Raw genomic sequence first — 115,343 nt, forward strand, 5'->3', positions numbered from 1 at the left:
GGGGCGTCCGCCCCCCCCTGCGTGTTTCTCCTCGTGCGCCCCGCACCCCCCCCCCCCCCCGCCCCCCCCCGCCGGCGCCGCGCCCCCCCCCCCCCCCCCCCCCCCCCCCCCCCCCCCCCCCCCCCCCGTTCCGTGACGTGGGGTCAGCGCACGTCGTAGGCCCGGGTCACGGTCTGGGTGACGGAGTTGCCGTTGGTGTCGGTCAGCTCCGCCTTCAGGGTGACCTGCTCGCCGGAGGCGCCGGCGTGGTCCACCGTCGCCGTCCAGACCCCCCGGTGCCGGGCCGTCGCCGCCTCGGTCCAGGTGGTGCCGCCGTCGTAGGAGTACGACAGCTTCGCGGACTTCAGCGCGGTCGGCCGGTAGCCGGCGTGGCCGGTGGCGTCGAGGGTGATGCGCTGCCCGTCCCGCGCGGCGAGCGTCTTCATGCCGTCCTCGGGCAGCCCGTAGCGCGGGAAGAGGACCGGCAGTCCGCGCGAGGGGACGTCCGCCTCGAAGCGGGAGCGGAAGGACCACGTCGTCTCGGTCGCGACGGAGCGCTTCCAGACCTGTGCCGGGTACCCGAACTTCGTGGTGCGCAGGGTCAGTTCGTACGCGGCGTCGGCCGCCGGCACGTCGAAGCCGCCGTAGGGGTAGGCCCTGGAGCCGGCCGGCTCGCCGTCGATGCGCAGGGTCAGGTTCCCGACGTCGCCGAAGGAGCCCGGTACCGCGGCGTGTTCACTGTCGCCCCAGACGGCCGGGGCGACGCCGATGCGGTTGCCCTGGCGTTCGGCGGCGAGGAGTTCCCCGCCCGCGGCGTCCCGCGGCGCGGCCGGGGCCAGGACACCGCCGTACCAGTTCTCGTCGCGCCGTTCACCCGCGCGGTAGGTGCGGACGGCGCCCATCATGGACTCGCCCCAGGGGAAACTGCTGGAGACGCTCTGCGAGAAGCCGGTGCCGCCCGCCGAGTAGTACTCGGTGCGTTCGCCGGGCACCGCGAGCCGGTCCAGCGCGCCCAGGGTGACGGTGGCGTCCGGGCGGTGGGCGACGACCGCGGTGAGGTAGTCGGCCGCCACGCCCATGGCGTGGTAGGTGGACCGGACGCGGCCGAGGCGGGAGTCCCGTACCCGGTGGGTGCGGTCCGAGGTGACGGGGCCGGTCTCGGGGAACGCGAGGTTGTACACGTAGGGGCTCTTCGCGGTGGCCCGCCAGAAGAGGGTCACGGTGCCCGCGTCCAGCCGCCGCAGGAGGTCCTTCGCCTCGGCCGCGGGGAGGGCGAGGGCGGGCAGGGGGCTGTTCTCGGAGGAGCCTGTCGGGTACCAGCGGGCGGGAGCGTCGTGGTAGGTGATCAGCGCGACGGCTCCGGCGGCCGCGGCGGCGCGCGCCTGCTCGAGCACGGCGGTGGTCTCGTCCGGGACGCGGACCAGTGCCACCTTGCCCTTGGCCCCGGCGGCGGCCAGTTCGGCGGCGCTGCCCGTGCCCGCGTCCACCACCTGGGCCCTGCCGGTGCCGTCCAGGTTGACGGAACCGAAGCCGGCGGTCACCGGGTGCAGGCGCGGCCCGCCGGCGATGCCGAAGTCGCTGATCTGCGGGGCGTAGAGACGCCAGTAGCTGCCGAACTCGAAGTCGCCGTCGTGGGCGCGGCCCTGTACGTCGGCGTAGTACCCCTTGGCAGCGCGGCCGCCCATCATGCTGCCCCCGTGCACCCAGGTGTCGTCCCAGGAGCGGAGGAAGGTCAGGGTGGCGCCGCGGTTCTCGCTCGGCCGGTCGGTGCGCACGGAGATCCGGTGCGCCCTGCGCGCGTCGAGGACGACGGTGGTGTCCTCGGTGACCTCCAGCTGCGGGCGTCCCTGGTACGTCACCGAGTCGGCCAGGGTGCCGTCGCGGTCCGGGGTGACGACGAAGGAGGACAGGAAGTAGCTGCCGGGGCGCACCCGGTACACCTGTTCGGCGGCGCCCTCGTTGTAGCGGCGCTCGCCCGAGGCGTCGTCCGTGCCGACGAGGTCGAGGGAGGACATGCCCGCGGCGGGGGCGCCGCTGCGGTCGAGGGACTTGACCCGGAGGGTGACGGTCTGCGGCTGGACGTGGAGCGAGAACGGTGTGGTGACGGTGGTGCGGCCGGCGGTGGCGACCACGCGGCCGGTGACGTCGCCGTACTGGCTCGCCTTGAGGGAGGCGGCCGGGTCCAGGTGGAGCGGCACCTGGACGGTGGCGCCCGCCGGGACGGTGACGGTCCGGTCCTTCAGGGTGGCGACGGGCGAGCGGACGGCGCTGCCGTCGTTGCCGGTGACGTGCCGCACGGCGAGGTCCAGGACGACCGGCCGGTCGGTCGTGTTGGTGTACGGGATCGCGACGGTGGTGCGGTCGGCCTCGCTCTGCGGCCAGTCGAAGCTGCCGCCCTGTACGGCGGGGGCGCCGAGCACGGTCCCGTCGACGGCGGCCTTCACGTCGAGGCGTCCGCCGCCGGTCTCGCGCGTGTCGCCGGGGACGGTGCTGTCGGCGGAGGAGACCAGCGCGGCCTTGATCTGCCGTGCGTTCCAGTCGGGGTGGCGCTGCTTGACGACGGCGGCGGCGCCCGCGACGTGCGGGGTGGCCATGGAGGTGCCGCTCATCGAGCGGTACGCGTCCCGTCCGCGGCCGCCGGCGGAGGCGGCCAGGATGCCGACGCCGGGTGCGGCGATCTCGGGCTTGAGGGTGTGCGAGCCGTACGCCGGGCCGCGGCTGGAGAACTGGGCGGTGGAGTCGTCCCGGTCGACGGCGCCGACGGTGAGGACGCTCGGCGCGCAGCCGGGCGAGGAGACGGAGTTGAGGGCCGGGCCGGTGTTCCCGGCCGCGACCACGAACAGGGTGTCCTCGCCGGCGCGGGCGAGTTCCTCGGCCGCGGTGGCCATCGGGTCGGAGCAGTCGGTGCGCTGCGGGTCGCCCAGGCTCATGGAGACGACGTCGGCGTCCTGCTCGACGGCCCACTGCATGCCCGCGATGATCCACGACATGGCGCCGGAGCCCGAGTCGTCGAGCACCTTGCCCACCAGGAGGTCGGCGCCCGGGGCGACGCCGCGGTTCTTGCCGCCGCTCGCCGCTCCGGTGCCGCCGACGGTGGAGGCGGTGTGGGTGCCGTGGCCCTGGGCGTCGTCCGTGCCGGGCGAGTCGGTGAAGTTCTTCGCGGCGCTGATCCGGCCCTCGAGGTCGGGGTGCGCGTCGTCGACGCCGGTGTCGAGCACGGCGACCTTGGTGCCCTTGCCGTCGTATCCGGCGGCCCAGGCCTCCGGGGCGTGCACCTGCCGGGTGGACCGGTCGAGGGTGGCGTGGACCTTCCGGTCCAGCCACAGCTTCTTCAGTGAACCGGCCGCCCGGGTGCGGGGGTTGCTCATGTCCGCCCAGAAGGCGGCGGCGTTCTTCTTGTCGGCCTTCAGCGCGACGCCGTCGACCGCTTCGAGGAGGAGGCCGCGCTCGGCTCCGCGCGGTGTCGCCGGGGCGCTGCGGGCGACGTCGACGGCCTTGTCGTAGACGGCGATGACCGGTGTGACACCGGAGTGCGCGTCGTCGTAGCCCTGGCGCACCAGGCCGGTCACGTTGAACAGTTCCTGGTCCACGCGTCCGGCGGCGATCGCGGCGGCGGCCCGCTCCGGGTAGACGTAGATGTCCTCGCCCACCTGGCGGGTCTGCACGAGCGGGGTGCTGCCGTCCGCGGCGGGCAGCACGGTCGCCGAACTCCGCCCGGACGGGCCGCTGGTGACCAGGACCTTGTCCCCGGTGACGAGGGTGACGACGGATCCCCGGCCGTCGTGTGCGGCGGCTGCCGGGGTGCCGGTCAGGGGTCTGTGCCGTGCGGGTGTGCTGTCGCCGGGTGGCCCTGCCGTGGCGGGCACAGCCGCGGTGACGGCCAGGACGGCGGCTGTCGCCGTCCCCAGGGCAGTACGCGATATCGGGCGCATCGCTCTCCCAAATCTGTGCACCGGCATGTCCGTACCGATGTCACGTCTGCGCCGTGCGCCTGTGGCGGGGGACGTCGAGGACGCACGGCGGAAGCCGGTTGGTGCTGGGGTGGCCCCACCTTGGCAGACGGTCGGCCGGTACTGAGGGGAGAGTCGGTGGCGGGTTTGCGCTGTGGCCGCATCCCGCCATCCGAGGGGACGCGTCCCCTGTCGGCCCTGTTCTCGTAACAGCTACGGCGAGGGGACAAGTGGCTCAGTGTGATCTGAGGGCTTCTGCTTGAGCACGGGGCTCGGGGACCGCTCCGTTGTTCATGGCGGTGGAGTCGGCGTGGGCCTGTGCGACGGCTTCGGGGCACGCCTCGCGCTTGGCGTGTTCGGCGAGCGCCCGGTGGATGCCGGCGACGGAGGGGTGTCTGTCCCTTGCGCTTGCCGGCGGGCATCTCCAGGGCCGGGCCGTGGGCGGTGAGATGGTTGGCGAGTACGGTGAGTTCGGCGGTGTCGTGACCGAGGCGCTTCCTCTCGTACACGGTGAGAACGACCCGGTAGTGCGGGGCGTGCGCCTTGACCTCCCATGCGGCCCGCAGCGCCTTCTTCAGTGATCGAGTGCCCGGCTGTCGGCCGGCAACCGGAAGCAGCCTGCCGGAGGTGTTCCGCGTGGCCGCCGGGCAGCCCGCAGGAGGGCCCTGGGGGTGGTGCGTCAGCCCGAGGCGCCGCTGCGCCGGGCGTAGGCGCGGGCGGCGCGGGCACGGTCGCCGCAGCGTGTCGAGCACCAGTGGCGCCGGCCGTGGGTGCGCAGGAGGAACCGGTCGCAGGGGGCTGATCCGCAGGCCGCGAGGATGTCGGCGTCGGGACCGGTGAGCAGGTCGGCGGCGTCGGCGGCGAGGGTCGCCAGTGCGTGGTTGACGGCCTGGTCGGTGGGGTGGGCCTGGACGCGGCGCAGCCCCCGGGCCCCGTCCCAGGCGAGGAGGGGGGCGGTGGGTACGGCCGTGAGGGCCTCGTTCACCGCGCGCAGGGATTCCTCGGGTGGTGTGATGGCGTCGACGCGGGCGGTGAACAGGGCGCGGATGTGGGCGCGCAGCGTGCGCATCCGCTGTGCGCACATCTCGTACAGCTGCACGTCCGGGGTGGTCAGGTCGTGGGCGGCGAGCCAGCGCATGGCGGATTCCGGGGCGGCGAGCAGGTCGTAGCTCTGGCCGGCGGGCAGGGTGGCGGCGGTGTCGGCGAAGTCCAGGGAGCGGTACCGGTCGGCCCCCGGTGCCGGGGGCAGAGCGGTCGGTGCCACGTCGGCGGCCAGGGTGTCGTCCATGCCTCTCATGGTAGCGCTTGCATTTTTCCGTGACACCTGCCTAGCCTGGAATAACGTTAAACGCATGGTTTTTTCGTGAGAAACGGAGACGTGATGTCCCAGCTCGACGCCAACCGGTTCCCGGTCCGCACGTTCGGCGGTCCGACCGCCCTGTTCGAGTACGGCGGCCTGCGCTTCCTGACCGACCCGACCTTCGACGGCCCCGGCGACTACCCCTCGCCCGGACCGACCCTGGTGAAGACCGCCCCCTCCACCACCACACCCGCCGACCTCGGCCCCATCGACGTGGTCCTGCTCTCCCACGACGAGCACGCCGACAACCTCGACACTTCCGGCCGCGCCCTGCTCGCCGACGTCCCCCTCACCCTCACCACCCCCGGCGGCGGCGAGCGCCTCGGGGCGAAGGCCAAGGGCCTGGCCGACTGGGAGTCGATCGAGCTGGAGCGTCCGGGCGGCGGCACCGTCACCGTGACCGGGGTCCCTGCCATCCACGGCCCCGGCGCGCGTGAGGAGGTCGAGCCCATCGCCGGCCAGGTCGTCGGCTTCGTCCTGACGGGCGAGGGACTGCCGACGGTCTACGTCAGCGGCGACAACGCCTCGCTCGACGCGGTCAGGGAGATCGCCGACCGCTTCGCCCCGATCGACACCGCCCTCCTGTTCGCCGGAGCACCCCGCTTCCCCATGCTCTTCGACGGCAACCTGATCGTCCTGGACAGCGCCCAGGCGGCCGAGGCCACCCGGATTCTCGACGCCCGCCGCGTCGTCCCGGTCCACCACGACAGCTGGGCCCACTTCACCGAGGGCCGCGACGAGCTGGAGGCAGCCTTCGCCGCCGCGGGCCTGACCGACCGCCTGGACCAGGACTGGGTGCAGCGCGCCTGAGTCCGGACCGCAGCTCGGAAACCGAGACCTCGCACCAGGGCCGGGGCTCCCCGCACGCCGGGCCCCGGCCCTGGGAGCACCCCCTCACGGCGGCCCCTGCGCCGTGCCGGCACGACAGAGAAGGACCCGATCACATGTCCACCGGAACCAACGCCGGTCTCGTGCACCGCTTCCACCAGGCCCTCCAGCAGGGCGACTGCGACACGCTCACCGGCATGTTCCACCCGGACTTCGTCTTCCACCCCCAGATCGACAGCCCCCGGCCGGCGCCGCAGGGTTCATCGACGCGGAGAAGAAGCACCTCGACGCCTTCCCCGGCATCCGCCTGACGGTCCTCGACACCGTCGCCGAAGCCGACAAGGTCGGCGCCTACGTCGTGGTCGAAGGAGACCAGGGCGGCGACTACTACGGCATCCCCCCGCGCGGAGCGCACGTACTTTCTCCATGTTCAACCTGTTCACCTTCAAGGACGGGAAGAACATCGAGAAGCGGGCCCACTACAACCTGGCCGACGTCATGGACCAGCTCACGGCCGGCTCCGCCGCCTGACGACACGGACCTCGACAGGGCCACGCCCTGCGCCCCTCCACCACAGCCCACCGACGGCGCGTACCTGGAGCGAAACGCTCCGACCGCCCGCCCCGGCCGCCGCGCCGTCGGCGCCCTGCTCGGTTCCGTCGCCCGCGATCAGGTCCTCCGGCCGCGAGCGGGTCGCGTGGCCGGGCCGGTCCAGCGTGCTGCGGACGCCGTCCGCGGACGCGCGCCGCCGTTCGCGAGGGCTCACCCCGCCATTCGCGGGGAGGCGTCCCGCCGTCCGTGGGGGCGCCGGGGCATACCCGGCGCCCCCACGGGGTCATGCCTGTCCGGCCCACTCCCTCAGGAGTCTCTCCCGCTCCGCGCCCCGGGGGGTTCCGTCGCCCGAGGTGCGGCCCCACTCCGACATCGCCGCCAGCGTGGTGGACATCGTCGCGGCGCCCTCCGTGAGGCGGGACAGGAGGGCGCCGGACAGCTCGATCTCCGTCGTGGTGTAGCCGACGGCCGCGGCCGCGTAGGCCGACAGCTCGCGGTCGCCGTCGGGCGTCGTGAGGCGCACCGTCATCAGCCCCGGGGGCTCGTCCGCCCGGTCGGGCCCCATCGGCATGGCCAGGTTCACCACCATCGTCACGGCGAGGTCCGCGACCACGCCCGCCCGCCGCTTGAGCGTCTTCTCGGGAACGTCCGTCACGGTGAGGGCCCGCACGTCCTCCCACAGGTGGAAACCGGACTGCCGCTCGCCGAGCGCCACCACGCCCTCGGGGGTCAGACGTACCCCGGGCGCCAGACCGGACGGTTTCGCGCCCACGTATATGTCGCCCTCGGCGATCCAGAAGAGGCCCACCATGGCCATGCGTTGCCCACTTATCCCGACGACGGGTGCTGTCGCCGTGTCACACATCAAATGATCAGGTCGCCCACGGGAACGTGCGAGGAGACCGGGAAGTTCCCGCCCGCGGACGTCTCTTCCGCCGCCCCCGTTCCCCTACTTCGTGGCTCCCTGGGCGAACCCGTTGTAGATGTAGCGCTGCAGGAAGAGGAAGACGACCAGGGTCGGCACGATCACGAGGACGGCTCCGGCGGAGATGTTCTCCCAGTGCGCCCCGAAGGGCCCCTTGAACCGGAACAGGGCCGTCGACATCGTGCCGAGTTCTTCCGAGGGCATGTAGAGGAACGGGATGTAGAAGTCGTTGTACGTGGTGATGCCCTTGATGATGACGACGGTCGCGATCGCCGGCTTCAGCAGCGGGAAGATGATCTTCCGGTAGACGGTGAACGCGTTGGCGCCGTCCAGCCGCGCGGCCTCGTCGAGAGACGTGGGGATGCCCCTGATGAACTGCAGGAAGATGTAGATGGACACGATGTCGGTGCCCATGTAGAGCAGGATCGGGGCCCAGCGGGTGTCGAACAGGCCGAAGCTGTTGACCACCTGGAAGGTGGCGACCTGGGTGGTCACGCCCGGCACCAGGGTGGCGATCAGGAACAGGGCCATGACGAGCTTCTTGAACCGGAAGTCGAAGCGGTCGATGGCGTACGCCGTCATCGAGCCGATGACCACGGTGCCCGTGATGGAGAACACCAGGATGAAGGCCGTGTTGCCGAAGGCCGTGAGCATGTGGCCGTCGTGGAAGGCCGTGGCGTAGTTGGAGAGGTTGAGCCAGTTCTCCGGCAGGGCCAGGGCGCCCCGGCCGTCGGCGATCTCGTCGTAGGACTTGAGCGAGGTCAGGAAGACCACGGCGAGCGGCAGCAGCACCACGAGCGAGGCGACGACGAGCGACAGGTACGTGAGCGTGGTGCCGACGCGCGGGCGCCGGCGCGGCCGGTCCTGCGCGGGAGCGGGGGCGGGGGCGGTGACGGTCATACGAGGTCCACCTTCTCGTCGGGCACGAGCCGGCGCTGGATCCAGGTGATCAGCAGGATGATCACCAGCAGCACCACGGCACAGGCCGAGGCCAGGCCGGTCTTGTTGAACTGGAAGGCGAACTTGACCGTCTGGATGACGAAGGTCGAGGTGCCGGTCGCGCCGCCGGTCATGATGTACGGGATCTCGAAGACCGAGAGGGAGCCCGAGATCGCCAGGATGACGCTGAGGCTCAGCACCGGCCGGATGCTCGGCGCGATGATGTGCCGGAACTGCTGCCACCGGCTCGCGCCGTCCAGCTGGGCGGCCTCGTAGAGCTCCCCGGGGATGGACTGGATCGCGCCGAGGAACAGGACGAAGTTCAGGCCGGTGAAGCGCCAGACGGAGACGCCGGCCAGTGAGGTGTTGGCCGATTCGGGGCTGCCGAGCCAGGCGTGGCCGGAGCCCGCGCCGAACCAGGACAGGACCGAGTCGAGGGTGCCGCCGTCCTGGAAGAAGTAGAGGAAGACGAAGCCGATGGCGACGCCGTTGATCAGGTAGGGGAAGAACAGGATGCCTTTGAAGAGGTTCCTGAACCGCAGGTCGAAGCTGAGGACGGTGGCGAAGTACAGGGCGATCACGATCTGTACGACGGACGCCGCCAGGTAGTAGAGGCTCACCGCGAACACCCGGAACAGTTCGGGGCGGGTGAAGAGTTCGGTGTAGTTCTCCGTGCCGACGAATTCGCGGTCGGGGCTGACCCCGTCCCAGTCGGTGAAGCTGTAGAAGATCATGTTGCCCACGGGCACGTAGGTGAACGTGACCAGCAGGGCGAGGGGGGCGATCAGGAACAGCCACGGGGTCACCCGGCGCATCGGGCGGTCGCGCCAGGAGCGGCCGGCCGGCGTGCTGCGGGAGGCTTGTTTCCCGGTCCGGCCCGGCTCGGCGGCCGGGGCGGGCGGTGGTGCGGTGGAAGCGGTTCGGGTCATCGGGGAGGCGGGCCTTTCGTCGTCCGCTGGGCACTGGTGCGCCGGGTCCCGGCCGGAGCCGGAGGGGCCGGGAGGCCGGGAGGCCGGGACCCGGCGGGCAGGTTCAGGAGCCGGCGGTCTGCCTGGCCTCGGACCAGCGCTTGTTCAGATCGGCGAAGTAGTCGTCGAGGGAGCCGTCCACGGCGCCGCGGGCGATGTCGATGAGCTTCTGCCGGTAGTCCGGCTTGGCCAGGCCGATCTCGGAGGCGTTGTCGACGGCGTTGACCTCGGCGGTCTTCGCCTCGGAGCGCTCCACCATCTTGACATCGTTGTCAACATAACCCTTGAGCGTGTCGGGCATCGGGTCGGCCTTCAGCGCGGAGACGGCGCCCTCCTTCGCCGCGTAGCCGGACTTCGTGGTGAACCAGTCGATCCAGGCCCGGGCGGCGCTCTTGTTGTCGGAGTGGATGTTGACGGCCTGCTGGTAGTCGGAGACCAGGGTGGCGCAGAACTTGCCGTCCCGCTGGGCGGGTACGGGCATGAAGCCGATGTCGTCCGGGTTCGCGCCGGCCTTCTCGGCCGCGTCGCGCATCTGGTTGACGGCCCAGGAGCCGAGCATCATGCTGCCGATCTCGCCCTTGGCCAGGAGGGTCTTGGAGCTCTCCCAGTTGGTGGTGGCCGGGTCCTTCTCCGACAGCTTCCCGTGCACGATGTCGTACAGCAGGGTGTCGAGCGTGTTCAGGTCCGTGCCCTTCTCCCAGGGCTTGTCCATCGCGGCCAGCTTGTCGGAGGCCTGCGTGTCGCAGCTGACGGAGCCGACGCTGTTGGTCCAGGGGCTGCTGAGCGGCCAGCCGTCCTTGAAGTTGGTGTAGTAGGGGGTGGCGCCCGTCCTGTCCTTGACGGCCTTCAGGTCGTCGAGGAACTGCCGGGGGGTGGTCGGCCAGTCGGTGATGCCGGCCTTCTTCCACACCGCCTTGTTGTAGACGAAGCCGTTGGCGGTGCCGAAGGTGGCGATGCCGTACGTCCTGCCCTCGACGTCGGTCTTGTCGGTGAAGCGGTAGGTGCCCTTCATCTCCGAGGTGTCGCCGAGCGGCGCGAAGAACTTCGGGTAGTCGCCCTTGGCGATCACCCCGGGGATCAGCAGGACGTCCCCGTACTCCTCGGTGTTCATACGGATCTTGACCTCGCCCTCGTAGTCGGTGAGGGCCTCGAACTTGACCTTCACCTCGGGGTAGGTCTTGTTGAACTCGTCCGCGTACTTCTTCATCGTCCCGTCCTGCACGAGGTCGGTGCGATTGGTCAGGACGGTGATGTCGCCCGACACCCCGTCCGGGCTCACCGGCGCGGCGGCGGTCTCGTCGGCGTTCGGGCTCCCCCCTCCGCTGCACCCCGCGACGGTCAGCATCGCGGTGGTGAGCAGAGCGACGCTCAGCGTCTTCTTCCCCATGTGCCCAGCTCCTTCCATGGACTACGGCTCGGGCTGCGGTGACTGACGGCGACTATGTCAGCCGCTTGTGAACCGGTAAAGCTTCTCCGTTCTCCGCGATACCCAATCGTTACCTGCAGGTGAAAGAGCGACCGATCATCGATCAATGGACCTGCGGTTTTGCAGGCACCCTCCCTCGACGGGAGATGACTAGACCGGTTAATGCGTCCGGCGTTAGGTTGTGCCGCGTCACTCATGAACCGGGCCCCGTCCCGCCTAAGGAGCCGCACATGAAGGAAGCCGTCCCGCTCACCGAGGGCCGGAGCCTGAACCACGGCGAGAACCGGCAGCCCGTCCCGCAGGACCTGGTGCCGGTCGAGAGGTCCGGGAAGGAGTTCCTCGCCGCCGGCTGCGACGAGCTGCGCGCGCGCCATTTCCCCGTGGCCGATGGGGAGTTCGCCTGCCCGGCCCCGCGTTCCGACGGGGCGGTGGAGTCTCCCGCCGGTTCCGGAGCCGGTAGTGTCGAGACCGTGGTAACCGCTCACACCCTGGTACGTGATCTCCTGTTGCAGGCGGACCGGCTCGGCCCGGACGCCGTCCGCGACACCGGTCTGCGCAGCCTGCTCCCCGGGGAACGGGCCCGCCCGCGGGCCACGAGGGCGGCCGAGACCCGCGCCGGCACCGTGCGTGCGGCCCTGTTCTGTGGAGAACCGGCGTGAGCGCACCCTCCGAACGCGTCACCATCAAGGACGTCGCCGCGGCCGCCGGCGTGTCCAAGGGCGCCGTGTCCCTGGCGTTCAACCACAAACCGGGGGTCTCCGCGGCCACCCGGGAGCGGATCTTCGCGGCGGCCCGGCAGCTCGGCTGGGCCCCGAACTCCTCGGCCCGCAGCCTGTCCCGCCAGTCCGTCGACACCGTCGGACTGGCCATCTGCCGGCCCGCCCGGCTGCTGGGCCTGGAGCCCTTCTACATGGAGTTCGTCTCCGGCATCGAGAGCGTGCTGGCCGAGCGCGACTGCTCGCTGCTGCTGCGGCTGGTCGGTTCCCTGGAGGAGGAGATCCTCCTCCAGCAGCGCTGGTGGCGGGAGCGCCAGGTGGGGGGCTCGATCCTGGTCGACTTCCACCGGGAGGACCCCCGTCTCGCCCCCCTGCGGGAACTGGGCCTGCCCGCCGTCGCGGTCGGGCACCCCTCCCTCACGGGGGGCTTCCCCTCGGTGTGGACCGACGACGCCGCCGCCGTCGACGAGGCGGTGCGCTATCTGGCGGCCCTGGGCCACCGGCGCATCGCGCACGTGGGCGGCCCGGGCGGGCTGGGACACAGCGCCATCCGGACGGCCGCGTTCGAGCGGATCGTGGGGGAACTCGGCCTCGAGGGCGGCCGGCACGTCGAGACGGGTTTCTCCGGCGAGGAGGGCGCACGCGCCACCCGCTCCCTCCTGCTGTCCGGCGACCGGCCCACGGCGATCGTCTACGACAACGACATCATGGCGGTCGCCGGACTGGGCGTAGCCGCCGAGATGGGCATCTCCGTGCCGGACGACCTGTCCCTGCTGGCCTGGGACGACTCGCAGTTGTGCCGGCTGACCCATCCCACGCTGTCCGCGATGAGCCACGACGTGCACGGCTTCGGGGCTCAGGTCGCGCGGGTGCTGTTCGAGGTGATCGCCGGTCACGAGGCCGTGTCCCGGCCGGTGGCGACACCGTCGCTGGTGCCGCGGGCGTCCACGGCCTCGCCCCGGTCCTGATCCACGGGTTCGCCCGGGGGCGCGGCACGGTGCCGCGCCCCCGGGCGTTTTCCGGGCCCTCTGTGATGTGCCGGGTGTGCGGAGACGCATGAGAAACACGCGCGTGCCCGGATCGTGGTCACCGGTGAGGCGAGGGCACCGCCTCACCTCCGGTGCGAAAAGATCTGCTTCCTCCTTCCCGGCGTACTGGGGAAACTTCCCGTCGCACTGCGGAAAGGGCGGGAACAGAACCGGTTGAGTTCCTCTCCCGTGAAATGTGCCGTCGTTGCTAGAGCACCGAGTGGCCGAGTTCCCGGATTTGCCGACGGGCCGCCGCCGCGGCGCCGATCAGGCCGGCGTCCGCGGCGAGGACCGCCGGCCGCACCTCCAGGCCTCGGACGAAGTCGAGGACCGCGAACTCCCGCAGATGGCGGCGCAGAGGGGCGAAGAGCGTGTCGCCCGCCCGGGCGACACCGCCGCCGATGACGGCGACCTCGATCTCCAGCAGCGTCGCGGCGCCGGCGACGGCGGCGGCCAGCGCGCGGGCCGAGCGGTCGTAGGCGGCCAGGGCGCGTGCGTCACCCGCGCGCGCGGAGGCGGCGACGGCGGCGGCCGTCGGCGGTGAGCCGGGGTCGGGGGTCCAGCCCGCCTCCAGGGCGTGACGGGCGATGGCGGTGCCGCTGGCGTAGCCCTCCAGGCACCCCCGCGCACCGCAGACGCACGGCGGGCCGTCGAGGGCGACGGAGACGTGGCCGATGTGCCCGGCGTTCCCCGAGGGCCCCGGGCTCGGCCGGCCGTCCAGGACGAAGCCGCCCCCGACGCCGGTGGAGACCACCATGCACAGCGCGTTGGCCGCTCCCCGGGCGGCGCCGAGCCAGTGCTCGGCGGCGGTCATGGCCACGGCGTCCCCGAGCAGTACGGGGGCGACGCCGCCGGAGAGCACCGGATGGGCGCGTACGCTCTCGATCAGGGGAAAGGCCCGCCAGGCGGGGATGTTCACGGGGCTCACGGTGCCGGCCGCGGTGTCGACGGGGCCCGCGCTGGCGATGCCGAAGCCGCGTACGGCGCCCCAGGCGGGAGCGGCGGCCAGAGCGTCGATCACGGCGTCGACCGTGCGCGCCAGGCGCTGGGCGGATTCTCTCGCCGGGGTGGGGAGTTCGGTGCGGTGGACGACGGTTCCCCTCTCGTCGACCAGCGCACCCGCGATCTTGGTTCCTCCGATGTCCAGGGCGGCGTACACCGATGCGGTCCTCTCTCCGGTCCATCGACCGACAACGTTGTCATCATGTGGGTGAACGGGGATTCCTACGCGTGGGGGCCGCGGTCACCGGCTTCCGGGCCGGTGGCCGCCACGAACAGCGTGCCCTCGCCGTCCACCAGGACGTCCTCGTCCGACGCGGACAGGAAGCAGGAGTCGCCGGGGCCGAGCCGCAGCTCCTCCTCCCCCTTGCCCGTGCGCAGCAGGACGGTGCCTTCCGCGCAGAAGGCGATGCGGGGACCGGACGGCGGGACGAGGGGACCTCCGGGGCCGGCGAGCTCGGTCCGGTGGAGGGCGAACTCCTCGGCCGGGCAGTCGTACAGCAGGGTCCGTCCCGGCCCCGGCACGTCCGTGGGCCGCACCTCGGGCACCCGCACCGACGGGTCCGTGATCCGCAGCAGTTCGGGGACGTCGACCTCCTTGGCGGTCAGTCCCGCGCGCAGCACGTTGTCCGAGTTGGCGAGCAGTTCCACGCCGACTCCGCGCACGTAGGCGTGCAGGCCGCCGGCCGGCATGAACAGGGCCTCGCCGGGTTCCAGGACCCGGTGGCCGAGGAGCAGGGAGGCGACGAGGCCGAGGTCTCCCGGATGGTGCCGGGACATGCGCACCACCGCGTCGTACGCCGCGCGGTGCGGCCCGGACCGCGACGCCCGGCGCCGGCACGCCTCGACGACCTCGGAGACGAACGGCTCACGGTCGTGCCGCGGCCACTCCAGCAGGGCGCGCAGTGCCTCGGTCAGCGCCTCGTCCCCGGTGCCGTCGCGCAGCGGCGCGGTGACCGGCCGCAGCCGGTCGAGCCCGAGGTCCTCGAGGACGTCGGCGGCCTGCGCGCGGTCGCGGAAGCCGGCCAGCACCTCGAAGCGGGTGAGCGCGCAGAGCAGTTCGGGTTTGGGCCAGTCGTCGGCGTACGCGCCGTGCCCGCCGCCGGCCTGCCGGGCGGCGAAGCCCGCGCGCGCCTGTTCCCGGTCGGGGTGCACCTGGATGGACAGGGGCTGCTCGGCGGCGAGCACCTTCAGCAGGAAGGGGAGCCTGCCGTCGAACCGGCGGGCGCAGGCGGCTCCGAGTTCCCGTTCGGGGTCCTCGGCCACCGCGTCCCGCAGCGTCGTGGGACGCCCGCCGCGGGTGATGCCCGCGGGGCCGGACGGGTGGGCGCCCATCCACAGTTCCGCCTCCGGGCCGGCCGAGGGGACGTCCCTCCCCTGCAGCCGGGCGAGACCCTCGCGGGAGCCCCAGGCGTACGGCTTGATGATCGGTCGAAGTAGATCCACGGTCGTACGTTAACGGCGTGCGACCGGTTATCGGGAATCGGCAACCCTATGTTATTGAACCGGTATAGTAACGCGGCTCCGGAAGGACGGAAATCGGTCGTTCCCTCAACGTCGGAGCCGGCCAGCGGGTTTAGCGGTTTAGGGCGCCGCTCGGCGAAACGGCCGTGAACCGAGCATTGACATGGACGTAACACCGGGTGCGTCATAGGGGCCACGAGCGGTCCGCCGTCCGGCACCCGAAGCCCCGCCTCCCGCGAAGCGGTCCACCAGGCATGCTCCCGCACGGCGACATCGTTGTCGGACGTGTCATGCCGTGCCCTGCCCTGCCGTGCCGTTCGTGTCCTCAGCCCAGTCCGAAACCGAGGAGAGACATGCGCAAACCACCGAGAAGCACGCTGATCACCACCGCGGGGACGGCGTTCGCCGCCGTCCTCGGCCTGCTCCTCTCCGTCATGGGCCCGGCCCGCGAGGCCGCCGCCACACCCGCCGGCCTGCACGTCAGCGACGGACGTCTCGTCGAGGCCAACGGGAACCCGTTCGTCATGCGCGGGGTCAACCACGCCCACACCTGGTACCCGGACCGCGCCGGCTCCATCGCCGACATCGCGCGCAAGGGCGCCAACACCGTGCGCGTCGTGCTCAGCAACGGTGACCGGTGGACCCGGACGAGCACGTCCGAGGTCTCCGCCCTCATCGACCGGTGCAAGGCCGCCAAGGTCATCTGCGTCCTGGAGGTGCACGACACCACCGGCTACGGCGAGGACGGCGCCGCGACCACCCTGGACCGGGCGGCCGACTACTGGATCGGGGTGAAGAGCGCGCTGGACGGCCAGGAGAAGTACGTCGTCGTCAACATCGGCAACGAGCCGTTCGGCAACAACGGCTACACGGCCTGGACCGGCGCCACCAAGGCGGCGATCGGCAAACTCCGCGGGGCCGGCATCCACCACACCCTCATGGTCGACGCCCCCAACTGGGGCCAGGACTGGTCCCGCACGATGCGGGACAACGCCCCCGCCGTCTTCGCGTCCGACCCCGACCGCAACACCGTCTTCTCGATCCACATGTACGGGGTCTACGACACCGCCGCCGAGGTGCAGGACTACCTGCGCGCCTTCGTCGACAGGCGACTGCCGATCGTCGTCGGCGAGTTCGGCGACCGGCACAGCGACGGCGATCCCGACGAGGACGCCGTCATGGCCACCGCGCAGTCCCTCGGGGTGGGCTACCTCGGCTGGTCCTGGAGCGGCAACGGCGGCGGCGTCGAGTACCTCGACATGGTCAGCGGTTTCGACGCGAACGCCCTGACCGGCTGGGGCCGGCGCGTCTTCCACGGTGCCGACGGCATCTCCTCCACCTCCCGGACCGCCACCGTCTACGGCGACGGGGGCTCCACGGGCGGCGGCACCGCCCCGAACGGCTACCCCTACTGCGTGCACGGCAGTGCCTCCGACCCCGACGGCGACGGCTGGGGCTGGGAGAACCACCGCTCCTGCGTGGTCCGCGGCAGCGCGGCGGACCGCTGACGGCTCCCCTCCCCCACACCTCGCCCGGAGGTCCGTGAGCCGTTCTCCCCACCGGTGGGCGGGGAGAACGGCTCGTGGTGCGCGGTGCGCGGGCCGGAGTACCGGAGTACAGGACGGCCGGCTCCCGGCTGTCAGAGGGCGCGGATGTCGTCCAGGAAGAAACTGCCGCCGGTGGGACCTCCCGCGCCGGCCTGGTTGATGAAGACGTTGAACTGCGAGAGGTCGGCCAGGTCCTCGGGGGTGATGCGCCGGCCGGCGTTCGCGGTGTCCCACGGTGCCGGGCGGAAGTCGGCGAAGGGGATCGTGACGACACCGGCCTCGGTGCCGGCCATGGACGGGTACGCCTCGTAGGCCACGCCGCCCGCGACGAGTTGCAGCACCAGTGTGTGGCGCGAGCCGTCCGGCTTCAGCCACAGCGAGAGGGAGTCGAAGGCTGACCAGTCCCCCTCGATCCGTCTGCCGATGCCCGTGTAGTTCTGGAAGGCGAAGTCGTAGTCGAAGCGCAGTGCCTTCCCGCCGCTGCCGACAGGATCCCGGGAGAGGGAGATCGTGTTGGTGCCGTAGGGGCTGTACTCGGCCCGCAGGGCGGTGTCGTCGACGTGTCCCTCGAAGTCGTCCACGACGCCGGGTGCCGCCGGCGGCTTCTCCCCGAGGACGACGCGGTACTCCGCCGTGAGTGCCCGGTGCCCGGGTACGACGGCACGGACCTTCAGCTCGGCCAGGGTGTCGGTGAGGTTCTCCTCGCCGATGTCCCAGGTGCCGGTCCAGTAGCCGGTCCTCCGGTCGAGGCGCAGTTCGTGCCGGGTGGGGGCGTCGCCGACGGTGTAGTACACCTGCCGCGGGCGGGCGTCGGAGACCCGGACCCGGACGGTGGCGGTCGCCGTGGTGATCCGCTCGCCGTCCGTGGGCGAGACGATGTGCAGGAACGGGTCGTGCCGTACGGCGCGGACCCGCCGGTCGAACATGTCGCGCAGGTCCAGGTCCGAGCTGAACACCGAGTCAGGATCGGCCGCGAAGTCCCGGAAGTCCGGCAGGAGTTCGTGCTCGGCGAGACCACCGTGCGCCGGATACGGGACGAAGAACTGGTCGGTGCCGTAATTGGTCCAGGTCATCATGTAGGCGGTGCGTGAGGCGTCCGGGTCGGCCGTGACGGCGTCCAGGACCCGGGTGAACCAGTGCAGGTCGCCGTTCTGCCCGTTGGGCTTCAGGGCACCGCTCTCGCCGAACTCGGTGAAGGCGGAGACCTTCCCTCGCCGGTCGGCGATCCGGGCGATCATGCCGAGGTCGGCGACCATGCCGTCCAGCCACTGCCGGGAGCCGTCGGTGCCGTCGTAGTTGTCGTAGCCGAGGACGTCGACGAAGTCGTCCCCGGGGTAGGTGCGCATGTACACCTCGTCCGTGCCTCCGTAACCGCCGCCGGGCCCGTAGGCGTAGAGGAAGTTGTGCACGTCCTTGGTGTCGCGCAGGTACTCCACGGTGTAGCGCCACAGCTCGACGTACTGCGAGGGCGACGCGTGGGCGGCGCCCCACCAGAACCACGAGCCGCTGTTCTCGTGGAACGGGCGGAAGATCACCGGGATCGGGGCGCCCTTGTCGTCGGTGATCGCGTGGGCGAGCCGCGCGACGCGGTCGAGGTAGGCGTTGAACTCGTCGTTGTGGTCCCCGCCGGGCAGGATCCGCTCGACCACGTCTCCGTTCGTGTCACCGTAGTTCCCGCCGGTGACGAAGTTGTCCATGTGGGCGCTGATGGTGTTGATGCCGCCGATGCGGTGGGCGTCCTGGATCAGATCGACGAAGGTGGCGAACTTCTCCTCGGGGGTGCCGGGCGAGGAGCCGTAGCCCTCCGCGCTCATGTCCCAGCCGAAGACCGCGGGGTGGTCGCCGACGCCTGCCGACACGTCGGACGTGACGCCGTCGGCCTTGTCGAACGTGACGCCGAACTCGGTGGTCTGCTGATGGCCGAAGAGGATGCCCCGGCCACGCCGGTCCCGCAGGTAGGAGAAGAGGGAGCGGGTCTCGGCCGTCGCCCGGGCGTCGGCCGTCTCGACCGTGCGGACCGAAGGTCCGTGTCCCGGGGCGGGGGCGGCGGCGGCCGGCGCCGTGGCGAGCGTGCCGAGGGCGAGAGCGAGGGCGAGGACCGCCGCCAGAGCGGCCGGCCGTCCGCGAGGCCTCAATGGTCCATGGGAATACGTCACATGCCTCTCCTGTCGGATATACGCAAGGGGAGATGAGGACGGAGCACGAGCGATCTGTGCGGAGCGGTGGAGGAAGCCCAGCAGGGTGATGGACCGGCTCACGCCGGGCGGTGAAGCGGCCCGGCCGTGGTGGGGCGTCCGGACCACGGCCGGTCAGGCGACCGCGGTCCGGGCCGTGAGAGGGGCGTGCCGCGGCACAGGGACGTGCCGCGTCACTCGGGGGCAGGACCCGTCGAGCCGCGGGCCACGAAGTGCGCGGCCGGCGACCAGCGGTCCTGGGCCGGCCGGCCGTCGATGCGGTCCAGGGCCGCCTGGGCGACCAGAGCGCCGTAGCGGTGGACGTCCACGGTCATCGTGGTCAGCGGCGGGGAGGCCAGCCGGCACAGGGTGGAGTCGTCCCAGGCGATCAGGGAGAGGTCGCCCGGTACCGCGAGGCCCAGTTCCTTGGCGGCGTTCAGTCCGGCGACGGCCATCACGTCGTTGTCGTACAGGATCGCCGTGGGCCGTGGGTCACGGCGGAGCAGTTCGGCGGTGAGCCGCTCCCCGGCCTCGGCCGAGTAGTCGCCGTCGACGACCAGCAGCCCGATGCCCGCCTCCTTGCACGCCTCCTTCTGTGCGCGCAGACGCGCCTGGGTGTGGAGCAGCGAGCGGGGACCGCCCACGCGGGCGATCCTGCGGTGTCCGAGTTCCATGAGCCGGGTCAGGGCCTCGCGCACGGGCTCGCCGTCGTCGGTGCGGACGACCGGCATGCCCGGGTCCCCCGGCCACGTACCGACCAGGACCGCGGGCAGTCCCAGCTCGCGCAGCACCTCCGGCCGGCGGTCCCCCTCGGTGAGGTTGACCACCGCGACCGCGTCCACCAGGCGGCCCTCGGCCCAGCGGCGGTACGCGGCGATCTCCTCGTCGTGCGTGGTGACGACGTGGAGGAGCACCGACATGTCCCGTGCGACCAGGCTCTCCTCCATCCCGGCGATGAGCTCCATGAAGAAGGGCTCCACCCCGAGCAGGCGGGTCGAGCTCGCGAGGACGAGGCCCAGGGCTCCCTGACCCGCGCGGGCACGGGGGGCGGGGTTCATTCGGTCTCCGACGGGGCGTGGCAGAGGCTGTTCACCGAGCGCAGCACCGGCGCGGTGGTCAGGACGGCCGGGTCGTCGAGGACGGCGGCGGTGCGGACGTGGAAGGAGTGGCTCTCGCCGGGCAGCAGGGTGACCAGCATGTCGTCCACGACGGCGTCGGGGGCGACGCGGTCGGCGAGTACGGCGATGTCGCGGGCGAAGGACCGGGCGTGGACGTCGACCCGGTATCCGCCCGGCACGGCGTGCGCCTCGGCGCTCAGCGCGTCGGGCCGGTGGGCGAGGTCCCGGTCCTCGCGGAAGGTGTGGAAGGCGCGTACGTCCTTCGAGGACGCCACGAGAACCTCCTGCCGCGCATCGTCCGGGGTGATCAGCGCGTCGTCCGGCTCGATGACCACGACCGAGCGGGGCGCCGCCTGGAGGTCGACTTTAGCATCGGCGAGGACGGTCCCCCGGAGCGTGCGGCGTTCCAGGGACAGGGGTCCGGCCCAGGGTTCGTCGGTGTCGTTGACGACGGCGAGGGCGAGCCTGCCCTCCCGGGGCTGGAAGGTGAGCAGGCGCGGGGCGTAGGCATTGCGCAGCGCGTACCACAGCGGCTTGGGGCGCTCGTCGCCGTCCACCGCGGCCCAGGAGGTGACGGGCCAGCAGTCGTTGAGCTGCCACACCAGGCTGCCGGCGGTCCGCGGCCACCAGGAGCGGAAGTGTTCGATGCCGAAGGCCACGGCGCGGGCCTGGTTGAGCTGGGTGGCCCAGTGCCAGTCCTCGAAGGTGCGCGGGGCGGGCAGGTGCGGTTCCATGCCCCGGTCGAGTTTGCCGTTGCCGTCCTCGGCCTTCTGGTGGAGCAGGAAGCCGGGCGAGCCGGCGGTGAGGGGCTCGTCGTGGATCCAGCGGGTGAGCGTGGCCCAGGTGGGCGGGCCCTGGAAGCCGAACTCCGAGCAGAAGCGGGGGGTGTGGTCGCGGTAGGCGGTGTAGTCGATCCGGTTCCACACCTCCCATTCGTGGCGGGTGCCGTGGTCCTGGTCGTTGGGGTGGATGCCGCCGACGGGTGCGCCGGGCGTGTAGGGGCTGCCGTCGGCGTACGGGGTGGCGGGGTCGAGTTCGGCGACGATCCTGGGCAGCAGTTCGGTGTAGTAGCCCAGTCCCCAGGTGCGGCCGGCCAGTTGCTCGGGCCAGCCCCAGTCGGCGAAGCCCCACAGGTTCTCGTTGCCGCCGTTCCACAGCGCGAGGCTCGGCCGGCCGGCCAGCCGTGCGACGTTCTCCCTGGCCTCGGCCTCGACCTCGCCGCGCAGCGGTTCCTCCTCGGGGTAGGAGGCGCAGGCGAAGGGGAAGTCCTGCCAGACCAGTACGCCGCGTTCGTCGCACACGTCGTAGAAGTCGTCGGTCTCGTAGATGCCGCCGCCCCAGACGCGCAGCATGTTCATGTTCGCGCCGAGGGCCTGGTCGACGCGGCGCTCCAGGCGCTCGCGGGTGATGCGGGTGAGGAAGTGGTCGTCGGGGATCCAGTTGGCCCCCTTGGCGAAGATCCGGGTGCCGTTGACGACGAAGGTGAAGGGGGTGCCGTGCTCGTCGGGCGTGGTGTCGACGGTGAGGGTGCGAAAGCCCACCCGGCGCCGGAAGCGGTCCAGTTCCGGTGCCTCGGAGGACGGGCCGGTGAGGACCACCTCCAGGTCGTACAGGGGCTGTTCGCCGTATCCGGCGGGCCACCACAGCCGGGCGTCGGGCACGGTGAGGCGCAGGACGGCGGTGGTGGTGCCGGGGTCGGGCACGGTGCGGGCCTCGGCTCCGGCGATCCGCGCGGTCAGTTCCAGGGCGGGCCGGTCCCCGGGGTGCGCGAGCTCGATGTCGGCGTGCACCTCGACCACGCCGCTGCCGTCCGGGGCCACGCTCACCAGCGGGCGTACGCGGGTCAGGCGCGCGGTGTTCCAGCGTTCCAGCCGCACCGGCTTCCAGATGCCGGCGGTCTGCAGGTCGGGGCCCCAGTCCCAGCCGAAGCTGCAGGCCATCTTGCGCACCATGTTGAAGGGGTGGGGGTAGACGTGTTCGCGGCGGCCGAGTGCCGCCTCCGTCTCCTCGGCGTACTCCAGCGCGGAGCGGAGGTCCACGACGAGTTCGTTGGAGCCGTCGGTGAGGTGGTCGCGCACGTCGAAGCGGTAGGAGCGGTGCATGTTGGCGGTGTGGCCGAGCACCCGGCCGTTGAGGGTCACGGTCGCCACGGTGTCCAGGCCGTCGAAGACCAGGTCCACGCGTTCGCCCGGTGCCGCCGCGGTCGCCTCGAAGGGGAGCCGGTACCGCCAGTCGGTGCGGTGCATCCAGGCGAGGTCCTCCTCGACCCGGTCGAGGTAGGGGTCGGGGATCAGCCCGGCGGCCATCAGGTCCAGGTGCGTGCTGCCGGGGACCACGGCACGTACCTCACGTCCCCCGACGGTCTCCGGGACCGGCCCGCGGGTGGTGCTCAGCAGCCAGCCCTCATGCAGGGGCGTCTGTGCCATGTTCACTCCTGTCGGTTCTTCGGTATGCGAACCGGGGCGAATCCGTCGGTACCGGACCCCTGTTGTTCCCCGGTCGAACCGCCTACGATTGTTACGTCGATAAATTAAGTAAGTCAACGGCGGGGTTGACCCGCTCCCTTCGGAGAAAGCCTCAACGTGTCAACTGACTCCTTCATCCCCCCGCACGGTGTGGTCCACCTGCGTGCCGCAGGTGCCTCGGTGGTCCTGGACACCTCCGGCGGCACTCTTCCGCGCGTCGTGCACTGGGGCGCCGATCTCGGTGACCTGTCCGACGCCGGTCTCGAGGCGCTGCGGCTGTCGTCGCGCCCCCAGCCGATCGGCTTCTCGGTCGACGGCCCCGTCGAGGTGTCCGTGCTCCCGGAGCAGTCCGCGGGCTGGCTCGGCACCCCCGGGCTGGTGGGTCACAGGAACGGTACGGACTTCTCGACCGCCTTCCGCGTGGTCCGCGTCGACGCCGCCGTGGACACCCCCGCGTCCGGCGACCGGCCCGGCCGCCTCCTGGTCCACGCCGAGGACCGGACCGCCGGCCTGGAACTGGAACTGGTCATCGAGCTGACCGGAGCGGGGCTGGTGCGCCAGCGCGCGACGGTGACCAACCGCGGCACCACCCCGTTCACCGTCGACGCGGTCAACCTGACCCTGCCCGTGCCGGCCGTGGCCACGGAACTGCTCGACTTCACCGGGCACCATCTGCGCGAGCGCAGCCCCCAGCGGACGGCCTTCACGCAGGGGCTGCGCCTGCGGGAGAACCGCACCGGTCGCACCGGCTACGACTCGGCGTACCTGCTGGCCGCCGGGACGGAGGGCTTCGGCAACCGCGGCGGCGAGGTGTGGGCGGTGCACACCGCCTGGTCGGGCAATCACCGCACCTTCGCCGAACGCACCTTCCACTCCGTCTCGCTGCTGGGCTGCGGAGAGCTGCTGCTGTCCGGGGAGGTGCTGCTCGCACCGGACGAGAGCTACCGCACGCCCTGGCAGTACGGGTCGTACGGGCGCGGCCTGGACGAGGTGTCCGCCCGCTTCCACCGCCATCTGCGGGCCCGGCAGCATCATCCGCGCTCGCCGCGGCCGGTGGTCGTCAACACCTGGGAGGCGGTGTACTTCGACCACGACCTGGAGCGGCTGAAGCGGCTCGCGGACGCGGCCGCCGGCGTGGGCGCCGAGCGCTTCGTGCTGGACGACGGCTGGTTCGGCGCGCGCCGCGACGACCGGCGGGCGCTCGGCGACTGGTTCGTCTCCCCCGAGGTGTGGCCCCAGGGACTCGGCCCGCTGATCGACCACGTCACCGCGCTGGGGATGCAGTTCGGGCTCTGGGTGGAACCCGAGATGATCAACGAGGACTCGGAGCTGGCCCGCGCCCATCCGGACTGGATCATGGCGACGGGCGGCCGGCTGCCCGGCGCGGCCCGGCACCAGCAGGTCCTCGACCTGGCCCGGCCGGAGGCGTACGCGTACATCCTGCAGCGGCTGGACGACCTGCTGTCCGCGTACCCGATCGCGTACCTGAAGTGGGACCACAACCGGGACCTGGTGGAGGCCGGCCACCAGCCGGGCGGCCGGGCCGGGGTGCACGACCAGACGGCGGCGGTGTACCGCCTGCTGGACGACCTGCGCGCCCGGCATCCCGGCGTCGAGATCGAGTCCTGCTCGTCGGGCGGCGGCCGGGTGGACCTGGGCATCCTGGAGCGGACCGACCGGGTGTGGGTGTCGGACTGCATCGACGCCCTGGAACGGCAGCGGATCCAGCGGTGGACCAACGCGCTCGTCCCGCTGGAGCTGATGGGCACGCACGTCGGCTCCCCGGTCTCGCACACCACCGGCCGCACCCACCCCCTCGACTTCCGGGCCGCGACCGCGCTGTTCGGGCACTTCGGCATCGAGTGGGACCTGACGTCCGCCGAGCCGGCCGAGCTGGAGCGGCTGGCCGAGTGGGTGGCGCTGTACAAGGAGCTGCGCCCGCTGCTGCACTCGGGCACCGCGGTGCACGCGGACCATCCCGACCCCGCCTGCTCGCTCCACGGCGTGGTCGCCGAGGACGGGTCCGAGGCGGTCTACGCCCTGGTGGCCACCGGCACCTCCGAGCTGTACCCCACCGGGCCCGTCCGGCTGCCCGGACTGGACCCGCACGCCGTCTACCACGTGCGCCCGCAGGCACCCGGTGACCTGCCCGACGGCAACGCCCACCACTGGGGCGCCCACCTGCCGTGGTGGACGCCGCAGGGCGTCGAACTCCCCGGTGCCGTCCTCGCACAGGCGGGGGTGCAGGCGCCCGTGCTGTACCCGGAGCGGGCCGTCCTGCTGCGCGCCACCCGCCGGTAGTCCCCGTCCCCGCCCCACGACGACCGGGCCCCGCCGACGTGCTGTCGGCGGGGCCCGGCTCATGACCGGCGGTGTCACAGGTACGGAGGCGGCCGCCGTCCCGCGCCGCTCACGCCGCCGCCCCGGTCGCCGTCCCGTCGCCTCCGGCGTCGGTTCCTCCGGCGTCGACGTCGATCCAGCGTCGGGCGGCGTGGTCGTAGGTGAGGTGGTCCCGGTCGGTGTCCGCCTTCGGTCCGGGCTCCGCCAGGTCGAGACGGCCGCGCAGTTCGGGGTCGGGGGCGGCGGCGGCCAGCATCCGTGTGTACGGGTGCTGCGGGTCGAGGATGACGTCGTCGGCCGGGCCCCGTTCGACGACCCTGCCCCGGTTCATCACCAGGATGTCGTCGGAGAAGTGCCGCGCGGTGGCCAGGTCGTGGGTGATGTACAGGACGGCGAGGTCGTCCTCGCGCTGGAGCCTGGCCAGCAGGTTGAGCACCCCGAGACGGCTGGAGACGTCGAGCATGGACACCGGCTCGTCGGCGATGATCACCTGCGCGCCCGGGGCGAGGGCGCGGGCGATGGCGACCCGCTGGCGCTGACCGCCCGACAGTTCGTGCGGGCGCCGGTCCATGACCGCGGCCGGCGGCAGGTTCACCCGTTCCAGCAGCTGCGCCACCCGCTGCCGGGTCTCGTCCCGGCCGCGGCTCCGTCCGTGCAGCAGCAGGGGGCGGGCGATGTGGTGCTCGATGGAGTGGAAGGGGTTGAGCGAGGCGAAGGGATCCTGGAACACCATCTGCACGTGGTCCCGGTAGTGCCGGTCCTCGACGCGGCGCCCGGCGGGGTCGACGGCCGTGATGGTGCCGGAGGTCGGCTTCTCCAGCCGGGCGATCATCCGGGCGACGGTGGACTTGCCGGAGCCGGAGGCGCCGACCAGCGCGACGGTCCGGCCCGGCACCAGGGTGAAGCCGACCCGGTGCACGGCGCGCAGGGTGGAGCGGCGCAGTCCGGAGCGGAGGGTGAAGTCCTTGACCAGATCACGCACTTCGAGCGCGGTCATCACGCGTCCCCTTCCTCGGGTACGGCTTCTGCGGGTGCGTCCTTCCCGGGCGCGGTCTCCCCGGCCGTGTAGGAGCCGGTGGCCTCGCCGGTGCGCAGGAAGGCGCCGCGGTCGCCGGTGAGGCTGGGGAAGGAGTCCAGCAGGGTGCGGGTGTAGGGGTGCCGCGGCCGCCGGTGGATCGCCTCGGCGGTGTCGTACTCGACGATCTCGCCGCGCAGCATCACCGCGATGCGGTCGCTGAGTTCCAGCAGCAGCGGCAGGTCGTGGGTGATGAAGACGACGGCGAAGCCGAGCCTGTCGCGCAGCCGCAGGATCTCCCGGAGGATGCCGCGCTGGACGAGCACGTCGAGCGCCGTGGTGGGCTCGTCCATGATCATGACCTGCGGGTCGAGCAGCAGCGCCATGGCGATCATCACGCGCTGCCGCATGCCGCCGGAGAGTTCGTGCGGGAAGGAGTTCATCCGGCGGGCCTCGACGCCCACGAGCTCCAGCACCTCGGCGCAGCGCTCCCGCCGCTCCTGTCTGGACATGCCGGGGCGGTGGGTGGTGAGGACGTCCTCCAGCTGGGCCCGTACGGAGAGCACCGGGTTGAGGGCGTTCATCGCGCCCTGGAAGACCATGGAGAGCTTGGCCCAGCGGAAGCGCCGCAGCTCCTCGTCGCGCAGGGCCAGCAGGTCGATGTCCTGTCCGTCCCGGTCGTGGAAGGTGACCGAGCCGGAGGTGACCTCGGCGGGCCATTCGTGGAGCCGGTTGACCGCGTAGGCCAGGGTGCTCTTGCCGCAGCCCGACTCGCCGGCGAGGCCCAGGATCTCGCCCCGGTCGAGGGTCAGGGAGACGTCCTTGACGGCGTGGACGGGCGGGTCGGCCTGGTACACGACGTTGAGGCCGCGGATGGTCAGGACCGCCTGGGGCGGTGTCTTTCCGGAGTCCGGCCGGGTGCCGGCCGGTGCGATGTCGTTCTTCATACGGCGGTGCTCCTCGCGACGTGCTTCGGGCCGCGGCCGGCCTTCGCCGAGGCCCCGCGTCCGCGGCCGGCCCGGCGCAGCCGCGGGTTGATGATCTCGTCGAGGCTGAAGTTGATGAGGGCGAGCCCGCAGCCGAAGGCCGCGATGATCATTCCGGGCGGGGCGAACCACCACCACGCCTCGCGCTGGAGGGCGAAGCCGTTCTGCGCGAAGTACAGCATGGTGCCCAGCGTCGAGGAGTTGGATGCGCCGAGACCGAGGAAGGACAGTCCGGCCTCGTTGAGGATGGCGGCGATCACGGAGAAGACGAACTGCGAGGCCAGCAGGGGCAGCAGGTTGGGCAGGATCTCCACGCAGATCACCCGCCAGGGCTTCTCCCCCGCCACCTTGGCCGCGGCGACGTAGTCACGGCTGCGCAGCGACAGGGTCTGGGCGCGCAGCACACGCGCCGAGGCGGCCCAGCCGGTGACCGAGAGGACCACGGCGATGGTCCACCAGCCACGCTGGTCGGCCGGGACGAACCCGGAGATGACGATCACCAGCGGCAGCCCGGGGATGACCAGCATGACGTTGGAGAACAGGGAGAACGCCTCGTCGACGACGCCGCCCGCGTAACCGCCGATGATGCCGAACAGGGCGGACAGGACGGTGGCCATGACGCCGACGAGCAGGCCGATCTGGAGCGAACCGCGGGTGGCGTGGGCCAGTTGGGCAAGGACGTCCTGTCCGGTCTGGGTGGTGCCGAGCAGGTGCTCGCCGCTGGGCGAGGACAGGCCGATGTTCCGGATGGTGTCCGGATTCCCCGTGAACACCGGGCCGATCAGGCCGAACAGCGCGATCGCCACGACCAGGCCGAGGCCGATGCCCAGTTTGGGCGACCAGGCGGGCAGCACGGCACGCCAGCCGCCGCGCCGGCGGGCGGGGGGCAGCAGGGCCGCCGCGTCGTCTCCGACGCCCGGGGGTGACTCCTCCAGGGCGCCGTCGGGCGGGATGACACTGGTCACGAGAGGATTCCCTTCCTGGTCAGTGGCTGGTACGGGTGCGGGGGTCGATCACGCCGTACAGCAGGTCCACGAGGAGGTTGGCGCCGAGGACCGCGACGGTGATGACCAGGAAGATCCCCTGCATCAGGGCGTAGTCGTTGTTCTGCACGGCCTGCAGCAGCCGGCCGCCGACGCCCGGGTAGGAGAAGACCTGCTCGGTGATGACCGAGCCGGACACGACGAAGCCGAGCGAGGTGGCGAAGCCGGCGACGGAGGGCAGGGCCGCGTTGCGCGCCGCGTAGCGGATCATGATGCGCCGGTTGCGCAGGCCCTTGGCGCGGGCGGTGAGGATGTAGTCCTCGGCGATGGTGGACACCATCATGTTGCGCATCCCGAGCAGCCAGCCGCCGACCGAGGAGATCACGATGGTCAGCGCGGGCAGCGTGCCGTGGTAGACGGCGGAGAGTACGAACTCCCGGTTCCAGCCCATCGGCAGGGCCACGTCGTAGCCGCCCAGCAGCGGGAACCAGTGCAGGGTGGAGGACAGCAGCGCGGCCAGGACCAGCGCGAGCCAGAAGTAGGGCACCGCGGCCAGCACGGTGGTGGCGGGGACGACGGAGTCCAGCCAGGATCCGCGCCGCCAGCCGACCACCGTGCCGAGCAGCAGGCCCAGCACGAAGGAGATCAGCGTCGCCATGCCGACCAGCACGATGGTCCACGGCAGCGACTGGCCGATCACGTCGGACACCCGTGCCGGGTAGGAGCTGACCGAGACTCCGAAGTCCCCGCGGAACACGTTCCCGAGGTAGGAGAGGTACTGCTGGAACAGCGGCTCGCTGCGGTCGGCGCCGAGCAGCAGCTCGAACGACTTGCGTGCCGCCGGGTCCACCGTTCCGCCGCGCTGCTGGAGCTTCGCCATCAGGGTGTCGACCGGGTTGCCCGGCATCATCCGGGGGATGAAGAAGTTCAGCGTCAGGGCGGCCCAGAGGGCGACGGCGTAGAAACCGATCTTGCGGGCGAAGTACGTCATCCGTTGCCGCCGATCACTTGGGGTTCTTGCGTGCGCATCGCTGTCGGGGCCTCACTTGCCGGCGGGCTTCAGGTTCAGGTAGATCTGCGAGTTGTCGGGCCGGCCCCACACGGCGGGGAAGGCGTAGAGGTTGTCCTCGGTCGGCCAGCCCGTGAACTTCCTGGCGTTGAACTGGCTGGTGGTGCCGCCGGTGAGCATCGGGATGTACGGCATCGACTCCTCGATCCGGGTCTGGATCGTGTCGTAGTACGGCTGGCGGGCCTCGGTGTCGTCCATGGCGATGCCGGACAGGGCGGCGAGGGCCTGGTCGACCTTCGGGTCCTTGAAGCGGGCGAAGTTGGGGTTGGCGGTCTCACCGACGGGCGCGGTGGTCCTGCTGGAGAAGAAGTAGCTGTACAGGTAGTACGGGTCGGGGGCCGGTCCCTGGTACAGCGAGTCCAGCAGCAGTTCGTACTCGCCTCGGCCGCGGGCGTCGGACCACTCGTTCCAGGACAGCTGCTGCACGGTGAGCTTGATGCCGGCCTTCTTCAGCTGCTCGGCGACGGTGCTCACGGCGGTGATGTAGTCGGTCCAGCCGGCGACGACCTTGACGGTGAGGGCGAGTTGCCTGCCGTTCTTGGTGTAGATGCCGCCGGAGCCCTTGGTCCAGCCGGCGCCCTCCAGCAGCCGGGCGGCGGTGTCGGCCTGCGGCTCCATCGGCGCGATGGGGTCCTTGAGCTTGGTGGAGACCAGCGCCTTGTCGCGCTCCGGCAGGGCGAAGCCGGGTGATATCTCGCCGGCGGTGTTCTCGAAGGCCAGCGCGTTGAGCTGGGTGCGGTCCATCGCGTAGTAGACGGCCTTGCGCACCGCCGGGTCGGTCTGCGGGCCCTTGCAGCCGAGTTCGGCGCTGGAGCAGGTGAACAGGGCCGCCTGGTTCATGGGGACGGTGACGGCCTTGTAACCGGGGTAGTTCTTCTCGACGTTCTTGATGTCGGGGACGGGTCCGGTCTGCCAGTCGATCTGGCCGGCCTTGAGCGCGTCGGCCCCGGACTGGTTGCCGGACAGCGCGACGTAGCGGATCTTCTTCACGGCGGGGGCGCCGGCGTAGTAGTCCGGGTTCGCCTCGAGGGTGAAGGCCTGGGGCTTGAACTCCGCCAGTTTGTAGGGGCCGGTGCCGACCGGCTTCTTCATGACGTCCTCGGCGGGCTCGGCGATCTTCTCCCAGAGGTGCTTGGGGACGATCCAGAACTTGCCGAGGATCTGCGGGCCCTCGCTGAAGGAGGGCTTGTCGAAGGTGATCCTGACGTGGGTGGGGTCGACCACCGTGGTCTTCCCGGTGAAGCCGGTGCTGTTCATGGTCGGGTTGTCGCGGACCATGTCGAAGGTGAAGGCGACGTCGTCGGCGGTGAACGGACGGCCGTCGGTCCACTTCACGCCCTCGCGCAGTGTGACGGTGAGTTCGGTGCCCTTGTCGTTCCAGGCGAACTCGGTGCCCAGCCGGGGCTTGGGCTCGTCCTTGCGGGCGACGTTGTAGAAGAACAGCGGCTCGTAGATGGAGCCCGGCCCGTCGATCATCGTCGGCGAGTACGGGTTGAAGTTGATCTGGTAGTCGCCGCTCTGGCCGGTGTAGGCGACCAGCGTGGTGGCGCCGGCGCCGCTGCCGCCCGCATCGGCGCTGCAGCCCGATACGGCGAGACCGAGGGTCACCGCCCCCACGGCGCAGGCACGACGGAACCTGTTCTGATACCTGGACATACGAGCCACTCTCCTGAGGGAGGTCCGTGTCGGACGGCCGGGGCCACGCCTCCTCGGGAGGGCCGGGCCACGCACATGTGTCGAGATTGTTAAGCTGACGAAGAAAGAAGTCAACACTTTGGGCCGGGCCTTCCCCGGGCCTTCCCCCGGCCTCCCCCCGACCTTCTCCGGGCCGTGCACCGGCGGGCCGTCACCGCCGCCGGGCCGCACAAAGACGCCTCCACCGGCCAGAACAGGCCCCGCCGGGCACGGCCGGGCAGGACGGGACGGGAACTCCCGGCAGCGGGGCTGACATCCGTCCGTCGGTTATGTTTGTCTGGCAAATAAACAGGGGGCGACGCTCGGAGTGACCGGCCGAGGGCGACGCCCGCCTGGGGCGCCGGGAGGATGACGATGGGCGGGCTGGCGAAAGGTATGCCGCACGCGACCAGCAGGGCCGCTGTACTGGACGTGATCAGGGCGGCCGGGACCATCAGCAGGGTCCGGCTGATCGAGGCCACGGGCTTCACGGGCGCCACCATCTCGACCGTGGTCCGTCGCCTCATCGACGACGGGCTCGTCACCGAGATCGGGCGCTCCGAGTCGACCGGCGGCAAGCCGCGGACCCTGCTGGCGCTCAACCAGAACGCCCGGTACGCGGTCGGTGTCCACCTGGACCACTCCGGCATCACCTACGTGCTCACCGACCTGAGCGGTTCGATGGTCGCCCGGATGTCCAGGGCCGGGGCGGGCACCGACGACCCGCCCGTGGTCGTGGCCCGCATGGCCGGCGAGGTGGACACCCTCATCCAGGGCGTCGGCATCGGCAAGGACCGTGTGCTGGGCCTGGGCCTGGTCTCCCCCGGTCCCCTCACCCCCGCCAGCGGCATGCGCCTGACCCCGCCCGCCATGCGCCACTGGGAGGACTTCCCCCTGGACAAGGCCCTGGCCGAGGCGACCGGACTGCCGGTGATCCTGGACAACGACGCGACCGCCGCCGCCCTCGGGGAGCACTGGGCGGGCATCGCCCGGGACGTCCCCAGCTTCGCCGCCGTCTACATGGGCAGCGGCATCGGCGCCGGCCTGATGATCGACGGCGCCGTCTACCGGGGCCGCAGCGGCAACGCCGGGGAGATCGGCCACGTGTGCGTCGACGTGGAGGGTCCCGACTGCTGGTGCGGGGCCCGCGGCTGCACCGAGGCGCTCGCGGGTCCGGCCGCCGTGGTGATCCAGGCCCGCGCGGACATCCGGGTCTCCCGCGCGGCCGGGCTGACCCAGGGGCCGGGCGGGCAGCGCCCCTCGGTGACCGCCGACTTCGCCGCGATCGCGCGTGCCGCCCGGCGCGGGGACCAGGGCGCCCGTGAGCTGCTGGAGGGCTCGGCACGCCATCTCGCGCTCGCCGCGCGGGCCCTCGCCAACGTCATGGACCTGGACATGCTGGTCCTCACGGGTCCCTGTATGGCCGTGGCTGGCTCGGTGTACCTGCCGGTGCTGCAGGAGGAGCTGGACAGGACGTTCTTCGCGCGGGCGGCGCACTCCGTCGCCGTGCGTCTGTCGGAGTCGGCCGCCACGGCTCCCGCCGTCGGCGCGGCCACGATGGTGCTCCAGACCGAGCTGGTGCCCCTGCGGCAGCAGCGCCTGCCGCTGTCCGGCGCGCTCGGCGAACCGGAGGCCGCGGTCACCGCGCCCGCGGCCTCCGGCCGCGGATGACCCGCCGCCGCGCCCCTGCGGCGCGGCGGCCGGCCGGAGTCCGACGGACGAGGTGATCCCGCCCGGCCCACGCCGCCCCGCTTCGTTCCGCGCGGAACGAAGCGGGGCGGCGTGGGCCGGGCGGCGTGGTCGGGGTGTCCCGGGTCAGGCCGCCTGCTCGACCGCGTGCCGTGCGAACCGGGCGCGGTGCAGTTCCGCGTACCGCCCGCCCGCGGCGAGGAGTTCCTCGTGGGTGCCGCGTTCCACGATGCGGCCTGCCTCGACGACCAGGATCTGGTCGGCCGTCCGGACCGTGGAGAGCCGGTGGGCGATGACGAGGGCCGTCCTGCCCTCCAGGGCCTCGGTGAGGGCCTCCTGGACGGCCGCCTCGGAGGTGTTGTCGAGGTGCGCGGTGGCCTCGTCGAGGATGACGACGCGCTGGCGGGCGAGCAGCAGCCGGGCGATGGTCATGCGCTGGCGCTCCCCGCCGGAGAGCCGGTAGCCGCGCTCGCCGACCACGGTGTCCAGGCCGTCGGGCAGGGACCGTACGAGGTCGGTCAGGCGGGCGCGGCGCAGGGCGTCCCACAGTTCGGCGTCGGTGGCGTCGGGGCGGGCGAGCAGCAGGTTGGCGCGGACGGTGTCGTGGAAGAGGTGACCGTCCTGGGTGACCATGCCGACGGTGTCGCGCAGGGAGCGGGCGGTCAGGTCGCGGACGTCGACGCCGCCGATCCGTACGGCGCCGGCGTCGACGTCGTACAGGCGCGGCAGGAGCTGGGCGATGGTGGACTTGCCGGCGCCGGAGGACCCGACGAGCGCGACGGTCTGCCCGGGTTCGGCGCGGAAGGAGAGGCCGTGCAGGACCTCGGCGCCGCCGCGGGTGTCGAGGGAGGCGACCTCCTCGAGGGAGGCCAGGGAGACCTTGTCGGCGGACGGGTAGCCGAAGCGGACGTCGTCGAACTCGACGGCGACGGGGCCGTCGGGGACGGGGCGGGCGTCGGGCCTCTCGTCGATGAGCGGGGTCAGGTCGAGCACCTCGAAGACCCGCTCGAAGCTGACGAGGGCGCTCATCACCTCGACGCGGGCGCCGGCGAGCGCGGTGAGCGGCGCGTACAGGCGGGTCAGCAGCAGTGCCAGCGCCACGACGGCGCCGGGGTCCAGGGTGCCGCGCAGGGCGAAGAAGCCGCCGAGGCCGTAGACGAGGGCCAGGGCGAGGGCGGAGACCAGGGTGAGGGCGGTGATGAAGGCGGCCTGGGCGGTGGCGGTGCGCACGCCGATGTCGGCGACGCGGCGGGCGCGGTCGGCGAACTCGGCCGACTCCTCCTCGGGGCGGCCGAACAGCTTGATCAGCGTGGCGCCGGGTGCCGAGAAGCGCTCGGTCATCCGGGTGCCCATGGCGGCGTTCAGGGTGGCGGCCTCGCGCTGCATACGGGCCATGCGGCGGCCCATGCGCCGGGCCGGAAGGACGAAGACGGGGAGCAGGACCAGGGCGAGCAGGGTGATCTGCCAGGACAGGGTGAGCATGACGGCGAGGGTGAGCACCAGCGTGACCAGGTTGGTCACCACGCCGGACAGGGTGTTGCTGAAGGCGCGCTGGGCGCCGATGACGTCGTTGTTGAGCCGGGAGACCAGGGCGCCCGTGCGGGTGCGGGTGAAGAACGCGACCGGCATGCGCTGCACATGATCGAACACCGCCGTGCGCAGATCGAGGATCAGCCCCTCCCCGAGGGTCGCCGACAGTCTCCGGGAGAGGATGCCGAGGCCCGCCTCGGCGACCGCGATCACCGCGATCAGCAGGGCGAGCCGGACGACCGTGCCCTCGTCGCCGCCCGACACGATCGTGTCCACGACGCTTCCGGCCAGGACGGGGGTGGCGACGGCGAGCAGCGCGGTCACCGCCCCGAGCAGCACGAACCGGACGATCCGGCGGCGGTGCGGGCGGGCGAAGGCGGTGATGCGGCGCAGCGTCGCGCGGGCGAGGGGCCGGCGTTCCCGCTCGGCGTTCATGACGCTGTGCAGCTGGGTCCAGGCGGTGGTTTCCATGCTCATGCCGGTGACGCTAGAACCTCGAGTTTCCTTGAGGTCAAGGGCGACCGGAGGCCCCGCCGACGCGGACGGTCCCGCCGCCGCGGACACCCCGCCGGTACGGGCGGCCGTGCCGGATGCGGCAGGATGAGCCCTCGCGCCGGTCGAACTGTCTTGCGAGGCCGGTGCGATCGCACATCACGGAATCGAGCAGGTGACAGGTGACGAGCATGCACATCCACCCGTCGGTGAGCGGCTTCGCCGCGGACGTGCCCCCGGGAGGTGACCGATGACCGGGGACCTCACCGTGGACCACCTCGTGGCCGCCGGCATCGCGCTGGCCGCGGGGCTGCTGGGGGCCTTCCTGCTGCGCATGCTGCTGCGCTGGCTGGGGCGGCACGCGGAGCGCACCCGCTGGAGCGGCGACGACGTGATCGTGGAAGCGCTGCGCACGGTGGTCCCGTGGGCAGCGGTCACGGGCGGCGCGGCGGGCGCGGCGGCGGCGCTGCCGCTGACCCGCACGGTGCAGCACAACGTCAACCAGGTGCTGACGGTGCTGCTGATCTTCGTGGTGACGGTGGCGGCGGCCCGGGTGATCGCCGGGCTGGTCCGGACGGTGACGGCGTCCCGTTCCGGGGTGGCCGGATCGGCGACGATCTTCGTCAACATCACCCGGGTCCTGGTGCTGGCGATCGGCTTCCTGGTGGTGCTGCAGACGCTGGGCATCTCCATCGCGCCGATGCTCACCGCGCTCGGCGTGGGCGGTCTGGCGGTCGCCCTGGCGTTGCAGGACACGCTCGCCAACCTCTTCGCGGGCATCCACATCCTCGCCTCCAAGACGGTGCAGCCGGGCGACTACATCCGGCTGAGCAGCGGCGAGGAGGGCTACGTCGAGGACATCAACTGGCGGCAGACCACCGTCCGCGACCTGTCCAACAACCTCGTCGTGATCCCGAACGGCCAGCTCGCCAAGTCGAACATGACCAACTTCATGCGGCCCGAGCAGCAGCTGACCATCACGGTCCAGGTCGGTGTCGCCTACGACAGTGACCTGGAGCACGTGGAGCGGGTGACCACCGAGGTGGTCGCCGAGGTGATGACCGAGATCACCGGCGCGGTGCCGGAGCACGAGCCGGCGGTGCGTTTCCACACCTTCGGCGACTCCCGGATCGGTTTCACCGTGATCCTGGGCGTCGGCGAGTTCAGCGACCAGTACCGGATCAAGCACGAGTTCGTCAAACGGCTGCACAGGCGCTACCGCGAGGAGGGCATCCGCATCCCGTCGCCCGCCCGGACGGTCGCGCTCCAGCAGGGGGCCGTGGTGTTCCCGCAGCAGCGGGCGGACGAGGACACCGTGCCGTCCGCCTGACCGGTCGCCTGCCCGGCAGGGGCCGTGCGGCAGGGGCCGCGCGGCCGGCCGGCCGGAATCTCCGCTCGGCCCCTGTCGAGCCCGGGTCGATCACGAGATATCTTGATGTCGAGCAATGTTGCAGACGTGGAGCGGAGCACCGGTGACTGACTCGACCATCATCTATACGCACACTGACGAGGCCCCGGCCCTGGCGACGTACTCGTTCCTGCCCGTGGTCCGGGCGTACGCCGCGCAGGCGGGTGTCTCCGTGGAGACCCGGGACATCTCGCTGGCCGGCCGGATCATCGCGCTGTTCCCGGAGTACCTGACCGAGGACCAGCGCATCCCGGACGCCCTCGCCGAGCTGGGCGAGCTGGCCAAGACGCCCGCCGCCAACATCATCAAGCTGCCGAACATCTCGGCGTCCATCCCGCAGCTCAAGGCCGCGATCGCCGAGCTGCAGGGCCAGGGCTACGCGCTGCCGGACTACCCGGACGACCCGAAGACCGACGAGGAGCGCGACATCCGCGCCCGCTACGACAAGGTCAAGGGCTCCGCGGTCAACCCGGTCCTGCGCGAGGGCAACTCCGACCGCCGCGCCCCGGCCTCGGTGAAGAACTACGCCAAGACCCACCCGCACCGCATGGGCGCCTGGACCCCCGAGTCGAAGACGAACGTCGCGACCATGGGCGAGAACGACTTCCGTTCCACCGAGAAGTCCGTGGTGATCGCCGAGGACGGCACGCTGCGGATCGAGCTGGCCGGCGACGACGGCACCACCACGGTGCTGCGTGAGTCCGTGCCGGTGACGAAGGGCGAGGTCGTCGACGCCTCGGTGATGCGGGTCGCCGCGCTGCGCGAGTTCCTGACCGCGCAGGTCGCCCGCGCCAAGTCCGAGGGCATCCTGTACTCGGTGCACCTGAAGGCCACGATGATGAAGGTCTCCGACCCGATCATCTTCGGCCACGTGGTGCGCGCCTTCTTCCCGAAGACCTTCGCGAAGTACGGCGAGACGCTCGCCAAGGCCGGTCTCACCCCGAACGACGGCCTGGGCGGCATCTACAAGGGCCTGGAGTCCCTGCCCGAGGGCGCCGAGATCAAGGCGTCCTTCGACGCCGAGCTGGCCGAGGGCCCGGACCTGGCGATGGTCGACTCCGACAAGGGCATCACCAACCTGCACGTGCCCTCCGACGTCATCATCGACGCCTCCATGCCGGCGATGATCCGCACCTCCGGCCACATGTGGGGCGCGGACGGCCAGGAGCACGACGCCCTCGCCGTCATCCCGGACTCCTCCTACGCCGGCGTGTACCAGGCCGTCATCGAGGACTGCCGCGCCAACGGCGCCTACGACCCCTCCACGATGGGCTCGGTGCCGAACGTCGGCCTCATGGCGCAGAAGGCCGAGGAGTACGGCAGCCACGACAAGACCTTCGAGATCCCCGTCACGGGCACGGTCCGTCTGATCGACGGCGACGGCACCGTCCTCATCGAGCAGGCCGTCTCCGCCGGCGACATCTTCCGCGCCTGCCAGACCAAGGACGCCCCGATCCGCGACTGGGTGAAGCTGGCCGTCACCCGCGCCCGCGCCACCGGCGACCCGGCCGTCTTCTGGCTGGACGAGGGCCGCGCCCACGACGCCAACCTGATCGCCAAGGTCAAGGAGTACCTGCCGGAGCACGACACCGAGGGCCTGGACATCAAGATCCTGTCCCCCGTCGAGGCGACCAAGCTGTCGGTGGAGCGCATCCGCCGCGGTGAGAACACCATCTCCGTCACCGGCAACGTGCTGCGCGACTACCTGACCGACCTGTTCCCGATCCTGGAGCTGGGCACCAGCGCCAAGATGCTGTCGGTCGTCCCGCTGATGGCGGGCGGCGGCCTGTTCGAGACGGGTGCCGGCGGCTCCGCGCCCAAGCACGTGCAGCAGCTGGTCAAGGAGAACTACCTGCGCTGGGACTCCCTCGGCGAGTTCTTCGCCCTGGTGCCGTCCCTGGAGCAGTACGCCGAGGCCACCGGCAACACCCGCGCCAAGGTCCTCGCCGACACCCTCGACCGCGCCACGGCGACCTTCCTCAACGAGGACAAGTCCCCGACCCGCCGCGTCGGCGGCATCGACAACCGCGGCAGCCACTTCTACCTGTCCCTGTACTGGGCGCAGGAGCTGGCCGCGCAGACCGACGACGCCGGCCTGGCGAAGGCGTTCGCCCCGCTCGCCGAGACGCTCGCCGCCGACGAGCAGAAGATCGTGGACGAGCTGAACGCCGTCCAGGGCCAGCCGGCCGACATCGGCGGCTACTACCAGCCCGACCCGGCCAAGGCCGCCGCGGTCATGCGCCCGTCGGCCACCTGGAACGAGGCGCTGGCGTCCCTCGCCTGATCCTCACCGGCCCTCCAGGGCTCCCGGGCACCCCGTCTCCGTCCTCGGAGGCGGGGTGCCCGTCTCTGCGCCGCCGCCCGGCGCACCCCCTCGCCCCCACCACCTCCGGAGCAGCCCCCATGACCGACGCCCCGCACGCCTTCGAGCTGCTGCCCGGCGCCGACCGCTCCCCCGTCGTCCTGCACGTGCCGCACTCCTCGCGGGAGATACCGGCCGACGTGCGGCCCGGCATCGTCCTCGACGACGCGGCGCTGGAACGGGAGCTCGACCACATCACCGACTCGCACACGGCCGAGCTCGCCGAGGCCGCCGCCCGGCTGGCCGGCGTCACGCCCTGGCGGTTCGTGAACCGGGCGTCGCGGCTGGTGGTGGACCCGGAGCGGTTCCCGGACGAACGGGAGGAGATGACGGCCGTCGGCATGGGCGCCGTCTACACGCGGACCACGCACCGCGAGGTGCTGCGGTCCGACGGCACCGACCCGGAGCCGCTGCTCGAACGGTACTTCCGGCCGTACGCGCGGGCGATGACGGAGGCGGTCGCCGGCCGGCTCGCCGCCACCGGGCGGGCCGTGATCATCGACGTGCACTCCTACCCCACCGAGCCGCTGCCCTACGAGCTGCACGGCGAGGGCCCCCGCCCGCCGGTCTGCCTGGGCACCGACGGCTTCCACACCTCCCCCGGGCTGCTCGCCGCGGCCCGGGAGGCGTTCGCCGGGTGCGGGGGGACGGGGCTCGACAGCCCGTTCAGCGGGACGTACGTGCCGCTGGAGTTCTACGGGAGGCGGGCCGAGGTCGGCGCGCTCATGGTGGAGATCCGCCGGGACACCTACATGACCGAGCCGGGAGGCCCCGCCGGGCCGGGACTCACCCGCCTCGCCGGGGCACTGGCGGCACTGGCCGACGCCGTGTCCGCCTGACGCCCGGCCGCGGCGTCGGACACCACGCGCATGCCCAGTCCGCGCACCCGGTAGATGCAGGTGCCGTCGCCCCACAGCGACGCGTCGGCCGTCGCGTAGGGCCGCCCCTCCTCGTCCGTGCCGCTCGCCGTGATGTCCAGGTCCACCCGGATCAGCCTGTTGCGCGGGGTGATCTGGCCCCGGTAGGTCCAGGTGATCTCCCGGCCGGGCAGCACCGGTTCGAACCGGGGGTGCGGGACGGCGTCCGCCGCGCCGCGTTCGAGGAGGTGGTACTGGAGCAGCTGGCACATGGCCTCGACGCCCAGTGATCCGGGCTGCACCGGGTCCTGGAAGAAGTGGGCCCGGAAGAACCACTCGCCCGGGTCGACGTCCTTCTCCGCCCGCAGCCGCCCCAGCCCGGCGCTACCCCCGTCCGGCCAGTGCCCGGTGACGCGGTCGAGCATCAGCAGCATGGGGCCGGGCAGCCGCGGCCGTCCGGCGCAGTACCGGGCGGGCCGTCCGGTCAGGTCGACGGTGCGGCCGCCCGGTTCGTCGAGACGGGCCCGGTCCCCGGCCGTCACCGCCAGGCCCGGCTGGTGGTCGAAGGCGGACGGCGGGAAGTAGCCGAAGACGGTGGAGAGGGCGAACAGCGGCTTCCCGTCCGCGGTGCACCGCACCCGGAACGACTCGATGATCATGTCTCCGCCGCCGGTGACACGGGTCAGTTCGGCGTGCGTGCGGACGGTGCGCGTCGCCGGGGTGACCTCGCCGGTGACCGTCCCCGTACCGTCGAGGTTGCGGAACAGCAGGTCCGTGCCGGTGGTCAGCGCGCTGCCCACGTACGAGGCGAGCCAGCCGCAGGGCTGCAGCGCGATCTCCATCAGCACCGCGAACGGCATGGTCCGGCCGCCGCTCTGCTCGAAGTACCAGGCCCGCTCGGGCACGTCGTACTCCGCGACCACGGTGCTGCCCTCGCGCATGCCGCCCTGCGGTCCGTCCACGGAGACGACCCTGCTCATGAAGTGGTACGGCGGTCCGGGCAGCCGTGCGACCCTGCGGGTGCCGTCGAAGGGTTCGTACATGGCGCCGAACGCCTCGCTCGGCCTGCCCCAGGCGCACGCCAGCAACGAGGCGTAGCCGAAGGGGAGTCCGTCGTCCGCCGTCGCCACCGGTGTCCGTTCCCGGTGTCCGGCCAGCCCGCCGAGCGCGGGCAGCGGCAACGGGGCGCCGTTCTCCTGCACGGCGGGCGGGCCGGAGTGCCGCCAGTGCGTCAGCGGCCAGTCGGGCACCAGCCGCAGCGCCACGTCCCGGCCGAGGAACGCCCGTTTGCCGTCCACCGAGCCCAGCACGTCGGCGTAGAGCGTCGGTTCGGGGCCGGCCGAGACGCCGCGCACGAACACCTCGTAGGTGACGGTGCCGCTGGCCGGGGTGGCCTGGCCCCGGCACATCGCCCGGCAGGGGCGGCCGGCGACGGGTTCGAAGCGCCAGCCGTCCCGGTCCAGGGTGTGGCCCATGCCCACCAGGCAGAGCGCCATCGCCTGGAGTCCGCCCTGGAGCATCAGGGTGCCCGGCATGCAGGGGTCGTTCTTGAAGTGGCCGGTGAAGTACCAGTCGTCGGGCGACACGGGGGTCTCGGCGCGCAGGTATCCGCGGCCCCAGGGGCCTCCGGCCGGGTCGAACGCGGTCACCTCGTGCAGCAGCCGCAGGCGTCCGTCGTCGATGCGTGGCGTCCTGACGTGCGCGGCGGTCGCCTCCCAGCCGGGTCCGAAGCAGTCCGCCGGCCGTCCCTGGGCCAGCGCCCGTACCTGTTCCGCGTCGAAGCGGGTCCGCTCGCAGCGCACGGCGGGCGGGTCGTACGGCAGGTCGTCGCCGGGCGGCCGCTCGGCGGGGTCCCATCGCACGCCGCCGCCGGCCGCCAGTTCGGCGGGGGTGAAGAAGCCGGCCTGGCCCTCGCGGGCGCTGAGCCGGAGTTCGCCGTCCACGTAGCAGTCGTAGTGGAAGAAGGCCAGCCGGACACCGTCGTGCTCGGCGTGGCCGTCGATGTGGATCTCGTAGCTCAGGGTGTCGCCCGGTCCCGGCGGACTGCCGTGGTAGGTCAGGGTGCAGCCGAGCAGCCGGTACGCCCGCTCGCCCCGGTTGAGCAGGTCGATGCCCAGCCAGCTGAGCAGGAGCAGGTCCGCCTGGCCCGCCTCGACCATCAGCCCGGCCGGCATGCGCCCGGCCGCGTCCAGGTACCAGCTGTCGGGGCGGATGTCGGTCTCCGTCCAGACCGTGCCGTCGGTGCGCGCCGGGCGGGGATCCGCGAGCGCCGCCGGCACGGCGTCGATGCCAGTGACCCGGTCCGCGAACAGCATGGGCGGCATGGGCATCCGGGTCTGGACCGCGTACCCGTCCTGCTCGGCGAACCGGGGGCCGAACAGCGCGGAGATGTTCCCGGAGGCGAGGTGCTCCAGTTGCGCCCGGTCGAACTTGGGGCCGGGGCGTACGAGGTGGGCGGGGGGTGGTCCCTGAGGGGGTGCGGGCACGGGCACGGGCACGGTTGCGGGGGTGGTGGCGGGTGCGGGGGTGGTGGCGGGTGCGGGCACGGGGCCGGGTGCGGGCACGGGGCCGGGTGCGGGAGGGCGGCCCAGCGCGGTGAGCGCCAGGGCGGAGGTCCGCAGGAAGCGCTGGTGGGTCTCGGCCTGCTGCGCGAGGACCTCCTGGTGCAGCGCGGCGACGCGCAGGCTCTGCCGCACGACCGCGGCACGGGCGTCCGGCGCGTGCGACCGGCTCCCGTCCCCGGACGGCCGTGCGACGGGCGAGGCCGGCCGTCCGGTGCCCGGCACTCCTCGCCCCGCGTCCGCGGCCGCTCTCCCGGTGCCCGGGGCCACTCTCCCGGTGTCCGCGGACGTCGTCCCCGTGCCCGGGGCCGTCGTCCCGGTGTCCGGACGGGTGTTCCGGGCACGGGTCTCGGTCGCGTCGGGCGGGGTGGGGCGGGGCACCGGGGTCAGTTCGGGGGCCCGGGGCAGCGTCAGACGGACCGGTTCCGGCGGCGGCAGAAGCGGTGCCGGGGGCCGGGGCACGGTGACGGCGGGTCCGGGGCGCGGGTCCTCGGTGGCGGCCTCGGCGAGCCGGCCGAACAGGTCGTCGGCGCGTACCGGCGCTCCCGCCGCCACCAGTTCCGCGACGGCCAGGCACAGTTGCCGCAGTCCGGTGTCGTCCGGGGCGTCCAGGGCGACGGCGACATGGTCCCGGTCGCCGAGCACCCGCCTGATCCAGCCGGTGCACAGCTTGCGCGGTCCGTGCTCCACGAAGACGCGGACCCCGTCGGCCCACGCCTGCTCGACCGTGGCCGCGAAGTCGATCGTGTTCAGCCCCTGTTCGGTGAGCGCCGCCGCGGCCCGCTCGGTGGTCGGCCGGTACGACCGCCCGGTCGCGGCGCTGTAGAACCGCACCCCGGGCACGTCGGCGGTGGGGTGACGGTGGGCCGCGTGCCACAGCTCCCGTACCTCCGCCGTCTCCGGCACGTGGGCCGCGATGTCGTAGTCGAGCTCGATCGCGAGGTCGGCGCCGATCCTGGCCACGACGGCCGCGCACGCGCGGGACTCGCCGCCGATGACGCAGATCCCGGGCGCGTTCACCGCCATCAGGTGGACCGCCTTCTCGGCGGCGAGCTCGGCGCGGACCTTCTCCAGGGGCGCGCCGACCAGGTGACTCGACCAGCGGTGCCCCTGAACGCCCAGGCGTTCCCAGTGGCGGCGGACCGCCCGGAGTTCGCCGGTGAGTTCGGTCGTGAACAGGCCGCTGTCCCGGGTGGCCCGGTACACCCCGGCGGTGTCCGGCCAGGCGCCCAGCGCGACCAGGGCGGCCGATTCGCCGGAGGAGTAGCCGAGGGCGGCGTCCGGCCGCAGTCCGAGCACGTCGCGGGTGAGCAGGGTGTGGAGCAGCGCGAGTTCGGCGGCGCCCCAGATCTGCTCGAACACGCCGGACTCCGTCCGGGAACGCCGGCGTGTGACGGCCGTGCCGTGGCCGGCGCGCACGGTGTCGCCGAGCGACGGCAGTGCGAGCAGCAGTTCGCGACCCATGTCCGGGTAGGCGGCCGAGCCGTTGGTGTACACGAACGCGGTCTGTCCCGTGACCGGCCGGTCCCGGTAGCGCACGTCGGCCGGGCGGGCGCCGCCCTCGGCCAGCCAGCGGCGGGCGGCCTCCCGGCGGCCTGGGAATGCCTCGTCGTCGGCGACGAGGACCAGCCGGGCCGGTCCCGCGTCGGACTCCTCGCCCGCCTCCACCGCGGCCAGCACCTGCCCGCGGTCGGTCCCGGAGTAGACGTGCAGGCGCGGCGCCGGTCCCCGCAGCAGCGGCCGGGGGTCCCCGGCGCGCAGCCGGACCGCGGCGGTGGGGCCCTCCAGTACGGTCACCGCCGCCCTCGCGGTGTGCGCGGCGGGCGTGATGCCGGCGGGGAGGCCCGGCCGCGGTACGGCGCGGTGCCGCAGCGAGAGCGCCGCGGCCGCGACGCAGACCAGTCCGTAGGCGGCGTGCGCGCGCCCGAAGGCCGACGCCGGGTCGAACACCGCTTCGGGTACGTCCCCGACGACCAGGTCGGGTTCGCCGGTGGCGTCCTCGTCGAGCAGGGCGATGACGGTGTCGCCGTCCCGGCGTGCCGTCTCCAGGGACTTGAGCACGAGGACGACGGCGGCGTCCCCCGGCTCGTCGCCGCGTCCGAGTTCCCGCTGGGCGTCGGTGTGGACCGGTTCGCAGGAGGTGTCGGTGGCACCGACGAGGGCGGCGTCGGCCTCGCCCGCCCGGATGGCCCGGGCGGCGGTCTCCAGCGCCACCAGTCCGGACGCCTCCTCCGCGCAGACCGTGAACCCCGGTCCGGCCAGGTCGAGTTGGGTGCTGATGCGGTTCGCCGCGAGGTTCGGCATGCTGCCCACGACCCCCTCGGCGGTCATGGCCGGCGTGAACGCGTCCCGGGCGCGGTCCGCGGTGGTCGGTGTGACGGGCAGCCCGCCCTGCTCCATCCAGTGGGGCACCCGCCAGCGCGCCCCCGACCGGGCCACCTCGGGGTCCACCCCGGTGCCGACGACCACCATGGTCCGCTCCCGGGGCAGGGACACCGACCGGGCGGCCTCCCGGGCCGCCTCCAGCACCAGGAGCTGCTGGGGCGTCGTCCGCGGCAGGGACACGGGCGGGAAGCACAGGTCGCGCAGTTCCACGGCGATCTCCGTGACGGGGCCGCGCCGTTCGCCGTCCAGCAGGGCGCGGCGGAAGTCCTCGGCGCAGGTCCCGTCCCCCACCCTGGCGCCGAGGGCGACGATCGCCACCGGCGTACGGCCGGCCTGCTCGTCACCGCCCGGCGGGGTCCTCGTCGCGTCCCCGGCCGGTGCCGGGCGGGGTGCGGTGGCGGCCGGGCGGAACGGTCCAGGGCGGGCGGGGGCCGGGTCGTCGTCGGGGAGGTCCACGACCAGGTGGGCGTTGGTGCCGCCGAACCCGAAGGCGCTGACCGCCGCGCGGCGCGGTCCCGGCCACGGTTCCGGGGCGGTCAGCACCCGCAGCGGCGTGCCCTCCAGGGCCCGCAGCGGCTGTTCCGCTCCGAGCGTCGCCGGACGGACGCCCGCCCGCAGCGCGCCGAGGACCTTCAGCAGCCCGGCCATGCCCGCGGAGGCCAGCAGGTGTCCGAGATTCGACTTGGCCGAGCCGACGGGCACGTCGTCGCCGTCCGCGAAGACCCGGGCCATGCTGCGTGCCTCCACCGCGTCCCCGACCGGTGTCCCCGTCGCGTGGCACTCGACGAGCGACACGCTCTCGGGCGCGACGCCCGCCATGCCGTACGCCAGGCGCATGGCCCGGACCTGGCCCTCCTCCGAGGGGCTGATCAGCCCGGCGCCGCGGCCGTCGTTGGAGAGTCCGATCCCGCGGATCACGCCGAGGACGGGCAGCCCGGCGGTGCGGGCGTCGGACAGCCGGGTCAGGGCGACGAAGCCCGCGCCCTCGCCGTGCAGCAGTCCGTCGGCGTCCCGGTGGAAGGGCCGGCTGCGGCCGGTGCGGCTCGTCGCGGACAGCCCGCAGAACCCCACGTGCAGATAGAGGGGGTCGGGGCGGCTGACCGCGCCGGCCACCATGAGGTCCGCCGTGCCGTCGTGCAGCCGGTCGCACGCCAGCTTGATCGCGTACAGCGACGACGCGCAGGCGGCGTCCAGGGCCCAGGCGCCGGCGCCCAGCCCGAGGGCCCGGGCCGCGAGGTGGGCGGGCAGACCCGCCGAGAAACGGTTGCGGGCGTCGGGCCGCTCCCGGCGCTCCCCCGTCAGCAGGGCGTCCCGGACGCCGGGGCGCTGGGCGGACAGCCAGACGTGCTCGGCGAAGGCGGCTCCGGTGGCGGTGGGATAGAGCAGGTTGCCCAGCACCAGCCCCGCGCGCGGCAGCGGGCCCTCGCGGCCGGCCTCCACGAGGGCCTGCCGGACTCCGTACAGGACCCAGTGGAAGAGCGGGTCCAGGGTCATGAGCCGGTCCGGGTCGATCCGGAAGCCGCCCGGGTCGAAGACGGACGCGAAGTCCCGCACGTACCCGCCGACGTCGGTCCAGGTGCGGTCGTGGTCGCCGACGCGGCCCATGGCCTTCGCGCGCGGCAGCCGCCACCGGTCCTCGGGGGCCGGTGCCAGGCTGCAGCGGCCCGCGGCGATGTTCTCCCAGTACGTGTCGGGGTCCAGCGCGTCGGGCAGCACACAGCCCCGGCCGACGACGGCGATCGGTTCGAATGACATACGGGTCTCACTCCACGGCGGACGGGGCCGGCGGCGGGCCGGCGGCGCGCTGACGGGCGGGGGCGGCTCGGAAGGGCCGGTTCAGGAGGGCCGGTTCACGAGTTCCACGCCGAGCAGCTCCAGGCGTACGGCTCCGTCGGCGTCGATCAGCGCCGCGTCGCAGCGTGCCCCGGTGCCGTGGGTCCTGCGGCCGCGCACCACGCACCGCACGGTGCCGTCCACCGGGCCGGGCCGGTGGACCCGGCACTCCGCGACGGCCATCGGCAGCGTCGCCGCGCCGAGCGCCCGCCGCGCCCAGAGGAGGGCGAGCTGGAGGGCGCCGTCGACGGCGGCCGGGTCGAGGGGCCAGGGGCCGCCCGGCCACTCCAGGGCGCGCACGCCGGCCACCGTGGCCTCGGCGCCGTGCTCGGAGACTCCGTGGAGCGTGCGCAGGCAGTGGAAGAGGGGGCCGTGGAAGAGGAGTTCGCCGTCGTACGGATCGGCGCCGTCCGGGCCGTCCAGGGGTTCGAGGCGCTCCGGGGTGGCCCAGGCGGTCTCCTGTGCTGCCCCGGTCCGGGGGCCCTCTCCGGGCCGGGCGTCCTCTTCGGTCCAGGTGTCCAGGACGGCACGGAAGTGGACCGTGCCGTCCTCGCCCCGCAGTTCCGCCTCCAGGCCCGACGGTGTGCCGGCCGTGTCCCGGCCGCCGTGCACGGTGAGCAGGTGACCGGCGCCGGCCAGGCCGGGCAGGGCGTACTTCCGGTACACCCGCAGGTCGTGCAGGACGAGGGGGCCGGCGTCCGGCAGCCAGGCCCTGGCCGCGCCGGCGAACCAGTTCAGGACCATGGCCACCGGCAGCACGGGCACTCCGGCGGGCGCGTGGTCGGCGAGCTGGGGCAGGCGGTCCGCCCGGACGGGCACCTGTGCCGGTCGCGGGCCGCCCGCCGGGGACAGGGCGGCCGGTTCCTCCCCGGCCGCCAGGACGACGCGGACCTCACCGGCCGTGCCGTCCAGTTCGGCGGTGAAGGCGGACGCGCCCCGCGCCAGGGGGATGAGGGGGACGCCGGTGCGGCCGAAGTGCTCGGCCAGGGCGGGCGTCACCATGCCGCCCCGCCACGGCCCCCAGGCGAGGCAGCGCACCAGGCAGCCGGGGCGGCGGGCCTGCTCGGCGGAGGCGACCTGGCCGAGGATCTCGTTGGCCATGGCGTAGTCGCTCTGCCCCGCGTTGCCGAAGACGGCGGCCACGGAGGAGAAGAGGCAGATCACGTCCAGCGGGTCGCCGGCCGTCGCGTCCAGCAGCGCGCGCACCCCCTCCACCTTGGTGGACATCACCCGGCCGACCTGTTCCTCGGTCTTGTCGGCGATCCGTTTGTCGGCCAGTACGCCCGCTCCGTGCACGATGCCGGTGACCGGTCCCCAGGTCTCGCGCACCTCGCGCAGGGCGGCGGCGACCGCCTCGCCGTCGCGGGTGTCCACCCGGACGTAGCGGACCGGGGAGCCGGCCGCCTCCAGCGCCGTCACCGTCGCCCGCACCTCGCGTGCGGCCAGGATCTCCCGGGCCCGGGCCGTGAGCCGGGCGGGTGACGGGTCCGGCTCGCCCGCGGGGTGTTCGGCGAGCAGCCGGGTGAGGGCCGGTTCGTCGGTGGCCGAGGCGAGCCCCTCGGGTTCGGGTCCGGTCGCGGTCCTGCCGAGCAGCACGATCCGCGGGCGGTGCGTCCGGGCCAGGTCCAGCAGTGCGGCGGCGGTCACGCCGCGGGCGCCGCCGGTGGCCACGATCACCGACTCGGAGGTGATCCTCGGTGCGTCGGCGGGCGTCACCGGCGCGGGCAGCACGCGCGGGACGGTGCGGGTGCCGTCGGCACGCAGTCCGGCCTCCGGAGTGGGTCCGCCCTCGAACAGCTCCCGTACGACCGCCTCGGCGACCTCCTCGTCCCCGCGGCCGCCCCGCTCGCAGTCCAGGGCCCGGACCGAGGCGTCCGGCCACTCCTTCGCGGCGGTCCTGGCCAGGGCGGCGACGCCGCCCAGCCACGCGCGGCCGGGCGCGTGGCCGCCGAGTCCGAAGTCGCCCCCGGTGTCCTGCACGGTCACGAACAGGGCGCCCTCGCCGCGGGCCGCCCGCGCCGCCACGGTGCGCGCCGCGCGGAACGCCGAGAGATGGACCTCCCGCGCCTCCTCGGGCGTGCCGCTCGCCGTCAGGGCGCCGAGGTGGACGACCCGGCACGCGTCGTCGGGCACGTCCGTCACCGCGGTGGCGTCCACGCCGCGCTCGGCCAGCTTGCGCGCGACGAGGCCGGCGAGCGCGGTGCCGTCGGGGGATCCGCCCGTCACCACGAGCGGGCCGTCCAGGAGCCCCGGCGTCGCGAGCCCGGACGGCGCGGACGCCACCGCGCGCTGCACCAGCCTCGTCAGCGCGGCCTCCGGTCCGGCGTCGGCGGCCGGGACGATGTCGGCGGCCGGGGCGGGAGTCTGCGGGGCGGGGTCCGTCGGGACGGCCGGGGCCGCGGGGGCCGGTTCCGTGATGTCCGGTGTCCCGCCGTCGGATCCGGTGAGCGCGTCGACGATCTCGCGGAGCGTGCGCAGCCCGCCGAGCCGTGCGACGTCCCCCGTCGGCATGTCGCCCACTTCGCGGCGTACGGCCGACAGGATCTCGACGCGCTTGATCGAGTCGACTCCCAGGTCGGCCTCCAGTTCCATGTCCGCGTGGAGCATGTCGGTCGGGTAGCCGGTGAGCCGGGCCACCACGGAGATCAGCAGTTCCTCCAGTTCGGGCGCCGACATGGGCGTGGTGCCGGTCTCCGGTGCCGGGGACTGCGCCGGGACGGTGACGGCCGGGGCGTGCTCCTCGGGGACGGCCGGCGCGGGTGCGGCGGCCACGGCGGGCTCGGCGCGCCCGGGAGCGGGGACGGGGACGGGGACGGCTTCGGGAGCGGGCGCGGGTCCGGGTTCGGTGGGGAGGAGGCCGGCCGGGGGTGCCGGGTCGCGCTGCGGTGGTGCGGTGCGGGGGGCCGGCAGGGGCGCGGGGCCCACCGGGGCCTGCGGCGTCGCGGCCGTGTCCGGTGCGCCGAGCATCGCGGCCAGGGTGGTCTCGGTCATGCGCAGGAAGGCGAGGTGGCTGTCGGTCAGCATCCGCTGGCAGGCCGCGTGGGCCTGGGCCGTCTCCCGCTGCACGCTCTCCACCGCGGCGTACCAGTCGGCGGCCGGGGCGAGAGCGGGCGCGGGGTCCTGCGACCGGACGGCGACGTGGGCGGACTGCGACTCGCGGGCGGGCTCCGGCGTCCAGGGGGCCGGGGCGGGGGCGGGGTCGTACGCGGGCATGGGGACCACCGGGGTTTCGGGCATGGGTGCGGGTGCGGGTGCGGGTTCTGGTGCGGGCGCGGGCGACGCCGGTCCGGAGGCGGACGGCGGGGCGGTCGGGTGGGGCAGGTTGGCGCCGCTGATCCTGACGGTCATCCGGGGCCGGTCCGGCTTCGCCCCGGACGCGGGTGCGGGCGGGGCGTACGGGGCCCAGAGGGGTTCGAGGCCGAGGAGGACGCCGCGGACGGCGAGCGCGCCGAGGGCGGTGAGCAGGGTGGTGACGCCGGAACGGCCCTGCCGGTCCAGGGGGACGGCCGTGTGCGCGCGGTCGCCGAGGATCTGCCCGACCAGGCCGGTCAGCGCGGCGCCCGCGCCGACCTCGACGAAGGTGCGCACACCGGCCGCGTACATCGCCTCGATCTGGTCCTGGAAGAGGACCGGTGCGGCGAGGTGGCCGGCGATGCGGCGGCGTACCTCGTCGGGCGACGACGGGTAGGGGGCCGCGTCCGCGTTGCCGTACACGTCGATCCGGGGGGCGGAGAGCGGGACCGTGCGCAGGTGGGCGGCGAGGGGTTCGGCGGCCCCGGCGACCAGCGGGCTGTGGAAGGCGGCCGACGTGGTCAGCCGGTGGGTGCCGACGCCCTCGGCCGCGAACGCCTCCTCGGCGCGCAGCACGGCCTCCACCGTGCCGGAGAGGACCGTCTGGCGCGGGGAGTTGTGGTTGGCGGGCCAGATGCCGCCGGAGGTGTCGCGGGCGAGGATCTCCCGTACGCGGTCGTGGCCGGCGTGCACGGCCAGCATCGCGCCGGGGGTGCCGGCCGCGTCGCGCATCAGTTCGCCGCGTCTGCGGGCGAGGCCGACCAGTGCCTCGGCGTCGAGGACGCCCGCGCAGTGCAGTGCCACCAGTTCGCCGAAGCTGTGGCCGGCCGCGCAGTCGGGGCGCAGTCCGAGGGTGGCGAGGACCTCCAGCAGGGCGAGGGCGTGCACCGCGAGCGCGGGCTGCGCCCGTTCGGTGGCGGCCAGTGCGGCGGCCTGTGCGGCGCGTTCCCCGTCGGTGAAGGCGGGCGGCGGGAAGACCGTCCGGTGCAGGGGCCGGCCGTCGAAGGCGGTGTTGCCCAGCCGGTCCCACACGGCCTGGGCGGCCGGCGACAGCATCGCCAGGCCGGACCCCATCCCGACGTACTGGGAGCCCTGGCCGGGGAAGAGGAACGCGAGGCGGCCGGGCTCGGGGTCACCGCTCGCGTAGTGGACGCCGGCCGGTGCGGAGAACGATGTGCCGGGGTGGCGCCGGATCCGTGCGAGGGCCTGCTCGCACTTCTCCCGCAGGTCCTCGGTGCCGGTGGCGACGACGGCCAGCCGCAGCGGGTCGGTGGGCGAGAAGGCGTGCCGGCTCTCCCTGGCCGGCTCGGCCGTCGGCCGGCCGGCGTGGGGCAGCGGCGGTACGAGGTCGGACGGTGACGAGCCGCTGAACAGGAAGAGTTCGTCCGGCACGCCGCGGTGACGCGGCGGCAGCCGGCCGCCGGTGTCCCGGGGCTCGTACTCCTCCAGGGTGACGTGGAAGTTGCTGCCGCCGAAGCCGAAGCTGGAGACCGAGGCCCGGCGCGGATGGCCGGCGGGCCGCACCCACGGCCGGGGCTCGGTGTTGACGTAGAAGGGGCCGTCGGGGTCGGCGGCCGCGGGGGCCGGCCGGTCCACCTTGATGGTCGGCGGGAGCACCTTGTGGTGCAGGGCCATGACCGCCTTGAGGAGCCCCGCCGCGCCGGCCGCGCACTTGGTGTGGCCGATCTGCGACTTGACCGAGCCGATCGCGCACCACTGGCCGTCCGGGCGTCCGGTCTCCCCGAACACCTGGCGCAGGGCGGTGAGTTCGGCGTGGTCCCCGGCCTTCGTGCCGGTTCCGTGCGCCTCGACCAGCTCCACGGTCTCCGGTCCGTAGCCCGCCTGCGCGTAGGCCCGTCGCAGGGCGCGTGCCTGGCCCTCGGGCAGCGGTGCGTAGACCGCGGTGCTGCGGCCGTCGGAGGAGGCGCCGATGCCCCGGATCACGGCGTGGATCCGGTCTCCGTCCCGTTCCGCGTCGGACAGCCGTTTCAGTGCGTACATGACGACGGCCTCGCCGAGCATGGTGCCGTCGGCGGCGTCCGAGAAGGGGCGGCAGTCGCCGGTGCGGGACAGCGCGGGTGTCTTGGAGAAGCACAGGAACATGCCGATGTCGTTGCCGGTGTCCACGCCTCCGCTGATCACCAGGTCCGCCCGGCCCAGGGCCAGTTCGCCGACCGCGGTGGACAGGGCCGCGAGGGAGCTGGCGCAGGCGGCGTCCGTGGTGTGGTTGACGCCGTGCAGGTCGAAGCGGTTGGCGATCCGGCCGGCGACGACGTTGCCGAGCAGGCCGGGGAAGGTCGCTTCCTGCCAGGGGCTGAAGTGCGCGGCGATGCGGTCGCACACGCCCTGTGCCTCGGCCTCGGGCAGCCCGCTCTCGCGCAGCGCCCTCAGCCACGCCGGGCGGTGGGCGCGTCCGTACATGTGCGGGAGCAGTTCCAGGGCGGCGGCGCCGAGCACGACGCCGACCCGGTCCCGGTCGACGCCGCCGAGGCCGCCCGCGTCGGTGAGCACCTGGTCGGCGACCATCAGGGCGAGCAGCTGGGCGGTGTCCGTGGCCGGGAGGCTGGTGGGCGGCACGCCGTAGGCCATCGGGTCGAAGTCGACCTCCGGCAGGAAGGCGCCGCGGCGGGCGTACGTCTTGTCGGGGGCGGCCGGGTCGGGGTCGTAGTGGTCCTCCGGCAGCCAGCGGGAGGGGGGCACTTCCGTCATCAGGTCCCGGCCGCCGGTCAGGATCCGCCAGTAGCCGGCGGTGTCCGTGGCGCCGGGCACCAGGGCCCCGGCACCGACCACGGCGACGGGGACCTGTGCGGGTGCGGCTGTCGCGGTCCCGCCCGGGAAGGGGCCGGTCCCGGCCGGTGTCCCGGCGGTGTCCGCGTCGCCGTTCATGCTGTCTCCCCGGGGGTGAAGGTGAGCGCTTCGGGCGGCAACGGGACACCGTGGGCGCGCAGTTGGTGGGCACGGGTGAGTACCGCGGCGCCCTCCAGCAGGTGGTGGGCGATCCCCACGACGGTCCGGTTGGCCGGTTCGGCGAGGAAGGTGCCGGCGACCCACCGGTTGAACGCGCCCATGGCCGGCCCGCACCAGATCTGGTAGTCGGTGCGCCGGGCACTCTCGCCGGTGACGGCCCACCGGCTGGAGCTGCCCAGGTACCAGCGGAAGACCAGCGCCATACGGTGTCTGGGGTCGGCCCGGGCCCGGTCGATCTCGGCGGGGTCGCGCCGTTCCCAGAAGGCGCGGGTGCGCTGCCACACCTCGTCGAAGGAGGCGCGCAGCACGTCCCGTTCGAGGGCGGTGCGGGTCGCGTCGGGGATCTCCTCCAGCGAGCCGTACGTCCGGTAGGCGGAGTACAGGCGTCCGGCGCGCTGGGCGAACATCGTGCCCCGGGACAGGACCTGCAGGGTGACGCCCAGTTCGAACATGTCCGCGGCCGGTGCCATCGCCACGTCGGCGACGTCCGCCTCGCAGAGCATGGCCTTCGCGTCGTCGGACAGGCCCGCCTCGACGGCCGTCTGGTTCACCGAGCCGACGACGACGTAGGAGGCGCCGAGGGCGAAGGCGGCGGCCACCGCGTCGGGGGTGCCGAGGCCGCCTGCGGCGCCGATCCTGACCGGGGCGCGGTAGCCGAGGCGGCGGCACAGCGCGTCGCGGAGCAGGGCGATGCGGGGCAGCAGGGCGGGCAGCGGCCGGTTGTCGGTGTGGCCGCCGCTGTCGGCCTCCACCGTGATGTCCTCAGCCACCGGCACCTCGGCCGCCAGCCGGGCCTCCTCCGCCGTGAGCCGTCCCTGGCGGACGAGGTGGTCCAGGATGTCGGCCGGGGCGGGTGAGAGGAACCGCTCGGCCACCTCGGGCCGGGAGACTTTGGCGAGGATCCGGGTGCGCCGTGCGATGCCGCCGTCGGGCTCGCGGCGCAGTCCCCGGGCCGCGCACAGCACGACGGCCGGGGTCAGTTCCATGTACGCCGACGCCGAGATCCGGGGCACACCGTGGCGCAGCAGCAGTTCGGCGACGCGGAGCTCCAGGGCGGGTTCGGCCGGGGAGTGGATGAGGTTCACGCCCCAGTTGGGGCGGGTGCGCAGTTCGTCGGCGAGGGTGTGGACGGCTCGTTCCACCTCGTCGTGGGCGAGTCCGCCGGCGCCGAAGAAACCGAGCATCTCCGCGTGGGCCATCGCCGACACCATCCGGGTGGTGGCGATGCCGTTGGCCATCTCGCCCGCGACGTAGGGGAACCGGACGCCGTGCGCCTCGCAGAAGGTGCGGCCGCCGAGCCATTCGGGGTAGAGCGGGGGCAGGGTGCCGAGCACCGGGCCGTCGGGGACGGGGCCGGTGGCGAGGCCCCGTTCGCGGCCGCTGGGTCCGCTGACGATGTGGACGGGTTCCCGGATGCGCCGGGCGCGGACGGCGATCTCCTCGGGCGAGAAGACCGGCCGGGACGCGGCGGGGTCGTGGGGCGGGGAGAGGACGGACACGGGGGCTCCAGAGAGGAGGGGGCGCGGGTCAGGCGTTCCGGACGGACGGGAGGGCGGCCGCGGGGGCGACCGGTGAACGGGCGCGGGTGCGTCCGGCCGGCGCCCCGGCCGGCAATTCGTCGGGCCCTCCGGCCGGCGTCCGGTCGGGCATCAGGCCGGACGACAGGTAGTCCAGGTCCACCCGCGCGGAGACCGCCGCCGGCCCGAGCAGGGACCGGACCCTGGTGTCGTCGAAGCGTCGGCGGTGGGTGAGATAGGCGGTCAGCCCCGGATAGAAGTCCACCATTTCCTCCAGGTCCGTCGGGGAGTGCGGCTTCTCGGGGACCAGGTCGAAGGAGAACGGGACCAGCCGCTCCAGCAGGGCCGTGATCAGGGACACGGGCACGTCGCGGTCGTGGACGACGTGGTAGGTGTCGACGCCTGCGGAGGGCGTCCGGCCGGCCAGCCGCAGCATGACCTCGGCCGCGTGGTCCACCTGGACCAGGTTCAGCCGGCCGTGCGGATGGCCCACCAGGCGGACCCGGGGCCGGCCGCCAGTCCCGGCCGCGGGCGTGCCGTCGGGGCCGGGTCCCCTGCTGTCGCTGCCGGGGGCCGTGGCGTCCCGTGCGTCGCGCAGGATCCGTTCGACCACCTGGAGGGGGTGCCGGGGAAGGTCCGGATGCGGGGGCAGGTCGGTGACCAGGATGCTCGGCCGCAGCACCACGACCGGGCGGCGGTGCCGCCGCGACCAGGCGTGGATCAGCTTCTCCGCCTCGTACTTGGAGCGTTCGTAGGCGTTCTCGAAGCCGTGCGCGTCGTCCAGCTCGTCCTCGTACGCCACTCCCTCGCGCCGGCGTCCCGCGACGAACGCGGTGCTCACGTGGTGGACCACGGGGCGTCCGCGTGCCGCGGCGGCCAGTTCGAGGACGTGCCGGGTCCCGTCGACGTTGGTCCGGCGCAACTCGGAGAGGTCGCCCTCCAGGTTGATGCTGCCCGCGCTGTGCCACAGCTCGCCGAGACCGTCGGCCAGGTCGCGGAAGGCCCGCGCGGACAGTCCCAGCCCGGGCTGCTCCAGGTCGGTCTCTACCACGCGCAGCCGGTCGGGCAGCGCGGCGACGAACGGCTCGGGCGTGCCGGTCAGCCGGAAGCAACGGGTGATCCGGTGCAGCGCGTCGCCCGACCCGGCGTGGGCCAGGACGGTCACCGTCCGGTGCCGGTCGAGCAGGCCACGTAACAGGCGCAGACCGAGGAAGCCGGTGGCACCGGTGAGGGCGACGTGCATGACCTTGTCTCCAAGGGTTCCGGAAGGGACGGGACCGGTGGGTGCGGTGACGGTGCGCGGTGCGGATGCGCGGGCGGCGGCGGGAGCGGGAGGGCGGGTGGCGGGAGGCGGCCGGTCCTGCGAGGCACGCCCCGAGCAGTCGTGTCGCGCGCGGCCCGCCGGTCCGGGCCGGTGCGGCGGGTGCCCGCCGGTCCCCCGGTTCCCGGCCTCGCCGGGGCTTCCCCTCGGTCCGTTCCCGGCCCGCCGGGCCCGGCGCAAGGCACACAGTGTCAGACGGCGGACGGCGCCGGAGACCCGTTCCCACCGGCCCACCCGAACGGATTACGCACGTCATGACGCCGTGGACGTCGCAGAACGCGTACCGGGCCGGGGAGAACGGGCCGTGCGAGCGCGGCGAGGACGGTCGGCGGGGACGGGCCGCCCGGTGCGCGTGTCCCGCTTTCGGGTGAACTCCTGAAGGGCGGCGGAACGGTGGTGGCACGTCCCGTGTCCACCGGCACAGCGCGCCGCTCCGCATGTGGCGCGGGCGCCGGACACGTGGGCGGGCCCGGCCACTCGCCGCGGACGGATATAAACCGTGCTGATCCCTGCCGGGGGCTGCGCGTTCACCACGGCCGCGACCCGCCGGTGCCGGCGGCTGTGCCCGACCGGTGCCCGCAGGGCCAGTTGTCCCGGCCTGCCGACCGGGACAGCCGGACCACCCGTTCGCCCCACCCCGGTCCACCGCCCGCCCCGGTCCCGCACCCGTCCCGGTCCTCCGTCGTCGTGAAAGGGAGCCCCGTTGCCAGCGTCCGTCCCCTCCCCCCGGTCCGCCGCTCCTTCCCCCTCTCCCTCCCCCGTCTACGACACGCACGCGGTCGACCGCGCGTTCCTCGCCATGGAACGCCGCCGTCCCGACGTCCGCTGGGACGCCGGCGGCATCGCGTATCTGAGCGGTCCGCCCCCGAGCCTCGCGGACCTGCGTGCGTACGTGGCCTTCCGTCTGGTCCGGCTGCCGCTGCTGACGAGCCGTCTGGAGGGCGGTACGCGGCGCCCCCGGTGGCGGCCGGACGCGGACTTCGCCGTCGACCGGCATGTCCACGAAGTGGTCGCCGAGGGCCCCGAGGGATGGGACGCCGCCCTGCACACCGCGCTCAACTCGCCCTTCGCGCCCGGTGCCTACTGGGGTGTGTGGCTGATCCACGGCCACGCGGCCGAGGAGTACGCGGTGTGCCACCGTTTCCGTCACGCCTGTCAGGACGGTGCGGCCGCCGCTACCGCCTTCCGGGCCATGCTGGACGGACGGGAGTTCTCCGCCCGTCCGGTGCCGGAGAAGAGCCGCCCCGCGGATCTGCCCCGGCGGGTGGGCACGGCCGTCGGTCTGGGCGCGGCGTTCACGGCCGGCGCCCTCACCGTCCGCCGCAGGCGTCCGTCGGTCCCCTTCCTGCCCTCGGGGGAACGGCGGCTGTGGCGGGGCCGTGTGCCGACGGACACGCTGCGCCGGATCGGCGCGGCGGCCGGAGGTTCGGCTCATGACGCTCATCTGGCCGCGCTCGCCGGGGCGTTGGCGTCCTGGTCCGAGCGGTCCGGGGTGCGGCTTCCGCGGGTGACGGCGCTGCTGCCCTTCGACGCGCGCCGCCCGGAGGAGGAACAGGCGTGGGGCAACCGGGTGTTCGCCCTGCCGCTGGAACTGCCGGTGCGCGGCGCCCCGGCACGCGGTGTCCTCTCCGGCGGGGACGACGCGGCCCGGTGGCGGCTCGAGCGGGTCACGGCGTCGACCCGGAAACTGCGGAGCGGGCCCTGGCGGCAGGCCGTTCAGGACCTGGTCCGCTGGATGCCGGACCGGCCGACCGAGTGGTACCTGCGCAGGATGCTCTCCCCCCAGGTCACCGACGTCATGGCGACGTCCATGCCGCTCGCCGACAAGGGGACCCTGGGTGACACGCAGGTGACGGACGTCGCGCTGCTCCCCCTGCTCGTGCCGGGGCATCTCCTCGGCGTGGGCCTGTCCTTCTTCGGTGACCGGGCCGGCGTCTCCTTCGTGACCGACCGCGCCCTGCCGCACGGCGAGCTGCTCCCGGAGCTGTGGGAGCGCGCGGTGGGCGAACTGGAGGCCGACGGCGACAACCGGCCGGCGGACGGGAACCGGGCCCCGACCCCGGCCCCGGACACCTCCGCGACCGGCCCCGGTGACCCCACCGGCACCACCGGCACCACCGGCACCACCGGTTCACGGAAATGAGTCGGGGCCTGACGCGTATGTCTCCGCGTCAGGCCCCGAACTGCGACTCTCACGAGTCGGGACGACAGGATTTGAACCTGCGACCCCTTGACCCCCAGTCAAGTGCGCTACCAAGCTGCGCCACGTCCCGGTGCGCGCCGTACGGGTGCCGTGCGGCCCTTCCGTGTGAACGCGCAGGTCAACCTTACCTCATCGCCGGGTGGGACCGCTCCGCCGGCCGCTTCCCTCGGCACGGCCGACGGCGTATGTCAGCTCCGGTCAGCTCCCTCGACCAGCCCCGCCTCGTAGGCGATGATCGCCGCCTGCACCCGATTGCGCACACCCAACTGCTGGAGAACGGCACTGACGTACGCCTTGACGGTGCCTTCGACCAGGTGCATGCGCCGGGCGATCTCGGCGTTCGACAGACCGGCGCCCAGCATGCCCAGAACCTCGCGCTCCCGGGCGGACAGCACGGCGACGCGCTCCCCCGAGGCCGCCGAGCGGGGCGAGGGCGCCCTGCGCAGTTCGGTCATCAGCCGGCGTGCCACCAGCGGGGACAGGCACGCTCCCCCTGCGGCCACCGCACGCACCCCGGAGATCAGGTCCCGGGGGTCGGACGCCTTGAGCAGGAAACCGGCCACCTGCTGGTCCAGAGCCCGCTCGATGTACCGGTCCTCGCCGAAGGTGGTGAGGACGATCACCGCGGTGTCCGGGTTGGTGGTGCGGAGTTCCCCCGCGGCCTCCAGGCCGTCCAGCTCCGGCATCCGGATGTCGAGCAGCGCCACGTCGGGGCGGTGTCTGCGGGCCAGCTCGACGGCCTCGCGTCCGTCGGCGGCCTCGGCGACCACCTCGATGCCCGGCTCGGTGGTCAGGATGGCGCGGACGCCTGCCCGCACGATGGTCTCGTCGTCGGCGACCAGTACGCGGATCATCCGGTCCTTTCGTGATGCTCTCGGTCGTGGCTGTCCGGCATCCGTTTCCGGAGCCCTCGTCCGGAGCGCGCGTCCGGACCCCGTGTTCAGAGTCTGTCCTTGGCCACCAGGACATCATCCGTGAAGCACAGCCGGTACATCGTGCCGGTGAAGTCGAGCAGGCCCTCGCTCGCCCGGTAGTACTCGCACGCGGCGCCCGGCGGAGCGACCGGTTCCGTCAGGGCGGGCGGCGGCTTCCCGATCCGCCGCGACGGGAGCACCGCCTCGAGTTCCGCGCGCGTCTCGCCGACCCGGATGCGCCCGTAGTCCGCGGGTGTGACCGACGTGGTCGCCGAGGTGCCGATGTAGAGGCCGGCGAGGAGGGCCACGATCGCCGTGCCGAGCAGCGCCGGTACGAGCGCGGCCCGCCTGGCGTCGCCGCGCAGCCGGGCCCTGGTGAGCGACAACACCGTCCGCGACGTGCTCCTGTCCGGCCGGTCACCGGCCCACGCGTCCTCGCCCGGTGGGGTTTCCGCGTCCTCGTCCGTACCGACGCCACCGGCCGGCCCCGACTGCCGGCGTGCCGGGGCGGGACCGGCCGGGCCCACCGCGTCGTACCCCGGCGGATCCGGCGTCCTGGGCGGTACCGCCACCGGGCTGTGCGGGAGTCGTGCGTGCACCTCGAAGCCGCCTTTGCGCGGACCGGCCCGCAGGGTCCCACCCGCCAGGCGGACGCGCTCGTCCAGGCCGATCAGACCGGCACCACTGCCGGCGGCGGCCGGGCTTTCGCCGTCGGGCGTCCTTTCGTTGACGACCGACACCACGGTCTCGTCCCGTGTACGGACCACCCGTACGGCGACCGGTGCGCCCGGCGCGTGCTTGGCCGAGTTGGTCAGGGCCTCCTGCACCACCCGGTAGGCCGCGAGGTCGGCCAGTCTGGGCACACCCGGCGCGGGTGCCGCGCCCTCCTCGCGGAAGTCCACCGGCGCGGTCGCCCCCTCGAAGCGGCGCACGAGCTGGGCGATCGACTCGTGGGCGGGCACCAGGGAGGGCCCGGTGTCCTCGCGCAGCAGCCCGACGACCTCGTGCAGCCGCTCGGTGGCGAGGGTGCAGCGTTCCCGTAAGCGGCGGGCGGCGGCGCGGTGTTCGCCGGACAGCTCCTCGGACAGTTCCAGTCCGCCGGCGAGCAGGGCCATCACACTCAGCTCATGGCCCAGAGAATCATGGATGTCCTGGGCGATACGGGACCGTTCCCTGGAGCGCACCTGCTCGGCGACGTAGCGCTGCCGCCACTCCAGTCGCTCGGCGTGCTCCCAGCCCGCGTGGGCCAGCGCGGCACGCTGCCGGCGCCAGTTGCCGGCCCACCACGGCAGCACACAGGAGGCGAACTGGAGCATCAGCAGGCTCAGCGCGTCCTCGGTCCCGGCGAGCGCGCCCACCAGGGCGATACCGGCCGCCGCGGCACCGGCGAACACCACCTGCGCGGGCCAGATGCGGGGCAGCCGCCGGCCGGCGCCCCAGCTCAGCACCGCGGCCGCCACCGCGAGCCACGCACTGGCGCCGAACCATGGCAGGAAGAGGGCGAGCAGCGCCGCAAGCGACAGGGACGCCAGCGGAGCCGCACGCCGTACCGCCACCGCGATCGCGACGACCAGACACGCGGTCAGCCACACGGCCGGGACGGTGGTCGGCACCTGCGTGTCGAGGGCGGAAGGGGCCAGCAGCACGAGGAGCAGCCCGTGGTCGCCGGGCCGGGTGAAGGGCCGGTCTGCGGCCACGTTCCGCAGGAGATGTCCGGTCAGCCGGCGTATGCCCTGCCATCTGTGCATGCCGGAACGCTACAAGAACGCCTCCCGCCCCGGGACCTGCCGAAAGTCAACGTGTTCGCTGCCTTTCGCCAGATGTCCCCGCCGCCCCTCGCTCCCTAGCGTGCCGGGCATGCCATCGGAAGGAGCGACGAGAAAATGATCACGTCGGATCGGCTGACCAAACGGTACGGCGACAAGGCAGCCGTCTCGGACCTCTCGTTCACCATCGCCCCGGGGAAGGTCACGGGCTTCCTCGGACCGAACGGCGCGGGCAAGTCGACCACCATGAGGATGATCGTCGGCCTCGACACACCGACCTCGGGGCGGGTGCTGGTGGGAGGGAGACGGTACGGGGAACTGCGCCACCCGCTGCGCAGGGTCGGCGCGCTCCTCGACGCGCGGGCCTGTCACCCCGGCCGCTCGGCGCACCGCCATCTGCTCGGACTGGCCCGCAGCAACGGCATCCCCGCGTCCCGGGTCGGTGAGGTCCTGGAGACCGTCGGGCTCACGGAGGTCGCCGGGAAGCGGGTCGGTTCGTATTCCCTCGGAATGGGCCAGCGGCTGGGCATCGCCGCGGCGCTGCTCGGCGATCCGGAGGTGCTGCTCTTCGACGAGCCGGTCAACGGCCTCGATCCGGACGGTGTGCGGTGGGTGCGGGAGCTGATGCGTTCGCTGGCGGCCGAGGGGCGGACGGTGCTGGTCTCCAGCCACCTGATGAGCGAGATGCAGGAGACCGCCGACCACCTGTTGGTCATCGGCCGGGGCCGGATACTGGCGGACGCCCCCATGGACGAGGTGATCGCCGGCAGCTCACTGACCGCCGCCCGCGTCCGGACGTCCGAGACCGAAACGCTGGAGCGGGAACTGCGCCGGCACGGCCTGCGGGTGGACCGGGGAGCGGACCTGGAGCCCGACGAACTCATCGTCGTCGGCGCCACCCTGCGGGAGATCGGCGACCTGGCGTTCGCCCACCGGGTCCCGATCCACGAACTCGGTATGCGGCGGGCCAGCCTGGAGCAGGCCTACATGGAACTCACCGCGGACAGCGTGGAGTACGGCGCGCCCGCCCTCTCCCAGACCCTCACGACTCCCAGTACCCCGAAGGCGTGATCCGGCATGACGACGACAACGACCCCCCGTCCCCGGTTCACCGGCCCCGGCAAGGGCGGCGGGTTCAAAGGGGCCCTCGCGTTCGAGTGGACGAAGCTGTGGAGCGTGCGCGCCACCTGGTGGAATCTCGCCGTCGGCCTGCTGCTCACCGTGGGCTTCGCCGCGATGGTCGGCGCGTCGGCCGACGCCAGCGCGAGGAAGGGCATCGACGTGACCGCGCCGGCTCCGCACCACGCGTCGCAGGCGTTCCTCATCTCCCAGCTCACCGTCGTGGTCCTCGCGACCCTGGCGCTCACGGGCGAGTACTCCAGCGGTTCCGTCCGCACCACCCTGCAGGCCGTTCCGGCGCGGGGCCGGATGCTCCGGTCCAAGACCCTCGTGGTCACGGCCGTCGTGGCGGTCGCGGGCTGTGCGTTCAGTGTGCTGGGCACCCTGGTCGCAGCGCCCCTGATGAACGGCCACGGCGACTACACCGGTGGCGAACTGCTCGGCACCGCGCTCGGCGCCGGCGTGTACCTGGCCGCGCTCGCGGTGATGTCGGTGGGGATCGGCAGCGTGCTGCGCAGCGCCGCGGGAACCATCACGACACTCATCATGGTGCTGCTCGCCCTGCCCCCGCTGATGGGTGCCGTCGGCGCGCGGTGGCTGGAGACCGTCTCCGACCACATGCCGAGCGTCGCCGGCACCGTGCTGCTCACCCAGGGCCACGATCCCTACGGTGGCGGCACCGCGCTGCTGGTCCTCGTGGTGTGGTCGCTCGCCTGCTACGCCGCCGGTTCCGCGGTGCTGCGCCGACGCGACGCCTGACCTCGCGCCAGGCTTTGTCCTGTCAAAAGGTTGACATGATGTGGGAGCTCCGCACAGGGTGGGCGGGACAGGACAGGGACCGGCCCGAAGAGGGGCTCTCATGGTGGACGCGCTGGGTGTCGCCGTCGTCGGTTTCGGCTGGATGGGCCGGGTGCACGCGCGGGCGTACGCCCGGGTCCGCCACCACTATCCGCAACTCCCCCTCCGCCCCGAGCCGGTGGCGGTCGCCGAGGAGGTGCCGGGGCGGGCCGAGGAGGCCGCCGCGCAGTTCGGTTTCGCCTCGACGACCCGCGACTGGCGCGAGGTGGCCGCGGATCCCCGGGTCCACGCGGTCAGCATCACCGCCCCGAACTTCCTGCACCGGGAGATCGGTGTGGCGATGGCCGGGGCGGGCAAGCACATCTGGATCGAGAAGCCGGTCGGGCTGACCCTGGAGGACGCCCGCGCGGTGGCCGACGCCGTGGCGAAGGCCGGCGTGCAGGGTGCCGTCGGCTTCAACTACCGCAACGCGCCCGCCGTGGAGGCCGCCCGCGAGCTGATCGCCGCCGGGGAGATCGGCACCGTCACGCACGCCCGCATCCGTCTCTTCAGCGACTACGCGGCTCACCCCGAGGCGGCGCTGACCTGGCGTTACGAGCGTGAGCGCGGCGGCAGCGGGGTGCTCGGCGACCTGGCCTCGCACGGTGCCGACCTCGCCCGGTTCCTGCTCGGTGACATCACGTCCCTGACGGCCGACACGGCGGTCTTCGTACCCGAGCGGCCCCGGCCCGCCACCGCGACGGCCGGACACGCGCGCGCCCCGGGCGGCGGGCCCGGCCCGGTGGAGAACGAGGACTACGTGGGCTGCCTGCTGCGGTTCGCCTCCGGTGCCCGCGGCGTCCTGGAGGCGTGCCGGGTCTCGGTCGGCGAGCAGAACGCCTACGGCTTCGAGGTGCACGGCACGCGGGGCGCGGTGTTCTGGGACTTCCGCCGCATGAACGAGCTGGGCGTCGGTCGCGGTCCGGCCTACCAGGACCAGCCCGTCGCCACGGTCCACGTCGGCCCGGGGCACGGCGAGTTCGCGGCCTTCCAGCCGGGGGCGGCGAACGCCATGGGCTACGACGACCTGAAGGTGGTGGAGGCGTACCGCTTCCTGCGCTCGGTCGCCGAGGGCGTCCCCCACGGCGCCACCCTCCCGGACGCCGTGTACAGCGCGGCCGTGCTGGACGCGATGGTCCGGTCGGCCGGGACCGGGACCTGGGCCGAGGTGCGCGCCGGGACGTGACGACCGTGCCCGGTCCCGGCAGGGCCGGCCGCCGTGCCCGCACCGCACATATCCCGTATATCCCGTATCCGCGACGGCAACCCGTACGAGGAGCAGTGGAGCACATGCGCATCGCCCTTCTCGGCCTCGGCCGCATCGGCGCCTTCCACACCGAGACCCTGTCCGCGCTGGAGACCGTCGACTCGCTCGTCGTCGCCGACCCGTTCGCGGACGCGGCGGAGGCCGCCGCCGCGCGGTTCGGCGCCGAGGTGGCCCCCTCGCCCGGGGCGGCGCTGGCCGCCGGGGTGGACGGGGTGGTGATCGCCGCCGCGACCGACGCCCATCCGGAGCTGATCCTGGCCGCCGTCGAGGCCGGTGTGCCCGTCTTCTGCGAGAAGCCCGTCGCGCGCACCATGGCGGAGGGCGTGAAGGTGCGCGAGGCGGTCGCCGGCCGGGGGGTGCCGGTGCAGATCGGCTACCACCGCCGTTTCGACGCCGGGTTCGCCGCGGCGCGGGCGGCGGTGCGCGGCGGTGAGCTGGGCACGCTGCACACCGTGCGGTCGGTCACGCTGGACCCGGCGCCGCCGCCGGCCGCGTACGTCGCCGCCTCCGGGGGCATCTTCCGGGACTGCTCGGTGCACGACTTCGACGCCGTGCGCTGGGTGACGGGCCGCGAGGTGGTCGAGGTGTACGCCGTCGGCGGCAACCGGGGGGCCGGCTTCATCCGGGAGGCGGGCGACGTGGACACCGTCGGCGCGCTCCTCACCCTGGACGACGGCACGATCGCGGTGGTCTCCAACGGCCGTCACAACGCGCGGGGTTACGACGTGCGCATGGAGATCCACGGTTCCGCGGACTCCATCGCCGTCGGTCTGGAGGACGGTCTGCCGCTGCGTTCGGTCGAGCCGGGCGCGGTCTTCCCGGCCGGTCCCGCGCACGGCTTCTTCCTGGACCGCTTCGCCGCCGCCTACCGTGCCGAGCTCACCGCGTTCACCGAGGTGGTCGCGGGCGTCCGTCCCTCCCCCTGCACGGTCGAGGACGCGCTGGAGGCGGGCTGGATCGCCGAGGCGTGCGCCCTGTCGCTGCGGGAGCACCGCCCGGTGACGGTGGCGGAGGCACGGCGGGCCTGAGCGGGGAGGGCCGGATGCCCCGGGTGCCCGCCGTCAGGCTCCGCAGGAGCGCAGGAACCTGCGGGTGCGTACGGCGACGGGCAGGGGCCTGTCGGGCTCGCAGGGGTACATGTCCTGCTCGACGATGGCGAACAGGTCCACGCCCAGTGCCTGGGCGGCCGTGAGCACCGGGCCGAGCTCCGGCACGCCGGAGGGCGGCTCGCACATCACCCCGCGCCGCACGGCCGGCCCGAACGGTACGCCGTCCGCGCGCACCTCGGCGAGGATCTCCGGGTCGACCTGCTTGAGGTGGAGGTAGCCGATGCGCTCGCCGTAGGTCTCGATCAGCTTGACGCTGTCGCCGCCGCAGTAGGCGTAGTGCCCGGTGTCCAGGCAGAGGTTCACCAGGCCGGGGTCGGTGGCGTCGAGGAGGCGCTCGACGTGCTCCTCGGTGTCGATGTGGGTGTCGGCGTGCGGGTGGACGACGATGTCCAGGCCGTAGGTGTCCCGCACCCGGCGGCCGAGGCGTTCCATGCCCCGGGCCAGCTCGGTCCACTGCTCGCCGGTCAGCTCCGGCGGCTCCAGGATCTCGGCGGTCCGGTCGTCGCGCCAGAAGGACGGGATGACGACGAGGTGCTCCGCGTCCATCGCCCGGGTGAGGGAGGCGACGCGGCCGGCCTGTTCCCAGGCGCTCTCCCACTCGGAGGGGCCGCGGTGCAGGCCGCAGAAGACGGTGCCGGCGGAGACCCTGAGGCCGCGCCGGGCCACCTCGTCGGCGAGCCGGGCCGGGTCGGTGGGGAGGTAGCCGTAGGGGCCGAGCTCGATCCACTCGTAGCCGGCCTCGGCGACCTCGTCCAGGAAGCGTTCCCAGGGGACCTGCCGGGGGTCGTCGGGGAACCAGACGCCCCAGGAGTCGGGGGCGGAGCCGACGCGGATGCGGTCGAGTACCGGGGGCATGTCAGGCCTTTCCTTCGGTGGACGCGGTGGTGTCGTCCCCGGCGGCGCCGGGCGCGGGGACGGACGGCTTTTGGCCGGGGGACGCCGCCGTGCCGGCCCCGTCCGTCCGCGCCGGTCCGTGCTGCGCCAGTTCGTGTTCGAGCGCCGCGAGTTCGGCGCCGCCCGCCATGTGGTGGACGAGGTCCTCGAGGGTGATGTCCGCGCGGTCCGCGCTGAGTTCGAGGGTGCCCAGGCGCAGGACGCCGAAGTGGTCGCCGACCAGGTGGGCGTGGTGGGGGTTGTGGGTGACGAGGACGACGCCGAGGCCGCGTTCGCGGGCGGCGGCGATGTAGCGCAGGACCACGCCGGACTGTCTGACGCCCAGGGCGGCGGTGGGTTCGTCCAGGACGAGGACGCGGGCGCCGAAGTACACGGCGCGGGCGATGGCGACGCACTGGCGCTGGCCGCCGGAGAGGGTGCCGACGGGCTGTTCCAGGTCGTCCAGGACGATGCCCATGGTGCGCAGTTCCTCGTCGGCGGTCCGTTTCATGCGGGCGATGTCGAGGCGGCGCACGGGCCAGGGCCCCTTGGTCATCTCGGAGCCGAGGAAGAAGTTGCGCCACACCGGCATCAGCGGGACGGTCGCGAGGTCCTGGTAGACGGTGGCGATGCCGCGGGCGAGGGCGTCGCGGGGGCCGGTGAAGCGCACCGGTTCGCCGTCGACGAGGAGCTCGCCCTCGGTGTGCCGGTGCAGTCCGGAGACGATCTTGATGAGGGTGGACTTGCCGGCGCCGTTGTCGCCGAGGACGCAGGTCACCCGGCCGGGGCGGACGGCGAGGTCGACGCCGTGCAGGGCGCGGACGTGGCCGTAGGACTTTCCGGCGCCGCGCAGTTCGACGAGCGGCCGGTCCGCGCCGGGCGGGCCGTCCCGGAGGGCGGCGCCGTGGGCAGCGGCCTCGTGGTCGCCGGTGCGGCCGGTGCCGGGTGTCCTGCTGGTCATTTCCGATCACCTCCGGGTCGCCGCGCGGCGGACCCACAGATTGACGAGGACGGCACCGAGAAGCATGACGCCGAGGAAGGCCTTGAACCAGTCGGGGTTCCATCCGGCGTAGACGATGCCCTGGTTCACCATGCCGAACATGAAGGCGCCGAAGACCGGGCCGACGGCGGAGCCGTGGCCGCCGGTGAGCAGGCAGCCGCCGACGACGGCCGCGGCGATGTAGATCAGCTCCTGGCCGACGCCCTCGCCGGACTGCACGGTGTTGAAGGAGAACAGCTGGTGCATGCCGGCGAACCAGGCGCCGAAGCCGACCGTCATGAACAGCGTGATCCTGGTGAAGGTGACGGGGACGCCGACCGCGCGGGCGGCCTCCTTGTCGCCGCCGACCGCGAAGACCCAGTTGCCGTACCTGGTGCGCAGCAGCACCCAGGTGGCGAGGGCCGCGAGGACCAGCCACCACACGACGGTGATCTTCACCTGGACGCCGCCGACGCCGAAGGACGAGGCGAAGAGCGCCCGGGCCTGGCCGAAGCCGTCCATGTCGCTGATGTCGTCGGTGGCGACGTTGCCGGTGACCAGCTTGGTGACGGCGAGGTTGCCGCCCTGGAGGATGAGGAAGGTGCCGAGGGTGACGAGGAAGCTCGGCAGTCCGGTCCGCACCAGCACCCAGCCGTTGAACGCGCCGATGCCGAGGGAGAGCGCGAGGGCGGCGAGCACGCCCACCCAGACGTTCATGGTCAGCTGGTAGCTGACCATGCTCGCGGTGAGCGCCGAGGTGACCACGGCGACACCGGCGGACAGGTCGAACTCGCCGCCGATCATCAGCAGGGCGACCGGCAGGGCCATGATGCCGATGGTGGACGACTGGTAGAGGACGGTCGCCAGGGCGCCGCCGTCGCGGACCGCGGGCGCGGCGATCAGGAAGAAGACGAGCACGGCGACGGCGCCGAGGAGGACGCCGACCTCGGGCCGGGCGAGCAGCCGCAGCGCGAGCGGGCGCCGCCGGGTCCGCCCGTCGACGGGGCCGGGGCCGGGGCCGGGGCCCGGCGGTGCGGTGACCGCCGGACCGGCCCGGTGGGCCGCGCTCATCACCGGGTGCCCTTCGCGGCGTACCCGGCGACGGCCTCGACGTTGGTCTTGTCGACGAAGGCCGGGCCGGTCAGCACCGGCTGCTCGCCGCCGCCGCTGTAGTTGCCGTTGTGCTCGTAGAGCCACAGGCCGTCGACGGCCAGGTAGCCCTGGAGGTAGGGCTGCTGGTCGACGGCGAACTCGACGGTGCCCTTCTCGATGGCACCGGTCAGTTCCCTGTTGAGGTCGAAGGTGACCACCTTCGCCCTGCCGCCCGTCTCCTCGACCGACTGCGTCGCGGTCATCGCGAAGGGCGCGCCGAGCGTCACGAGGTGGTCGACGGCGCCGTCCTGCTTCAGCTTCGCGGTGATCGTGGACTTCACCGAGGGCATGTCGGCGCCGTTGACGTAGAGGTTCTCGATCGTCCCCCCGAAGGTCTTCCGCACGCCGTCGCAGCGCTGGGTCAGTCCGACGTTGCCCTGCTCGTGGACGACGCAGACGGCGTTCTTCGCGCCGTCCTCGTTCAGCCGCTTGCCGAGCGCCTCGCCGGCCACGGTCTCGTCCTGTCCGAAGAACTGCAGCAGGCCGAGCTCCTTCCAGTCGGCGAGGCCGGAGTTGAGGCCGACGACGGGTATGCCGGCCTGCTCCGCCTTGCCGAGGACGGCGCGCAGGGCGTCCGGCTTGGCGAGGGTGACGGCGATGCCGTCGACCTTCTGGTCGATGGCGTTCTGCACCAGGCTGGCCTGGTTGCCGGCGTTGGGGTCGGCGGAGTAGACGAGTTTGACGTTGTCCTTGGCGGCGGCCGCCTCCGCGCCCTTGCGGACGATGTCCCAGAAGGTGTCGCCGGGCGCCTGATGGGTGATCAGGGCGACGGTCATGCGGGGGGTGTCCGCCTTGCCGGCGGGGGCGCCGGAGTCCTTCTCGTCGGCCTTCTTTCCGCCGGAGCCGCTGGAGCAGCCGGCGAGGGCCAGCGCCGTCGCCGCGGCGAGGGCCAGGACCGGGGCGAATCTGCGGGAGCGTGCGTACGGAGAGCGGACCATCATCCTGCACCTCACTGTGCGACGGGAGCCGTGCGCCGGACCGGAGGAGAACGGCTGTTGCGCTGGGACCGGATACAAGTCCTCGGGAGGCCCGGTGTCAATGCTTTGTCCAGACATGACCCTGTCGGCAGGTCCGTATGTCCGTACAAAGTGTTGACACGGTCGTTCCCGGGTCATACACCTGGGAGGCGGCAGACCCCCGCCCCGAGCCCGAGGAGCGACGCACATGCCCGAGCCGGACCGGCATCTCGACCTGATCACGATGGGGCGCATCGGGGTCGATCTCTATCCCCTGCAGACGGGCGTGCCGCTGGCGGAGGTCGAGACCTTCGGCAAATTCCTCGGCGGTTCGGCGGCGAACGTGGCGGTGGCCGCCGCCCGTCTGGGCCGTGCCGCCGCCGTCATCACCCGCACGGGGGACGATCCGTTCGGCGGCTATCTGCGCCGGGCCCTGAAGGAGTTCGGCGTCGACGACCGCTGGGTCGCGCCGGTCGCCGCGTACCCGACGCCCGTCACCTTCTGCGAGATCTTCCCGCCGGACGACTTCCCCCTCTACTTCTACCGCCGCCCCAAGGCCCCCGACCTGGAGATCCGCCCCGGGGAGCTGGACCTCGACGCGATCCGCGCGGCGCGCGTCTTCTGGGTCACCGGCACCGGGCTGAGCGAGGAGCCCAGCCGTACGGCCACCCTGACCGCCCTCGCCCACCGCGCCAAGGCCGGCGTCACCGTCTTCGACCTGGACTGGCGTCCCGTGTTCTGGACCGACCCCGGTCAGGCCCGCCCCCACTACGCCGAGGCGCTGCGGCACGCGACCGTCGCGGTCGGCAACCTCGACGAGTGCGAGGTCGCCACGGGCCTGCGGGAGCCGCACGCGTGCGCCGAGGCGCTGCTGGCGGCCGGGGTGGAGCTGGCCGTCGTCAAACAGGGCCCGCAGGGCGTCCTCGCCGTGCACCGCGACGGCCGGACGGCCGCGGTGCCCCCGGTCCCCGTGGAGGTGGTCAACGGCCTCGGCGCGGGCGACGCGTTCGGCGGTGCCCTCTGCCACGGCCTGCTCGCCGGCTGGGAGCTGGAGCGGACCGTGCGGTACGCCAATGCGGCCGGCGCCCTCGTCGCCTCCCGTCTCGCCTGCTCCTCCGCGATGCCCACCGGGGCGGAGATCGACGCCCTCCTCGCGCGGGCGATCCCCTGAACGGAGCCTTGCCGTGTCCCTGAGCATTCCCGACCTCACCGCGGTCAGGGCCCGCCGTCCGGAGGCCGTCGCCGAGGCGGCCGCGCGCCGGGCGCGCCGGCCGCTGATCGGCGGCTCCGGCCGCCTGATGATCGTGGCCGCCGACCACCCGGCGCGCGGCGTGCTCGGTGCCGGCGGCCGGCGGCTGGCCATGGCCAACCGGGCCGATCTGCTGGAACGCCTGTGCGTCGCGCTGTCGCGGCCCGGTGTCGACGGGGTGCTCGCCACCGCCGACGTGCTGGAGGACCTGCTGCTGCTCGGGGTGCTGGAGAACAAGGTCGTCGTGGGTTCGATGAACCGCGGGGGTCTCGCCGGGGCCGTCTTCGAGATGGACGACCGTTTCACCGGCCACCGCGCGGAGGACCTCGCCCGGCTGCGCTTCGACGCGGGCAAGCTGCTGCTGCGCGTCGACTACGACGACCCGGGCTCGCTGGCCACGCTGGAGTCCGCGGCCCGCGCGGTCGACGCCATGGCGGCGCACCGGCTGCCGGTGTTCGTGGAGCCCTTCGTCTCCCGCCGGACCGACGGCCGGATCCGCAACGACCTGTCCGCCGAGGCCGTCGCCCGGTCCGTCGCCATCGCCTCGGGCCTGGGCGGCACCTCCGCCTACACCTGGCTGAAGCTCCCCGTCACCCACGACCCGGACGACATGGGCGCGGCCCTGGAGGCGTCCACGCTGCCCGTCGTCCTGCTCGGCGGCGACACGGGCACCACCGCCGCGGACCAGGCCGCCGCCTACGAACGCTGGCGCAGGGCGCTCCGGCTCCCCACCGTGCAGGGCATGGTCGCCGGCCGCTCGCTGCTCTATCCGGCCGAGGGCAGCGTGGAACAGGCCGTGGACACGGCCGTCGGACTGCTGTGAACGACGAGGAGAGGACGGGGAGATGACGTACCACCTTCCGGCGGGCAAGGCCGCGCGCGGCCCCTACGCCGTGGACGTGACGCCGGAGAGGGCCGGCTGGGACCATTCCGCGCTGCGCGTCCTGCACCTGCCGCCCGGCGGCGGCCACACCTTCGACAGCGGCGACAGCGAATGGATCGTCCTCCCGCTCGGCGGCGGCTGCACGGTCTCCACGGCCGGCGGCTCCGGGCAGGACACCTTCGAACTCCACGGCCGCCAGGACGTGTTCAGCGCCGTCAGCGACTTCGCGTACGTGCCGCGCGACGCCCGTACGACCGTGACCTCCGCGGGCGGCGGCCGGTTCGCGCTCGCCGGCGCCCGCTGCACCCGGCGCCTGCCCGCCCGCTACGGCCCGGCGTCGTCGGTGCCGGTGGAGCTGCGCGGCACCGGGAACTGCTCGCGGCAGGTCAACAACTTCGGTGCGGCCGGGGTGTTCGCGTGCGACAAGCTGATCGCGGTCGAGGTCCTCACCCCGGGCGGCAACTGGTCGTCCTTCCCGCCCCACAAGCACGACGAGCACCGCCCCGGCGAGGAGTCGGTGCTGGAGGAGATCTACTACTTCGAGTTCGCCGCCCACGACGGCGTCCCCGGCCTCGGCTACCAGCGCGTCACCCCCTCCGGGCAGGGGCGGGGCACGGACGTGCTGGCCGAGGTGCGCGACGGGGACGTGGTCCTGATCCCCGACGGCTGGCACGGGCCGTCCATGGCCGTCCCCGGCCACCACATGTACTACCTCAACGTCATGGCGGGCCCGGAGGCCGGACGCGCCTGGCTGATCCGCGACCATCCCGACCACGCCTGGATCCGCGACACCTGGCCCGGGCAGCCGGCCGATCCCCGGCTCCCCCTCTGCACCGCACCGGAGAGGTCCGCATGAGCGCCGCCGTCACCCGCCGACTGACCACCGCCCAGGCCCTGGTGCGCTTCCTGGCCGCCCAGTACACCGAACGCGACGGCGTACGGCGCCGTCTGATCGCCGGCACCTGGGGCGTCCTCGGCCACGGCAACGTGGCCGGGATCGGGCAGGCGCTCGTCGAGTACGCCGACGTCATGCCGTACCACCAGGGCCGCAACGAACAGGCCATGGTGCACGCGGCCGTCGGGTACGCCCGCCACCTGAACCGCCTGTCCGCGCAGGCGGTGACGACGTCCATCGGCCCCGGCGCCACCAACCTGGTCACCGGCGCCGCCCTCGCCACCATCAACCGTCTGCCGGTCCTCCTGCTCCCCGGCGACTACTTCGCCTCGCACGCCGCCGACCCGCTGCTCCAGCAGCTGGAACACCCGTCCGAGGCCGACGTGTCCGTCAACGACGCCCTGCGCCCCGTCTCCCGCTGGTTCGACCGCGTCACCCGCCCCGAGGCCCTGATCGCCTCCGCGCTCCGGGCGATGCGGGTGCTCACCGACCCGGCCGAGACGGGCGCGGTGACCCTGGCACTCCCCCAGGACGTGCAGGCCGAGGCGTACGACTGGCCCGAGGAGTTCTTCGCCGACCGCGTCTGGCGCGTCCGGCGACCCGCGCCCGACCCGGTGGAACTGGCCGAGGCGGTGCGGGCGGTCCGCGCCGCCGAACGCCCGCTGATCGTCGCGGGCGGCGGGGTCCACCACAGCGAGGCCGAGGAGGCCCTGAAGGCGCTGGTGGACGCCACCGGCATCCCCGTCGCCTCCACCCAGGCCGGCAAGGGCTCCCTGCGCCACGACCACCCGGCCGACCTCGGCGGCATCGGCCACACCGGCACCGCCGTCGGCGACGAACTGGCCCGCACCGCCGACCTGGTGATCGGCGTCGGCACCCGCCACACGGACTTCACCACCGCCTCCGGCACCCTCTTCCGGCACCCGGACGTCCGCTTCCTCAACCTCAACGTCACCGCCTTCGACGCCCACAAGCTCGCCGCCCGCACCCTGGTCTGCGACGCGCGCACCGGCCTCACCCTGCTGACGGACGCCCTCGCGGGACACCGGGTGGCGCCGGCGTACGAGGCGGAGTACCGCGCCGGCAAGGAGCGCTGGGAGCGGATCGTGACGGCCGCCCTGACGGCGGACGACGACAACGCCGTACCGGCGCAGACGCATGTGCTGGGCGCCCTGGACGCGGTGGCCGGCGACGAGGACGTGGTGATCAACGCGGCCGGTTCCCTCCCCGGCGACCTGCACAAGCTCTGGCGGGCCCGCTCCCCGCGCCAGTACCACCTGGAGTACGGCTACTCGTGCATGGGCTACGAGATCCCGGCCGCGATCGGCGTGCTGCAGGCGGCGCCCGGCACCCCCGTGTGGGCGCTGGTCGGCGACGGCACGTATCTGATGAACCCGACGGAGATCGTCACCGCCGTCCAGGAGGAGCTGCCGGTCAGGCTGGTCCTCGTGCAGAACCACGGCTACGCCTCCATCGGCGGCCTGTCCGAGTCGGTCGGCGCCGAGCGCTTCGGCACGGCGTACCGCCACCGGGCCGCCGACGGCTCCTTCACCGGCGCCCCGCTCCCCGTCGACCTCGCGGCCAACGCGGCCAGCCTCGGCATGGAGGTGCTGCGCGCCAAGACGGTGCGCGAGCTGCGCGAGGCGCTGGCGACGGCCCGCGCCGCGACCCGCCCGGTCTGCGTGTACGTGGAGACCGACCCCGCGCCGGCCGCCCCCGGGGCCGAGGCCTGGTGGGACGTTCCGGTGGCCGAGGTGTCCGCCCGCCCGGCCGTCGCCGCGGCCCGCGCCCGGTACGAGCGCGCCGTCGCCGACCGCCGCCGTCACCTCTGACGCCCGGCCGGGCGCCGAGGCACCGGCGGCCCGCGTCCCGCCGAAGTGCGCCCGCTCTCGAAGGAGTTCGCGGGAGCGGGCGCACCGGGCGGTCACCGCGTGCGGCTCCGCGCGAAATCGAGAGAGTCGGCGAAGCAGCGTGCGACGTCCGCCTCGGAGGCCCCGATCCACAGGTGGTCGGCGCCGGGGACGGTCCGGAGTTCCACCGCGGCGCCGGCCGCCTCGAGGGCGGACGCCAGGGCCTCGCCCTGGGCGACGGGGATCACGGAGTCCTCGGCACCGTGCAGGATCAGGAACGGCGGGGCGCCCGGTCCGACCCGGGCGGCCGGGCTGGCAGCGCGGGCCAGGTCCGGGACGCCGGCGGCGGGGGCGCCGAGCAGGGCCGCCTCGGGGGTGTACGCCGGCGCGGCGGTGAGGTCGCTCGGGCCGTACCAGACGACGCAGCCCCGCGGGGCCGGGTCGGCGGTGAGCGCGAGCAGGGCGGCGAGGTGACCGCCCGCCGACTCGCCCCAGACGACGGTGCGTTCCGGGTCGACGCCCAGCTCGGCGGCGCGGGTCCGCAGCCAGGCCAGCGCCGCGCCGAGGTCGTCGAGCTGGGCGGGGAAGACCGCTTCGCCGCTGAGCCGGTAGTCGGGACAGACGACGGCGAACCCGGCGCGGACGAGGCGGGCGAAGGGGCCGGGCCGCCAGGCGCGGAAGCGGGGCCCCAGGGTGTCGCGCAGCCCGGTGCGCCAGGCGCCGCCGTGCAGGAAGACGATCACGGGCAGCGGGCCGCCGACCGGCTCCTCGGGGAGCCACACGTCGAGTTCCAGGGGCCGGGCGCCGTCGTGCGCGGCGTACGGGACGGCCCGCAGCAGCCGGACCCCGTCGGCGGGGTGCGCGGCGGGCGGCAGCGGCAGTACTGCGGGGTCGGGCGGGGCGAGGTGGGAGGCGAGCCGGGGATGCACGGTCACTCCCCCGGCGTCCGGGCCGGGCGGCCGGCCAGGCGGGGCAGCAGCCGGTGGGCGTTGGCCGTCGTCAGGGACCGCCAGCTGCCGGCGCCCGCCGGGACCGGGGCCGCGTCGACGGTGGCGACGTGGGCGTCCACACCGTGCGCGGGCGTCCAGCAGTAGTCGCTGCCGTACAGCAGCCGGTCGGGGTCGACCAGGGAGAGCAGCGCGGGGACCTGGCGCGGGAAGGCGGGGCCGGCGATGTCGTAGTGCAGGCGCCGCAGTTGTTCCACGGCGTCGGGGGCGTCGCCGGCCCGGTCGGGCAGGAAGAGCTTCATGAAGCCGTTGATGCGGTCGGCGAGGACGGGCAGCGCGCCACCGCAGTGCGGGACGATCACCTCGAGGCCCGGGTGGCGTTCCAGGGTGCCGGCCATGAGCAGGTCGGTGACGGTGCGGGCGGTGTCGAAGATGAACTCGACCATGGGGCGCGGCCGTCCGAGCGCCGACTGCTCCCAGCACACGGGCGAGGTGGGGTGCAGGAAGACGACCGCGCCGCGGCGGCCGAGTTCGGCGAGGACGGGTTCGAGGCGGCTGTCGCCGAGGTAGACGCCGTGGGTGTTGGTCTCCAGGACCACGCCGTCCGCGCCGAGTTCGTCGAAGGCGTACGCGATCTCCGCGAGGGTGCCGTCCACGTCGGGAAGCGGCAGGGAGGCGAAGAAGCCGAAGCGGCCGGGGTGTCCGGCGGCGGTCCGGGCGGCCTCCTCGTTCATCTCGCGGGCGAGGCGGCGGGCGGCCGCGTCGTCGCCGAAGTGCACTCCGGGGGACGAGACGGAGAGGATCGCGGTGCGGATGCCGGCCCGGTCCATGATCTCCAGGTGCGCCTCGGCGGACCAGGACGGCCAGGCGGGCACGCCGTCGGGCAGTTCGTGGCCGGCGGCCTTCGCCTGCCGTACGTAGGAGTCGGTGACGAAGTGGGCGTGGACGTCGACGAAGCCGGTGCCCTCATCGGGTACTGCCATGGGCTTCTTCCTTCCGGATGTGTTGTCTCGATGCGGTGATCCGGTCGCGCCCCCAGGTGACGGCGCGCTCGCCCAGGACGATGCCGAGCAGTCCGGTCAGTCCGATCAGGGGCGGGGCGGGCGAGGTGATGCCGAGGGCCCAGTAGACGACGCCCATCAGCAGCCCGGCCCCGAGGCTGACGGCGGGGGCGCGCAGCCGCATGAGCCGGGACTTCACAGCGCCCCCGGCAGGGCCTGGCCGGCGAGCATGCCGAGCAGGCCGAACAGGGCGACCGGCGGGGGCGCCGGGGACCTCACCTTCAGGGCGGCGTACAGCGCGCCCACGAGAGCGCCGGCCAGCAGCGCCTGTACGTACGCCATCGCGGGCTCAGCCTTCCGTGCGCCACTTGTGGTCGGGCAGGAAGGTCACGTCGTACTGCTGCGGCACGGTGCCGAACTTGTGCGGCTCGGGCACGTACGGGCGCTGCGGCAGGCCGAGTTCCTCGGTGGGGGTGCCGAGGGTCTCGAAGAACCGCTCGAAGGTGCCGCCGGGGCCCGCGGCGACGCCGACGATCTGGCTGTGGTGGCGCTCGATGCGGTAGGCGTGCGGGCAGTTCTTCGGTACGAAGCCGAAGTCGCCGACGGTGAGCAGCTTCTCGTGCTGCTCGCCCTCGAGGTCCTCGACGAAGAGGCGGACGGCGCCCTGGGTGACGAAGAAGACCTCGTAGGTGTCGGGGTGGGAGTGAGCGGGGATGGTGTCGCCCTTGGGTCCGTCGCAGGTGAAGAAGTTGAAGGTGTTCTCGGTCTGCGGTCCGCCCGCGTAGATCGTGAAGAGGTCGCCGAAGAGGTGGGCGCGGTCGCCCATGCCCTTCTCGATGAAGTACGGCTTGCCCGGGTCGGCGGGGATGAGGGAGTGGGTGCGCCTGGCGAATTCGATGGTCATGGATACCTCCGGCCGCGTTGATTGTCAGGTCACCTGACGTTCGACATATGTCAGGCTACCTGACGATGGGGGCGGGCGACACCCCCCGCGCGACACCGGGAAGCACCGTCCTGCCGCCCGCCCGTATGCTCAGGTCTCCTGACGAGCCCCGAGGAACCATGACGCAAGCGAAGGAATCCGCACCGAACATGCCCCTGCTGCTGGCGGGGGCGAAACGCTGGTTCGACGACGCGCTGATGGCCAGCATGCGGGCGGCCGGCGAGCAGCCGCTGAGCAGCGCCCAGGGCCAGATCCTGGCCCTCCTGGAGGCGGAGGCCACGACGGTCGCCGAACTCGCCCGGCGCCTCGGCGTGACCCGGCAGACCACCCACCAGGCCGTGCACGGTCTGCTCGCCCTCGGCCTGCTGGAACAGATCCCCGACCCGTCCTCGGCCCGCAACCGCCTGATCCGCGTCACCGCGGAGGGCGCCCGCGTCCACCGCCGCGCCCAGGCCACCCTCGCCGTCATCGAGGGCGTCCTGGCCGACCGCATCGGCGCCGCGCAGGCCGCGGCCCTGCGCACCGCCCTGACCCTGCCGCGCGGCGAACCGCCGGTCGTGGAGGCCCCCGCCCCGTGAACAGGCGGCGGCGCAAGAAACTGTCCGGCCGTCTCGTCACCGCCGTCCCGGTCGGTGACGCCGCCCGGGTGCGCGCGCTGCGCCGAGAGGGGACCGCAGAGCGGGGAAAACACCGGAGGCCGTCTCGGAATGTCTTCCGAAACGGCCTCCGGCCTGCGACTCTCTCGAGTCGGGACGACAGGATTTGAACCTGCGACCCCTTGACCCCCAGTCAAGTGCGCTACCAAGCTGCGCCACGTCCCGATGTGCTCCCGCGCGGCGAACCGCGCGATCACGCGGACAGCACTCTACCGCACACACCGGGCCACGCCTAAGCGGGCACGGACGGGGGACAATCGGCCCATGGACAGCCCTGCCGACAGCACAGCCTCCGGCCGCCCCGCGGCCGCCCGCGACCGCGACGACGAGGGGCGGGCCCGCAGCGCCCGGCCGCGGGACGGACTCGGCCGCCCGCTGCCGTACGGCGCGCAGGGTGTCCCCCGCCAGCCGGAGGGCGTCGTACGGGCGCCCGAGGAGACGGTCGCCGAGGCGCAGCGGCTGCTGGACGAGGGCAAGCCCTTCCACGCGCACGAGGTCTTCGAGGACGCCTGGAAGTCGGGGCTGGAGCGGGAGCGGGAGCTGTGGCGGGGTCTGGCCCAGCTGGCCGTCGGGCTCACCCACGCGGCGCGCGGGAACGTCACCGGCGGGGCCAGGCTGCTGCGGCGCGGCGCCGGGGCCGTGACCGGGTGGGCGGCGTCGCCGGACGGGTGCGGGCGACCCCACGGGCTGGACCTGGGCAGGATCGCCGGGTGGGCCCGCGACCTGGCACGGGACGTCGAGGCGGGCACCCCCGTGGACGCGGGGGCGCGGGCACCGCGTCTGACGGGCTGAGGGGGCGAGGCCCGGCCCCGGCGCCGTCAGGGGCGTACGGCAGACTCGGGGCGTGCGGACAATTCATGTGATCGGAATCGGCGCGGGCGACCCCGACCAGCTGACCCTGCAGGCGGTCAGGGCGCTGCGGAGCACGGACGTGTTCTTCGTCCTGGACAAGGGCGAGGCCAAGGCGGACCTGGTGCGGCTGCGCCGGGAGATGCTGGAGACGCACGTCCCGGAGGGCACGTACCGGATCGTCGAGGCGCGCGACCCCGAGCGGGACCGGAGCGCGGGCGGCGCCGCGTACTCCCCCGCCGTCGGGGACTGGCGCAGCGCCCGCGCCGGGATCTACGAGCGGCTGATCGCCGAGGAGCTGGGCGAGGACGAGAGCGGCGCCTTCCTGGTCTGGGGCGACCCGGCGCTGTACGACAGCACGCTGGGCATCCTGGAGGAGATCCTGGAGCGCGGCACGGTGACGTTCGCGTACGACGTCGTGCCCGGCATCAGCAGCGTCTCCTCGCTGGTGGCCCGGCACCGGACCGGGCTGAACCGGGTGGCGCGTCCGGTGCAGATCACCACCGGGCGCAGGCTCGCCGAGGGCCTGCCCGAGGGGGTGGACGACGTGGTGGTGATGCTCGACGCCCACCAGGCCTTCCGGCGGTACACGGACCAGGACATCGACATCTACTGGGGCGCCTACCTGGGCACCCCGGACGAGATCCTCGTCTCCGGCCCGATCGCCGAGGCCGCGCCCCGCATCGAGCGGCTGCGCGCCGAGGCCCGCGAACGCAAGGGCTGGATCATGGACACGTACCTGCTGCGGCGCAACCCGGGGGACAGGTAGGGTCTGTCCGCCGGGCGGCGCCCGGCCTCCCTCCGGGTTTCCGCGTCGGCCTCCCTCCGGGCACGGCACCGGCCGTCCGCCGGGCACCCGCGGTCGCGCCGCCGTCCGCGTACGCGCGGTGCCGGAGCCCCGCGTGCCGGGCACCTCACGCCCCGGTGAGACCCAGCCACCGCAGGACGCCGGGCACGTCGGGCACGACGTCCGCCCCCGGCGGCAGCGGGGGCCGGCGGACGACCACCACCGGCAGGGCGAGGTCCCGGGCCGCCGTGAGCTTGGCGGCGGTGGCCTCTCCCCCGCTGTCCTTGGTCACCACCACGTCGATGCGGTGCTCCCGCAGCAGGGCTCTCTCGCCGGCCGGCGTGAACGGGCCGCGGGCCAGGAGCACCCGGGTGCCGGGCGGCAGGGGCGGCTCGGGCGGCTCCACCGAGCGGGCGACGAAGTGCAGGCCGGTCAGATGGGCGAAGGCGGCGAGGCCCAGGCGGCCGGTGGTCAGCAGGACGCGGCGGCCGAGATCCGGCAGCAGCCCGGCCGCCTCGGCGAGGGACCCGGCCGGGTGCCAGCGGTCGCCGGGGCCGGGCCGCCAGCCCGGCCGGCGCAGCACCACCAGGGGCGTGCCGGTGGCCGCCGCGGCCTGTGCCGCGTTCGCCGTGATCCTCTCGGCGAAGGGGTGGGTCGCGTCGACGACGGCGTCCGGCCGCCGCTCGCGCAGCCACCCGGCGAGCCCCTCGGGTCCGCCGAAGCCGCCGACGCGCACCTCGCCGTCGACCGTGCCCGGCCGGGTCACCCGCCCCGCCAGCGAGGTCGTCACCCGCACCCCGGGCCGGTCCGCGAGGACGGCGGCGAGGCGGCGGGCCTCGGTGGTGCCGCCGAGGATCAGCACGTGCGGGGAGGGCCGGGACGACATGACGCCGAGACTACGGCCCGTCAGCGCAGCAGCAGCTGGAGGCCCCCCACCACCGTGGCCGCGATGACCAGTCGTTCGAAGAGCCGCTGGTCGATCTTCTCCACGGCCCACTTGCCGATCACCGCTCCGGGCACCACGAACGCCACCAGCACGGCGTCCAGGAGCAGCGAGTGGCGGTCGATCAGTCCGAGGCCGGCGCTGAAGGGCAGCTTGGAGACGTTGACGATCAGGAAGAAGAAGGCGGACGTGCCCAGGAAGCCGAGCTTGCGGAAGCCGGCGGAGAGCAGGTACAGCGACATCACCGGGCCGCCCGCGTTGGCGACCATGGTGGTGAAGCCGCCGAGGACCCCGTACGAGCGGGCCTTGGCGCGGCCGGCCCGTGAGGTGACCTCCTCCGGCGGGCCGGGCGCCTCGGTCCGGCGTCTGCGCCACACCGTCACCCCGGCCATGAACAGCAGGATCACGCCGATCGACGTCCGTACGGCCGCGTCGTCCGCCCACACCAGGAAGACGGTGCCGACGGCCACTCCGGCCCCGACCGCCGGGAACAGCCGCCACAGGGTGGGCCAGTGCGCGTGCCGCCGGTAGGTGAGGACGGCCAGGAGGTCACCGGCGATCAGCACCGGCAGCAGGACGCCGGTGGAGGCGCGGGCCGGCAGCTCCGCCGCGAAGATCGCGAGGCTGACCGTGTTGGCCCCGCTCACGGCCGTCTTGGAGAAGCCGACGAGGAGGGCGGCGAAGGCCAGGGCGGCGAATTCCCAGCCGGTGAGGTGCCACTGCGTGATGATGTCCATTGCGGGCACCGATGCTAGGCGCACCTCACCCTCGCCACGGGGGGCGTCTCGCCGGATGAGCACCGGCCCGCGGATCCGCGGGCCGGGCGGACGCCTACCGGCCGCCGTAGCGCGCCCGCAGCTCCCGCTTCAGCACCTTCATGCTCGGCCCCAGCGGCAGCTCGTCGGTGAACTCGACGCGGCGCGGGTACTTGTACTTGCCGAGGTGTTGCCGGGACCACTCGACGACCTCGCCGGCCTCCGGTGCCGCGCCCGGCGCGGGGACGACCACGGCGCAGACCTCCTCGCCGTGCAGCTCGTCCGGCAGGCCGATGACGGCGACCTGGGCGATGCCGGGGTGGCGCATCAGCACCTCCTCGACCTCGCGCGGATAGACGTTGTAGCCGCCGCGGATGACGACGTCCTTCTTCCGGTCGACGATCCGCAGGAAGCCCTCGTCGTCCTTGGTGCCGAGGTCCCCGGTGCGGAACCAGCCGTCGACGAGCGCCTCGGCGGTGGCCTCGGGGCGGCCGAGGTAGCCGGAGAAGACGTTGTGGCCGCGTACGACTACCTCGCCCAGCTCGCCGGGCGGCAGCAGTTCGACGCGGTCCTCGGTCTCCGCGCGGGCGATCTCCACGTCCACGCCCCACAGGGGGTGGCCGATGGTGCCGGGCTTCGCGCCGAACACGGGCTGGTTGACGGCGGCCGCCGGGGAGGTCTCGGACAGTCCGTATCCCTCGTAGATCTTCGCGCCGAAGGCCGTCTCGAACCGTTCCAGCACGGCGACGGGCAGCGAGGCGCCGCCGGAGACGCACACGCGCAGCTCGGGCAGGGCGCCGGCGTCGGCCGCCGCGGCGGCGAGGGCGACGAACATGGTGGGCACCCCGTGGAAGGTGTTGACCTTCTCCTTCACCATCAGCTCGATCGCGCGGGCCGCGTCGAAGCGGGGCAGCAGGACGAGGGTCGCCCCGGCGCGCCAGGTGGAGTTGAGGGAGACGGTCTGGCCGAAGGCGTGGAACAGCGGCAGCGCGCCGAGCGCGATGTCGTCGGAGCGGATGTCGTTGGCGTCGAAGGCGTTGACGGTCGCGTTCATCACCAGGTTGAAGTGGCTGAGCACGGCGCCCTTGGGGACGCCGGTGGTGCCGCTGGTGTAGAAGACGACGGCCGGGTCGTCGGCGTCGCGGGTGACGTACGAGGGCAGGGGTTCGGCGTCCGCGGCGAGCTTGCCGAGTTCGTCGCCCAGGAGGACCGCCCGTACGCCGGCGGCGCGTGCGGCGGGCTCCGCGGTCCGCGCCTGCGCCGGGTGGACGAGCAGCAGGGTGGCGCCGCTGTCGGTGAGGACGTGCTCGACCTCCTCCGGGGACAGCAGCAGGTGCACGGGGACGACGACGGCGCCGGCCGCGGCGACGGCGTAGTACGCCTGCGGGAAGTCGGCGGTGTTCGGTGCCATCAGGGCGACCCGGTCCCCCGGCCGGATCCCCAGGCCCACCAGGGCCCCCGCCTGGGCGCGGGCCCGCCGCCACACCTCGGCGAAGGTCAGCCGCAGGTCGCCCTCGACCAGCGCCTCCTTGTCGGGGCGGCGCCGGGCGTTCTCGGCGAGGATGGCGGCGACGGAGAGGGTTGCCATGGGTGTTGCTCCGTTTCCTTGCTGCGGCTCTGCAGAGGGATGGGTGGCGCGGGGGAACCGGGGTGCCGGACGCCCCTAGTGCCGTTCGACGAGCACCGCGCTGCCCTGCCCCACGCCGACGCACATGGTGGCGAGTCCGCGGGCGGCGCCGGTGCGGCGCATGCGGTGGAGCAGGGTGGTGAGGATGCGGGCGCCGGAGCAGCCGAGCGGGTGGCCCAGCGCGATGGCGCCGCCGGTGGGGTTGACCAGGCCGGGATCGATGCCGAGCCGGTCGACGCAGGCGAGGGCCTGGGCGGCGAACGCCTCGTTGAACTCGGCCTCCGCGATGTCGTCGACGCTCCAGCCGGCGCGGGCGAGGACCTTGCGGGTGGCGGGGACCGGGCCGATGCCCATGACGTCCGGGTGGACGCCGGCCGAGGCGCCGGCCACGTAGCGGCCCAGCGACTCCAGGCCCAGGTCGTTCAGGGCCTCCTCGCTGACCAGCAGGAGGCCGGCGGCGCCGTCGTTCATCGGGGAGGCGTTGCCCGCGGTGACCGTGCCGCCGGCGCGGAAGACGGGCTTCAGGCGGCCGAGCTTCTCCAGGGAGGTGTCCTCGCGGACGCACTCGTCGGTGTCGACGACCACGCCGTCGGGGCGCTCGACGGGGAGGAGTTCGTCGTCGAAGCGGCCGTTCTTGCGGGCCTCGGCGGCGAGCCGGTGGCTGCGCAGGGCGAACTCGTCCTGGCGTTCGCGCGTGACGCCGTACCGCTCGGCGACCTCCTCGGCCGTCTCGCCCATGGCCAGCAGGCCGTGCAGCTCCTTCATCGCGGGGTTGACCAGGCGCCAGCCGAGCCGGGTGTCGGCGGTCTCGATGCGGTGCGGCAGGGCCTCGTCGGGGCGGGGCAGCACGAAGGGGGCGCGGCTCATCGACTCCGAGCCGCCGGCCAGCACGACGTCGGCCTCGCCCGCGGCGATGGTGCGGGCGGCGGTGGTCACGGCCTCCAGGCCGGAGGCGCACAGCCGGTTCACCGTGGCGCCGGGCACGGTCTCGGGCAGGCCGGCGAGCAGGGCGGCCATGCGGGCGACGTTGCGGTTGTCCTCGCCGGCCTGGTTGGCGGCGCCCCAGTAGACGTCGTCGATGCGGGCCGGGTCGAGGGCGGGCACGTCGGCGACCAGGCCGCGGATCACGGCGGCGGCGAGGTCGTCGGGCCGCACGGTGGACAGGGCGCCGCGGAGCTTGCCGATCGGCGTGCGGCGGGCGGCCGCGAAGTGGACGGGACGCACGGGGTACTCCTGACCGTCGTCGCTCGGACAGACACCTTAATTAGCACTGCTAGTTTTGGACTATAGACCGCCGGGCGGCTCCCTGGGAAGATCCCCCGACGACCTTCACCGACGCAGCCGGAGGCGACATGACCGAGGCACGCGAGCACGTCCTGACCGGAACCCGGGGCCGCCTGGCCGCCCGCACCTGGCCCGCCGCCCGGCCGGCGTACACGGCACTGCTGGTGCACGGCTACGGCGAGCACATCGGGCGCTACGAGGAGGTGGCCGGCGTCCTGACCCGGCACGGGGCGGCCGTGTTCGGCGTCGACCACGCCGGGCACGGCCGGTCGGACGGCGAGCGGGTGCTGATCGAGGACTTCGAGGACGTCGTCACCGATGTGCACACCCTCGCCGAGTGGGCCCGGGACGCCCACCCGGACCTGCCGGTGGTCATGGTCGGGCACTCGATGGGCGGCCTGATCGCCTCCCGCTACGCCCAGCGCCACCCCGGCGAGCTGACCGCGCTGGTGCTGTCCGGGCCCGTCATCGGCGACTGGGAGCTGCCGCGCACGCTGCTCGCCCTGGAGGAGATCCCGGACACCCCGGTCAGCCCGGCCGCGCTGTCCCGGGACCCGGCGGTCGGCGCGGCCTACGCGGCGGACCCGCTGGTGTGGCACGGCCCGATGAAGCGGCCGACGGCCGAGGCGTTCGTACGGACCCTTCGGACCGTGGCCGAGGGCGGCGACGTCGGCGGACTCCCGTTGCTGTGGGTGCACGGCGACGACGACCGGCTGGTCCCCCTGCCGGGCAGCCGCCCCGGCGTCGAGCGGCTCGGCGGGAAATCGCTCACCGAGCGGATCTACCCGGGCGCCCGGCACGAGCTCTTCAACGAGACGAACCGCGCGGAGGTGTTCGCGGACGTCACCCGCTTCCTGGACGGCGTGCTGTCCCGCTGAACCAGCGCCTCCACCGGCGCCCCCGCGGGCGCGTTTGTCACCGCTCCCCACGGGCACCCGCGCCCGCAGGGAGCGGTCGCGCCACGCAGCCCGCGTGGAGGACCCGGGGCAGATCCCGGGCGGGCGGGGAGGCGCCGGCGAGGAGGAGCGCGGCACCCCCGCTCCGTACGACCGCGAAGCAAGCACATCCGCACGACGAAAAGTGGGGCACCTCATGGCCGACGCCCTCGAACTCGACGCGCTGTGGGAGGACTTCCACCGCGTGGTGAACATGACCTCCGCGGAGCTCGCGGACTGGCTCCGGGTCCGCGACTCGGGCGAGCTGACGGAACCGCTGCCCGACGACGCGGGCTCACCGCTCGGACAGCACGTCCTCGCGATCCTGCAGAAGCGGCGCACCGACCTGACCGAGGACGACCTGCGGGCGATGCGCAAGGTCGTGGACCTCGTGACGTCGCAGACCGATCTGGAGAACGAGCCCCAGGCCGAGGACACCCGGCTCCGGCACCGGCTGATGACGGTCGGCCACGACCCGCTGAAGCCGTGACCGCGGGCGGCGGGCCGTGACCGACGGCGGGCCGTCCGCGTGCTCGTCGCCCGTCCCGCCCCGGCCGATGCCCCTGTGCCGTACCCGCACCTCGCGCACTTCCCGCGAAACCCGGACAGCGTGATCACCGGTCGGCACAATGGAGCGCGGCGGACGGCGCGCACGCGAAGGAGCCGGGAGCGTGTTCCGAGGTCAGGTGGGCATCGGCGGACCGGTCCTGCGGCTGCCCCGCGGCCTCGCCGGCCGACGGCCGGGCGGCATGGCACAGGTCGCGGTCGCGGAGCGCCGACCGGGGAGCGGGAACGGCTGAAAGTATGATCAAACAATGTCTGACATGACCGAGACCACACCGGGCTGGCTGACGACCGACGAACTCGAGATGACTCGCGCGCGCATGCCGATCCTGTACGTCGAGGCCGTGCCCGTGCGCGTCGATGACAGCGGCGAGGTGACCAGCGTCGGCCTGCTCCTGCGCATCGGCCCCGACGGAACGGTCAGCCGGACGCTGGTCTCCGGCCGGGTGCTGCACCACGAGCGGGTCCGGGACGCGCTGCTGCGTCACCTGGAGAAGGACCTCGGACCGGTGGCGCTGCCCCGGGTGCCGTCCTCGCTCCAGCCGTTCACGGTGGCCGAGTACTTCCCCACCCACGGGGTCACCCCGTACCACGACCCCCGGCAGCACGCCGTCTCCCTCGCCTACGTCGTGCCCGTGACCGGTGACTGCCGGCCCCGGCAGGACGCGCTGGACCTGGTCTGGTTCGACCCGCGGGAGGCCCTGTCCGAGGCGGTGCAGAGCGAGATGCCGGGCGGGCACGGGGTGCTGCTGAAGCAGGCGCTGGCGCACGTGGGCTGCGTGATCTGAAACCTCCGGCGCGCTACTCCCCTTGCCGTTCCCCGTCGCTCAACTGCTGGTCCAGATCGTCCCGGAGCAGCCCCCGGGACCCGGTCTGCCCGGTGCGGTAGGCGGAGCGAGCCACCGGGTGGGAGCCGGCCGGACCGGTGAGGAACGGGGAGAAGGCGCTGAGCGCGAGGGTGCCCAGGGTCGGCGGTGTTCCCGTCCCGGAGGGGCTGGAACGCGGTCTCCCCGGCGTCCGCGACGCCACCGGACCGGCCCCCGGCCGGTCCGCCCCGGGTGGGCGCACGCGTCGAGGGGCGGTTCCGGATCTCTCCGGAACCGCCCCTCGATCGGCGACCGTCTCCAGTCGGGACGACAGGATTTGAACCTGCGACCCCTTGACCCCCAGTCAAGTGCGCTACCAAGCTGCGCCACGTCCCGATACCCGCTGACCTGGGGTTTCCCCCGGCCGAACGCGCAGGAAAACCATACCGCACTCGAGCCGGTGGTCGCGCACCGCTTTTCGCCGGCGGCCGGGCCGGACGGCCGGGGCCCGCTGTGCGGCGGTCAGCGGGCGGCGGGCGGCGGCTCAGCCCCGGCCGGGAGTCCCAGCAGGGGGTGCGCCTCCAGCAGGCGGGTGGGGGCGGCCTGGCGCCAGGAGTCGGCGAGGATGTCGCGCAGCTCGTCCTCGCCGTCGAGCGCGGCGAGGCGCACCCGCACCCACGCGGACTGCGCCTCGTGGCCGGCGACCCAGAACTTGTCCGGCTCGGCCAGCACCAGTTCGGCGCGCTCCACCTTGGGGCAGCGCACCGCCATCGAGGTCTCGTCCTCGGGCAGCGTGGCGAACATCTTGCCCGCGACCCGGAAGGTGGGCATGCTCCAGGCGATCTTCTCCGTGGTGTCCGGCAGGGACAGGGCGATACGGCGTACGTCTTCTGCGTCCGGCATGTCAGGCACCGTAGCCGCCGCCACTGACAGTCATCCGGCGAGGGCAGGGGCACCGATCCGCTTGTAGTACAGCGTCGTCGGCCGCAGCACCCCGCCCGGGTCGGCGGCGTAGTCGGGGATCGTCCCGGCCGGGGTCCATCCGGCGGAGCGGTAGAGGTGTTCGGCGGCGCTGCCGGTCTCGGTGTCCAGGTGGAGGAGGGTGAGGCCGTCCGCCGCGGCCGCCTCCTCGGCGGTGGCCAGGAGCCTGCGGCCCAGGCCCCGGCCGCGGGCCCGGCGGGACACCATGAGCTTGACCAGTTCGGCGCGGTGCCGGCCGTTGGGTCTGCCGGGCAGGGCGAGGCTCACGGTCCCGGCCACCCGCTCCCCCTCGTACGCCACCCACACGGCGAGCCGCCCGGCGGCCACGGCCGCGGCGCACCCCCGCCACCAGGCGACGGCCTCCTCGTGGCCGAGCGGGGCGAGGAAGCCGACGGAGGCGCCGTCGGCGACGGTGTCGGCCAGCAGGCCGGCCAGCCCGTCCAGCCGTGCCGCAAGGCCGTGCTCGTCGACGCGGTGCACCCTCACGGCAGCACCACCCGCCGGCACGCCGCGGACGTCCGCGCGATCGCCGTCGTCCCTCATGTCCGGTCCCATGTCCGGGAAACTAACCCGGGCATGAGACGAGCGTGTTACCGAAGGCTCACGCCCGGGCCGCCGCGTCCAGCGCGTCCAGGACCGGGCGGATCAGCGGGTGTCCCTCGGCGCCCCGGCGCACGGCGGCGAAGACGCGGCGGGTGGGGGCCACCCCGTCGACCGGGCGGACCACCACGCCCGTGAGGTCGGTGCCGAGCAGCGCCGAGCGCGGGACGAGTGCCACGCCGGCGTCGGCCGCGGCGAGGGAGACCACGGCGCGGAAGTCGTCCGAGGAGTGTTCGAGCCGGGGCTGGAAGCCGGCGTTCTCGCAGGCCAGGACGACCACGTCGTGGCAGGGGTTGCCGGGGTAGGGGCCGATCCACGGGTCCTTGGCCAGCTCCGCGAGCGGCACCTCCGCGGCGTCGGCGAGCCGGTGGGTGACCGGCACGACGGCGTCGAACGGCTCCGCGTACAGCGGGACGTGGGTCAGGCGCGGGTCGTCGGCGGAGGGCGCCCCGCGGTACTCCACGGCGACGGCCACGTCGACCTGGCGGTCCAGGACCATCGGCAGGCTGGCGTCGCCCTCGGCGTCCTGGACGCGCAGGCGGATGCCGGGCGCCGACCGGGCGAGGCGGGCCAGCGCGGGCGCGACGACGAGGGTGATGCCGGTCGCGAAGGAGGCGACCGTGACCGTGCCGGCCTCGCCCGAGCTGTACGCGGCCAGCTCGGCCTCGGCCCGCTCCAGCTGGGCGAGGACGGCGTTGGTGTGGCTGAGCAGGATCTCGCCGGCCGGGGTGAGCCGTACGCCCCTGGCGCCGCGCTCGACCAGGCGGTGGCCGGTCTCCTGCTCCAGGGCGGTCAGCTGCTGGGAGACCGCCGAGGGGGTGAGGTACAGCGCGGCGGCCGCCGCCGTCACGGTGCGGTGGTCCGCCACCGCCCGGAGGATGTGCAGCCGCCGCGCTTCGATCACGGCACCGATTCTCTCAGGCCGGACGGGTGCCGCGGACCCGCGTCAGGCGTCCAGCTCGGCGCGGGCCGCCACGAAGGCGTCCACCGCGCGGTGCACGTCCTCGGTGGAGTGGGCGGCGGACAGCTGCACGCGGATGCGGGCCTGACCCTGCGGGACGACGGGGTAGGAGAAGCCGATCACGTACACCCCGCGCTCCAGCAGCAGCTCGGCCATGCGGCCCGCCCGGGCGGCGTCGCCGATCATCACGGGTGCGATGGCGTGGTCGCCGGGGAGGATGTCGAAGCCCTCCTCGGTCATCCGGCGGCGGAACAGGGCCGTGTTCTCGGCGAGGCGGACGCGCAGGTCGTCGGCGGACTCCAGCAGGTCGAGCACCTTGAGGGAGGCGGCGGCGATCACCGGGGCGAGGGTGTTGGAGAAGAGGTAGGGCCGTGAGCGCTGGCGCAGCAGGGCGACGATCTCGGCGCGGGCGGCGACGTAGCCGCCGGAGGCGCCGCCGAGCGCCTTGCCGAGGGTGCCGGTGATGATGTCGACGCGGTCCATGACGCCGTGCAGTTCGGGGGTGCCGCGTCCGCCGGGGCCGACGAAGCCGACGGCGTGCGAGTCGTCGACCATCACCATGGCGTCGTAACGGTCGGCGAGGTCGCAGATCTCGGCGAGGGGGGCTACGTAGCCGTCCATGGAGAAGACGCCGTCGGTGACGATCAGCCTGCGGCGGGCGTCGCCGGCGGCCTTGAGCTGGGTCTCCAGGTCGGCCAGGTCGCGGTTGGCGTAGCGCAGGCGCCGGGCCTTGGACAGGCGGATGCCGTCGATGATGGAGGCGTGGTTGAGGGCGTCGGAGATCACCGCGTCCTCGGGGCCGAGGAGGGTCTCGAAGACGCCGCCGTTGGCGTCGAAGCAGGAGGAGTAGAGGATCGTGTCCTCCTGGCCGAGGAAGGCGGAGAGGCGGGCCTCCAGTTCCTTGTGGACCTCCTGGGTGCCGCAGATGAAGCGGACGGAGGCCATGCCGTAGCCCCAGCGGTCCAGCGCCTCGTGGGCGGCGGCGACGACCTCGGGGTGGTCGGCGAGGCCGAGGTAGTTGTTGGCGCAGAAGTTGAGGACCTCGCCGGGACGGCCGCCAGCGGTGACGTTCACGGTCGCGGACTGCGGGGTGCCGATGACGCGTTCGGGCTTGTGCAGGCCGGCGGCGCGGATCTCGTCGAGGGTAGCGCGCAGGTCGTCGCGCACGGAGTCGAACATCGTGGAAGCTCCTTGGGAGACAGAGGACTTACGCGGTGACTGACGCGGTGGCTCACGCGGTCCAGTCGAGGATGACCTTGCCGCCCTTGCCGCTCGCGGCGTCGGTGAAGGCGGCCTCGAAGTCGCGGTGGGAGTAGCGGCCGGTGATCACGGGGGCGAGGTCGAGACCGCCTTCCAGCAGCACCGACATGGCGTACCAGGTCTCGAACATCTCGCGGCCGTAGATGCCCTTGATCGTGATCATCGAGGTGACGATCCGGGCCCAGTCGACCGGGAACTCCTCGGCGGGCAGGCCGAGCATGGCGATCCGGCCGCCGTGCGTCATGTTGGCGATCATGTCGCGCATCGCCTCGGGACGGCCGGACATCTCCAGGCCGATGTCGAAGCCCTCGCGCAGGCCCAGTTCGCGCTGGCCGTCGGCGACGGTCGCCTCGGCCACGTTCAGGGCGAGGCTCGCGCCGACCTTGCGGGCCAGCTCCAGGCGTTCCTCGCTCACGTCGGTGACCACGACGTTGCGGGCGCCCGCGTGCCGGGCCACGGCGGCGGCCATCAGGCCGATCGGTCCGGCGCCGGTGACGAGGACGTCCTCGCCGACCAGCGGGAAGGACAGGGCGGTGTGCACGGCGTTGCCGAACGGGTCGAAGATCGCGGCGACGTCGAGGTCGACGGGGACGCGGTGCACCCAGACGTTGGACGCGGGCAGGGCGACGTACTCGGCGAACGCCCCGTCCCGGCCGACGCCGAGGCCGACGGTGGCGCGGCACAGGTGGCGCCGGCCGGCCAGGCAGTTGCGGCACTTGCCGCAGACGAGGTGGCCCTCGCCGCTGACCCGGTCACCGGCCTTGACGTCGGTGACGTCCCGTCCGGTCCCGACGACCTCGCCGACGAACTCGTGACCGACGACGAGCGGGGTGCGGACGGCCTGCTGCGCCCAGCCGTCCCAGGCCCGGATGTGCAGGTCGGTGCCGCAGATGCCGGTGCGCAGCACCTTGATCAGTACGTCACCGGGTCCGACGGTGGGCTCGGGCACGTCCGCGAGCCACAGCCCGGGCTCCGCCTTCTCCTTGACCAGCGCCTTCAACGCTACGGCTCCTGACGGGGTGAGTTCCCGGCTCCGGGCATGCCGGGGCAGCCCGCGTCCGGGAGAGGGAGGGGAATCGCACAGCAATCTGCCGTACGGCACCGCCCCGGGTCCATCGAGCCTTTCTTAAGCCCGGCCGCAGCTTTCCTTCACGCCTCGCACCGGACCACCCTGTGCGGGCAGAAGCCGTGGCTCATGGGCGGGCTCCGGCGCCGGACTCCGTCGTGGAGGCCGGGGTGTGGTCGAGGAGATGGCGTACGAGGGTGAGCAGGGTCTGCACGCCGGAGCTGGAGATCCGGGCGTCGCAGCGGACGACGGGGATGTCGGGGTGGAGGTCCATGGCCGCCCGCACCTCCTCGGGGTCGTAGCGGTGGGCGCCGTCGAACTCGTTGATCGCGACGATGAAGCCGAGGCCGCGTTCCTCGAAGAAGTCGACGGCGGCGAAGGACTCCTCCAGGCGGCGGGTGTCGGCGATGACCACCGCCCCGAGCGCGCCCGCGCACAGCTCGTCCCACATGAACCAGAACCGTTCCTGGCCGGGGGTCCCGAACAGGTACAGCACGTGCTGCGGGTCGAGGGTGATGCGGCCGAAGTCCATGGCCACGGTCGTCTCGAGTTTGTTCTCGATGCCGTCGAGGCTGTCGGTGGCGGCGCTGACGGTGGTGAGCAGTTCCTCCGTGCTGAGCGGGGCGATCTCGCTGACGGCGCCGACGAAGGTCGTCTTGCCGACGCCGAAGCCGCCCGCCACGAGGATCTTCAGCGCGGTGGGGAACAGGTCGGTGCCGTTCTCGTCGTGGCGGTGGTGGTTGTGGCCGTAGCCGTGGTTGTGGCCGTGGCCGCGGTCAGAGCTGTCGTCGTAGTCCATCGAGCACTGCCTCCAGAAGGGCCCGGTCCGTGGGGTCGTGGTGGAACTCGGCGGGGGGTTCGGTGGTCAGCGCGCCGCAGTCGACGAGGTCCGACAGCAGCACCTTGGTGACCGCGACCGGCAGTCCCAGGCGGGCCGCGAGCTCGGCGACCGGGAGGGGCGCCCGGCACAGGGCGAGCGCCTGCGCGTGCTCGGGGGCGAGATGGCCGAGAGGGGTCACCCCGGTGGCCATCACCTGGGACATCAGGTCGAGCGCGACGGTCGGCCGGGTGCGGCCGTTGCTGACGGTGAAAGGGCGCACCAGCCGTCCGGCGGCCTCGTCGAGCCAGGGGCCGTCGCCGGCCACGGTCCCCCTCAACGCCTCATCGTCGGGGGTTCGACGGCGTGCTGCCGGGGCGCGGTGACCAGATAGGGGCGGACGCTCTTGACCAGCATCGCCATCTCGTAGCCGAGCACGGCGGCGTCGGCCTCGCGGCCGGCCAGTACCGCGAGGCAGGTGCCCGAGCCCGCGGTGGTGACGAAGAGCAGGGTCGAGTCGAGTTCGACGACGACCTGCCGTACGTCACCACCGTCGCCGAAGCGGACGCCGGCGCTGCGGCCGAGGGAGTACAGGCCGGAGGCCAGGGCCGCCATGTGGTCGGCGCTGTCCGGGTCGAGGCCGTGGACGGACTTCACCAGTCCGTCCGCGGACAGGAGCACCGCGCTGGTCGTGTGCGGTACGCGCTGCACGAGACCGCTCATCAGCCAGTCGAGGTCGGACACGTGGCCGGTCGGCGCGTCGCTCGCCATGGTGGATCGACTCCTTGGGGGTGGGTGTGGGGGCGGGGTGGGCAGGGGGCGTGTCAGGGACCGGTCAGGGGCCGGTCGCCCTGCGGTGCGCCTCCGCCGCGCGGGGCCGTGCGGCGGGGAAGGGGCGCGGGCAGGGGGTGCGCTTCGGCGGAGACGTCGCGGAGGGGATCCGTGCGCGCCGGGTCCGGCGGCTGGGGCGCGGGGTGGAGCGGTTCCCCGTACGCCGGTTCGTCCGCGGTCCGCTCCAGCTGCTGCTGGGCCTCGGCGAGGCCGACGCCGCGCCGGAAGGCCGCCATCAGGCCGGGGTCGTGGACGACGAGCCGGTCCGGGTCGGCCTCCTGGCGCGGCGCGGGACCGCCGCGCAGCTGGGGGACGATGTGCTCCTGGGCGCGGCGGCGGGGCAGCCGGGGCTTGCCCGTGGTGCCGCGTACGGCGCCGTGCCGGGGGACGGGCGGGGCGTCCGCGTGCTCGGCGAGGGCCGCCCGGTCGGCGGGCCGGACGCCGGGAGTCGCGGCGGCCGGGTTGGGCCGGTCCGCACGGGAACTCCGCACGGGCAGCGGCACGGGCCCCGCGCCCTCCGCCCCGGCGGGCGTCTGCGGGCCGGGGGCCGGCACCCAGAGGCCGGGCGCCCCGGCGTCGGGGTCCGGCGGCCCGGGGACAGGAGTGGGTGCGACGGTGAGGGGGAACCCCGGAGCGCCGGGAGTTCCCGGGGTCTCCGGAGCCGACGGCTCCCGCCGGGGCGGCACACCCGACGGCTCCCGCCGGGAGGGCACGGGCGTGGCTTCCCGTACGGGCGGCACAGGCGCCGGTACGGCCCCGGTGTTCTGAGGTGCCCGGTCCCCGGACACCTCGGGGAGAGCCGGCGCGGTCCCCAACAGGTCCCGCGGAAGGACGAGTACGGCCTGGACACCGCCGTAGATGTTGCTCTGCAGACGGACGGTGATGCCGTGCCGCTTGGCGAGCTGGGAGACGACGTACAGCCCGATGCGGCCGTCCGCCAGCAGGCGGGCGACGTTGACCTGGTCGGGGTCGGCGAGCAGGGCGTTCATCCGGTCCTGCTCGGCGACGGGCATGCCGAGCCCGCGGTCCTCGACCTCCACGGCGAGGCCCGCGGTGACCGGTCCGGCCCGCATCAGCACATCGGTCTGCGGGGCGGAGAACACGGTGGCGTTCTCGACGAGTTCGGCCAGCAGGTGGATGACGTCGGCGACGGCGTGACCGCGCAGGGTGGCCTCGACCGGGGGGACCAGCCGGACCCGCGAGTACTGCTCGACCTCGGCGACGGCCGAGCGGAGCACCTCGGTCATGTCGACGGGGTCGCTCCACTGCCGGCGGGAGACGGCGCCGCCGAGCACGGCGAGGTTCTCGGCGTGGCGGCGGATGCGGGTGGCGAGGTGGTCGATGTGGAAGAGGCCCTTGAGGAGATCGGGGTCCTCGATCTCCCTCTCCAGCTCGTCGAGGATGGAGATCTCCCGGTGCACCAGGGACTGCAGGCGCCGGGCGAGGTTGACGAAGACCTCCAGTTTCTGTTCGCTGCCCGCCCGGCCGGAGAGCTGAGCGGCCCGGACGACGGCGGTGACGGCGCCGTCGTGGGCGCGGGACAGGTCGGCGGCGAGCAGGTCGAACTCGTCGGCGTCGTCCGGTGGCGGGCCGTGCGGCGTGCGCCGGGCCGGGGTCTCACCGCGGCGCAACGCCTCGAGCACGGCGCGCAGTTCCTTCTCGCCCCGCGTGGTGCTGCGGCGCAGGGTTGCGACGCGGTCGTGCACGGACCGGGCGGCGCGGCCGGCGGCGACGGCGGCGATGACGACGGCCGCCAGGGCCACCGAGGCCGCTCCGGCGAGCACGCCCCACAGGGCGGGGCCGGGCCGGGCGCCGGTGGAGCGGACGGTGAACAGCACGACCGCGCAGGCGCCGAGGGCGACCGCCACGGGCGGCAGCACGGCCAGACGCAGGAGCTGGGGCCGTATGTGCGTCTCGGGCAGGGCGGGGGCGGTCCGTGAGGCCGGCCGGCCGTGCCGCCCGCCCTCGCGGCGGTCTGCTCGCGCGGCCGGGGCGCGGAGGTGAGACATCAAGGTCCTCGCACTGTCCGTTGGTCCGTCGGGCCCGGGTGCTCACGCGTGGCGGCGGACGCCACGCGGGCACGCGACGCCAGGCGGGCAGGCGTCATCGCGGTACCGGCCGGGCGGACCGGCGGATCCGGCCCTGCGTCACCCGACGGACACCGACGGTAGTCGCCTGCGCCTCACGTGCGGTGGGCAGTTGACGAACTCTCCCGGCCAACATCCCGCTCTGGTATGAGGCTTCGTACGACAGACCGATAAGCCGGTGAAGCATTCGCTCCGGAAGAGCGGTGGACCGGTCGGAGACGGTCAGAATCCCTCACCGCCGGCGTCCAGCCCCGTCGGCGTCCTGCCGGAAGGCGGTCGCGGCCGTCCGGCCGGGGCGTTGTCAGTGCCTCCCCCTACAGTGAAGCCATCATCCGAACGGACCGGAGCCCGTGCAGGGCTGCGCGAGCGCGGAAAGCCGCGCCTGCGCAGGGCATCGCCAAGGTCCTCTCGGGGGGAATCGACGGGGAAGGGGATTGACGCGATGAGCGCAACCGTGAAGGACCGGCTCAAGAAGCACTTCGTGAACCATGTCGCTCTCGTCATCGACAAGTCCGGTTCGATGAGGGGGCATTCCGAACAGCTCATCCGTGTGGTGGACGAGTTCGTGAAGGGGCTGAAGGAGGAGTCCGACAGGCTCGGCCACGAGACCCGGATCAGCCTCTACGCCTTCGACCACCTGGTCGAGAACCTGGTGTGGGACATGGACGTGAAGCACCTGCCGTCGATGCGGGGCCTGTACACCGTGGAGAACGGCGCGACCGCGCTGATCCAGGCCTCGGTGAAGGCGCTCGACGATCTCGGCCACATATGGGAGGAGTACGGCGAGCACAGCTTCCTCCAGGTCGTCGTCACCGACGGCGAGGAGAACGCCTCCGGCGCGGACGAGACGGGCTCGCGCCACGACCACCTTCCCGACGGCCGCGCCGTCCTGGACGCGTGGCGGAGCAGGATCGCGGACAAGCTGAACAACCTGCCGGACCACTGGACGTCGGCCATCATGGTGCCCAACTCCCTGGCCAAGCGCACCGCCCAGCAGTACGGCTTCCCGACGGGCAACATCTCGATCTGGGACGCCGACTCGGCCCAGGGCGTCGAAGAGGCGATCGGCACGGTCAAGTCGGCCGCCACGAGGTTCCTGCGCGACCGCGAGCAGGGCGTGCGCGGGACCAGGAACCTCTTCGCGATGGGCCAGGACCTCAGCACGGCCGACGTGAAGTCCAGCCTCCAGGCCCTCGACGCCGGCAAGTACGTGCTGATCCCCGTGGACCAGCAGACGGCGATCCGTGATTTCGTCACCAGCGCCGGGCACCCGTACACGACCGGCTGCGCCTTCTACGAGCTCTCCAAGCGCGAGAAGATCCAGGCCAGGAAGAAGATCGCCGTGGCGGAGAAGGACCCCGCCACCGGCCGGCTGACCGGGAAGGTCTTCACCGGCCCCGCCGCCCGTCAGCTCCTGGGCCTGCCGGCGACGGAGGTCACGGTGGCCCCCGGGAGCAACGCGGCCTACACCGTGTTCGTCCAGTCGACCTCGGTCAACCGGAAACTGATCCCCGGGACCAAGCTGCTCGTCCTGCTGTAGCCGAGCACCCCGTCCGGCACCGCGCAGCGGCGGCACGGCGGGCGGCGCCGGCCCCCGGTCAGGTCCCGTCACCACGGGGAACGGCGGCGGCGCGAACGCCGGGGTGGCCCGTCGGCCGTCGCTCCGCTCCGGCCGCTCGGGGCCGGCTCAGGAGGGGCCGGGGGCGAAGGACAGCATGCGCGCCTCCGGCCGCGCGTCGTCGCCGTTCACGACGGCCGGCGTGATGACGATCCGGCCGTCCGCGTGGGCGAGGTGCCCGGCGAGCATCCCGGCTTCCACGGCGCGGGCCGACGTGGGATGCCGCAGCACCTGCTGCTTCGTGTCCACGCCCCCCGGTCCGAGCCGGATGATCCCGCCCGGCCGGCTCCCCGAGGCCGCCTCGTAGACGAGCGCCCGGGCGCCGCCCTCCGCGCGCAGGGGGTGGAGGGTGCTGCCGCTCTCGGACCTCACCCCCCACAGGAACCTCCCGGTGCCGAGGTCGTAGGCGCCGACCCGGCCGGTCCCTCCGAGGTAGACGGCCTGCGCGTCGACGAGGGTCCCCTTGCAGTTCTGCATGTTCTCGTCCGCCTCCCCGGCACCGGCGCAGTACGTGAAGCCCTTCTGCCTGGGGTCGACGGTGGCGCGGAGCTTTCCGCCGGGCCCCAGGGCGACCACCCGCCAGTTGTCGGTGCTTTCCTCGGCGTGGAAGGTGGTGAGGACCACGGGGTCGACGGAGAGCGCCTTGCCGATCTTCCAGCCCCGGTCGGTCCGGTAGCGCCAGAGGACCTTGCCGGTGCGCGGGTCGAGCTCGCTGACCTGGCTGAAGTTCCTGCTGCGGTCGACGCTAATCGAGCAGTCGTAGCCCACCAGCAGCCGGGGACCGCCCGCCACCTCGTCGGGGTGGCACTCGCCGGGATTCTCCATGGGGATGCCGTAGAGCCTGGTGCCGTCGCCGACCCGGTACGCGGCGGCCTTCATGCTCTGGACGACGGCGAGGACGTCACCGCTGATGGCGGTGTTCACGATCATCGTGTCGTCCCCGTTCCCGGTCTCGGTGAGCTTCTTGTGCCAGCCGGCCCTCCCGGTCCGCAGGTCGATCATCTGGAGCTGGTTGCACCGGCTCCCGCGCACGGCCTGGCCGCTCCTGTACACCAGGACGACCTTGCCGTCGGGGGTCGGATCGGCCGGTGTCTCGCAGACCGGGGCGGGCAACGGCACGCTCCACACCACGGCACCGTCCGAGAGGCGGCGGGCGGTGACCCTCTTGTACGCGGCCTGGACGACGGTGTCGCCGACCACCCACAGATCGTGGAGCGCGACGGTGCGCCGGGGCAGGTCGTCCGGGCCGTCGGCGATCCACGCCGTCGCGTCCCCCGGCCTGCGGCCCGCGTTGATCTCCTCCGACGTCGGTATCCGGCCGTGTCCGGGCGTGCGGGAGGGAGGAGTACGGCCGGCGGAGGGCGTCACCGAGGGGTGCGGTGCCGGCTCCGCCACCGGGCGGGACGGTCCTCCCGTCCGGTCACCGGTGACGGCGTACAGCCCCGCGCAGGCCACGACGAGCAGGAGGACGAGAGCCGTGGCGATGGCCGGTCCCCTGCCGAAGCGCCCGCGGCGGCCCGGCGGGTCCGACGGCGGCGGACCCGCCGGGGCGTACGGGTTGCCCGGGACCGGCCACTGCCGCGGGTGCGGTCCTGCGCCGTGTGCGCGTCCGGTGTCCGGCATGACGGAATGTCCTTCTCTCGGTGTTCTGCGGGCAACTGCTCCGGGCCCGCGTGGTGGTGATCACACGGGCAGGCCGGTCCCTCTCCCCCGGATCGGCGGTGGCGGCCGGCGCAACCGGTCAGACTGTGCCGTGATGCGCTGCAAGGCCGCTGAAATCCTGATGAACCACGGATCGGGAGGAGTGGCCGGACACTGAGCAGGCGCGGAGCGCACGAGAGACACCGGGAACACGGGGAACACGGGAGCTTGGCTGTGGGCGTGCGGGCGCAGGGACCGGCCGGGGCGGCCGCCGGTGCGGGCGGGGCGGCCGCCGGTGCGGGCGGGGCGGCCGCCGGTGCGGGCGGGGAGTTGCGGATCGACCTGCTGGGACCGGTCCGGGCCCGTCGCGGCGACGCGCCGCTCGCGCTCGGCCCGGTACGGCGGCAGGCGGTTCTCGCCGCCCTGGTCCTCCGCACGCCCGCCGTCGTGACACACCACCAACTCCTCGACGACGTGTGGGGGGCCGATCCTCCGGGCACGGGACACCAGGTCCTGCCGAGCTACGTCTACGCGCTGCGCAGGACGCTCGACACGGCGGCCGTCGGACCGGACCGCTCGGTGATCCGCGGTGAGCGCGGCGGTTACCGGTTCGTGCCCGGCGGGGCGCGGACCGACCTCGCGGAACTCGCCGAGGAGTCCTCCCTCGGCCGGAGCGCGAAGGCCTCCGGCGACCTCGATGCCGCGCTGCGGCACGGCGGCCGGGCCCTGGAGCTGTTCCGCGGCGAACCGCTGCACGGACTGCCGGGGCCCCTCGCCGACAGCGAGCGGCAACGCCTCGCCCGGCAGCGGCGCACGCTGTATCAGGACCGGGTGGAGTGCCTGCTGTCGCTCGGCCGCTGCCCGGACGCGCTCGAGGCGCTCGACGAGCTCCTGGCCGCGCCCCTGGCCCAGCCGCACGACGAGCCGCTCGCCGCGCTGCGGATGCGTGCGCTGTACGGCTGCGGCCGGCAGGCCGAGGCACTGGCCGTCCACCGGGAGACGCGGCGCCGGCTCCTCGACGAACTGGGTGTGGAGCCCGGCGAGGAACTGCGCCGCGTGCACCAGGCCGTACTGCGCCGGGACGACCGGCTGCTGCTGGGCCGGGCGGCGGTCCCGAGGACGGGCGCCGTCCCCGCGCCTTCGGGAAAGCGGCCCGGGGAACCTCCCTCCACACCTCGCCCGTCCTCCACGCCTCGCCCGTCCCCCGGTTCCGGACGTCCCGGTGGCACCCTCCCCCGGCGGAACGACCTTCCCGGCGACACCGCCTGCCTGGTCGGCCGCGAGAGGGAACTCGCCCTGCTCACCGCCCCCACGTCCCCGAAGGCCGTGTCCGTGGCCGCGGTCGACGGCACGGCGGGGGTCGGCAAGACCGCCCTGGTGGTGCGCGCCGCCTGGACGCTTCGCGACGCCTACCCCGACGGGTGCCTGTTCGTGGACCTCCACGCGCACGGCGCCTCCCAGGGGACGGACGGCCCGCAACGGGCACTGCGCCGGCTGCTGCGCGCGGTCCACGCCGGGAGCGGTGAGTCCCCCGACGGCCTGGAGGACGTGGAAGATCTGGAGGACCTGGTCACCGCCTGGCGCGCGGCCACGAGCGCGCTGCGGCTCCTGCTCGTCGTCGACGACGCCCGCAGCGCCGAGCAGGTGCGTCCGCTCCTGCCCGCCGGGCCGGGGAGCCGGGTCCTGGTGACCGGCCGGCAGCGGCTGCTCGGCCTCGACGCCGACCTGCGGATCACCGTGGAGCCGCTGGACACGGACGATGCGGTCGGTCTGCTCCGCGAACTCCTCGGGGAGCGGCGGGCGGACCGCGAACCCGAGGCGGCTCTCGCACTCGCCCGGCGGTGCGGCGGCCTGCCCCTCGCCCTGCGCATCGCGAGTTCCCGGCTCCAGCACCGCCCGTCCTGGACCCTCGCCCTGCTGGCCGGCCGGCTGTCGGACGACGCGCGCAGTCTCGGCGAGCTGCGCGCCGGGGACCGCAGCGTGGAGGCCGCCTTCCGGATGTCGTACGACCAGCTCGCGCCCGGACTGCGGCGCGGTTTCCGCGCGCTGGGCCGCGTACCGACCTCCGAGTTCGACGAGCTCTCCCTCGCCGCCGCGCTGGGCGGTTCCCGCGAGGACGCCGAGGACCTCCTCGAGGACCTGGTCGACGCGAGCCTGTTGCAGCAGCCCCACCCCGGCCGCTACCGGCTGCACGATCTCGTACGGGCCCACGCGCGGCGTCTCGCCGGTGAAGCGCCCGAGCAGGCCGCTGCGGACCTCCGCGCCGTGCTGGGCCTCTACACGGCCGCGGGTCTCGTCGCCGGGGAGGAGGAGACCGATGACTCCCCGGCCGGCTCCGGCACCGCCCGCGCCGCCTTCCGCGGCCGGCGGGACGCCGCGGCGTGGCTGAACGCGGCGGGCGGGGAACTGGCCGACGTGGTGGCCTGCGCGATCGCCGCCGAGGAGTTCGACGACGCCTGCCGGATCGCCGACGCCCTGGTCGGCCATCTGGTCCGCCAGGGGCAGTACCACGACTGCCGTACCGTGCTGAGCCTCGCGCTGCCCTGCGCGGAGCGGGCCACCGATCCGCGGATGCCCGCCTCGCTGCGCAACTCCCTGGGAATGACCGACGTCTACCAGGGGCGGCACCGGCGGGCGCACACCTGGTTCACCGAGGCGTTGCGCCACCTCCACGGCCGGGACGATCTGCGGGAACGGGCCCGGGCGACCACCGGGCTGGGCGTCGCCGAGTGGGGGCTGGGCGAGACCGGGGCCGCGGTCGCCCACCTCGGCGAGGCGGTGGAGCTGACGGCCCGGCTCGGCGACGACTGGCTGACCGGGATGGCGCTCTGCAGCCTCGGCGCGATCCGCTCCCGTCAGGGGCGGCACGAGGAGGCGTTCGAGCACGACGCGACCGCCCTCGCCCTCGCCGAGAAGGGCGGACGGCCCAGGGTGATCAGCAACGTCCTGTGCTTCACCGCCGACACCCACCTGGCCGTCGGCCACCACGCGCGGGCCGAGGAGCTGCTGCGGCGGGCGGCCGAACTGGCGCGTGAGGCCGACGACCTGCCGCTGCACGCGGGGAGCCTGTCGCGGCTGGCGACCGTGGAGCACATCCGGGGAAGGATGCACTCCGCGGTCGACACCCACCACCAGGCCCTGGCCACACTCACCCCGCACACGAACACGGGGCTGGAGATGAAGGTCCGTATCCGGCTCGGCGGCACCTACGCGGCGGCGGGCCGTCACGCCGAGGCACGGCAGGAGTTCCGGACCGCCCTCTCCCTGCCCGGGGCCCGCAACCACCCGGGGCTGTTCAGCCTGGCGCAGGAAGGCCTCGACGGTCTCGGCCGCCCGGCGGAGGAGACCATCGCGGACTTCGACGGGCCGTGAGCGGCGGGGACCCCGCCGACCACCCGCCGTGCCCCGCGCCGGCCGGTGCCTACCGCACGAGGCAGGGGCGCTTGGCGTCGAACTCCCAGCCGGGAACCAGGTACTGCATGGCGACGGCGTCGTCCCGGGCCCCGAGGGCCTTCGTCCGGTAGAGCTCGTGGGCCGCGAGCAGCCGGTCCATGTCGAGCTGCACGCCCAGCCCGGGGGCGTCCGGGACGGCGATCTCGCCGTCGACGATGCGGAGCGGGGCGGTGGTGAGGCGCTCCAGGCCCTCCTGCCATATCCAGTGCGTGTCGAGCGCGTTGTACGCGCCGGGAGCCGCGGCCCCGCAGTGCGTGACCATCGCGAGGGAGATGTCGAAGTGGTTGTTGGAGTGGCAGCCCCAGGTCAGCCCCATCGCGTTGCACAGCTGCGCCACGCGGACGGAACCCTGCATGGTCCAGAAGTGGGGGTCGGCCAGCGGAATGGAGACCGACTGCAGGGCGAGGGCGTGGGTCAGCTGCCGCCAGTCGGTCGCGATCATGTTGGTCGCGGTGGGCAGGCCGGTCGCGCGGCGGAACTCGGCGAGCACCTCACGCCCGGAGTAGCCGTCCTCCGCCCCGCAGGGATCCTCGGCGTAGGCGAGCGTGCCGACCAGCGGCGCGCAGAGTTCGATGGCCTCGCGCAGCGACCAGGCGCCGTTGGGGTCGAGGGTGATCCGGGCCCCGGGGAATCGTTCCTTGAGCGCGCGTACGGCCCTGACCTCCTCGGCGCCTTCGAGGACGCCGCCCTTGAGCTTGAAGTCGCGGAATCCGTAGAGGTCGAAAGTGGCTTCGGCCTGCCGGACGATCGCCTCGGGGGTGAGGGCCTCCTCGTGCCGGATGCGGTACCAGTCGACGCCGGCGTCGTGGCCGCGGACGTACTCCAGGTCGGTGCGGTCGGGATCGCCGACGTAGAAGAGATAGCCGAGCACCCGCACGGAGTCCCGCTGCTGTCCGTCCCCGAGGAGGGCCGCGACCGGCACGTCGAGGTGCTGTCCCAGCAGGTCGAGGAGGGCGGACTCGACGGCGGTGACGGCGTGGACGGTGGTGCGCAGGTCGAAGGTCTGGGCGCCGCGTCCGCCGGAGTCGCGGCCGGCGAAGCGGTCCGCGATCTCACGCAGCACGCGCTTGTAGTCGCCGACCTCGGCGCCGACCACGAGGGACTCGGCGTCCCGCAGGGTCTGGGTGATCTTCTCTCCGCCCGGTACCTCGCCGAGGCCGGTGCGTCCCTCGGAGTCCGTCAGGACGACGACGTTGCGGGTGAAGTAGGGGCCGTGGGCGCCGGAGAGGTTCAGTTCCATGCAGTCGCGGCCCGCCACGGGACAGACGGAGAACGCGGTGACGGTCGGCTGATTCCTGGTCATGTTCTCTTCGTGCTCCTCGTGTCGGCTTCTGCGCCGCCGTCCGCGAGCGCCGGCAGCGGGACGTCGCGCGCATGCTGTCGGACTTCGTGCTCCCCCGGCACGGAGTTCCGCAACCGCCGGACCGGCTAGGCCGGCACCGTCGAGGCGGGCATGACGGCCACGGGTCACAGCACGGACCCCGCCCGTCCCCCGCTCACCTGCCTGACACGGGGCGATGGTCATCGCCGGCGAACGGATCACCGGACCGGGCGCCGAGGCACGTTCCCCCGACGCCCGCATCGAGCCTGCCCGCCCCGCCCGGCCCCGCCCCGGCCGCTCCGGGAGGCGGTCAGACCGCGCGGTCGTCGGCGGCCGGTGCCCCGGCGCCGCGGGCGTGCAGCAGTTTCCGGCGCCTGGCGACGCCTCCCGGCATGCGGTGCAGCCGGTACGAGCCCGGCTCGTGGGCCTCCTCGGCCAGATGCCCGGGGATGCCCTTGCAGACCAGTTCCTTGATCCTGGCGCCCAGACCGCCGCCGATGTGGAACCCCACCGCCACGTCGGACCTGTTGGCGAACTGGTAGACGCCCGCGTCCCGGCCCAGGCCGATGCACTGGGCGTAGAAGCCCTGATGGATGCCGTCCGGCCGCTCGCCCGCGAGTCGGCTGAGCACCGTGTCGGCGGCCCGCGCCCCCAGCGGCATCGCGTTCAGGCAGCTCATCCGCAGCGGCAGGTCCGACGGCGCCGCCGAGTCACCGGCCGCGAGGATGCGCTCGTCGTCCACGCTCGTCAGCGTCTCGTCCGTCAGCAGACGGCCCACGGCGTCGGTGCTCAGCCCACTGCGGGCGGCCAGGTCCGGCACGCCGAAACCCGCCGTCCAGACGGTGACCTCACCCGGCAGCTCACGGCCGTCCGCGAGCAGCACGGCGTCACGCCGCACGCCCGTCACCTTCGTGCCGGAGCCGTCGACGACCGTGACGCCGAGCCCGGCCAGCCGCTTCGCGACCGAGCGCCGGCCCCGGGTGTGCAGGTACGGGCCGAGGACGCCGCCGCAGACCAGGGTCACGGCGCGCCCCTGTTCCGCCAGCTCGGCGGCGGTCTCGATGCCGGTGGGGCCGGCGCCGACCACCGTCACGCGGGCCGTCGCGGGCGTGTCGTCGAGGGCCGCACGCAGCCGCCGGGCCTCCTCCAGCGTCGAGAGCGAGCAGGCGAACTCCGCCGCTCCCGGAACGGTCGGCTCGGCGCTGCCGCTGCCCACCGCGTAGATCAGGTAGTCGTAGCCGAGCGTGCCGCCGGCCGCCAGCGCGACGCCGCGCCCGGCCGCGTCGATCCGGGTCACGGTGTCGGCCACCAGCCGGACGCCGTCGGCCAGGACGTCCCGGTAGGCGATGACCGCGTCGTGGGACCCGCCCACCAGCTGGTGCAGGCGGACCCGGTGGACGAGTTCCTCCCGCGGGTTGATCAGCGTCACGGTCACGTCGTCGCGCTGTGTCAGCCGGTTCGCGGCCATGACACCCGCGTATCCGCCACCGACCACGACCACCTGCACGTTCCCTGTCATGGTGCCTCCTCCGTCTCACGGTGCTCGGCCACAAGACGCCGCGGCTCCGGCCGCTGTGACAGGGTGTGCGGCAGGTCACAAGGAGTGGCACCTGCCCCGCAGCGGTGCCTGGGACTCCGTCGCCCTCCCCGCTCGGCGCCGGGTCAGGCCGGGGCGGGAACCGTGAGCCGCACGCGGTTGGCCAGGACCGGAAGGGCCTGCCTGGCCGGCTCGAGGGCGGAGAGGTCCAGGTCCTCGACCAGCAGTCCGGGCTCCCGGTCGAGTGCGCCGACGAGGGAACCGTCGGGGGCGACCAGGCGGCTGTGCCCCACGCCGAGGGGGCCGGGCCCCGAGGGACTGCCGACGCTTGCGGGGTCGGCCTGCCCGCAGGCGGCGACGAAGCAGGTGGAGTCCAGCGCACGCGCGGTCGTCAGAAGCCGCCAGGCCTCGGTCTTGCCCGGTCCGTCGCCCCAGGACGCGGAGACGACCACGACCTGCGCGCCGGCCTCGGCGAGCGCGACGAACTGCTCGGGGAAGCGCACGTCGTAGCAGGTGGCGAACCCGAACCGTACTCCCCCGATGTCGCGCAGGAGCAGATCGGTGCCGGCCTGTACGGTGTCGGACTCGCGGTAGCCGAACGCGTCGTACAGGTGGATCTTGTCGTAGCCGTCGGTGGTGGCTCCGTCGGTGACCAGGAGGGTGTTGCGGGTGCGCCCGTCAGGGGCCGGTGTGAACATCCCGGCCACGATCGTCACCTCGTGGACGGCCGCGAGGGACTCGACCTGTCGGGCCCAGGGCCCGTCCAGCGGCTCGGCCGCGTCGGCGACCGGGCCGGAGAAGGCGCACATGGCGGCCTCGGGGAAGACGACGACACCGGCTCCCCGGGCGGCGGCCCGGGCGGTCAGGTCGGTGACGGTCCGCAGGTTCTCCTGCGGGTCGGTGGTGCTGAGCATCTGTGCCAGGGCGATACGCACGGGTCCTCCTGTGACGATGGACGGCGGTGGACGGCGAAGGATGGTGGTCTGGTCGGTCCGACGCCCGCCCGTGTGCGCCCGGCCGCGGGGCGCTCTACTGGGCGCGAAGGATGACCAGGGTGGAGTTCAGGTGCCGGTCGATGGCGGTCGCCGCGGCCTCGGCGTCCCCCTCTTCGAGGGCCTGCACGATCAGGGCGTGCTCGGCGCAGACCTCCTGCCAGCGGGAGTCACGCTCCTGGACGGCCATGAGCCCGGCGCGCGTCTGGCGGTCGCGCAGGCTCCGGTAGGTGCGGGTGGCCAGACGGTTGCCGGCGAGAGCCACCAGCGCCTGGTGGAACTCCCGGTCGGCGGCGATGAACTCCCGGGCCTCCTGCGGGGTGTGCGGGGTCGCGTCGACGAGTCGCTGCTGGTGGGCCAGGTGCCGGCGGAGCTCGGTGAGGTCGGCTCCGGGGAGGGACGTGATCTTCTGTGCGGCGTGCTTCTCGAGCACCCCCCGGATCTCGAACAACTCGGTCAGTTCGCGTGAGGTCATGGCGGGGACGAACACGCCCCGCTTGGGCATGAGCCGCACCAGCTCCTCGGAGGCGAGGACGACCAGAGCCTCGCGGACGGGGGTCCGCGAGACACCGACGGAGTCGGCGATGGCCTGCTCACTGAGAAAGGTGTCCTGGACATCGGGGTCCGTCAGCACGTGCTCGCGCAGGTACGCGAGCACCTTGTCCCGTGTGGAGAGAGCCTGCCCGGCCCGGGTTTCCTCAGTGTCCGCCTGGTTCATGTGCGCATCGTATGCACTCCGTGAACGTCCGGTTGACGGGGCTGCCGTCCGGGGAGTACGGCAGCCCCGCCGGGGCGCGGTCAGAAGGTCCAGGGCATCGGGTCGTGCCCGAAGCCGAAGAACTCTCCGAAATGTCCGGCGTCGAAGGCCAGGGCGGCTCCCTGACGGTCCCAGGCGCCGGTGACCTCTCCGAAGATGACCCGGTGGTCACCGACCGTGATCGCCTGGTGGACGGTGCATTCCGCCTGGGCCAGGGAGTCCTTGATCAGGTGGATCCCGTTGTCGGTCACGTCGAAGTCACCGCCGGCGAAGTGGTCCTGGCCGGGTCGTGAGAAGACCCGGGCCACCTGCTCCTGGCGGGCGGACAGGATCGAGACGCCGAAGGTGCCGCAGGACTCGATGGCGTCGCCGGTCCGGGATCCGTGGTTCAGGGAGACCATGAGGATCGGCGGTTCCAGGCTGATGGACGTCAGGGAGTTGACGGTCATGCCCTGCGGGGTGTCGCCCTCCAGGGTGGTGACGACGGCGACGCCGGTGACGAAGTGTCCCATGGTGCGGCGCATCGCCAGTTTGTCGGGGACCCGCAGGCGCTGGGTCGACGCGGTCACGCGTCCTCCTTGCGCCGGTAGCGCACCTCGAACATGCGGGCGCCGGTCTCGGACCTCCAGGGTCCGTGCTTCATGCCGGGCGGGCGTACGGCGTAGCAGGGGGCGGTGAACGTCCGGCCGAGCTCCAGGTCGGTGAAGGAGCCCTCGAAGATGAACACCTCCTCCCAGGAGTCGTGCACCTGGACGCCGTTGGCGGAGGTGTCGGTGCCCGGTTCGAACTTGAGGATGCGGGTGACGACGTCGTGCTCGGGGTCCTCGGCCAGGATGGCCATGGTCAGTCCGGGGACGTTGCCGGGGGCCGGGACGTAGGTGACGTCCTCGATGCCGGTGAACTCGATCTCGGGCTTCATGCGGAGACCTCCTGGGTGTCGGTGGGGGCGGGGGTGGTGGCGGCGTCCGGGCCGGGGACGGAGGCGAGGAAGGCGTCCAGCTCCGGCAGCAGGGACTCGTATCCGAAGTTGTTGAAGGCGTACACGCCCTTCACCAGGAACGGGGCGCCGGCGTAGAACATCTCGTACTGCTGGTGGCGGCCGCCGAACTCGGTGCCGATGATGTCCCAGGCGAGCTTGAAGAGCTTGACGCGCTCGGTGGTCCCGACGCCCGGGGACTTGACGTAGCGGGTGAGGTCGCCGCGGGTCAGGTCGCTCTCCAGGTCGCGCACGGTGGCGGGCAGCTGCAGGACGCCGCCGCCGACCAGGTCGCGCAGGATCGCGATGACGCGCGGGTACATCTCGGACTGCAGGCCCATGGAGCCGTACAGGGCGCGGGCGCCCGGGATCATCAGACCGGACTCGTCGGGCTCGGCGGTGTACTCGGCGGCCAGGACGGCGGACTCGACCAGGGAGACCAGGGAGGCGATCTCGCCGAGCTTCTCGCGCACGCTGGGGATGCGGTCGGTGCCGTTGACCTGGGTGACGCGCCGGGCGACGGAGGCGATGAACTTCAGCTTGGCGGTGAAGCGGATCTGGGCCTGCCAGTTGCCCAGGGCGTGGGCGCCCGTGTCGAAGAACTGCCGGCGCACGGTGTCGGTGTCGCGGCAGGCGAAGACGCGCTCCCAGGGGACGAGGACGTCGTCGAAGACGACCAGGGCGTCGGGCTCGTCGAAGCGGGTGGTCAGCGGGTAGTCGAACTCGCTGGAGGCCTGCGGGGCGTAGGGGCGGCGGTGGTAGAGCCTGAGGCCCTCGGCGGCGGCCGGCACGGCGAAGCTGACGGCGAAGTCGACGTCGTCCGGGCCGAGCGGCTTGATGCAGGAGACGAAGATCTCGTCGGCGATGGCCGCGCCGGTGGCCAGCATCTGCGAGCCGCGCACGACGATGCCGTCCTCGCGCTCCTCGACGACGCCGACCTGGATGAACTCCTCGCCCCACCCGGAGGCGGTGGTGGCCCGGGAGTACTGCGGCGGGATGATCGCGTAGGCGAGGTACAGGTTCTCGTCCTGGACGCGCCTGACGTAGTCCCGCACGTTCTGCGAGAAGTCGCGCGTCTGGGTGGTGAACACCTCGGGGTGCGCGCCGAACGCGGCCATGTAGGTGCCCACGTGGTCGGGGCTGCGCCCGATCCAGCCGTGGGAGACCTCGGCCCAGGTCTCGATGGCCCGGCGGCGTTCGGCGAGGTCCTCGCGGCTGCGGGGGGCGGTGAAGACCTTGTTGACGACCGTGCCGTCCGCGCGGGTGGTCCGCATGCCGCGCTCGGGGCTCGCCGCCACGTCGAACATGGTGGCCACGGTGCGGGCCACGCCGGCGAAGGCGGGGTGCTCGGCGACGTTGCCGACGGCCTGACCGTCCAGGTAGACCTGGCGGCCGTCGTCGAGGCTGGACAGGTACTCGGCTCCGGTACGCATCAGGGGTCTCCTCAGTTCGTCTTGTACTCGTGGCGGATGGTGGTGCCCTCGGCTGTGGTCAGTTCGACGACCCAGGAGGTGGCGAACAGGAACCGGCCGGTCAGCAGTGGCACGGTGCCGCCGATGACCACGACGTCCTCCTCGTCCGTGATCAGGCCGCGCTCGGTCATGCGGGCGAACAGGTCGGACGGGTGGAGCAGTTCGGCGAGTCTGCCGTCCTGGTACGGGGTTCCGTCGGCGGTGCTGGTGATCGTGCAGCCGTCCCAGTCGAAGGTCTCCGGGTCGAACGGGACGACGGTCGCGCCGACCGGCTTGGGACAGGCCCGCTTCGAGGTCAGGATGTCGGTCTTCTCGATCTCGCGGTCGGTGTGGTCGGAGGCCACTCCCAGGTAGAAACGGCCACTCCGGCGGACGATCAGCGGCTCGACCTCGCCGGAGGAGTCCGGGGACGCCGGGGCCTGGGGCGCGGTGGTCAGCAGGCCGAGCGGCACGGGGTAGAACATCGGCACCTCGGGCGGCGGCGCGACACCGATGGCCGCCAACTCGTCGATGTGCGCCTTGACTCCGGCCTGGTCGCGGCCGGCGTACCCGGCCACCACCACGGTGGCGTTCTCCAGCGGGACGGGGACGCCTTCGGGTGTGGTGAGGGTGAGTGCGTCGGTGGTCGTCGTCACGGACGACTCCTTCCGGGGGTTCGGTACGCGGTGGTTCAGTGCGTGGTCGGGCGGGCGCGGAGGTCGTCGTGGCGCAACGCCCGCACGGTGGAGGTCAGGTGGTCGCGGGCGGCCCGGACCGCCGCCCGTTCGTCGCGGCGCGCGAGGGCCGCGGCGATCGCGCGGTGCTCGGCCAGGACGTCCCGGCCGCGTTCCCGGTGTCGCAGTACGGCCCGCACGCCCAGGCGCATCTGCCGGTGGCGCAGGGAGCGGTACACGTCGGTGAAGACGCGGTTGCCGCCCGCGGAGACGATCGCGGTGTGGAACTCCACGTCGAGGGAGTTGAAGGCGACCGGGTCGTCCAGGACCGCGGCCTGCCGGGCCAGGACGTCGGACAGCCGGGCGGACAGCGGCGCCCGGGCGGAGACGGCCTTGGCGGTGGCCCATGCCTCGATCACACCGCGCGCCTCGAACAGGGCGTCGACGTCACCGCGGCTCATGGGCGGGACGAGTGCTCCGCGCCGCGGGACCCGGCGCACCATCCCGTCCCCCTCCAGGCGGGTGAGTGCCTCGCGCACCGGGGTGCGTGACACCTGTGCCGCCTCGGCCACCTGGGTCTCGGTCAGGAACATGTCCTCGTCCGACGGCAGCGCGACGATCCTGCGCAGCATCCAGTCGTAGGCGACGTCGGCGGCGGTGCGCTGCCGGCCTGCGAGCACCGGAGCCGGGCCCGGGACAACGGGCTCCAGCACGTCCTCCGCCATGTGCACACCTGCCTTTCCTACGTCGTCGGAGAGCGAGCTAGGCGCCCGGCCGCAGCCGGTATGCCGACTGTAGACGAGCTGTATACAAGTTGTCGACAGCGGATTTCGTCGTCTTGGTGCAGAGGCGACGGAGACCGCCGCACGCGTCAGAGGCCGCCGCCATCAGGGGTGTTGACGCAAAACCTAAACCGTTTAGATTAAGGTTCAGGGCAATGTAGACGACCGCCGGCCGATTCGGGAAGACCTGCCACGAACGGTCCAGGAGACCCACAGGGTCCCGCGTCGTGGGCGGTCCGGCGATTCACCGTCCTCCGACGTCAGCGAGGCGAGGATCACGACGGTGGGCGGTGGGCCGGAAGGCCGAAGCATCCCCGGACGCATCCGCGGGACACAGCCGCGCAGTCGTGCCGAATGCCGCTCTCGGCCACCTCGACGTGCCGGTCGGCGCGGGACCGGGGCCTGACGAGCGAGTTGCCGCCCGGCCGGCCGCGGCCCGTCGTCGGCTTCCCCCAGGGACCGAGCCGTGCGGAGAAGCTCTTTCCCGTTTCGGGGCGGCACGAGAGGTAACCCCGGAAAGAAATGACGGCCTGCTGATGCGGACGACGGGACCAGGGGCTCCTCGTCGGCGGCCCGGCCGGCGCCGGCGAGTCCACGCCCGGCCACCCGGTCCCGCGGCCGTACGACGTGACCGGCGGCCGGGCCACCCCCGGCGGGACCGGCGTCCGCGTCCTCGGCATCAACACCCTCGCCCGGGCGGTCGGCGTCGTCTCCCGGAAGACGTATCTCTTCCCGCCTCGGTCGCCGAGAACCCGCGCTTCGCCGAGCCGGAGGCCACCGGCGCCGAGCCGGAGGCGGCGGCGCGCCGTCCGCCGGCCGGAGCGTCGTCCTCGGCTCCGTGCGCTCGGCCGAGCAGGGCCCCACGAGGAGCTGCTGGAGCGGAACGGACGCTGTGCGGCCCCGGTACGGAAGGAATGATGACCATGCCCGTCTATGACCGCCACAGCATCCCGGAGCAGGTGGGACGTGGAACGCTCGACGCCGAGTTGGCGGCGTGGCTGCCGACCGGTCCGGTACTGGGAGCCGACGAACGGGTCTCCGACGCCCGGCGCTCCCACCACGTTCTGGCTCAGGTCCCGCTGCCGCCGGTGGGTGCGGTGGACCACTTGGTTCTCGACGGCCCGCACGGCTCGCTGCCGGTACGGGTGCACTCCCCCTCGCGGCCGGCCGGCACGCCCTGCGGCGCACTGGTGTACCTGCACGGTGGCGGGTTCACCGTCGGCACACCGGACGAGTTCGAGTTGCCGATGCGGATCATCGCCGAGACAGCCGGCATCAAGACCTACGTGGTGGACTACCGGCTGGCACCGGAGTTCAAGTACCCGGTGCTCACCGACGAGAACGAGTTCGTCGTGCGCTGGCTGTTCGACCACGCCCGTGAACAGGGCGTGGACTCGGACAGGATCGCGCTGGGCGGTGATTCCGCAGGCGGCAACATGACCTGCGTGATCACCCAGAAACTGCGGGACGAACAGGGCCCGGAGCCGGCGTTGCAGGTCCCGCTGTTCCCTGAGGCGGCGCTGCCGTTCGACACCCCTTCCGGCAGCGAGAACCGCACCGGCCTGTACCTGGAGACCGCGGGTGTGCTGCTGTTCGCCTGGAACTACCTTCCGCACGACGTCGACATGCGCCACCCCCGTATCAGTCCTCTGCACGCGGCATCACACGCCGGCCTGCCCCCGGCGATCCTGGTCACCAACGGTTTCGACCCGCTGCGCGACGTCGGCCACGCCTACGCGCGCAAGCTGGCCGAGGCGGGCAATGACCTGACCTACGTCCATCACCCCGATCTCACCCACGGCTTCCCGCAGTTCAGCCACTACTCCCGGGCCTGCCGGGCAGCCACCGAGGATCTCGCCCGCAGGATCGGGGAACGCATCGGCTGACCACCGGTTTCCCGGTCATCACGGTATGTGGTCCCCGCCTCGGTCCTCCGTCCCCTGCTGCTCACGCCCGGCCCTCCCCGGTGATTTCCTCGTGCGTTCCGCGTACCACGGCGGGCCGGGGGAACCCGGTGCCCGATGCGCGCCGGGCCCTCTGCGTCTCCGGCGGCCGGTCGTGCCGAGGGGCCGGGCGGCGGCCGCGTGCCCGGACGGCAGCCGCTCCTGGTGAGACCTCCCCGCCGTACCCGGGTCCGCGGGTGTTCACCCGGTGGTCCGGTCGATCACCTGCCCGTGACTTTCTCAGACGAAGGGCCGAGAGCCATGGAGGACCGTCACGACCTCGTCTTCCGGACCGCCCGAGAACTCGTCGGCCTCATGGTCGGCAGACAGGTGTCGGCACGGGAGGTGCTCGATGCTCATCTGGAGCAGATCGAACGGGTCGACCCCGAGGTGAACGCGGTGGTGACTCTGGTGCCCGAGCGGGCCGGAGCGATGGCCCGGCAAGCCGACGAGAGCATCGCCAGGGGGCGCGCCCTGGGCCGTCTGCACGGCTTGCCCGCGCTGCACAAGGACCTGGCGGACACCGCAGGTGTCCGCACCACCTACGGCTCGCCGATCACCGCGCGGCACGTCCCGCGGAGCAACACGTCGGTGGTCCAGCGGATGATCGACGCCGGTGTGGTCACCATGGGCAAGACCAACGTGCCCGAGTACGGCACCGGCTCCCAGACGTACAACGCCGTCTTCGGCGCGACCGGCAACGCCTACGACCCCGGCCTGACCTGCGGAGGTTCCTCCGGTGGCGCCGCGGTCGCGCTGGCCTGCGGCATGGCACCCGTCTGCGACGGTTCGGACATGGCGGGATCGCTGCGCAACCCCGCCGCGTGGAACAACGTGGTCGGGCTGCGGCCGACCCCCGGCAGAGTGCCGGAGTGGCCGAACCCCCAACCCGTGTTCACCCTTGCCCTGTACGGACCGATGGCCCGCACCGTCGGTGACGTCGCCCTGCAGATGCAGGTGATCGGCCGCCCCGACGGCCGCGCCCTGCTGAACTGGCCCGAGGCCGACTTCTCCGCCCCGCTGGACCGCGACTTCACCGGCACCCGCATCGCCTGGTCGGACACGCTCGACGCCCTGCCCATCGACGAGCGGATCACCGCGGCCATGGCCCCGGCCCGCGTCCTCCTCACCGACGTGCTGGACGCTTCGGTCGAGGAGGCCGAACCCGACATGACGGGAGTCGACGAGGCTTTCGGCATCATGCGTGCCGCCTACTACTGGCAGATGCACGCCGACGACTACCGCGCCCGCCCCGGCATGCTCGGTGAGAACGTCCGCTGGGAGATCGAGCACGGCCGCGAGCTGACCGTGGAGGACCTCGGCCGGGCCGAGCGGCTGCGCGCCGGCGTCCACGACCGTATGCACGCCTTCATGGCCGACCACGAGTTCCTCATCGCTCCTGTGGTCCAGTTGCCGCCCTTCCCCGTCGACCAGCACTGGCCGCGCGAGGTCGCCGGTGTCCCTCAGAGCTACTACCGCGAGTGGATCCGGGTGTGCTCGCGCATCTCGCTCACCGGCAACCCGGCGGCCTCCGTCCCCTTCTCCTTCACCTCCGAAGGCCTCCCGGTGGGGTTGCAGATCATCGGCCGGTACGGCGACGACTTCGGTGTGCTCCAGCTCGCGCACGCCGTGGAAACCGTCACAGGCACCTGGAAGCAGCGTCCTGTGATCGCATTCTGAGTGCCTCGTCCCGAGCACTCGGACGACAGTCCCGGACGCGCCGTCCCGGGACGGCGCGGGCCTGAATCACTGAGTACTGGCTTCGCGCTCCGCACGGGGGGCGCTCCGTCCAGGACTCGCAGCAAACGAACCTGCTCTTCAGCCGGGAGACGCTCCGGCATCCGGGCCGTCTCCCCCGGCCCGTCCCCGGCCTCACCTCTCGCCGGCGAGGTCGAGAACACCCTTGCTCGTCTCCGCCACACCCTCAGCGCTCCGGGGACGGCGCCACGGACGCGCGATCGGACCCGACACCGCCCGCCACCACGGCTCCACCGGCAGCTCCCCCGCCGGCTCGAACGGCTCACCCGGCCGCGGCAACGCCACCGCCTGCCCGGCCTCCCCGGCCGCGTCCCTCGTCCACTCCCCCGGCTCCGCCCACGCGTGCGGCGCCAGGTTGAACGTCCCCCAGTGGATCGGCAGCAGCACCCCGCCCGGAGCACCTCCCTGCAGGTCCAGGTGGGCCTGAACCCCCTGGGCGGGCGTCATGTGGATGTCCGGCCAGAAGTCGTTCTTGATTCTTTCAGCCCACAGCGACTCAACCGCATCCCCCGCTCCTTGTCCGCGCCCAGCGGGGCGACAGGCACCGGCATCACGCCCTGGTGCAGCTGCGCGTGGAACCAGCGGTACCGCTCCCCGCCGGAGGCTGGGAGGAGGATGGAGTGCAGCATGACGCCGAGTTCTTCGTCGCGGTCGATCGGCCGGGCGTCCGTCTGCGGTCCGAAAAAGGCGCTGAACTCCCGGCAGCCGAGATAGGGCTCGGAGAAGCAGGCGCCCTTGTCGACGCGTCGGCGGAGCTGATCGCGGTACTTCTGTTCGGGCACGTCCGCGGCGTGCGGAGCACGCAGAATCTGCGCGCGGATCCGGTAGTGCACATCGCGCAGGAGCATGCTGTTGCGCTGATCACGGACTTCACCTCGTTCCGCCGGATCTTCGTCCACTCGATCGGCTTCAGCACCTCGATCGCCGTGATGACGTACACCATCTCCGGCTTCCAGAAGATCGCCTCCAGCACCCCCACTGCGGCCGACGGAGTCATCACCGGGTACGACACCCGCTCCACCTTCAGCTCGGGCCGGGTGAAGCAGGCCAGCGGCCCGGACACCTCCACTACCAGATCGGGAAACATCCATCCCCCATTGCCCCGGTGATCAGCTGAGGCAGGGGCCGTGCTCACGGCCAAACGGAAACCCTCAAGTTGCTTGCTCGGCCTCCGAGTTACCGGAGGAGTCGTAGTGACAGCGAAGAATAGGGCCAGGCACTGACAACGGCCTCTCACCAGCGGCTTTCTAAGAGTTGCTGCTACCGGCTGGAGCGCTGAAGGCAAGTTCCCACGAATTTCTTGCCGCCCGGAATGTGCGGGAGCCGGGGCGCCCAGGCCGGCACCTCGCTGGCGGCTGCCGCTTTCCAGCCATGTAGCGCTATGAATGCGTCAGGTTCCGGAGAGTGCTCATGGGGGTCAGGGGGCGAGAGGGAACATATGGGTCTCGTTGCCGCAAGGACGCAGAGACGGGAATGATCTTGGACGTATCAGGGGAACTGGCCACGGTGGGGACCACTGCGGCATCTGCGCTGGTCGTGGCCATGACGGGGGACGGATGGCGCGGGATCAGGGATTGGTTCGGGCGCTGGTTCGGGCGCGATGGTGACAGAACCGCAGCCCGTCAGCTCGGCCGGCTCGACCGGGACCGCGAGACACTCCTGGCCCTGCCGGAGGAAGAGCGGGAGGCTCGCGCTGGAGACCTGTCATCGGCATGGGCCGTGCGCCTGCAAGACCTGGCGGATGAGGACCCTGAGGCCGGACAGGAACTGCTCGCGTACCTGAAGCAATGGCTGGCCGAGAACCCGCAGGCCGCACCGGAGGTCGGAGCGGTCAGCCAGCGGGCGAAGGCAACGGGGAAGTCCCGGATCACGCAGGTGGGCCGCGACCAGATCACCATCAACCCGAGGCGGTCATGAGCGCCGTGGCCGAGCCCGCCGAGGATCAAATCCGGCAGGAGGCCGAAGCCTCCGAGAACGCCGTGGTCACGCAGGTGGCCGGGGACTATGAGGAGCACCACCACCGCTACGTCCGCGGCTGGGAGTACCTGGGGTCCGTAGGAATCGACGCGGACGAGGCCCGCCTCGTGGAGCGCGCCTACGTCCACGCCGAGGGGGCAACCGCTTCTGGGGGACGGCAGGTCACGCAAGCGGTTCGGCTGCTGAAGCGACCGGCCGGTCAGCACAATGTCATAGTGCTGACCGGCCCCGTCGACACCGGGCGCCGGACCACGGCTCTGCGCGTGCTCCGCGACGTCGGGGTGGATCCGGAGAACATCCACAGCCTTGTCCTGGACTGGGATCGCCCGCGTACGGAGCAGCTCCCCGCCACGCCTCAGCATGGGTTCGTGCTGGACCTGTCCGGCTACAGCAGCCTGCCCGCGGACTTCTACCAGGGTTTGAGCGGGTACCAGAAGGAAGCACTCGGTGCCGGGGCGTACCTCGTGATCCTGGCCGTCCCCGCCACGTGGCGGCCCGGGACGCTGGCGTCCATCCCGCAGATCGAGCACATGGCGCCTCCGGCCTTGGACGTAGCGCGGTCCCACCTCAAGGAGCTCAACGCCGAGCGGCTCCCCTGGCTGGCCGACGGCTCCGATCTGGCAGGACTGCTGACTCCTGCCTCGTCACCCGACGACGCGGTCTGGCTGGCCGAGATCATCGCTGAAGCGGACGATGACGCCCAGAGTGAGGTGAAGGAGGAGTTCGAGGGGTGGCAGGCTCATCTGCTCGGCTGGTTCAAGGAGCACAACGGAGCTGAGCACCTTCGCGACCGGGCGCTGCTCATCGCGACCGCTCTGCTGGACGGACTCTCCGCCGATGTCGTCATGGCCGCCGCCGACCAGCTCTTCGAGCGGGTGAAGGGCGAACTGCCACCCGGCGGTGCTCTGGCCGGCCCCGATCTGGAAACGCGCCTGGAGATCATCGAGGCGAAGCGGACCGACGACGACGGATTGTCGCTCAGCGACGTACGCC

86 protein-coding genes, 3 tRNA genes and 5 pseudogenes (1 of these 94 running past the window's edge) are annotated in these 115,343 nt (G+C 73.2%); 33 read left to right on the plus strand and 61 right to left on the minus strand.

Going from position 1 to position 115,343, the window contains the following annotated elements:
• Nucleotides 1-143 precede the first annotated feature (143 nt).
• Together ACFYOJ_RS21340 and ACFYOJ_RS21345 are read right to left on the minus strand one after the other, a co-directional pair.
• Nucleotides 144-3,911 carry a S8 family peptidase gene (locus tag ACFYOJ_RS21340; protein ID WP_356554749.1) on the minus strand — a complete coding sequence of 1,256 codons (3,768 nt, stop codon included), beginning with the start codon at nt 3,909-3,911 and terminating at the stop codon, nt 144-146.
• Nucleotides 3,912-4,608: 697 nt separating this feature from the next.
• Nucleotides 4,609-5,217, minus strand: a complete 609-nt coding sequence (locus ACFYOJ_RS21345; RefSeq protein ID WP_356554747.1) for an ABATE domain-containing protein — start codon at nt 5,215-5,217, stop codon at nt 4,609-4,611.
• Nucleotides 5,218-5,310: 93 nt separating this feature from the next.
• Here ACFYOJ_RS21345 and ACFYOJ_RS21350 point away from each other — a divergent pair, with 93 nt between their 5' ends.
• Together ACFYOJ_RS21350 and ACFYOJ_RS21355 are read left to right on the plus strand one after the other, a co-directional pair.
• The gene (locus ACFYOJ_RS21350; RefSeq protein WP_356554745.1) at nt 5,311-6,099 is read left to right on the plus strand and encodes an MBL fold metallo-hydrolase; all 789 of its coding nucleotides are present in this window, start codon (nt 5,311-5,313) and stop codon (nt 6,097-6,099) included.
• A gap of 103 nt (nt 6,100-6,202) precedes the next feature.
• Nucleotides 6,203-6,475 (plus strand): annotated as a pseudogene (locus ACFYOJ_RS21355) (hypothetical protein); the annotation flags it as partial.
• A gap of 477 nt (nt 6,476-6,952) precedes the next feature.
• Here the strand turns inward: ACFYOJ_RS21355 and ACFYOJ_RS21360 are convergent.
• From ACFYOJ_RS21360 to ACFYOJ_RS21375, 4 genes are all read right to left on the minus strand, one after another.
• Entirely contained in the window at nt 6,953-7,486 is a 534-nt protein-coding gene (locus ACFYOJ_RS21360; protein ID WP_356554743.1) for a hypothetical protein, read from the minus strand.
• Nucleotides 7,487-7,618: 132 nt separating this feature from the next.
• Entirely contained in the window at nt 7,619-8,494 is an 876-nt protein-coding gene (locus tag ACFYOJ_RS21365) for a carbohydrate ABC transporter permease (protein ID WP_356554742.1), read from the minus strand.
• On the minus strand, nt 8,491-9,462 hold the full coding sequence (locus ACFYOJ_RS21370) for a sugar ABC transporter permease (protein ID WP_356554741.1): 972 nt from the start codon (nt 9,460-9,462) through the stop codon (nt 8,491-8,493). Before ACFYOJ_RS21370 ends, ACFYOJ_RS21365 begins: the two co-directional genes overlap by 4 nt.
• Before the next feature lie 103 nt (nt 9,463-9,565).
• Nucleotides 9,566-10,888, minus strand: coding sequence for an extracellular solute-binding protein (locus ACFYOJ_RS21375; protein ID WP_356554739.1), 1,323 nt, complete (start codon nt 10,886-10,888; stop codon nt 9,566-9,568).
• Between the two features lie 269 nt (nt 10,889-11,157).
• Between ACFYOJ_RS21375 and ACFYOJ_RS21380 the strand changes: the two genes are divergently transcribed.
• On the plus strand, nt 11,158-11,586 hold the full coding sequence (locus tag ACFYOJ_RS21380) for a hypothetical protein (RefSeq protein WP_356554738.1): 429 nt from the start codon (nt 11,158-11,160) through the stop codon (nt 11,584-11,586).
• Nucleotides 11,583-12,611 (plus strand): LacI family DNA-binding transcriptional regulator, encoded by a 1,029-nt coding sequence (locus ACFYOJ_RS21385; protein ID WP_356554736.1) that lies wholly within the window; start codon nt 11,583-11,585, stop codon nt 12,609-12,611. Before ACFYOJ_RS21380 ends, ACFYOJ_RS21385 begins: the two co-directional genes overlap by 4 nt.
• A gap of 268 nt (nt 12,612-12,879) precedes the next feature.
• Here the strand turns inward: ACFYOJ_RS21385 and ACFYOJ_RS21390 are convergent, their stop codons facing one another.
• Nucleotides 12,880-13,830: an ROK family protein gene (locus tag ACFYOJ_RS21390; protein WP_356554735.1), complete on the minus strand. Its 951-nt coding sequence runs from the start codon at nt 13,828-13,830 to the stop codon at nt 12,880-12,882.
• Between the two features lie 65 nt (nt 13,831-13,895).
• On the minus strand, nt 13,896-15,116 hold the full coding sequence (gene manA / locus ACFYOJ_RS21395) for a mannose-6-phosphate isomerase, class I (RefSeq protein WP_356554734.1): 1,221 nt from the start codon (nt 15,114-15,116) through the stop codon (nt 13,896-13,898).
• 371 nt (nt 15,117-15,487) lie between these two features.
• On the opposite strand from manA, the gene ACFYOJ_RS21400 reads away from it, so the two are divergent.
• Entirely contained in the window at nt 15,488-16,642 is a 1,155-nt protein-coding gene (locus ACFYOJ_RS21400) for a cellulase family glycosylhydrolase (RefSeq protein ID WP_356554732.1), read from the plus strand.
• Nucleotides 16,643-16,773: 131 nt separating this feature from the next.
• Here the strand turns inward: ACFYOJ_RS21400 and ACFYOJ_RS21405 are convergent, their stop codons facing one another.
• The 3 genes from ACFYOJ_RS21405 to ACFYOJ_RS21415 form a co-directional block, all read right to left on the minus strand.
• Complete coding sequence (locus ACFYOJ_RS21405; protein ID WP_356554730.1) at nt 16,774-18,816, minus strand: glycosyl hydrolase; 2,043 nt, start codon at nt 18,814-18,816, stop codon at nt 16,774-16,776.
• A gap of 233 nt (nt 18,817-19,049) precedes the next feature.
• A complete protein-coding gene (locus ACFYOJ_RS21410) occupies nt 19,050-19,913 on the minus strand; it encodes a substrate-binding domain-containing protein (protein ID WP_356554729.1) in 864 nt (287 codons plus the stop codon).
• Nucleotides 19,910-22,399: a glycoside hydrolase family 2 protein gene (locus ACFYOJ_RS21415; RefSeq protein ID WP_356554727.1), complete on the minus strand. Its 2,490-nt coding sequence runs from the start codon at nt 22,397-22,399 to the stop codon at nt 19,910-19,912. The genes ACFYOJ_RS21410 and ACFYOJ_RS21415 overlap by 4 nt, the downstream gene beginning before the upstream one ends.
• Nucleotides 22,400-22,555: 156 nt before the next feature.
• Between ACFYOJ_RS21415 and ACFYOJ_RS21420 the strand changes: the two genes are divergently transcribed.
• Entirely contained in the window at nt 22,556-24,739 is a 2,184-nt protein-coding gene (locus ACFYOJ_RS21420) for an alpha-galactosidase (protein WP_356554725.1), read from the plus strand.
• A gap of 109 nt (nt 24,740-24,848) precedes the next feature.
• On the opposite strand, the gene ACFYOJ_RS21425 is transcribed toward ACFYOJ_RS21420, so the two are convergent.
• Genes ACFYOJ_RS21425 through ACFYOJ_RS21445 form a run of 5 tightly spaced genes read right to left on the minus strand, consistent with a single transcriptional unit; the run spans nt 24,849 to nt 30,487 of the window.
• Nucleotides 24,849-25,775 (minus strand): ATP-binding cassette domain-containing protein, encoded by a 927-nt coding sequence (locus ACFYOJ_RS21425; RefSeq protein WP_356554724.1) that lies wholly within the window; start codon nt 25,773-25,775, stop codon nt 24,849-24,851.
• Nucleotides 25,775-26,740 carry an ABC transporter ATP-binding protein gene (locus tag ACFYOJ_RS21430; RefSeq protein WP_356554722.1) on the minus strand — a complete coding sequence of 322 codons (966 nt, stop codon included), beginning with the start codon at nt 26,738-26,740 and terminating at the stop codon, nt 25,775-25,777. The genes ACFYOJ_RS21425 and ACFYOJ_RS21430 overlap by 1 nt, the downstream gene beginning before the upstream one ends.
• Nucleotides 26,737-27,744, minus strand: coding sequence for an ABC transporter permease (locus ACFYOJ_RS21435; protein WP_356554720.1), 1,008 nt, complete (start codon nt 27,742-27,744; stop codon nt 26,737-26,739). Before ACFYOJ_RS21435 ends, ACFYOJ_RS21430 begins: the two co-directional genes overlap by 4 nt.
• A 19-nt stretch (nt 27,745-27,763) precedes the next feature.
• On the minus strand, nt 27,764-28,753 hold the full coding sequence (locus tag ACFYOJ_RS21440; protein ID WP_356554718.1) for an ABC transporter permease: 990 nt from the start codon (nt 28,751-28,753) through the stop codon (nt 27,764-27,766).
• 51 nt (nt 28,754-28,804) lie between these two features.
• Nucleotides 28,805-30,487 (minus strand): ABC transporter substrate-binding protein, encoded by a 1,683-nt coding sequence (locus ACFYOJ_RS21445; protein ID WP_356554716.1) that lies wholly within the window; start codon nt 30,485-30,487, stop codon nt 28,805-28,807.
• 414 nt (nt 30,488-30,901) lie between these two features.
• On the opposite strand from ACFYOJ_RS21445, the gene ACFYOJ_RS21450 reads away from it, so the two are divergent.
• Nucleotides 30,902-32,176 carry an ROK family transcriptional regulator gene (locus ACFYOJ_RS21450; RefSeq protein ID WP_356554714.1) on the plus strand — a complete coding sequence of 425 codons (1,275 nt, stop codon included), beginning with the start codon at nt 30,902-30,904 and terminating at the stop codon, nt 32,174-32,176.
• Nucleotides 32,177-32,320: 144 nt separating this feature from the next.
• Here the strand turns inward: ACFYOJ_RS21450 and ACFYOJ_RS21455 are convergent, their stop codons facing one another.
• Nucleotides 32,321-34,195, minus strand: coding sequence for an ABC transporter ATP-binding protein (locus tag ACFYOJ_RS21455; protein WP_356554760.1), 1,875 nt, complete (start codon nt 34,193-34,195; stop codon nt 32,321-32,323).
• A gap of 271 nt (nt 34,196-34,466) precedes the next feature.
• Here ACFYOJ_RS21455 and ACFYOJ_RS21460 point away from each other — a divergent pair, with 271 nt between their 5' ends.
• The 3 genes from ACFYOJ_RS21460 (at nt 34,467) to ACFYOJ_RS21470 (ending at nt 38,825) form a co-directional block, all read left to right on the plus strand.
• Nucleotides 34,467-35,546 carry a mechanosensitive ion channel family protein gene (locus tag ACFYOJ_RS21460; RefSeq protein ID WP_356554713.1) on the plus strand — a complete coding sequence of 360 codons (1,080 nt, stop codon included), beginning with the start codon at nt 34,467-34,469 and terminating at the stop codon, nt 35,544-35,546.
• A gap of 142 nt (nt 35,547-35,688) precedes the next feature.
• Nucleotides 35,689-37,908, plus strand: coding sequence for an NADP-dependent isocitrate dehydrogenase (locus tag ACFYOJ_RS21465; protein ID WP_356554711.1), 2,220 nt, complete (start codon nt 35,689-35,691; stop codon nt 37,906-37,908).
• Nucleotides 37,909-38,027: 119 nt separating this feature from the next.
• On the plus strand, nt 38,028-38,825 hold the full coding sequence (locus ACFYOJ_RS21470) for an N-formylglutamate amidohydrolase (RefSeq protein ID WP_356554709.1): 798 nt from the start codon (nt 38,028-38,030) through the stop codon (nt 38,823-38,825).
• Here the strand turns inward: ACFYOJ_RS21470 and ACFYOJ_RS21475 are convergent.
• From ACFYOJ_RS21475 to ACFYOJ_RS21490, 4 genes are all read right to left on the minus strand, one after another.
• Complete coding sequence (locus ACFYOJ_RS21475) at nt 38,735-45,544, minus strand: beta-ketoacyl synthase N-terminal-like domain-containing protein (RefSeq protein WP_356554707.1); 6,810 nt, start codon at nt 45,542-45,544, stop codon at nt 38,735-38,737. The two genes, ACFYOJ_RS21470 and ACFYOJ_RS21475, sit on opposite strands and share 91 nt — an antisense overlap.
• A gap of 81 nt (nt 45,545-45,625) precedes the next feature.
• Nucleotides 45,626-51,799 carry an SDR family NAD(P)-dependent oxidoreductase gene (locus tag ACFYOJ_RS21480; protein WP_356554705.1) on the minus strand — a complete coding sequence of 2,058 codons (6,174 nt, stop codon included), beginning with the start codon at nt 51,797-51,799 and terminating at the stop codon, nt 45,626-45,628.
• Nucleotides 51,796-53,379 (minus strand): PfaD family polyunsaturated fatty acid/polyketide biosynthesis protein, encoded by a 1,584-nt coding sequence (locus ACFYOJ_RS21485; RefSeq protein ID WP_356554703.1) that lies wholly within the window; start codon nt 53,377-53,379, stop codon nt 51,796-51,798. The genes ACFYOJ_RS21480 and ACFYOJ_RS21485 overlap by 4 nt, the downstream gene beginning before the upstream one ends.
• 28 nt (nt 53,380-53,407) lie before the next feature.
• On the minus strand, nt 53,408-54,640 hold the full coding sequence (locus tag ACFYOJ_RS21490) for an SDR family oxidoreductase (RefSeq protein ID WP_356554701.1): 1,233 nt from the start codon (nt 54,638-54,640) through the stop codon (nt 53,408-53,410).
• Between the two features lie 781 nt (nt 54,641-55,421).
• Between ACFYOJ_RS21490 and ACFYOJ_RS21495 the strand changes: the two genes are divergently transcribed.
• Nucleotides 55,422-56,861, plus strand: a complete 1,440-nt coding sequence (locus ACFYOJ_RS21495) for a wax ester/triacylglycerol synthase domain-containing protein (RefSeq protein ID WP_356554700.1) — start codon at nt 55,422-55,424, stop codon at nt 56,859-56,861.
• A 56-nt stretch (nt 56,862-56,917) separates the two neighbouring features.
• Here the strand turns inward: ACFYOJ_RS21495 and ACFYOJ_RS21500 are convergent.
• The 3 genes from ACFYOJ_RS21500 to ACFYOJ_RS21510 all read right to left on the minus strand — a co-directional run bounded on the left by ACFYOJ_RS21500 (nt 56,918) and on the right by ACFYOJ_RS21510 (nt 59,583).
• Nucleotides 56,918-56,991: transfer RNA gene (locus tag ACFYOJ_RS21500), tRNA-Pro, on the minus strand.
• 118 nt (nt 56,992-57,109) lie between these two features.
• A complete protein-coding gene (locus ACFYOJ_RS21505; RefSeq protein WP_356554699.1) occupies nt 57,110-57,775 on the minus strand; it encodes a response regulator transcription factor in 666 nt (221 codons plus the stop codon).
• A gap of 86 nt (nt 57,776-57,861) precedes the next feature.
• Nucleotides 57,862-59,583 carry a histidine kinase gene (locus ACFYOJ_RS21510; protein WP_356554697.1) on the minus strand — a complete coding sequence of 574 codons (1,722 nt, stop codon included), beginning with the start codon at nt 59,581-59,583 and terminating at the stop codon, nt 57,862-57,864.
• A 135-nt stretch (nt 59,584-59,718) separates the two neighbouring features.
• Between ACFYOJ_RS21510 and ACFYOJ_RS21515 the strand changes: the two genes are divergently transcribed.
• From ACFYOJ_RS21515 to ACFYOJ_RS21530, 4 genes are all read left to right on the plus strand, one after another.
• A complete protein-coding gene (locus tag ACFYOJ_RS21515) occupies nt 59,719-60,672 on the plus strand; it encodes an ABC transporter ATP-binding protein (protein ID WP_356554695.1) in 954 nt (317 codons plus the stop codon).
• Between the two features lie 6 nt (nt 60,673-60,678).
• Nucleotides 60,679-61,479: an ABC transporter permease subunit gene (locus ACFYOJ_RS21520; RefSeq protein WP_356554694.1), complete on the plus strand. Its 801-nt coding sequence runs from the start codon at nt 60,679-60,681 to the stop codon at nt 61,477-61,479.
• A 100-nt stretch (nt 61,480-61,579) separates the two neighbouring features.
• Nucleotides 61,580-62,743, plus strand: a complete 1,164-nt coding sequence (locus ACFYOJ_RS21525) for a Gfo/Idh/MocA family oxidoreductase (protein ID WP_356554692.1) — start codon at nt 61,580-61,582, stop codon at nt 62,741-62,743.
• A gap of 104 nt (nt 62,744-62,847) precedes the next feature.
• Nucleotides 62,848-63,852 (plus strand): Gfo/Idh/MocA family oxidoreductase, encoded by a 1,005-nt coding sequence (locus ACFYOJ_RS21530; protein ID WP_356554691.1) that lies wholly within the window; start codon nt 62,848-62,850, stop codon nt 63,850-63,852.
• Between the two features lie 33 nt (nt 63,853-63,885).
• Here ACFYOJ_RS21530 and ACFYOJ_RS21535 read toward each other — a convergent pair whose 3' ends face one another.
• From ACFYOJ_RS21535 to ACFYOJ_RS21550, 4 genes are read right to left on the minus strand one after another with little or no spacing between them, the layout of a single operon-like run.
• Nucleotides 63,886-64,788, minus strand: coding sequence for a sugar phosphate isomerase/epimerase (locus ACFYOJ_RS21535; RefSeq protein WP_356554689.1), 903 nt, complete (start codon nt 64,786-64,788; stop codon nt 63,886-63,888).
• A gap of 1 nt (nt 64,789) precedes the next feature.
• A complete protein-coding gene (locus ACFYOJ_RS21540) occupies nt 64,790-65,767 on the minus strand; it encodes an ATP-binding cassette domain-containing protein (protein WP_356554688.1) in 978 nt (325 codons plus the stop codon).
• Nucleotides 65,768-65,773: 6 nt separating this feature from the next.
• Nucleotides 65,774-66,856, minus strand: a complete 1,083-nt coding sequence (locus ACFYOJ_RS21545) for an ABC transporter permease (RefSeq protein WP_356554686.1) — start codon at nt 66,854-66,856, stop codon at nt 65,774-65,776.
• The gene (locus tag ACFYOJ_RS21550; RefSeq protein ID WP_356554758.1) at nt 66,856-67,875 is read right to left on the minus strand and encodes a substrate-binding domain-containing protein; all 1,020 of its coding nucleotides are present in this window, start codon (nt 67,873-67,875) and stop codon (nt 66,856-66,858) included. Before ACFYOJ_RS21550 ends, ACFYOJ_RS21545 begins: the two co-directional genes overlap by 1 nt.
• A 226-nt stretch (nt 67,876-68,101) precedes the next feature.
• On the opposite strand from ACFYOJ_RS21550, the gene iolC reads away from it, so the two are divergent.
• The 4 genes from iolC to iolD are packed head-to-tail and all read left to right on the plus strand — an operon-like array spanning nt 68,102 to nt 72,752.
• Nucleotides 68,102-69,064, plus strand: a complete 963-nt coding sequence (gene iolC, locus ACFYOJ_RS21555) for a 5-dehydro-2-deoxygluconokinase (protein ID WP_356554684.1) — start codon at nt 68,102-68,104, stop codon at nt 69,062-69,064.
• A gap of 13 nt (nt 69,065-69,077) precedes the next feature.
• Nucleotides 69,078-69,965: a deoxyribose-phosphate aldolase gene (locus ACFYOJ_RS21560; protein ID WP_356554683.1), complete on the plus strand. Its 888-nt coding sequence runs from the start codon at nt 69,078-69,080 to the stop codon at nt 69,963-69,965.
• Between the two features lie 22 nt (nt 69,966-69,987).
• Nucleotides 69,988-70,881: a 5-deoxy-glucuronate isomerase gene (gene iolB / locus ACFYOJ_RS21565; protein WP_356554681.1), complete on the plus strand. Its 894-nt coding sequence runs from the start codon at nt 69,988-69,990 to the stop codon at nt 70,879-70,881.
• On the plus strand, nt 70,878-72,752 hold the full coding sequence (gene iolD / locus ACFYOJ_RS21570; protein ID WP_356554679.1) for a 3D-(3,5/4)-trihydroxycyclohexane-1,2-dione acylhydrolase (decyclizing): 1,875 nt from the start codon (nt 70,878-70,880) through the stop codon (nt 72,750-72,752). Before iolB ends, iolD begins: the two co-directional genes overlap by 4 nt.
• Before the next feature lie 92 nt (nt 72,753-72,844).
• On the opposite strand, the gene ACFYOJ_RS21575 is transcribed toward iolD, so the two are convergent.
• Genes ACFYOJ_RS21575 through ACFYOJ_RS21595 form a run of 5 tightly spaced genes read right to left on the minus strand, consistent with a single transcriptional unit; the run spans nt 72,845 to nt 75,622 of the window.
• Entirely contained in the window at nt 72,845-73,705 is an 861-nt protein-coding gene (locus ACFYOJ_RS21575) for an alpha/beta hydrolase (protein ID WP_356554678.1), read from the minus strand.
• Complete coding sequence (locus ACFYOJ_RS21580; protein WP_356554677.1) at nt 73,702-74,700, minus strand: amidohydrolase family protein; 999 nt, start codon at nt 74,698-74,700, stop codon at nt 73,702-73,704. The genes ACFYOJ_RS21575 and ACFYOJ_RS21580 overlap by 4 nt, the downstream gene beginning before the upstream one ends.
• On the minus strand, nt 74,684-74,917 hold the full coding sequence (locus ACFYOJ_RS21585; RefSeq protein ID WP_356554675.1) for a DUF1427 family protein: 234 nt from the start codon (nt 74,915-74,917) through the stop codon (nt 74,684-74,686). The genes ACFYOJ_RS21580 and ACFYOJ_RS21585 overlap by 17 nt, the downstream gene beginning before the upstream one ends.
• Nucleotides 74,914-75,060: a DUF1427 family protein gene (locus tag ACFYOJ_RS21590; protein WP_356554673.1), complete on the minus strand. Its 147-nt coding sequence runs from the start codon at nt 75,058-75,060 to the stop codon at nt 74,914-74,916. Before ACFYOJ_RS21590 ends, ACFYOJ_RS21585 begins: the two co-directional genes overlap by 4 nt.
• Nucleotides 75,061-75,067: 7 nt before the next feature.
• Entirely contained in the window at nt 75,068-75,622 is a 555-nt protein-coding gene (locus tag ACFYOJ_RS21595) for a quercetin 2,3-dioxygenase (RefSeq protein WP_356554672.1), read from the minus strand.
• 158 nt (nt 75,623-75,780) lie between these two features.
• Here ACFYOJ_RS21595 and ACFYOJ_RS21600 point away from each other — a divergent pair, with 158 nt between their 5' ends.
• Nucleotides 75,781-76,239 (plus strand): MarR family transcriptional regulator, encoded by a 459-nt coding sequence (locus tag ACFYOJ_RS21600; protein ID WP_356554670.1) that lies wholly within the window; start codon nt 75,781-75,783, stop codon nt 76,237-76,239.
• Nucleotides 76,240-76,408: 169 nt separating this feature from the next.
• Here ACFYOJ_RS21600 and ACFYOJ_RS21605 read toward each other — a convergent pair.
• Nucleotides 76,409-76,482: transfer RNA gene (locus tag ACFYOJ_RS21605), tRNA-Pro, on the minus strand.
• Between the two features lie 99 nt (nt 76,483-76,581).
• On the opposite strand from ACFYOJ_RS21605, the gene ACFYOJ_RS21610 reads away from it, so the two are divergent.
• Together ACFYOJ_RS21610 and cobF are read left to right on the plus strand one after the other, a co-directional pair.
• Entirely contained in the window at nt 76,582-77,109 is a 528-nt protein-coding gene (locus tag ACFYOJ_RS21610; RefSeq protein ID WP_356554669.1) for a DUF309 domain-containing protein, read from the plus strand.
• Nucleotides 77,110-77,161: 52 nt separating this feature from the next.
• Complete coding sequence (gene cobF / locus ACFYOJ_RS21615; RefSeq protein ID WP_356554667.1) at nt 77,162-77,935, plus strand: precorrin-6A synthase (deacetylating); 774 nt, start codon at nt 77,162-77,164, stop codon at nt 77,933-77,935.
• A 145-nt stretch (nt 77,936-78,080) separates the two neighbouring features.
• Here the strand turns inward: cobF and ACFYOJ_RS21620 are convergent, their stop codons facing one another.
• From ACFYOJ_RS21620 to ACFYOJ_RS21635, 4 genes are all read right to left on the minus strand, one after another.
• Nucleotides 78,081-78,839: a cobalt-precorrin-6A reductase gene (locus tag ACFYOJ_RS21620; RefSeq protein ID WP_356554665.1), complete on the minus strand. Its 759-nt coding sequence runs from the start codon at nt 78,837-78,839 to the stop codon at nt 78,081-78,083.
• A 20-nt stretch (nt 78,840-78,859) separates the two neighbouring features.
• Entirely contained in the window at nt 78,860-79,633 is a 774-nt protein-coding gene (locus ACFYOJ_RS21625; RefSeq protein ID WP_356554663.1) for a sulfite exporter TauE/SafE family protein, read from the minus strand.
• A gap of 94 nt (nt 79,634-79,727) precedes the next feature.
• Nucleotides 79,728-81,239: a long-chain fatty acid--CoA ligase gene (locus tag ACFYOJ_RS21630; RefSeq protein WP_356554662.1), complete on the minus strand. Its 1,512-nt coding sequence runs from the start codon at nt 81,237-81,239 to the stop codon at nt 79,728-79,730.
• A 75-nt stretch (nt 81,240-81,314) separates the two neighbouring features.
• Nucleotides 81,315-82,502 carry a thiolase family protein gene (locus tag ACFYOJ_RS21635; RefSeq protein ID WP_356554660.1) on the minus strand — a complete coding sequence of 396 codons (1,188 nt, stop codon included), beginning with the start codon at nt 82,500-82,502 and terminating at the stop codon, nt 81,315-81,317.
• A gap of 128 nt (nt 82,503-82,630) precedes the next feature.
• Here ACFYOJ_RS21635 and ACFYOJ_RS21640 point away from each other — a divergent pair, with 128 nt between their 5' ends.
• From ACFYOJ_RS21640 to ACFYOJ_RS21655, 4 genes are all read left to right on the plus strand, one after another.
• A complete protein-coding gene (locus ACFYOJ_RS21640) occupies nt 82,631-83,440 on the plus strand; it encodes a lysophospholipase (protein ID WP_356554658.1) in 810 nt (269 codons plus the stop codon).
• Between the two features lie 214 nt (nt 83,441-83,654).
• A complete protein-coding gene (locus ACFYOJ_RS21645; RefSeq protein WP_356554657.1) occupies nt 83,655-83,987 on the plus strand; it encodes a DUF3140 domain-containing protein in 333 nt (110 codons plus the stop codon).
• 181 nt (nt 83,988-84,168) lie between these two features.
• The gene (locus tag ACFYOJ_RS21650) at nt 84,169-84,297 is read left to right on the plus strand and encodes a hypothetical protein (RefSeq protein ID WP_356554655.1); all 129 of its coding nucleotides are present in this window, start codon (nt 84,169-84,171) and stop codon (nt 84,295-84,297) included.
• Between the two features lie 24 nt (nt 84,298-84,321).
• Nucleotides 84,322-84,849, plus strand: a complete 528-nt coding sequence (locus ACFYOJ_RS21655) for an NUDIX hydrolase family protein (protein ID WP_356554653.1) — start codon at nt 84,322-84,324, stop codon at nt 84,847-84,849.
• Nucleotides 84,850-84,862: 13 nt separating this feature from the next.
• Here ACFYOJ_RS21655 and ACFYOJ_RS21660 read toward each other — a convergent pair.
• The 11 genes and pseudogenes from ACFYOJ_RS21660 to ACFYOJ_RS21710 all read right to left on the minus strand — a co-directional run.
• Nucleotides 84,863-85,027: pseudogene (locus tag ACFYOJ_RS21660) on the minus strand (Na+/H+ antiporter subunit G); the annotation flags it as partial.
• Between the two features lie 162 nt (nt 85,028-85,189).
• Nucleotides 85,190-85,263, minus strand: a tRNA-Pro gene (locus tag ACFYOJ_RS21665).
• A gap of 126 nt (nt 85,264-85,389) precedes the next feature.
• Complete coding sequence (locus ACFYOJ_RS21670) at nt 85,390-85,770, minus strand: MmcQ/YjbR family DNA-binding protein (protein WP_356554652.1); 381 nt, start codon at nt 85,768-85,770, stop codon at nt 85,390-85,392.
• Between the two features lie 30 nt (nt 85,771-85,800).
• Complete coding sequence (locus ACFYOJ_RS21675; protein WP_356554756.1) at nt 85,801-86,334, minus strand: GNAT family N-acetyltransferase; 534 nt, start codon at nt 86,332-86,334, stop codon at nt 85,801-85,803.
• Between the two features lie 115 nt (nt 86,335-86,449).
• On the minus strand, nt 86,450-87,352 hold the full coding sequence (locus ACFYOJ_RS21680) for a LysR family transcriptional regulator (RefSeq protein ID WP_356554650.1): 903 nt from the start codon (nt 87,350-87,352) through the stop codon (nt 86,450-86,452).
• Between the two features lie 42 nt (nt 87,353-87,394).
• Complete coding sequence (locus tag ACFYOJ_RS21685) at nt 87,395-88,588, minus strand: glycine C-acetyltransferase (RefSeq protein ID WP_356554649.1); 1,194 nt, start codon at nt 88,586-88,588, stop codon at nt 87,395-87,397.
• A 52-nt stretch (nt 88,589-88,640) separates the two neighbouring features.
• Nucleotides 88,641-89,669, minus strand: a complete 1,029-nt coding sequence (tdh, locus tag ACFYOJ_RS21690) for an L-threonine 3-dehydrogenase (protein WP_356554647.1) — start codon at nt 89,667-89,669, stop codon at nt 88,641-88,643.
• A 193-nt stretch (nt 89,670-89,862) separates the two neighbouring features.
• A complete protein-coding gene (locus ACFYOJ_RS21695) occupies nt 89,863-90,534 on the minus strand; it encodes an ATP/GTP-binding protein (RefSeq protein WP_356554646.1) in 672 nt (223 codons plus the stop codon).
• Nucleotides 90,512-90,892, minus strand: coding sequence for a DUF742 domain-containing protein (locus tag ACFYOJ_RS21700; RefSeq protein WP_356554645.1), 381 nt, complete (start codon nt 90,890-90,892; stop codon nt 90,512-90,514). The genes ACFYOJ_RS21695 and ACFYOJ_RS21700 overlap by 23 nt, the downstream gene beginning before the upstream one ends.
• Nucleotides 90,889-91,323 carry a roadblock/LC7 domain-containing protein gene (locus tag ACFYOJ_RS21705; RefSeq protein WP_356554643.1) on the minus strand — a complete coding sequence of 145 codons (435 nt, stop codon included), beginning with the start codon at nt 91,321-91,323 and terminating at the stop codon, nt 90,889-90,891. The genes ACFYOJ_RS21700 and ACFYOJ_RS21705 overlap by 4 nt, the downstream gene beginning before the upstream one ends.
• Before the next feature lie 53 nt (nt 91,324-91,376).
• Nucleotides 91,377-93,392: an ATP-binding protein gene (locus ACFYOJ_RS21710; protein ID WP_356554641.1), complete on the minus strand. Its 2,016-nt coding sequence runs from the start codon at nt 93,390-93,392 to the stop codon at nt 91,377-91,379.
• A 520-nt stretch (nt 93,393-93,912) separates the two neighbouring features.
• On the opposite strand from ACFYOJ_RS21710, the gene ACFYOJ_RS21715 reads away from it, so the two are divergent.
• Complete coding sequence (locus ACFYOJ_RS21715) at nt 93,913-95,010, plus strand: VWA domain-containing protein (RefSeq protein ID WP_356554639.1); 1,098 nt, start codon at nt 93,913-93,915, stop codon at nt 95,008-95,010.
• A gap of 147 nt (nt 95,011-95,157) precedes the next feature.
• Here ACFYOJ_RS21715 and ACFYOJ_RS21720 read toward each other — a convergent pair whose 3' ends face one another.
• A complete protein-coding gene (locus ACFYOJ_RS21720; RefSeq protein ID WP_356554638.1) occupies nt 95,158-96,711 on the minus strand; it encodes a PQQ-binding-like beta-propeller repeat protein in 1,554 nt (517 codons plus the stop codon).
• A gap of 252 nt (nt 96,712-96,963) precedes the next feature.
• Between ACFYOJ_RS21720 and ACFYOJ_RS21725 the strand changes: the two genes are divergently transcribed.
• Nucleotides 96,964-100,101, plus strand: a complete 3,138-nt coding sequence (locus tag ACFYOJ_RS21725) for a BTAD domain-containing putative transcriptional regulator (protein ID WP_356554755.1) — start codon at nt 96,964-96,966, stop codon at nt 100,099-100,101.
• Between the two features lie 49 nt (nt 100,102-100,150).
• Here ACFYOJ_RS21725 and ACFYOJ_RS21730 read toward each other — a convergent pair whose 3' ends face one another.
• The 9 genes from ACFYOJ_RS21730 to ACFYOJ_RS21770 all read right to left on the minus strand — a co-directional run bounded on the left by ACFYOJ_RS21730 (nt 100,151) and on the right by ACFYOJ_RS21770 (nt 108,615).
• Nucleotides 100,151-101,485 carry an enolase C-terminal domain-like protein gene (locus ACFYOJ_RS21730; protein ID WP_356554636.1) on the minus strand — a complete coding sequence of 445 codons (1,335 nt, stop codon included), beginning with the start codon at nt 101,483-101,485 and terminating at the stop codon, nt 100,151-100,153.
• Nucleotides 101,486-101,813: 328 nt separating this feature from the next.
• On the minus strand, nt 101,814-103,022 hold the full coding sequence (locus ACFYOJ_RS21735) for an FAD-dependent oxidoreductase (protein ID WP_356554634.1): 1,209 nt from the start codon (nt 103,020-103,022) through the stop codon (nt 101,814-101,816).
• Between the two features lie 143 nt (nt 103,023-103,165).
• Nucleotides 103,166-103,975: a carbon-nitrogen hydrolase family protein gene (locus ACFYOJ_RS21740; protein WP_356554633.1), complete on the minus strand. Its 810-nt coding sequence runs from the start codon at nt 103,973-103,975 to the stop codon at nt 103,166-103,168.
• Between the two features lie 94 nt (nt 103,976-104,069).
• Entirely contained in the window at nt 104,070-104,750 is a 681-nt protein-coding gene (locus ACFYOJ_RS21745) for a GntR family transcriptional regulator (protein WP_356554632.1), read from the minus strand.
• An 80-nt stretch (nt 104,751-104,830) separates the two neighbouring features.
• Entirely contained in the window at nt 104,831-105,358 is a 528-nt protein-coding gene (locus ACFYOJ_RS21750; RefSeq protein ID WP_356554630.1) for a flavin reductase family protein, read from the minus strand.
• Nucleotides 105,355-105,708, minus strand: coding sequence for a cupin domain-containing protein (locus tag ACFYOJ_RS21755; protein WP_356554628.1), 354 nt, complete (start codon nt 105,706-105,708; stop codon nt 105,355-105,357). Before ACFYOJ_RS21755 ends, ACFYOJ_RS21750 begins: the two co-directional genes overlap by 4 nt.
• Nucleotides 105,705-107,198 (minus strand): 4-hydroxyphenylacetate 3-hydroxylase N-terminal domain-containing protein, encoded by a 1,494-nt coding sequence (locus ACFYOJ_RS21760; protein WP_356554626.1) that lies wholly within the window; start codon nt 107,196-107,198, stop codon nt 105,705-105,707. The genes ACFYOJ_RS21755 and ACFYOJ_RS21760 overlap by 4 nt, the downstream gene beginning before the upstream one ends.
• Nucleotides 107,199-107,209: 11 nt before the next feature.
• Entirely contained in the window at nt 107,210-107,872 is a 663-nt protein-coding gene (locus ACFYOJ_RS21765) for a DUF2848 family protein (protein WP_356554625.1), read from the minus strand.
• A 35-nt stretch (nt 107,873-107,907) separates the two neighbouring features.
• Nucleotides 107,908-108,615, minus strand: coding sequence for a GntR family transcriptional regulator (locus ACFYOJ_RS21770; protein WP_356554623.1), 708 nt, complete (start codon nt 108,613-108,615; stop codon nt 107,908-107,910).
• A gap of 615 nt (nt 108,616-109,230) precedes the next feature.
• Between ACFYOJ_RS21770 and ACFYOJ_RS21775 the strand changes: the two are divergent.
• From ACFYOJ_RS21775 to ACFYOJ_RS21785, 3 genes and pseudogenes are all read left to right on the plus strand, one after another.
• Nucleotides 109,231-109,478: pseudogene (locus tag ACFYOJ_RS21775) on the plus strand (ABC transporter ATP-binding protein); the annotation flags it as partial.
• A 117-nt stretch (nt 109,479-109,595) separates the two neighbouring features.
• The gene (locus ACFYOJ_RS21780; protein ID WP_356554621.1) at nt 109,596-110,558 is read left to right on the plus strand and encodes an alpha/beta hydrolase; all 963 of its coding nucleotides are present in this window, start codon (nt 109,596-109,598) and stop codon (nt 110,556-110,558) included.
• A gap of 318 nt (nt 110,559-110,876) precedes the next feature.
• Complete coding sequence (locus ACFYOJ_RS21785; RefSeq protein WP_356554620.1) at nt 110,877-112,295, plus strand: amidase family protein; 1,419 nt, start codon at nt 110,877-110,879, stop codon at nt 112,293-112,295.
• Nucleotides 112,296-112,487: 192 nt separating this feature from the next.
• Here the strand turns inward: ACFYOJ_RS21785 and ACFYOJ_RS21790 are convergent.
• Nucleotides 112,488-112,841 (minus strand): annotated as a pseudogene (locus tag ACFYOJ_RS21790) (MBL fold metallo-hydrolase); the annotation flags it as partial.
• Nucleotides 112,817-113,460, minus strand: a pseudogene (gene cas5c / locus ACFYOJ_RS21795) (type I-C CRISPR-associated protein Cas5c). The pseudogenes ACFYOJ_RS21790 and cas5c, both read right to left, overlap by 25 nt.
• Before the next feature lie 386 nt (nt 113,461-113,846).
• Between cas5c and ACFYOJ_RS21800 the strand changes: the two are divergent.
• Together ACFYOJ_RS21800 and ACFYOJ_RS21805 are read left to right on the plus strand one after the other, a co-directional pair.
• Nucleotides 113,847-114,290 carry a hypothetical protein gene (locus ACFYOJ_RS21800; protein ID WP_356554618.1) on the plus strand — a complete coding sequence of 148 codons (444 nt, stop codon included), beginning with the start codon at nt 113,847-113,849 and terminating at the stop codon, nt 114,288-114,290.
• Nucleotides 114,287-115,343, plus strand: partial view of a hypothetical protein gene (locus tag ACFYOJ_RS21805; protein WP_356554616.1) — the 5' portion only. 1,001 nt of this gene lie beyond the right edge of the window; the window shows 1,057 of its 2,058 coding nt (coding positions 1-1,057); it begins with the start codon at nt 114,287-114,289; the stop codon falls past the right edge of the window. The genes ACFYOJ_RS21800 and ACFYOJ_RS21805 overlap by 4 nt, the downstream gene beginning before the upstream one ends.

Origin of the sequence: Streptomyces sp. NPDC006384 (assembly GCF_042870695.1) — a bacterium.
Taxonomy (GTDB): domain Bacteria; phylum Actinomycetota; class Actinomycetes; order Streptomycetales; family Streptomycetaceae; genus Streptomyces.

Coding starts and splice junctions, on each gene's coding strand:
- ACFYOJ_RS21490 (WP_356554701.1), bottom strand. CDS start 54,640: ATGCACGTCGCCCTCACCGGTGCCACCGGCTTCCTCGGTCTGCGCCTG.
- ACFYOJ_RS21535 (WP_356554689.1), bottom strand. CDS start 64,788: ATGCCCCCGGTACTCGACCGCATCCGCGTCGGCTCCGCCCCCGACTCC.
- ACFYOJ_RS21625 (WP_356554663.1), bottom strand. CDS start 79,633: ATGGACATCATCACGCAGTGGCACCTCACCGGCTGGGAATTCGCCGCC.
- ACFYOJ_RS21670 (WP_356554652.1), bottom strand. CDS start 85,770: ATGCCGGACGCAGAAGACGTACGCCGTATCGCCCTGTCCCTGCCGGAC.
- ACFYOJ_RS21705 (WP_356554643.1), bottom strand. CDS start 91,323: ATGGCGAGCGACGCGCCGACCGGCCACGTGTCCGACCTCGACTGGCTG.
- ACFYOJ_RS21460 (WP_356554713.1), top strand. CDS start 34,467: ATGACCGGGGACCTCACCGTGGACCACCTCGTGGCCGCCGGCATCGCG.
- ACFYOJ_RS21720 (WP_356554638.1), bottom strand. CDS start 96,711: ATGCCGGACACCGGACGCGCACACGGCGCAGGACCGCACCCGCGGCAG.
- ACFYOJ_RS21430 (WP_356554722.1), bottom strand. CDS start 26,740: ATGAAGAACGACATCGCACCGGCCGGCACCCGGCCGGACTCCGGAAAG.
- ACFYOJ_RS21590 (WP_356554673.1), bottom strand. CDS start 75,060: ATGGCGTACGTACAGGCGCTGCTGGCCGGCGCTCTCGTGGGCGCGCTG.
- ACFYOJ_RS21715 (WP_356554639.1), top strand. CDS start 93,913: ATGAGCGCAACCGTGAAGGACCGGCTCAAGAAGCACTTCGTGAACCAT.
- ACFYOJ_RS21400 (WP_356554732.1), top strand. CDS start 15,488: ATGCGCAAACCACCGAGAAGCACGCTGATCACCACCGCGGGGACGGCG.
- ACFYOJ_RS21365 (WP_356554742.1), bottom strand. CDS start 8,494: ATGACCGTCACCGCCCCCGCCCCCGCTCCCGCGCAGGACCGGCCGCGC.
- ACFYOJ_RS21470 (WP_356554709.1), top strand. CDS start 38,028: ATGACCGACGCCCCGCACGCCTTCGAGCTGCTGCCCGGCGCCGACCGC.
- ACFYOJ_RS21610 (WP_356554669.1), top strand. CDS start 76,582: ATGGACAGCCCTGCCGACAGCACAGCCTCCGGCCGCCCCGCGGCCGCC.
- ACFYOJ_RS21710 (WP_356554641.1), bottom strand. CDS start 93,392: ATGTCTCACCTCCGCGCCCCGGCCGCGCGAGCAGACCGCCGCGAGGGC.
- ACFYOJ_RS21800 (WP_356554618.1), top strand. CDS start 113,847: ATGATCTTGGACGTATCAGGGGAACTGGCCACGGTGGGGACCACTGCG.
- ACFYOJ_RS21785 (WP_356554620.1), top strand. CDS start 110,877: ATGGAGGACCGTCACGACCTCGTCTTCCGGACCGCCCGAGAACTCGTC.
- ACFYOJ_RS21520 (WP_356554694.1), top strand. CDS start 60,679: ATGACGACGACAACGACCCCCCGTCCCCGGTTCACCGGCCCCGGCAAG.
- ACFYOJ_RS21340 (WP_356554749.1), bottom strand. CDS start 3,911: ATGCGCCCGATATCGCGTACTGCCCTGGGGACGGCGACAGCCGCCGTC.
- ACFYOJ_RS21480 (WP_356554705.1), bottom strand. CDS start 51,799: ATGAACGGCGACGCGGACACCGCCGGGACACCGGCCGGGACCGGCCCC.
- ACFYOJ_RS21425 (WP_356554724.1), bottom strand. CDS start 25,775: ATGACCGCGCTCGAAGTGCGTGATCTGGTCAAGGACTTCACCCTCCGC.
- ACFYOJ_RS21695 (WP_356554646.1), bottom strand. CDS start 90,534: ATGGACTACGACGACAGCTCTGACCGCGGCCACGGCCACAACCACGGC.
- ACFYOJ_RS21450 (WP_356554714.1), top strand. CDS start 30,902: ATGCCGCACGCGACCAGCAGGGCCGCTGTACTGGACGTGATCAGGGCG.
- ACFYOJ_RS21440 (WP_356554718.1), bottom strand. CDS start 28,753: ATGACGTACTTCGCCCGCAAGATCGGTTTCTACGCCGTCGCCCTCTGG.
- ACFYOJ_RS21510 (WP_356554697.1), bottom strand. CDS start 59,583: ATGCACAGATGGCAGGGCATACGCCGGCTGACCGGACATCTCCTGCGG.
- ACFYOJ_RS21445 (WP_356554716.1), bottom strand. CDS start 30,487: ATGTCCAGGTATCAGAACAGGTTCCGTCGTGCCTGCGCCGTGGGGGCG.
- ACFYOJ_RS21455 (WP_356554760.1), bottom strand. CDS start 34,195: ATGGAAACCACCGCCTGGACCCAGCTGCACAGCGTCATGAACGCCGAG.
- ACFYOJ_RS21620 (WP_356554665.1), bottom strand. CDS start 78,839: ATGTCGTCCCGGCCCTCCCCGCACGTGCTGATCCTCGGCGGCACCACC.
- ACFYOJ_RS21685 (WP_356554649.1), bottom strand. CDS start 88,588: ATGTTCGACTCCGTGCGCGACGACCTGCGCGCTACCCTCGACGAGATC.
- ACFYOJ_RS21410 (WP_356554729.1), bottom strand. CDS start 19,913: ATGAACCCCGCCCCCCGTGCCCGCGCGGGTCAGGGAGCCCTGGGCCTC.
- iolC (WP_356554684.1), top strand. CDS start 68,102: ATGCCCGAGCCGGACCGGCATCTCGACCTGATCACGATGGGGCGCATC.
- ACFYOJ_RS21735 (WP_356554634.1), bottom strand. CDS start 103,022: ATGACAGGGAACGTGCAGGTGGTCGTGGTCGGTGGCGGATACGCGGGT.
- ACFYOJ_RS21475 (WP_356554707.1), bottom strand. CDS start 45,544: ATGTCATTCGAACCGATCGCCGTCGTCGGCCGGGGCTGTGTGCTGCCC.
- ACFYOJ_RS21760 (WP_356554626.1), bottom strand. CDS start 107,198: ATGCGTACCGGAGCCGAGTACCTGTCCAGCCTCGACGACGGCCGCCAG.
- ACFYOJ_RS21600 (WP_356554670.1), top strand. CDS start 75,781: ATGACGCAAGCGAAGGAATCCGCACCGAACATGCCCCTGCTGCTGGCG.
- ACFYOJ_RS21745 (WP_356554632.1), bottom strand. CDS start 104,750: ATGAACCAGGCGGACACTGAGGAAACCCGGGCCGGGCAGGCTCTCTCC.
- ACFYOJ_RS21540 (WP_356554688.1), bottom strand. CDS start 65,767: ATGACCAGCAGGACACCCGGCACCGGCCGCACCGGCGACCACGAGGCC.
- ACFYOJ_RS21630 (WP_356554662.1), bottom strand. CDS start 81,239: ATGGCAACCCTCTCCGTCGCCGCCATCCTCGCCGAGAACGCCCGGCGC.
- ACFYOJ_RS21350 (WP_356554745.1), top strand. CDS start 5,311: ATGTCCCAGCTCGACGCCAACCGGTTCCCGGTCCGCACGTTCGGCGGT.
- ACFYOJ_RS21580 (WP_356554677.1), bottom strand. CDS start 74,700: ATGGCAGTACCCGATGAGGGCACCGGCTTCGTCGACGTCCACGCCCAC.
- ACFYOJ_RS21550 (WP_356554758.1), bottom strand. CDS start 67,875: ATGGTCCGCTCTCCGTACGCACGCTCCCGCAGATTCGCCCCGGTCCTG.
- ACFYOJ_RS21380 (WP_356554738.1), top strand. CDS start 11,158: ATGAAGGAAGCCGTCCCGCTCACCGAGGGCCGGAGCCTGAACCACGGC.
- ACFYOJ_RS21345 (WP_356554747.1), bottom strand. CDS start 5,217: ATGGACGACACCCTGGCCGCCGACGTGGCACCGACCGCTCTGCCCCCG.
- ACFYOJ_RS21640 (WP_356554658.1), top strand. CDS start 82,631: ATGACCGAGGCACGCGAGCACGTCCTGACCGGAACCCGGGGCCGCCTG.
- ACFYOJ_RS21505 (WP_356554699.1), bottom strand. CDS start 57,775: ATGATCCGCGTACTGGTCGCCGACGACGAGACCATCGTGCGGGCAGGC.
- ACFYOJ_RS21375 (WP_356554739.1), bottom strand. CDS start 10,888: ATGGGGAAGAAGACGCTGAGCGTCGCTCTGCTCACCACCGCGATGCTG.
- ACFYOJ_RS21525 (WP_356554692.1), top strand. CDS start 61,580: ATGGTGGACGCGCTGGGTGTCGCCGTCGTCGGTTTCGGCTGGATGGGC.
- ACFYOJ_RS21645 (WP_356554657.1), top strand. CDS start 83,655: ATGGCCGACGCCCTCGAACTCGACGCGCTGTGGGAGGACTTCCACCGC.
- ACFYOJ_RS21730 (WP_356554636.1), bottom strand. CDS start 101,485: ATGACCAGGAATCAGCCGACCGTCACCGCGTTCTCCGTCTGTCCCGTG.
- ACFYOJ_RS21655 (WP_356554653.1), top strand. CDS start 84,322: ATGACCGAGACCACACCGGGCTGGCTGACGACCGACGAACTCGAGATG.
- ACFYOJ_RS21755 (WP_356554628.1), bottom strand. CDS start 105,708: ATGAAGCCCGAGATCGAGTTCACCGGCATCGAGGACGTCACCTACGTC.
- iolB (WP_356554681.1), top strand. CDS start 69,988: ATGACGTACCACCTTCCGGCGGGCAAGGCCGCGCGCGGCCCCTACGCC.
- iolD (WP_356554679.1), top strand. CDS start 70,878: ATGAGCGCCGCCGTCACCCGCCGACTGACCACCGCCCAGGCCCTGGTG.
- ACFYOJ_RS21515 (WP_356554695.1), top strand. CDS start 59,719: ATGATCACGTCGGATCGGCTGACCAAACGGTACGGCGACAAGGCAGCC.
- ACFYOJ_RS21370 (WP_356554741.1), bottom strand. CDS start 9,462: ATGACCCGAACCGCTTCCACCGCACCACCGCCCGCCCCGGCCGCCGAG.
- ACFYOJ_RS21770 (WP_356554623.1), bottom strand. CDS start 108,615: ATGGCGGAGGACGTGCTGGAGCCCGTTGTCCCGGGCCCGGCTCCGGTG.
- ACFYOJ_RS21530 (WP_356554691.1), top strand. CDS start 62,848: ATGCGCATCGCCCTTCTCGGCCTCGGCCGCATCGGCGCCTTCCACACC.
- ACFYOJ_RS21595 (WP_356554672.1), bottom strand. CDS start 75,622: ATGACCATCGAATTCGCCAGGCGCACCCACTCCCTCATCCCCGCCGAC.
- ACFYOJ_RS21360 (WP_356554743.1), bottom strand. CDS start 7,486: ATGGCCATGGTGGGCCTCTTCTGGATCGCCGAGGGCGACATATACGTG.
- ACFYOJ_RS21780 (WP_356554621.1), top strand. CDS start 109,596: ATGCCCGTCTATGACCGCCACAGCATCCCGGAGCAGGTGGGACGTGGA.
- ACFYOJ_RS21545 (WP_356554686.1), bottom strand. CDS start 66,856: ATGAGCGCGGCCCACCGGGCCGGTCCGGCGGTCACCGCACCGCCGGGC.
- ACFYOJ_RS21415 (WP_356554727.1), bottom strand. CDS start 22,399: ATGGCACAGACGCCCCTGCATGAGGGCTGGCTGCTGAGCACCACCCGC.